111 protein-coding genes (2 of these 111 cut by a window edge) are annotated in these 115,343 nt (G+C 68.0%); 64 read left to right on the top strand and 47 right to left on the bottom strand.

All coding sequences use genetic code 11. The features are described from left to right. Positions 1–118, bottom strand: the start of a protein-coding gene (locus tag G6N61_RS12220; protein ID WP_163918767.1) for an SDR family oxidoreductase. 623 nt of this gene lie to the left of the window's left edge; the window shows 118 of its 741 coding nt (coding positions 1–118); it begins with the start codon at positions 116–118; the stop codon falls past the left edge of the window. A gap of 102 nt (positions 119–220) precedes the next feature. Here G6N61_RS12220 and G6N61_RS12215 point away from each other — a divergent pair, with 102 nt between their 5' ends. Together G6N61_RS12215 and G6N61_RS12210 are read left to right on the top strand one after the other, a co-directional pair. After that, positions 221–760 carry a TetR/AcrR family transcriptional regulator gene (locus tag G6N61_RS12215; protein WP_163918766.1) on the top strand — a complete coding sequence of 180 codons (540 nt, stop codon included), beginning with the start codon at positions 221–223 and terminating at the stop codon, positions 758–760. Positions 761–833: 73 nt separating this feature from the next. Further along, complete coding sequence (locus G6N61_RS12210) at positions 834–1,766, top strand: alpha/beta hydrolase (RefSeq protein ID WP_198339337.1); 933 nt, start codon at positions 834–836, stop codon at positions 1,764–1,766. A gap of 12 nt (positions 1,767–1,778) precedes the next feature. Here G6N61_RS12210 and G6N61_RS12205 read toward each other — a convergent pair whose 3' ends face one another. Then, entirely contained in the window at positions 1,779–2,621 is an 843-nt protein-coding gene (locus G6N61_RS12205; protein WP_235887505.1) for an isocitrate lyase/PEP mutase family protein, read from the bottom strand. Between the two features lie 133 nt (positions 2,622–2,754). Further along, on the bottom strand, positions 2,755–4,092 hold the full coding sequence (locus G6N61_RS12200; protein ID WP_163918763.1) for an aminotransferase-like domain-containing protein: 1,338 nt from the start codon (positions 4,090–4,092) through the stop codon (positions 2,755–2,757). An 84-nt stretch (positions 4,093–4,176) separates the two neighbouring features. Here G6N61_RS12200 and G6N61_RS12195 point away from each other — a divergent pair, with 84 nt between their 5' ends. Then, the gene (locus G6N61_RS12195; RefSeq protein WP_163918762.1) at positions 4,177–4,791 is read left to right on the top strand and encodes a DJ-1/PfpI family protein; all 615 of its coding nucleotides are present in this window, start codon (positions 4,177–4,179) and stop codon (positions 4,789–4,791) included. 10 nt (positions 4,792–4,801) lie between these two features. Here G6N61_RS12195 and G6N61_RS12190 read toward each other — a convergent pair whose 3' ends face one another. After that, the gene (locus tag G6N61_RS12190) at positions 4,802–5,299 is read right to left on the bottom strand and encodes a GNAT family N-acetyltransferase (protein ID WP_163918761.1); all 498 of its coding nucleotides are present in this window, start codon (positions 5,297–5,299) and stop codon (positions 4,802–4,804) included. Positions 5,300–5,315: 16 nt separating this feature from the next. Further along, entirely contained in the window at positions 5,316–5,783 is a 468-nt protein-coding gene (locus G6N61_RS12185) for an Rrf2 family transcriptional regulator (RefSeq protein WP_163918760.1), read from the bottom strand. An 89-nt stretch (positions 5,784–5,872) separates the two neighbouring features. Between G6N61_RS12185 and G6N61_RS12180 the strand changes: the two genes are divergently transcribed. Together G6N61_RS12180 and G6N61_RS12175 are read left to right on the top strand one after the other, a co-directional pair. Then, entirely contained in the window at positions 5,873–6,718 is an 846-nt protein-coding gene (locus G6N61_RS12180) for an NAD(P)H-binding protein (RefSeq protein WP_163918759.1), read from the top strand. Then, on the top strand, positions 6,715–7,551 hold the full coding sequence (locus tag G6N61_RS12175) for an MBL fold metallo-hydrolase (RefSeq protein WP_163918758.1): 837 nt from the start codon (positions 6,715–6,717) through the stop codon (positions 7,549–7,551). Before G6N61_RS12180 ends, G6N61_RS12175 begins: the two co-directional genes overlap by 4 nt. On the opposite strand, the gene G6N61_RS12170 is transcribed toward G6N61_RS12175, so the two are convergent. Then, the gene (locus tag G6N61_RS12170; protein WP_163918757.1) at positions 7,517–8,431 is read right to left on the bottom strand and encodes a LysR family transcriptional regulator; all 915 of its coding nucleotides are present in this window, start codon (positions 8,429–8,431) and stop codon (positions 7,517–7,519) included. The genes G6N61_RS12175 and G6N61_RS12170 overlap by 35 nt on opposite strands. A gap of 142 nt (positions 8,432–8,573) precedes the next feature. Between G6N61_RS12170 and G6N61_RS12165 the strand changes: the two genes are divergently transcribed. From G6N61_RS12165 to G6N61_RS12155, 3 genes are read left to right on the top strand one after another with little or no spacing between them, the layout of a single operon-like run. Next, positions 8,574–9,692: an FAD-dependent oxidoreductase gene (locus tag G6N61_RS12165; RefSeq protein ID WP_163918756.1), complete on the top strand. Its 1,119-nt coding sequence runs from the start codon at positions 8,574–8,576 to the stop codon at positions 9,690–9,692. A 5-nt stretch (positions 9,693–9,697) separates the two neighbouring features. Further along, a complete protein-coding gene (locus tag G6N61_RS12160; RefSeq protein WP_198339335.1) occupies positions 9,698–10,183 on the top strand; it encodes a nuclear transport factor 2 family protein in 486 nt (161 codons plus the stop codon). Further along, a complete protein-coding gene (locus tag G6N61_RS12155) occupies positions 10,180–10,794 on the top strand; it encodes a DedA family protein (protein WP_163918754.1) in 615 nt (204 codons plus the stop codon). Before G6N61_RS12160 ends, G6N61_RS12155 begins: the two co-directional genes overlap by 4 nt. A 6-nt stretch (positions 10,795–10,800) precedes the next feature. Here the strand turns inward: G6N61_RS12155 and G6N61_RS12150 are convergent, their stop codons facing one another. Continuing rightward, the gene (locus G6N61_RS12150; RefSeq protein WP_163918753.1) at positions 10,801–11,634 is read right to left on the bottom strand and encodes an SDR family oxidoreductase; all 834 of its coding nucleotides are present in this window, start codon (positions 11,632–11,634) and stop codon (positions 10,801–10,803) included. A gap of 94 nt (positions 11,635–11,728) precedes the next feature. Between G6N61_RS12150 and G6N61_RS12145 the strand changes: the two genes are divergently transcribed. Beyond that, positions 11,729–12,355: a TetR/AcrR family transcriptional regulator gene (locus tag G6N61_RS12145; RefSeq protein ID WP_163918752.1), complete on the top strand. Its 627-nt coding sequence runs from the start codon at positions 11,729–11,731 to the stop codon at positions 12,353–12,355. Positions 12,356–12,432: 77 nt separating this feature from the next. Then, positions 12,433–12,909: a VOC family protein gene (locus tag G6N61_RS12140; RefSeq protein WP_163918751.1), complete on the top strand. Its 477-nt coding sequence runs from the start codon at positions 12,433–12,435 to the stop codon at positions 12,907–12,909. A 22-nt stretch (positions 12,910–12,931) separates the two neighbouring features. Here the strand turns inward: G6N61_RS12140 and G6N61_RS12135 are convergent, their stop codons facing one another. After that, a complete protein-coding gene (locus G6N61_RS12135) occupies positions 12,932–13,645 on the bottom strand; it encodes a TetR/AcrR family transcriptional regulator (RefSeq protein ID WP_163918750.1) in 714 nt (237 codons plus the stop codon). A 118-nt stretch (positions 13,646–13,763) separates the two neighbouring features. Between G6N61_RS12135 and G6N61_RS12130 the strand changes: the two genes are divergently transcribed. Further along, positions 13,764–14,357 (top strand): DUF308 domain-containing protein, encoded by a 594-nt coding sequence (locus G6N61_RS12130; RefSeq protein ID WP_163918749.1) that lies wholly within the window; start codon positions 13,764–13,766, stop codon positions 14,355–14,357. On the opposite strand, the gene G6N61_RS12125 is transcribed toward G6N61_RS12130, so the two are convergent. Then, a complete protein-coding gene (locus G6N61_RS12125; protein WP_163918748.1) occupies positions 14,354–15,286 on the bottom strand; it encodes a serine hydrolase in 933 nt (310 codons plus the stop codon). The two genes, G6N61_RS12130 and G6N61_RS12125, sit on opposite strands and share 4 nt — an antisense overlap. 190 nt (positions 15,287–15,476) lie before the next feature. Here G6N61_RS12125 and G6N61_RS12120 point away from each other — a divergent pair, with 190 nt between their 5' ends. The 4 genes from G6N61_RS12120 (at position 15,477) to G6N61_RS12105 (ending at position 19,913) form a co-directional block, all read left to right on the top strand. After that, on the top strand, positions 15,477–16,373 hold the full coding sequence (locus G6N61_RS12120; protein WP_163918747.1) for a helix-turn-helix domain-containing protein: 897 nt from the start codon (positions 15,477–15,479) through the stop codon (positions 16,371–16,373). Between the two features lie 138 nt (positions 16,374–16,511). Continuing rightward, the gene (locus tag G6N61_RS12115) at positions 16,512–17,252 is read left to right on the top strand and encodes an SDR family oxidoreductase (RefSeq protein ID WP_163918746.1); all 741 of its coding nucleotides are present in this window, start codon (positions 16,512–16,514) and stop codon (positions 17,250–17,252) included. Next, complete coding sequence (locus G6N61_RS12110; protein ID WP_163918745.1) at positions 17,252–18,142, top strand: SDR family oxidoreductase; 891 nt, start codon at positions 17,252–17,254, stop codon at positions 18,140–18,142. The genes G6N61_RS12115 and G6N61_RS12110 overlap by 1 nt, the downstream gene beginning before the upstream one ends. A gap of 100 nt (positions 18,143–18,242) precedes the next feature. Continuing rightward, on the top strand, positions 18,243–19,913 hold the full coding sequence (locus G6N61_RS12105; protein WP_198339334.1) for an FAD-dependent oxidoreductase: 1,671 nt from the start codon (positions 18,243–18,245) through the stop codon (positions 19,911–19,913). Between the two features lie 28 nt (positions 19,914–19,941). Here G6N61_RS12105 and G6N61_RS12100 read toward each other — a convergent pair whose 3' ends face one another. The 5 genes from G6N61_RS12100 to G6N61_RS12080 form a co-directional block, all read right to left on the bottom strand. Next, positions 19,942–21,426 (bottom strand): APC family permease, encoded by a 1,485-nt coding sequence (locus G6N61_RS12100; protein ID WP_163918744.1) that lies wholly within the window; start codon positions 21,424–21,426, stop codon positions 19,942–19,944. 21 nt (positions 21,427–21,447) lie between these two features. Beyond that, entirely contained in the window at positions 21,448–23,181 is a 1,734-nt protein-coding gene (locus G6N61_RS12095; protein WP_163918743.1) for a phytoene desaturase family protein, read from the bottom strand. Continuing rightward, on the bottom strand, positions 23,178–23,522 hold the full coding sequence (locus G6N61_RS12090; protein ID WP_163918742.1) for a RedY/HapK family protein: 345 nt from the start codon (positions 23,520–23,522) through the stop codon (positions 23,178–23,180). The genes G6N61_RS12095 and G6N61_RS12090 overlap by 4 nt, the downstream gene beginning before the upstream one ends. 39 nt (positions 23,523–23,561) lie before the next feature. Further along, positions 23,562–24,995, bottom strand: coding sequence for a gamma-aminobutyraldehyde dehydrogenase (locus G6N61_RS12085; protein ID WP_163918741.1), 1,434 nt, complete (start codon positions 24,993–24,995; stop codon positions 23,562–23,564). A 163-nt stretch (positions 24,996–25,158) separates the two neighbouring features. After that, entirely contained in the window at positions 25,159–25,836 is a 678-nt protein-coding gene (locus tag G6N61_RS12080; protein WP_163918740.1) for a GntR family transcriptional regulator, read from the bottom strand. A gap of 235 nt (positions 25,837–26,071) precedes the next feature. Between G6N61_RS12080 and G6N61_RS12075 the strand changes: the two genes are divergently transcribed. Genes G6N61_RS12075 through G6N61_RS12055 form a run of 5 tightly spaced genes read left to right on the top strand, consistent with a single transcriptional unit; the run spans position 26,072 to position 33,612 of the window. Beyond that, positions 26,072–27,166, top strand: a complete 1,095-nt coding sequence (locus G6N61_RS12075) for a phosphotransferase (protein ID WP_163918739.1) — start codon at positions 26,072–26,074, stop codon at positions 27,164–27,166. Positions 27,167–27,198: 32 nt separating this feature from the next. After that, positions 27,199–28,518 (top strand): aspartate aminotransferase family protein, encoded by a 1,320-nt coding sequence (locus G6N61_RS12070; protein WP_163924775.1) that lies wholly within the window; start codon positions 27,199–27,201, stop codon positions 28,516–28,518. A 34-nt stretch (positions 28,519–28,552) separates the two neighbouring features. After that, entirely contained in the window at positions 28,553–31,462 is a 2,910-nt protein-coding gene (locus G6N61_RS12065) for an FAD-binding and (Fe-S)-binding domain-containing protein (protein WP_163918738.1), read from the top strand. Further along, entirely contained in the window at positions 31,459–32,949 is a 1,491-nt protein-coding gene (locus G6N61_RS12060) for an NAD-dependent succinate-semialdehyde dehydrogenase (RefSeq protein ID WP_163918737.1), read from the top strand. Before G6N61_RS12065 ends, G6N61_RS12060 begins: the two co-directional genes overlap by 4 nt. A 27-nt stretch (positions 32,950–32,976) precedes the next feature. Continuing rightward, positions 32,977–33,612: a uridine kinase family protein gene (locus G6N61_RS12055; RefSeq protein ID WP_179973612.1), complete on the top strand. Its 636-nt coding sequence runs from the start codon at positions 32,977–32,979 to the stop codon at positions 33,610–33,612. On the opposite strand, the gene G6N61_RS31225 is transcribed toward G6N61_RS12055, so the two are convergent. Continuing rightward, on the bottom strand, positions 33,579–33,656 hold the full coding sequence (locus G6N61_RS31225) for a helix-turn-helix domain-containing protein (protein WP_308215016.1): 78 nt from the start codon (positions 33,654–33,656) through the stop codon (positions 33,579–33,581). The two genes, G6N61_RS12055 and G6N61_RS31225, sit on opposite strands and share 34 nt — an antisense overlap. Before the next feature lie 116 nt (positions 33,657–33,772). On the opposite strand from G6N61_RS31225, the gene G6N61_RS12045 reads away from it, so the two are divergent. Next, entirely contained in the window at positions 33,773–34,306 is a 534-nt protein-coding gene (locus tag G6N61_RS12045) for a hypothetical protein (protein ID WP_163918736.1), read from the top strand. On the opposite strand, the gene G6N61_RS12040 is transcribed toward G6N61_RS12045, so the two are convergent. The 5 genes from G6N61_RS12040 to G6N61_RS12020 form a co-directional block, all read right to left on the bottom strand. Beyond that, positions 34,240–37,134 (bottom strand): MMPL/RND family transporter, encoded by a 2,895-nt coding sequence (locus G6N61_RS12040; protein ID WP_163918735.1) that lies wholly within the window; start codon positions 37,132–37,134, stop codon positions 34,240–34,242. The genes G6N61_RS12045 and G6N61_RS12040 overlap by 67 nt on opposite strands. Then, positions 37,131–37,577 (bottom strand): MmpS family transport accessory protein, encoded by a 447-nt coding sequence (locus G6N61_RS12035; protein ID WP_179973611.1) that lies wholly within the window; start codon positions 37,575–37,577, stop codon positions 37,131–37,133. Before G6N61_RS12035 ends, G6N61_RS12040 begins: the two co-directional genes overlap by 4 nt. 247 nt (positions 37,578–37,824) lie before the next feature. Then, entirely contained in the window at positions 37,825–38,349 is a 525-nt protein-coding gene (locus tag G6N61_RS12030; RefSeq protein WP_163918733.1) for a hemerythrin domain-containing protein, read from the bottom strand. 67 nt (positions 38,350–38,416) lie between these two features. Continuing rightward, entirely contained in the window at positions 38,417–39,850 is a 1,434-nt protein-coding gene (locus G6N61_RS12025; RefSeq protein ID WP_163918732.1) for an HNH endonuclease signature motif containing protein, read from the bottom strand. Positions 39,851–39,877: 27 nt separating this feature from the next. Next, the gene (locus G6N61_RS12020; protein ID WP_163924774.1) at positions 39,878–40,687 is read right to left on the bottom strand and encodes an SDR family oxidoreductase; all 810 of its coding nucleotides are present in this window, start codon (positions 40,685–40,687) and stop codon (positions 39,878–39,880) included. A 94-nt stretch (positions 40,688–40,781) separates the two neighbouring features. On the opposite strand from G6N61_RS12020, the gene G6N61_RS12015 reads away from it, so the two are divergent. After that, on the top strand, positions 40,782–41,456 hold the full coding sequence (locus G6N61_RS12015) for a class I SAM-dependent methyltransferase (RefSeq protein WP_163918731.1): 675 nt from the start codon (positions 40,782–40,784) through the stop codon (positions 41,454–41,456). Here G6N61_RS12015 and G6N61_RS12010 read toward each other — a convergent pair. The 5 genes from G6N61_RS12010 to G6N61_RS11990 are packed head-to-tail and all read right to left on the bottom strand — an operon-like array spanning position 41,419 to position 47,681. Beyond that, positions 41,419–42,897: an acyl-CoA synthetase gene (locus G6N61_RS12010; RefSeq protein ID WP_163924773.1), complete on the bottom strand. Its 1,479-nt coding sequence runs from the start codon at positions 42,895–42,897 to the stop codon at positions 41,419–41,421. The genes G6N61_RS12015 and G6N61_RS12010 overlap by 38 nt on opposite strands. Continuing rightward, positions 42,894–43,682: an SDR family NAD(P)-dependent oxidoreductase gene (locus G6N61_RS12005; protein ID WP_163918730.1), complete on the bottom strand. Its 789-nt coding sequence runs from the start codon at positions 43,680–43,682 to the stop codon at positions 42,894–42,896. Before G6N61_RS12005 ends, G6N61_RS12010 begins: the two co-directional genes overlap by 4 nt. Continuing rightward, the gene (locus G6N61_RS12000; RefSeq protein WP_163924772.1) at positions 43,673–45,277 is read right to left on the bottom strand and encodes an AMP-binding protein; all 1,605 of its coding nucleotides are present in this window, start codon (positions 45,275–45,277) and stop codon (positions 43,673–43,675) included. Before G6N61_RS12000 ends, G6N61_RS12005 begins: the two co-directional genes overlap by 10 nt. Before the next feature lie 53 nt (positions 45,278–45,330). Beyond that, positions 45,331–46,077 (bottom strand): GntR family transcriptional regulator, encoded by a 747-nt coding sequence (locus tag G6N61_RS11995; protein ID WP_163918729.1) that lies wholly within the window; start codon positions 46,075–46,077, stop codon positions 45,331–45,333. Then, complete coding sequence (locus G6N61_RS11990; RefSeq protein ID WP_163918728.1) at positions 46,074–47,681, bottom strand: SMP-30/gluconolactonase/LRE family protein; 1,608 nt, start codon at positions 47,679–47,681, stop codon at positions 46,074–46,076. The genes G6N61_RS11995 and G6N61_RS11990 overlap by 4 nt, the downstream gene beginning before the upstream one ends. 200 nt (positions 47,682–47,881) lie before the next feature. On the opposite strand from G6N61_RS11990, the gene G6N61_RS11985 reads away from it, so the two are divergent. The 8 genes from G6N61_RS11985 to G6N61_RS11950 are packed head-to-tail and all read left to right on the top strand — an operon-like array spanning position 47,882 to position 58,075. Further along, positions 47,882–49,585: a thiamine pyrophosphate-binding protein gene (locus tag G6N61_RS11985; protein WP_163918727.1), complete on the top strand. Its 1,704-nt coding sequence runs from the start codon at positions 47,882–47,884 to the stop codon at positions 49,583–49,585. Positions 49,586–49,612: 27 nt separating this feature from the next. Beyond that, positions 49,613–51,040, top strand: coding sequence for an aldehyde dehydrogenase family protein (locus tag G6N61_RS11980; RefSeq protein ID WP_163918726.1), 1,428 nt, complete (start codon positions 49,613–49,615; stop codon positions 51,038–51,040). 2 nt (positions 51,041–51,042) lie between these two features. Then, the gene (locus G6N61_RS11975; protein ID WP_163918725.1) at positions 51,043–51,888 is read left to right on the top strand and encodes an SDR family NAD(P)-dependent oxidoreductase; all 846 of its coding nucleotides are present in this window, start codon (positions 51,043–51,045) and stop codon (positions 51,886–51,888) included. 12 nt (positions 51,889–51,900) lie between these two features. Continuing rightward, on the top strand, positions 51,901–53,328 hold the full coding sequence (locus G6N61_RS11970) for an aromatic ring-hydroxylating oxygenase subunit alpha (RefSeq protein ID WP_163918724.1): 1,428 nt from the start codon (positions 51,901–51,903) through the stop codon (positions 53,326–53,328). Then, positions 53,325–55,163: a flavin-containing monooxygenase gene (locus G6N61_RS11965; RefSeq protein ID WP_163918723.1), complete on the top strand. Its 1,839-nt coding sequence runs from the start codon at positions 53,325–53,327 to the stop codon at positions 55,161–55,163. Before G6N61_RS11970 ends, G6N61_RS11965 begins: the two co-directional genes overlap by 4 nt. Next, positions 55,160–55,993 carry a TauD/TfdA dioxygenase family protein gene (locus tag G6N61_RS11960; RefSeq protein ID WP_235887503.1) on the top strand — a complete coding sequence of 278 codons (834 nt, stop codon included), beginning with the start codon at positions 55,160–55,162 and terminating at the stop codon, positions 55,991–55,993. Before G6N61_RS11965 ends, G6N61_RS11960 begins: the two co-directional genes overlap by 4 nt. Before the next feature lies 1 nt (position 55,994). Next, positions 55,995–56,921, top strand: a complete 927-nt coding sequence (locus G6N61_RS11955) for an SDR family NAD(P)-dependent oxidoreductase (protein ID WP_163918721.1) — start codon at positions 55,995–55,997, stop codon at positions 56,919–56,921. Next, complete coding sequence (locus G6N61_RS11950) at positions 56,918–58,075, top strand: CaiB/BaiF CoA transferase family protein (protein ID WP_163918720.1); 1,158 nt, start codon at positions 56,918–56,920, stop codon at positions 58,073–58,075. The genes G6N61_RS11955 and G6N61_RS11950 overlap by 4 nt, the downstream gene beginning before the upstream one ends. A 9-nt stretch (positions 58,076–58,084) precedes the next feature. Here the strand turns inward: G6N61_RS11950 and htpG are convergent, their stop codons facing one another. Beyond that, entirely contained in the window at positions 58,085–59,929 is a 1,845-nt protein-coding gene (htpG, locus tag G6N61_RS11945; protein WP_276078427.1) for a molecular chaperone HtpG, read from the bottom strand. 130 nt (positions 59,930–60,059) lie between these two features. Further along, a complete protein-coding gene (gene amaB, locus G6N61_RS11940; protein ID WP_163918718.1) occupies positions 60,060–61,616 on the bottom strand; it encodes an L-piperidine-6-carboxylate dehydrogenase in 1,557 nt (518 codons plus the stop codon). Between the two features lie 93 nt (positions 61,617–61,709). Between amaB and G6N61_RS11935 the strand changes: the two genes are divergently transcribed. Together G6N61_RS11935 and lat are read left to right on the top strand one after the other, a co-directional pair. After that, positions 61,710–62,174, top strand: coding sequence for an Lrp/AsnC family transcriptional regulator (locus G6N61_RS11935; protein WP_163918717.1), 465 nt, complete (start codon positions 61,710–61,712; stop codon positions 62,172–62,174). 49 nt (positions 62,175–62,223) lie between these two features. Beyond that, entirely contained in the window at positions 62,224–63,567 is a 1,344-nt protein-coding gene (lat, locus tag G6N61_RS11930; protein ID WP_163918716.1) for an L-lysine 6-transaminase, read from the top strand. Here the strand turns inward: lat and G6N61_RS11925 are convergent. Genes G6N61_RS11925 through G6N61_RS11915 form a run of 3 tightly spaced genes read right to left on the bottom strand, consistent with a single transcriptional unit; the run spans position 63,555 to position 67,580 of the window. Then, a complete protein-coding gene (locus tag G6N61_RS11925; RefSeq protein ID WP_407666433.1) occupies positions 63,555–64,109 on the bottom strand; it encodes a restriction endonuclease in 555 nt (184 codons plus the stop codon). The two genes, lat and G6N61_RS11925, sit on opposite strands and share 13 nt — an antisense overlap. A 10-nt stretch (positions 64,110–64,119) precedes the next feature. Beyond that, positions 64,120–66,750, bottom strand: a complete 2,631-nt coding sequence (locus G6N61_RS11920) for a molybdopterin-dependent oxidoreductase (RefSeq protein WP_163918715.1) — start codon at positions 66,748–66,750, stop codon at positions 64,120–64,122. Beyond that, positions 66,747–67,580: an FAD binding domain-containing protein gene (locus G6N61_RS11915; protein ID WP_163918714.1), complete on the bottom strand. Its 834-nt coding sequence runs from the start codon at positions 67,578–67,580 to the stop codon at positions 66,747–66,749. The genes G6N61_RS11920 and G6N61_RS11915 overlap by 4 nt, the downstream gene beginning before the upstream one ends. A gap of 125 nt (positions 67,581–67,705) precedes the next feature. On the opposite strand from G6N61_RS11915, the gene G6N61_RS11910 reads away from it, so the two are divergent. Continuing rightward, on the top strand, positions 67,706–68,134 hold the full coding sequence (locus tag G6N61_RS11910; protein ID WP_163918713.1) for an SRPBCC domain-containing protein: 429 nt from the start codon (positions 67,706–67,708) through the stop codon (positions 68,132–68,134). Beyond that, positions 68,131–68,466: an ArsR/SmtB family transcription factor gene (locus tag G6N61_RS11905; protein ID WP_163918712.1), complete on the top strand. Its 336-nt coding sequence runs from the start codon at positions 68,131–68,133 to the stop codon at positions 68,464–68,466. Before G6N61_RS11910 ends, G6N61_RS11905 begins: the two co-directional genes overlap by 4 nt. A gap of 75 nt (positions 68,467–68,541) precedes the next feature. On the opposite strand, the gene mbp1 is transcribed toward G6N61_RS11905, so the two are convergent. Beyond that, complete coding sequence (gene mbp1 / locus G6N61_RS11900; RefSeq protein WP_163918711.1) at positions 68,542–68,778, bottom strand: microaggregate-binding protein 1; 237 nt, start codon at positions 68,776–68,778, stop codon at positions 68,542–68,544. Between the two features lie 253 nt (positions 68,779–69,031). On the opposite strand from mbp1, the gene G6N61_RS11895 reads away from it, so the two are divergent. Both G6N61_RS11895 and G6N61_RS11890 read left to right on the top strand, forming a co-directional pair. Then, positions 69,032–69,436 (top strand): ATP-binding protein, encoded by a 405-nt coding sequence (locus tag G6N61_RS11895; RefSeq protein ID WP_163918710.1) that lies wholly within the window; start codon positions 69,032–69,034, stop codon positions 69,434–69,436. Next, the gene (locus G6N61_RS11890; protein WP_163918709.1) at positions 69,433–70,221 is read left to right on the top strand and encodes an RNA polymerase sigma factor SigF; all 789 of its coding nucleotides are present in this window, start codon (positions 69,433–69,435) and stop codon (positions 70,219–70,221) included. Before G6N61_RS11895 ends, G6N61_RS11890 begins: the two co-directional genes overlap by 4 nt. A 7-nt stretch (positions 70,222–70,228) precedes the next feature. Here G6N61_RS11890 and pucL read toward each other — a convergent pair whose 3' ends face one another. The 4 genes from pucL to G6N61_RS11870 are packed head-to-tail and all read right to left on the bottom strand — an operon-like array spanning position 70,229 to position 73,867. Next, the gene (pucL, locus tag G6N61_RS11885; protein WP_163918708.1) at positions 70,229–71,128 is read right to left on the bottom strand and encodes a factor-independent urate hydroxylase; all 900 of its coding nucleotides are present in this window, start codon (positions 71,126–71,128) and stop codon (positions 70,229–70,231) included. A 1-nt stretch (position 71,129) separates the two neighbouring features. Further along, complete coding sequence (gene uraH / locus G6N61_RS11880; RefSeq protein ID WP_163918707.1) at positions 71,130–71,450, bottom strand: hydroxyisourate hydrolase; 321 nt, start codon at positions 71,448–71,450, stop codon at positions 71,130–71,132. After that, positions 71,447–71,950, bottom strand: a complete 504-nt coding sequence (gene uraD, locus G6N61_RS11875) for a 2-oxo-4-hydroxy-4-carboxy-5-ureidoimidazoline decarboxylase (protein WP_163918706.1) — start codon at positions 71,948–71,950, stop codon at positions 71,447–71,449. Before uraD ends, uraH begins: the two co-directional genes overlap by 4 nt. After that, on the bottom strand, positions 71,951–73,867 hold the full coding sequence (locus tag G6N61_RS11870; protein WP_163918705.1) for a PbuX/PucJ/PucK family nucleobase permease: 1,917 nt from the start codon (positions 73,865–73,867) through the stop codon (positions 71,951–71,953). Positions 73,868–73,900: 33 nt separating this feature from the next. Between G6N61_RS11870 and G6N61_RS11865 the strand changes: the two genes are divergently transcribed. Beyond that, positions 73,901–74,440: a nucleotidyltransferase family protein gene (locus G6N61_RS11865; RefSeq protein WP_163918704.1), complete on the top strand. Its 540-nt coding sequence runs from the start codon at positions 73,901–73,903 to the stop codon at positions 74,438–74,440. Here G6N61_RS11865 and G6N61_RS11860 read toward each other — a convergent pair. The 4 genes from G6N61_RS11860 to G6N61_RS11845 form a co-directional block, all read right to left on the bottom strand. Continuing rightward, positions 74,437–74,769, bottom strand: coding sequence for a hypothetical protein (locus G6N61_RS11860; RefSeq protein ID WP_163918703.1), 333 nt, complete (start codon positions 74,767–74,769; stop codon positions 74,437–74,439). The genes G6N61_RS11865 and G6N61_RS11860 overlap by 4 nt on opposite strands. Positions 74,770–74,872: 103 nt before the next feature. Continuing rightward, on the bottom strand, positions 74,873–76,678 hold the full coding sequence (locus G6N61_RS11855) for an acetyl/propionyl/methylcrotonyl-CoA carboxylase subunit alpha (RefSeq protein WP_163918702.1): 1,806 nt from the start codon (positions 76,676–76,678) through the stop codon (positions 74,873–74,875). Positions 76,679–76,857: 179 nt separating this feature from the next. After that, positions 76,858–77,274 (bottom strand): SufE family protein, encoded by a 417-nt coding sequence (locus G6N61_RS11850; RefSeq protein WP_163918701.1) that lies wholly within the window; start codon positions 77,272–77,274, stop codon positions 76,858–76,860. Further along, positions 77,271–78,167, bottom strand: coding sequence for a sulfurtransferase (locus G6N61_RS11845; RefSeq protein WP_163918700.1), 897 nt, complete (start codon positions 78,165–78,167; stop codon positions 77,271–77,273). Before G6N61_RS11845 ends, G6N61_RS11850 begins: the two co-directional genes overlap by 4 nt. A 100-nt stretch (positions 78,168–78,267) precedes the next feature. Here G6N61_RS11845 and G6N61_RS11840 point away from each other — a divergent pair, with 100 nt between their 5' ends. Together G6N61_RS11840 and G6N61_RS11835 are read left to right on the top strand one after the other, a co-directional pair. After that, the gene (locus G6N61_RS11840) at positions 78,268–79,626 is read left to right on the top strand and encodes a nucleotide sugar dehydrogenase (protein ID WP_163918699.1); all 1,359 of its coding nucleotides are present in this window, start codon (positions 78,268–78,270) and stop codon (positions 79,624–79,626) included. Continuing rightward, positions 79,619–80,608, top strand: coding sequence for an NAD-dependent epimerase/dehydratase family protein (locus G6N61_RS11835; RefSeq protein WP_163918698.1), 990 nt, complete (start codon positions 79,619–79,621; stop codon positions 80,606–80,608). The genes G6N61_RS11840 and G6N61_RS11835 overlap by 8 nt, the downstream gene beginning before the upstream one ends. Before the next feature lie 99 nt (positions 80,609–80,707). Here the strand turns inward: G6N61_RS11835 and G6N61_RS11830 are convergent, their stop codons facing one another. From G6N61_RS11830 to G6N61_RS11820, 3 genes are read right to left on the bottom strand one after another with little or no spacing between them, the layout of a single operon-like run. After that, on the bottom strand, positions 80,708–81,340 hold the full coding sequence (locus G6N61_RS11830; protein ID WP_163918697.1) for a Maf family protein: 633 nt from the start codon (positions 81,338–81,340) through the stop codon (positions 80,708–80,710). Further along, the gene (locus G6N61_RS11825; protein WP_235887502.1) at positions 81,337–81,609 is read right to left on the bottom strand and encodes an acyl-CoA carboxylase epsilon subunit; all 273 of its coding nucleotides are present in this window, start codon (positions 81,607–81,609) and stop codon (positions 81,337–81,339) included. Before G6N61_RS11825 ends, G6N61_RS11830 begins: the two co-directional genes overlap by 4 nt. A 31-nt stretch (positions 81,610–81,640) precedes the next feature. Continuing rightward, complete coding sequence (locus G6N61_RS11820; protein ID WP_163918696.1) at positions 81,641–83,278, bottom strand: acyl-CoA carboxylase subunit beta; 1,638 nt, start codon at positions 83,276–83,278, stop codon at positions 81,641–81,643. Between the two features lie 204 nt (positions 83,279–83,482). Between G6N61_RS11820 and G6N61_RS11815 the strand changes: the two genes are divergently transcribed. From G6N61_RS11815 to G6N61_RS11790, 6 genes are read left to right on the top strand one after another with little or no spacing between them, the layout of a single operon-like run. Beyond that, the gene (locus G6N61_RS11815; protein WP_264077017.1) at positions 83,483–84,637 is read left to right on the top strand and encodes a glycosyltransferase; all 1,155 of its coding nucleotides are present in this window, start codon (positions 83,483–83,485) and stop codon (positions 84,635–84,637) included. Next, positions 84,634–85,599 carry a GDP-mannose 4,6-dehydratase gene (locus tag G6N61_RS11810; RefSeq protein WP_163918694.1) on the top strand — a complete coding sequence of 322 codons (966 nt, stop codon included), beginning with the start codon at positions 84,634–84,636 and terminating at the stop codon, positions 85,597–85,599. Before G6N61_RS11815 ends, G6N61_RS11810 begins: the two co-directional genes overlap by 4 nt. Continuing rightward, on the top strand, positions 85,596–86,276 hold the full coding sequence (locus tag G6N61_RS11805) for an acyltransferase (RefSeq protein ID WP_163918693.1): 681 nt from the start codon (positions 85,596–85,598) through the stop codon (positions 86,274–86,276). Before G6N61_RS11810 ends, G6N61_RS11805 begins: the two co-directional genes overlap by 4 nt. Beyond that, entirely contained in the window at positions 86,276–87,403 is a 1,128-nt protein-coding gene (locus G6N61_RS11800; RefSeq protein ID WP_163918692.1) for a glycosyltransferase family protein, read from the top strand. The genes G6N61_RS11805 and G6N61_RS11800 overlap by 1 nt, the downstream gene beginning before the upstream one ends. Next, positions 87,396–88,565 (top strand): lipopolysaccharide biosynthesis protein, encoded by a 1,170-nt coding sequence (locus tag G6N61_RS11795; RefSeq protein WP_235887500.1) that lies wholly within the window; start codon positions 87,396–87,398, stop codon positions 88,563–88,565. Before G6N61_RS11800 ends, G6N61_RS11795 begins: the two co-directional genes overlap by 8 nt. After that, the gene (locus tag G6N61_RS11790; protein WP_163918691.1) at positions 88,562–89,701 is read left to right on the top strand and encodes a glycosyltransferase; all 1,140 of its coding nucleotides are present in this window, start codon (positions 88,562–88,564) and stop codon (positions 89,699–89,701) included. The genes G6N61_RS11795 and G6N61_RS11790 overlap by 4 nt, the downstream gene beginning before the upstream one ends. A gap of 17 nt (positions 89,702–89,718) precedes the next feature. Here the strand turns inward: G6N61_RS11790 and G6N61_RS11785 are convergent, their stop codons facing one another. Together G6N61_RS11785 and G6N61_RS11780 are read right to left on the bottom strand one after the other, a co-directional pair. Continuing rightward, entirely contained in the window at positions 89,719–91,212 is a 1,494-nt protein-coding gene (locus G6N61_RS11785; protein ID WP_163918690.1) for a cellulase family glycosylhydrolase, read from the bottom strand. A gap of 100 nt (positions 91,213–91,312) precedes the next feature. Next, complete coding sequence (locus tag G6N61_RS11780) at positions 91,313–92,674, bottom strand: O-antigen ligase domain-containing protein (RefSeq protein ID WP_163918689.1); 1,362 nt, start codon at positions 92,672–92,674, stop codon at positions 91,313–91,315. 187 nt (positions 92,675–92,861) lie between these two features. Between G6N61_RS11780 and G6N61_RS11775 the strand changes: the two genes are divergently transcribed. The 13 genes from G6N61_RS11775 to G6N61_RS11715 all read left to right on the top strand — a co-directional run bounded on the left by G6N61_RS11775 (position 92,862) and on the right by G6N61_RS11715 (position 107,202). Then, positions 92,862–94,394, top strand: coding sequence for an AAA family ATPase (locus G6N61_RS11775; protein ID WP_163918688.1), 1,533 nt, complete (start codon positions 92,862–92,864; stop codon positions 94,392–94,394). Between the two features lie 4 nt (positions 94,395–94,398). Next, positions 94,399–95,643 (top strand): alpha/beta fold hydrolase, encoded by a 1,245-nt coding sequence (locus G6N61_RS11770; protein WP_163918687.1) that lies wholly within the window; start codon positions 94,399–94,401, stop codon positions 95,641–95,643. Then, complete coding sequence (locus G6N61_RS11765) at positions 95,640–96,350, top strand: YveK family protein (RefSeq protein WP_163918686.1); 711 nt, start codon at positions 95,640–95,642, stop codon at positions 96,348–96,350. The genes G6N61_RS11770 and G6N61_RS11765 overlap by 4 nt, the downstream gene beginning before the upstream one ends. Then, positions 96,347–97,624, top strand: coding sequence for a lipase family protein (locus G6N61_RS11760; RefSeq protein WP_235887499.1), 1,278 nt, complete (start codon positions 96,347–96,349; stop codon positions 97,622–97,624). Before G6N61_RS11765 ends, G6N61_RS11760 begins: the two co-directional genes overlap by 4 nt. 28 nt (positions 97,625–97,652) lie before the next feature. Then, complete coding sequence (locus G6N61_RS11755) at positions 97,653–98,876, top strand: lipase family protein (protein ID WP_235887498.1); 1,224 nt, start codon at positions 97,653–97,655, stop codon at positions 98,874–98,876. Next, positions 98,863–99,765 (top strand): sialate O-acetylesterase, encoded by a 903-nt coding sequence (locus G6N61_RS11750; protein ID WP_163918685.1) that lies wholly within the window; start codon positions 98,863–98,865, stop codon positions 99,763–99,765. The genes G6N61_RS11755 and G6N61_RS11750 overlap by 14 nt, the downstream gene beginning before the upstream one ends. Beyond that, positions 99,766–101,010: a lipase family protein gene (locus G6N61_RS11745; protein ID WP_163918684.1), complete on the top strand. Its 1,245-nt coding sequence runs from the start codon at positions 99,766–99,768 to the stop codon at positions 101,008–101,010. Then, positions 101,007–102,275, top strand: coding sequence for an acyltransferase family protein (locus tag G6N61_RS11740; protein WP_163918683.1), 1,269 nt, complete (start codon positions 101,007–101,009; stop codon positions 102,273–102,275). Before G6N61_RS11745 ends, G6N61_RS11740 begins: the two co-directional genes overlap by 4 nt. After that, positions 102,275–103,507, top strand: coding sequence for a lipase family protein (locus tag G6N61_RS11735; protein ID WP_163918682.1), 1,233 nt, complete (start codon positions 102,275–102,277; stop codon positions 103,505–103,507). The genes G6N61_RS11740 and G6N61_RS11735 overlap by 1 nt, the downstream gene beginning before the upstream one ends. Before the next feature lie 28 nt (positions 103,508–103,535). Next, positions 103,536–104,090 (top strand): YdcF family protein, encoded by a 555-nt coding sequence (locus tag G6N61_RS11730; protein ID WP_308215014.1) that lies wholly within the window; start codon positions 103,536–103,538, stop codon positions 104,088–104,090. Positions 104,091–104,204: 114 nt separating this feature from the next. Further along, positions 104,205–105,695, top strand: coding sequence for a sugar transferase (locus G6N61_RS11725; RefSeq protein WP_163918680.1), 1,491 nt, complete (start codon positions 104,205–104,207; stop codon positions 105,693–105,695). 128 nt (positions 105,696–105,823) lie between these two features. Further along, positions 105,824–106,657, top strand: coding sequence for a biotin--[acetyl-CoA-carboxylase] ligase (locus G6N61_RS11720; RefSeq protein WP_163918679.1), 834 nt, complete (start codon positions 105,824–105,826; stop codon positions 106,655–106,657). Between the two features lie 26 nt (positions 106,658–106,683). Next, on the top strand, positions 106,684–107,202 hold the full coding sequence (locus tag G6N61_RS11715) for a PH domain-containing protein (RefSeq protein WP_163918678.1): 519 nt from the start codon (positions 106,684–106,686) through the stop codon (positions 107,200–107,202). Here the strand turns inward: G6N61_RS11715 and G6N61_RS11710 are convergent. Next, entirely contained in the window at positions 107,157–107,843 is a 687-nt protein-coding gene (locus G6N61_RS11710) for a GtrA family protein (protein WP_163918677.1), read from the bottom strand. The genes G6N61_RS11715 and G6N61_RS11710 overlap by 46 nt on opposite strands. A 119-nt stretch (positions 107,844–107,962) precedes the next feature. Between G6N61_RS11710 and G6N61_RS11705 the strand changes: the two genes are divergently transcribed. From G6N61_RS11705 to G6N61_RS11695, 3 genes are read left to right on the top strand one after another with little or no spacing between them, the layout of a single operon-like run. Next, the gene (locus tag G6N61_RS11705) at positions 107,963–109,150 is read left to right on the top strand and encodes a 5-(carboxyamino)imidazole ribonucleotide synthase (RefSeq protein WP_163924766.1); all 1,188 of its coding nucleotides are present in this window, start codon (positions 107,963–107,965) and stop codon (positions 109,148–109,150) included. Then, positions 109,140–109,718: a 5-(carboxyamino)imidazole ribonucleotide mutase gene (gene purE, locus G6N61_RS11700; RefSeq protein WP_163918676.1), complete on the top strand. Its 579-nt coding sequence runs from the start codon at positions 109,140–109,142 to the stop codon at positions 109,716–109,718. Before G6N61_RS11705 ends, purE begins: the two co-directional genes overlap by 11 nt. Positions 109,719–109,732: 14 nt before the next feature. After that, positions 109,733–110,896, top strand: a complete 1,164-nt coding sequence (locus G6N61_RS11695; protein ID WP_163918675.1) for an acyl-CoA dehydrogenase — start codon at positions 109,733–109,735, stop codon at positions 110,894–110,896. Here the strand turns inward: G6N61_RS11695 and G6N61_RS11690 are convergent. After that, entirely contained in the window at positions 110,889–111,623 is a 735-nt protein-coding gene (locus G6N61_RS11690) for a TIGR03089 family protein (protein ID WP_179973610.1), read from the bottom strand. The two genes, G6N61_RS11695 and G6N61_RS11690, sit on opposite strands and share 8 nt — an antisense overlap. Then, positions 111,620–113,101, bottom strand: a complete 1,482-nt coding sequence (locus G6N61_RS11685) for an LCP family protein (RefSeq protein WP_163918674.1) — start codon at positions 113,099–113,101, stop codon at positions 111,620–111,622. Before G6N61_RS11685 ends, G6N61_RS11690 begins: the two co-directional genes overlap by 4 nt. 68 nt (positions 113,102–113,169) lie before the next feature. Between G6N61_RS11685 and rfbD the strand changes: the two genes are divergently transcribed. The 3 genes from rfbD to G6N61_RS11670 form a co-directional block, all read left to right on the top strand. Further along, entirely contained in the window at positions 113,170–114,030 is an 861-nt protein-coding gene (gene rfbD / locus G6N61_RS11680; RefSeq protein ID WP_163918673.1) for a dTDP-4-dehydrorhamnose reductase, read from the top strand. A 43-nt stretch (positions 114,031–114,073) separates the two neighbouring features. Further along, complete coding sequence (locus G6N61_RS11675) at positions 114,074–115,117, top strand: cellulase family glycosylhydrolase (protein WP_163918672.1); 1,044 nt, start codon at positions 114,074–114,076, stop codon at positions 115,115–115,117. A gap of 107 nt (positions 115,118–115,224) precedes the next feature. Further along, positions 115,225–115,343, top strand: partial view of a glycosyltransferase family 2 protein gene (locus G6N61_RS11670; protein WP_163918671.1) — the 5' end (the start) only. It continues 775 nt past the right edge of the window; the window shows 119 of its 894 coding nt (coding positions 1–119); it begins with the start codon at positions 115,225–115,227; its stop codon lies off the right edge, out of view.

The following is a 115,343-nucleotide window of genomic DNA, read 5'->3' as shown; positions in this document are numbered from 1 at the left end:
CGCGGCGGGCCCCGAGTACGACGGCGGCCCCCTGGCTGGCGAGCCGCCGTGCCGTCGCGGCGCCGATACCGCTGCTGGCGCCGGTTATCGCCACCACCTTGTCGTCGAGTGAACCCATGACTAACCTCCAGAAGTAATGCGGACGACTTGTCCGTTTCGATCAAAGCGGACAAATTGTCCGTTTGCAAGTCGGTCGGTGGGCCGAACGGCGGGGGAGGACATGGCGGAACGTAGCGACGCGGCTCGCAACCGCGCGTTGATCATCGAGGCCGCCAGGGAACTCATCACCGAGCCGGGGGAACTCAAGCTCAGTGCGGTCGCCAAGCGGGCGGGGCTGGGTCAGGGCACCCTCTACCGTCACTTCGCCACCCGCGAGGAACTGGTGCGCGCCCTCTACGACCGCGAGATCGACGAACTCGTCGCCCTGGCCGACAGGCTGCTCGGCGAGCACTCACCCGACGAGGCACTCAGGCGGTGGTTCACCCATCTGGCGGCCTATGCGCGGGTGAAGTTCGGGGTGATCGCCGCTGTCGAGGCCTCGGTATGGCACGACATCGGGGCGCAGACTCCGGGCAAGCTCGGCGAGGCGCTCACCGCCCTGCTCACCGCAGGCCGAGCGGACGGCGTACTGCGCGACGACGTCGACTCACGCGACGTGATCCTGCTGTCCTGGTTCCTCGCCCACGTGGAGGAGGAGGAATGGGCCGAGCGAACCCCGCGCCTGCTCGCCGTCCTGCTCGATGGCTTGACCACCCGTTAGGACGAAAGCCCCGCCGCGGAATCGATGAGCAGCCAGTCGGGTTGCACATCAGATGCCGGAACGGAGCCCGAACGTGACGACACGAGCCATCCAGATCCCCCGCGGCGCATTCACGCTCGCGGCGAACGTGCACCTACCGAACGACTTCGACGCGTCGCGCTCGTACCCAGCGGTCGTGCTGTCGACACCCGGTAGCAGCGTCAAGGAGCAGATCGGGGCGAACTACGCCTCCCGGCTGGCCGCGCACGGCATCGTGGCGCTTGCCTTCGATCCCGCCCACCAGGGTGAGAGTGGCGGAGGCGACAGGGATCTCGAGGACCCGTACCAGCGTGGTGAGGACATCTCCTACGCGATCGACGCCTTGAACGTCCTGCCGGGCGTCGACGCCGATCACATAGGCGTGCTCGGAATCTGTGCGGGTGGCGGTTACGCCGTGCACACCGCCCGCACCGACCACCGCATTCGTGCGGTGGGCACCGTGGTGCCCGTCGACATCGGCGCCGCGTGGCGCTCGGCGGCGTTCGCCCCCGGCGGACCGGCCGTAGCCCTCGACGACATGGCGACGGCCCGGACCCGCGAGGTCCGAGCCGGAGAACCGGGTCGCGTCACGTGGCTTCCCGACACGCTAGAGGACGCAGCAGCGGCCGGGATCAACGACATCGACAACGTCCAGGCAGTCACCTATTACCGGACTCCCCGTGGGGCGCACCCACGTTCGACGAACCGCCGGCTCGTACGCAGTGACGCGCTGTTGATGGGATATGACGCCTTCCACCTCGTCGATCAGCTCCTGACCCAGCCGCTGCAGGTCGTCCTCGCCGGGCGTGAGGGGGTCACCGGGTCGTACCAGGCGGGCCTGAGGTTGTGGCAGATGGCGCCCAATCCGGTCGACCTGATGGTCGTGGAGGGCGCAGGCCACTACGAGATGTACGACGTACCCGAGTACGTCGACCGAGCCGTCGACCGCCTGGCCAGTTTCTTCGGCGAGCACCTCGCCGCCCGCTGACCCGCCAGTGGATCAGTGATCCCGGGTGAACAGGTGATTCAGTTCGTCGAAGCTCGCCGCAGGGCCGAGGCCGGTGAACGAGCCGGTGTCGGCCACTTCGCGCGCAGTACGTAGGAACGCGCCCCACGCGACCCTGGTGAGCGCAGAGCCCAGACTGATCCGCCGCACGCCAAGCTCTTCGAGGTCGCTGACGCGCAGGCCGCTGTCCGATCCCATCAGAACGTTGACCGGATGCGGGCGTAGCGCGTCGACCAACGCAGCGATGTCACTTCTCGATCGGACACCGGGTGCGTACAGCACGTCGGCGCCGGCATCAGCGAATGCTTGCAAGCGCGTGATGGCTTCGCGCAGCGGGTCCGGATGCCCGTAGAGGAAGCACTCCGCTCGGCCCGTCAGCAGGACGTGCGGATTCGACGCGTCGATGGCGGCTCGTGCGACGCGCACCCGCTCCGTCGCGACAGCCAGCGCGTACGCGGGGTCGTCGCCGCGGCCATGGACGTCTTCGATGGACAGCCCGGCCACACCCGTCTGGACGCATCGCCTGACGTTGGTGCTGAGCCCTTCGAGGTCCTCGGCGTAGCCGGATTGGAAGTCGGCGTTGACGGGAAGCGGTGTCGCCTCGACGATCGCTGTGATGTTGGCCAGTACGCCGTCGACGTCGAGCGCCGTGGGGTCGTCCGGAAGTCCCCGTGCAAAGGCCGCCCCGGCACTGGTCGTCGCCAGTGCGGGGAAACCCATGTTAGCCAGGGCAATCGCCGTCCCGGCGTCCCAGGGATTCGGGATCACGAAGCAGCCCTGCTCGTGCAACCGGCCGAAGGGTGTCGCGTGCTTGCGGGTGTGCGGTTCGTCGGTCACGAGCCTCATTCAACGGCTCATCAGCCACTTCGATCAAGAGAATTGACGCGATGTGCGCCCTCGACTGTGGGGCTTATGCACGCAAATTAGCCGAATTGCGTACATAGCCCCCACAGTCGGCGAGCACTGGCACCTAGCGGTAGGCGTCGTCGTCGATGGCTCGACGGACGATGGCCAGCGTCTGGCGAAGGGTGTCGAGGTCGGTGGATCCGAGGGCCAGTCGGATGGCCTGGGGCTGATGTGTCGAGGTGGTGAAGGGTTCGGCCGTGGACACCGAGACGTTCCGTCCCGCGAGGGCGGCCACCAGGCGGTCCGCCCGCGAGTCCTCGGCCAGAGGGAGCCAAAGGAAGTAGGACGACGGGTGGCCGACATGGGGTAGGCCGGCCATGGCCTCGCGGGCGAGAGCCTGCCGCGCGCGGGCGTCGAGTCGCTTCTCCCGCTCGAGTCGGGTGACGACACCGTCGTCCAGCCAGCGGCATGCGATCGCGGTGGTGATGGCCGGGGTGTTCCAAGTGGTGGCGCGGATCGCGCGTTCGATTGCCGGGACGAGTGTCGGCGGTGCTGCGATGAACCCGACGCGCAGGCCGGTCGCCACGTTCTTCGACAGTCCCGACACGTAGACGGTGATGTCCGGCGCATGCGCGGCAAGCGGTGGCGGTGGCTTCTCGACGAGGTAGGCGTACGCCGCGTCCTCGATGATCAGGAGTCCGCATCTGCGCGCCGTGTCGACCAGCCGGGCACGCGCGGCAGCGTCCATCACCCATCCGAGCGGATTGTGCAGGGTGGGCATGGCGTAGACCGCTGTGATGCGCCGCCGAGCGCAAAGCCGTTCGAGGGCAACGAGGTCCGGTCCGTCCGGGGTGATCGGCAGCGGCGCGAGTTCGAACCGTAGTGAGTCGGCGAGCACCTTGAACCCGGGATAGGTGAGGGCGTCCACCGCGACGACGTCCCCCGGTTGCAACAGTGCCATCGTGCTGACCGCCAGGCCGTGCTGCGCGCCGGAGACCAGGAGGACCTCCTCGGCGCCGACGCGGAGGCCGCGTCGACGCAGATGCCTGGCGACGGAGGCCCTCTCGTGGGGACGACCGCCGTGGGGCTGGTAGCGCAGCAGCGCCTCCAGGTCGCCCGACGTGGCGAGGTCCCGCAGTGCGTGCCGCAGCAGGTCGGCTTGGCCGGGCAGTGCCGGGTAGTTGAAGTTGAGGTCGATGGTGTCGGCTGCCACGGCGTGCTGGTCGATGCCGTGTCCGGCGGGCAGCGCGAGGTCGCGGACGAAGGTGCCGCGGCCCTGCTCGCCACTGACCAGGCCCATCGATCCCAGTTCGGCGTAGACGCGGGTCGCGGTCGCCACGGCGATGCCCTCGCGGACTGCCAGTTCTCGGTGTGTGGGCAGCCTCGTCCCGGCCGGCAATCGTCCCGTGCGAATGTCGGCGGCCAGCGCGTCGACCACGCCCTTGTACCTCGCCACGGCCATCGGGCTCGATTGTATGCAGGACAATTCTTTGACCGTCCTGCGTCATGGTCCATACGGTGATCGGGACAAGCGAAAGGACAGACCGTGCACATCGCGATCCTCACCTTCGAGGGCTACAACGAACTCGACTCACTGATCGCCCTCGGCGTGCTCAACCGCGTCCAGCGAGACGACTGGCGTGTCACGATCGCCGCCCCTTCGCCGCGGGTGCGGTCGATGAACGGCGTAGTCGTCGAACGAATGGCCGATCTGGACGAAGCGTGCGACGCCGACGCCGTCATCGTGGGCAGCGGCATCGCCACCCGCGAAGTCGTCGAAGACCGCACCGTCATGCACGCGCTTCGACGTCTGAACCCTTCTCGCCAACTCATCGCCGGGCAGTGTTCCGGTGCGCTGGTCTTGGCCAAACTCGGTCTGCTGCAGGACGTCCCAGCGTGTACGGACCTGACCACCAAGCCGTGGGTCGTCGCCGCAGGCGTCGAGGTACTCAACCAGCCCTTCTTCGCCAGAGGGAACGTCGCGACCGCGGGCGGGTGCCTGGCTTCCCACTATCTGGCTGCGTGGATCATCGCCCGCCTCGAGGGTAGGGACGCGGCCAACGACGCGCTGCATTACGTCGCCCCAGTCGGCGAGAAGGACGAGTACGTCGAACGCGCTTGGCGCAACATCGCGAACTACCTGCCTGCCGTGCCGGTCTGAGCGCTCGCGCTCAACCCCGGGGCAGCCGAAGATGCATCACGTGCAATCCCACCATCCCGTGAGTACGTGACCGGAACGCGCCAGGCACCGTGCCCACGATGGTGAAGCCGAGGGACTGCCACAGGGCTACCGCCCGTTGATTCGTCTCGACGACGGCGTTGAACTGGATGGCGGCGAAGCCGTTGCGTTCGTGCCAGTCGATGACCCACTCGGCCATGGCCCGCCCCACGCCGCGGGTGCCCGCCCGTGGGTCCACCATGAAGCTCGCCGTCCCGACATGGCTGCCGCGCCCCGGTCGGTTCGGCCCCATCTTGGCGGTGCCGACGATGACCCCACCGTCGTCGACGGCGACGATTGCGTGCGCGGGAGGCGGTTCGAGCCACAGCCGCTCGACGTCGTCGTCGGATAGCGGCTCGGGGTATGCGTAAGTCTCGCCGTCGGCCACGATCAGGCGGAAGAACTCGGCGATCTTGGGAACGTCGCGCCGTTCGGCGGTACGGATCTGCACTATCGAACTCCTTGCCTCAGCTGCCGTGAGGTGACCGACGCGGTCGCCGTCCCGCCTTGCCGGCCGTCGATGCGTCGCGAAGCACGTGGGCAACGGTGACTTCCCCGAGTCGTGCTTCCACCGCGCCGGCAAGCTCGCGATCCAGCGCGACCAATGTCCGTTGTACCCCGACGCCGGTACGGCACTGCGGATTTGGGCCGTGCAGCCCAAGCACCGGGTCGTCGCCCTGGACGAGTCGCCAGATCTCGGCGAGGGTGATCGTCCCCGCAGGCCGGTTGAGCACCCAGCCCCCACGGGCACCCGGGGTGGACGCCACGATGCCCGATTCCCGTAGCGGGGTGAGCACTCGACGCACGTAGACGGGGCTGGCGTTGACGCTCGCGGCGAGTTCGTCGGAACTGACCGGGCCCGCGACGTCGGTGCCTGCCAAGTAGGTCAAGACGTGGACCGCCACGGCGAACTGCGTGTTGGTCGGTGTTGCCACGAATCAAGCTTGCCATATCGCAACCGCGATGACTACAGTTCGGTCCTGCATTCGCAATCAGCGTGGTTGCGAATTAGGGAGGTGGTCACGTGTCGATTGGCATCACGGGCGCATCCGGGCGGCTCGGCGGAGCCGTCGCGGCACGACTGCTCGACGTCGTCGACGCAGCAGACGTCGTGCTGATGAGCCGGACGGTCGAGTCGCTGTCGGGCTTCGCTGCTCGCGGCGTTGGCGTGCGCCCGGTCGACTTCGGTGACCCGCCATCATTGGCGCCCGCGTTCGAAGGCGTCGACAGCCTGCTGCTGATCTCGACCGATCGCGTCGGGGACCGGGTAGCGGGCCACGTGGCGGCCATCGAGGCCGCCAAGGAAGCCGGGGTGCGCCACGTCGTCTACACGTCGGTCCCGAATCCCGTGGCTGCCAACCCGGCACTCGCTGCACCGGACCACCTCGCGACCGAGGACGCACTGCGGTCCAGCGGACTGGCATGGACGTCGTTGCGCAACAACCTCTATGCGGACATGCAGGTCCCCAGCCTGCGACGTGCGGTGGAGGCGGGACGGCTGGTCGTCAACTCCGGCGACGGGCGCGCCGCCTACGTCAGCCGCGCGGACTGCGCCGCCGCGGCAGTAGGGGCGTTGACCGGACGCGGCGAGACGAACACCGCCTACGACATCACCGGCCCACGAGCGTTGTCCGCATACGACCTCGCCGAACTGACGGGTGCGGCCCTGGAGGTCGTCCAGCTCGACGACGACGCCTACGTCGAGGCCCTCGTCGGTTCCGGGCTCGCGAAGGATGCGGCCAACTTCATCGCGTCCTTCGGCCGGGCAGTCCGCGAGGGATACCTTGCCGACGTCACCACGGCCGTGCGCGACCTGACCGGGCGACGGCCGACATCGCTCGACGAACTCGTGCGGCCGGTCGAGGCGTGAGGATTCGACGCCTGGGCTGGGCAGGCATCGAGGTAATCAGTGACCGGGGGTCTTCCCTCGTCGTAGACTTCGTGCGGGACTTCTCGCTGCTGCGCGCCACCCAGCCGGATGGTGCGTTCGCCGAGCCGGAGCGGGCTGCGGCCCTGGCTCTGGTCACGCACCTGCACGAGGACCACACCGATGTCGCCGCAATCGAATCGGCGGCGGGCGATGCGGGGCTGGTGCTGCGCCCCGCTCCGTTCGTCGCTGCGGCCGACGAGGCCGTGTTCACCGACGGTCCGGAGACTGATCTCGCGGCCAGCACGTTGAACGCGCGCACCGTCGACGAGTGGGATCGAATCCACCTACCGCCGTTCACCATCACCGCGGTTCCGGCGGTCGACGGCCTCGGCGACCCGCAGCTGAACTGGGTCATCGAGGCCGACGGTCAGCGCGTGTTCCACGGCGGGGACACCATCTTCCACGGCTACTGGTGGCTCATCGCCAAGCGAGCCGGGCCCATCGACCTCGCCGTGATGCCGATCAACGGAGCAGTCGTCGACGTCCCACACCTGCAGCCGCCCAGCCCGCTGCCCGCGGTGATGACACCGGAGCAGGCCGCGCAGGCCGCGGCGATACTGGGTTCGAGAGCGGTCTTGCCGATGCACTTCGGAGTCCACCAGCCGCCGGTCTACGTCGAGGCGGCCGGCGCGGTCGAGAGGTTGGTCGATGCCAGCGGGCAGTTGGCGTTGCGGGTGCTGAACCTGGAACCGGGGCAGGGCATCGACGTCGCGCACGCGGTCGGCGTGCCGCCGTCCGTCACTCCTGCGGAGGTCCGCCGGCACGGGCCATGATGTGGCGGGTGCGGTCACGGAGCAGTATCTGGATGCGGTCGTGGTGATTGCGCGGATGCCACGCCATTCCGATCGTGATGTGCGGCAGCGTCAAGGGGATCGGGAACGTGCGCAACCCGAGCGTCTCCAGCATCGGGCGCCCGAGCCTGTCGGGAACGATGCAGACGACGTCGGTGGCACGGGTCAGGTTCAGCGCGCTGGCGAAGCTGGGGACCACGGCCGTCACGCGTCGCTGCAAGCCGAGTTCTGCGAGCCGGTCGTCGATGGGGCCATGCGCCCGACCGCGCCGTGACACGACGATGTGTTCGGCGGCCGCGAACCGCCGCGGTGTCACCGTCTTGACCTTCGCCAGCGGATGTTCGGGCCGTACCGCGGCGACCAACGTCTCCGTCACCAGTGTCTCCGAACGTATCTCGGGATCACCGGGACGTATGATCCCGATCTCGAGGTCGACGACTCCTTCGCGCAGCGCCGGAGTGTCCTCGAGGCCTTCCGGACGCACCCGCAGCGAGATGCCGGGCGCTTGAACCCGCAAGTCGTCGATCAGTGCTGGAACGAACGTCGTGGACAGCATGTCGGCGACCCGCAAGTCCAGCATCCGCACTGCCGTGAGGGGATCGGCACCGTCGGACGGCGCGAACAGTGCCCGGGCTCGGTCGGCGATCGCGTGCACCTCGCTGCGCAGTTCGAGGGCGCGCGGGGTGGGTACGAGATCTCGACCGGCGCGCACCAGAAGTGGGTCGTCGAAGACGCGTCGCAGGCGTGCCAATGAGCGGCTCATCGCAGGCGCCGACGTGTGCAGGCGGGCCGCGGCCCTGGTCACGCTGTTCTCGGCGAGCAGCGCGTCCAGGGCTGCGATCAGGTTGAGGTCGTACTCCACGAGTCGATTATCACAGCTGCAATGACTATGTACCAACGTTGCACTGGAGCTAATCGGCCGCTCGCTCTAGCGTCGGATCCACACGACCAACACGAGGAGCGCAGATGAACGCACACACGTACTCAGCCAAGGGCGCACGGTAATGCGCGCGGTGGTGATCGGGGCTGGAATCGTGGGTCTGACAACCGGATTGGCACTGCGCCGCGCAGGCCACGACGTGACCGTCTACGAGCGCGCCCCCGAGATCCGCGCCGCAGGCACTGGCCTGGGGCTATGGGCCAATGCCATGGCGGTCTTCGACGCGTTCGACGTCGGCGAGCGGATCCGTGCCATTGGCAAGCCCGGTGAGATGTACTTCCACGACGCCGGCGGACGGTTGCTCGAGACCCCGGGGTTCGGCGTGGAGTATCACCAGTTCCTCCTGGTCCATCGGGCGAAGCTCAACGATCTGCTGGCCGACGCGGTCGGGCCGGAGAACATCCGTCTGGCAACGGGTTTCGAGGGTTACGCCGAGCATGCGGACCACGTCGACGTTGGACTGGGCGACGGCACGACCGTCTCCGCCGACGTACTGATCGGGGCGGACGGTGCGTACTCGATGGTGCGCGAGCAATTGCTGCCAGGCACTGCGGCACGGGAACATGCCGGGCATCACGTCTGGCGTGCGGTCATCCCGAACCCCGGGATCGCGCTGACCGAAGACCGGCTCATCCTGGGTGACCACGGATGCCGCGGTGGCTACGTCCGCACGTACGACGGCAGCGTCTACTGGCTCGTCAACCAGTTCAAGACGCCGGCGTTGGCCGGCACCCTGAAGGAGCAAGCGCTGCAGCGGGCCGAACACCTCGGCGCCGATGGCGGGAACGAGGTCTTGGTGAAACTGATCGACGCAACGCCCGAAGAGGCGATCCTGCACAACCAAATCATGATCGTGCCACCGCTGCCACGCTGGACGTCTGGGCGGGTAGCACTGGCCGGTGACGCGGCCCACGCGATGTCGCCACACATCACCGCCGGCGCGACCCTGGGCGTCGAGGACGCCGACCTGCTCGGCCAACTGTTGACCTCGGCTGCGGACGTACCCGCGGCGCTGGCGGCTTACGAGGCCGACCGGATGCCGCGGTACGCCCACGTCGCCAAGTTGGCCGCGGCGGTCGAGCATGCGCCCACGCCAGCAGATTTCGCGACCAACTACGCCGCATTCCACCACTGGATGCTCAGCCCGCCGGTGTCGGCACCCGTGAGTCAGGGCGCACGGTGAGTGCCGTGCAGGATCTGGTCGACCGGGCGGCCATCGCCGACGTGGTCGCGGGCCTCGCGCACGCGCAGGACGACAGGAACTGGGATGCGCTGCGGAACCTCTTCGCCGATGCGGTGACCCTTGATCTGTCGAAGCACTACTACGGCGGCCCGCCGACGACCATGGACGTGACCGCCGTGGTCGAACTGGCTCGGGCCGGCCTGACGGGTTTCGACTGCACGCACCATGCCGCCTCCAACGTGATCACCGAACTGCTCGACGACGAGGCGCAGTGCCGTGCTCACATGGTCGCCTATCACCACGTTGCGGTGAGCAACGGCGCCGTCGACTATTGCACCATGCGCGGCTACTGGGAACTCAAGCTGCGAAGAGGATTACGGCACTGGGTCATTCATCGCTGGGCGGTGGTGCGAACTGCACCGTGGGAAGGATCCCCGGACGTGTACGAACTGGCTGCCGCGCGCGTCACCAGCGGAGCTGACCGTTCGTGATCGACTGGCTACGACTCGTCGAAGACCTGGTGACGTCACCCTGGCTCTACCTCATCTTGATCTCGGTTTCGCTTCTCGACTCGTTCCTACCGGCCATCCCCAGCGAGCCCGTCATCGTCATCGCAGGCGTCTACGCGGCCAGCGGAGAGACGATGCTATTGCCCGTCATCGCCGCCACGGCCCTGGGCGCCTTCGTCGGCGACATGGTGCCCTACGGTCTCGGCCGTGTCATGGCCGATCGTGTACTGAAGCGACTACCACCGGGAACCAAGCGGCGAAAGGCGCATGACTGGCTCGGGTCCGAACTCGAAACCCGCGCCGCATACGTGATCATCACCTCCCGCTTCATCCCGGTCGGGCGATATCTGGTCACGCTCACCGCTGGCATTACCCGCCTCGCCTGGCCCACGTTCGCCGGCTACACCGCGATCTCGTGCGTCGCGTGGAGTACGTACACCGTCCTCGCCGGCTACGTCGGCGGCACCCTCTTTCGCGACAACACCTTCGTCGGCATCGGCGTGGGCATCGGGCTCGCAATCCTGACGAGCGTCGGCATCGAGGGAGCCCGGTACCTCCGGCGGCGGCTGAACAGCGAACGCATACCCCAGTAGTCGGGGTCAGAAGTCGGTCGCTCGAGCACGATCGCGCCACGGGGCCAGCTCTGCCGCATCGTCGGCGACTCGCTGCTCGCTGGCTGCGACCGCGTCGGGCCCGATGGGCAGCCTGGTGGGCGGGGCGCCCGCGGTGACGACGTCGTAGAGCAGAGCGGCCAGTTTGTCCGGGTCGCCGTCCTGCGCTTGATCCATCGGCCCGATCTGCTCGAGCTGATCGTGCGCCGGCGTGCCTGCGTAGTCGTCGATCGAACCGTGGTTCGCTGCCACCCACACGGTCGAGGGATCGAGGAAGTTCGTCCTGAAGGCGCCGGGCTCGATCGCCATGACGGAGATGCCGAGCGGGGCGAGGTCCTGGCGCAACCCCGCAGTCAGCCCCTCGACGGCGAACTTCGACGCGTTGTACATCGAGGACGATGGAAAGCCGATGACACCGCCCATCGAGCTGAGGTTGACGATGGTGCCCGACCGCTGCGCCCGCAGGGTGGGGAGTGCCGCGCGTATGACGTCGATGGTGCCGAAGACGTTCAGGTCGAACTGTTCTCGAATCTGTTCGTCCGTCATCTCCTCCAGCGCGCCCATCAGCGGCCGACCCGCGTTGTTCACGACCACGTCGATGCGGCCGAAGCGCTGCACCGTCGCGTCGATGGCGGTGCGAACCTGCACGGGCGACGTCACGTCGAGCGGTTGGGCGAGCAGTCGGTCACCGTCGCCGAGCGCGTCGGTGACGGTCCGTGGATTGCGTGCGGTCGCCGCGACGTCGTCGCCGTGGGCCAGCGCGTGGCGTGCGATCGCTGCGCCCAGGCCCTTCGACGATCCGGTGATGAACCAGGTGCTCATGTCGTGCTCCTCATGTTAGCAACCTCTTACATCTCAATGTAAGAGGTTACTCACTTGTGGTCAACCGGTGCCCGCCAAATGCTAAGAACTAGGGATGGCGCGCAGCGGGTACCACCACGGCGACCTGCGCGCTGCGTTGATCGCCGCCGGACTCGAGATGGTGGCCGAACACGGGATCGCCGCACTGTCCGTCGCGGACGCCGCCAAGCGGACCGGCGTGAGCGCCGCCGCGCCCTACCGGCACTTTCCGAATCGCCAAGCGTTTCTGGCTGCGGTCGCGACGGCGGCGGCGCGCGAGTTCGACGACGAGGTGCGTGCGGCGGTTCCGCCGCGCCCCGACGGCGACCAGGCCGAGTGGGCGATCGAGGCAATGGCGGCGACGGCGGGGGCCTACGTGCGATTCGTGGCGCGCACGCGCATCGGCTGGGACGTCATCTACGGCACTGACGTGGGTGACGCCGTTGACGAGGAACGACTCGACGTGGCGCGCTCGCTGAACGATGCGTTCCTGGAACCGGCGCTGGCCGTCACCGACGGTGACGTCCGTCGGGCCCTGCGGGTGCTCGAACACGAGGTCGCCGCAGCGCACGGGTACGCCAGCCTCTTCGTCGCAGGCCTGTTCGACCGCAAGTATCCCGAAATCGACCGCGCTGCAGCGCAAGCCGCGGCCATCACGCGAACGCTGGCACTGGCCGCCCGGGCGGATGCCACGGCCACGTGAACGCGGCGCCGAGCCCGGCGCCGATCGGATCCCGGCACTCGCACCATCGGACGGGCGCGTTCTGTCAGACTCCAGTCATGATCCAGGGCTTCTCCCACATCGGCATCTGCGTGACCGATCTCGACCGTTCGATCCGCTTCTACACCGACGTGTTCGGGTTCGCGCAGCTCTACCAACTCGACTTCAACGACAACGAGGTCGCCGCGACCATGGAGCAGGACGGCCGCTTCCGGTCCGCGATGCTGATCCGCGACGACATCCGGATCGAACTGCTGCTGTGGGTCGACGTCCCGACGACCGGGTCGGGGGAGCGCAAGCCGATGACCGAACTCGGCTTCACCCATCTCTCGTTCCGGGTGGAGGACGTCGATGGCCTGACCGACGCGATCGTCGCCGCGGGCGGAACGTTCCTGGAGTCGACGCGCACCGTGCTCGGCGATGTCGAGGACCCGACGTCTGGTCGGTTCGTCTACCTGACCGATCCCGACGGCACCCGCATCGAGCTGATGCAGAACGTGCCCGACCTCTCCGGTATCAGCGCCGAGTCGCTGTAGTCGTTCTCGACCGACTTCGGTGTCATCGTCGCTTGTCGGCGATGCGATTGAGCCACTCGGTCATGAGATTCCGTTCCGCCGTCGTCAACGGCAGTTCGTGATCGTCGAGGACTTGTCGCAGTGCACTCGCGCGTCCTGCGAGCGTGTTGCGCGACTTGATCAGTCCGGACGTGACCGTGATGCTCGCGATCGCATTCTCGCGTGCGATTTCGCTCATCTCGTGATCGCGCTGCGCGGCGGGCACCATCAACTGCGTGATGACGAAACCGACTCCGCAGGACTGGAACAGAGCCGTGGCGCGTTCGAGGCTCATCCGCAGCCGTCCCTCGTCGGCGATTCGAGCGATCGCGTCCTGGAGCAAGGTCACCGTCGTCTCGGCGGCGGCGGAGATTGCCTTCCCCCGCCTCGGTTGCCCGTATATGAGGGCGAAGCACTCGGGTTGGGCGAACCCGAATTCTATGAACAGGTCCCACAGAGCCCGTAGTTCGGCCACCGGATCCTCGGACTGCCTCAACAACTTGCGCTTCTTCGCGATGTAGTTCTCGAGGACGCGGACCGTAACCGCTTCGAGTAGGCCCTCCTTGTCACCGAAACGCCGGTACAAGATGGGCGGTTGAGTGCCCGCAGCCGCGGCCACCGCGCGAGTCGATACGGCGTCGACACCGCCCTCGCGCAAGAGGTTGGCCGCCGCCTCCAGTAACCGGTCGGATGTGGATGCACGGGTATCGGCAGGCATGTTATCGACGGTAACACCGTGGCAGGTTGCGACCGCGGCCGCTGTGCTACCGTCGATATCACTGCATCAGTAACGATGATAACAATCATGCCAACCGAGATGATCGAAGGAGCCAGACATGACGAAGAGCATTGACGAGGTGCGGGACGCCAGGGAGGACAACGCGTGGCTCAAGCGCTATTACTTCGCGCGTGCTGGATTCTCGATCGTGTGGGTGGCGGCCGCGTACGCTCTCGCCGACAGCGCAACGGCGATCGTCGCCGCGTTGCTACTCATCTACCCGGCATGGGATGCGATCGCCAATCTCGTTGACGCTCAGCGCAATGGGGGAGTCAGACGCAATCCCACCCAAGCGTTCAACATGGCGGTCAGCACCGTGACGACGATCGCGGTCGCCGTCGCATTGACCACGAGCATGAACGCCGTGCTCGGCGTCTTCGGTGTGTGGGCCTCTGCGACCGGTCTGCTACAACTCGCCACGGCCATTCGACGCCGGAAGAGCAGCGGACAGTGGCCGATGATGCTGAGCGGTATTCAGTCGACCGCCGCTGGAGCGAGCTTCATCGCAAAGGCCGCTGCGGCCACGGCCCCCCAGATCACCGCGATTGCTCCGTACGCCGCCTTCGGCGCGTTCTACTTCCTCGCCTCGGCGATCTGGCTGACGATCGTCGACGCGCGTCGTGCCGGTCCGCCGCAGAAGCGAACGCGCTAGACCTTGCCGCCCGGGAACATCGTCTTGACGGCCTGAGTCATGTGCTCGCGGGCAGCCGCGGCGCCGGTGGGGTCCAGCGAGCCGATCGCGATCACGTAGCGGCGCTCGGGTCCGATCGCCCCGGTGGTCACGTGCAGCTGGTTGCCGCCGTTCCAGCAGCAGAACCAGCCTTGCTTGACCGCCACCTGCTCGGCGTACAGGCCCTCGGGGATGCCGAACCGCTGCGGATAGCCGTCGTTCCCCGTCGGCGTGGATTGGGCGAGGTTGCCGATGATGACGTTCGTCTGCTCCGGAGGCAGCCCGCCGGCGCCGTCCAGCAGCATGTCGTAGTAGCGAACGAGGTCGCCTGCGGTGCTCGTGGTGACGTCCCAGTGCCCGTTGGAGGGCGCCGTCGTTCCCCCCAAGCCGTACCGGGCCTTGATCCGCGCGATGACGGCGTTCCCGCCGCTGCGGTCCCAGAAGTTCTGCGCTGCACTGTCATCCGAGGAACGCAGCATGACGTCGAGTGACCTGCGATCCGCCGCGGAAAGGGTCGTCTTGCTCTCCGACTCCTGCAGCAGCAGGTCGTCGGCGATGAACAGCTTGACCACGGACGCGATCGGGAACGATTCGTTCGAGCCGTTGGTGACGACCTGGCCGGTGGTGCGGTCCATCACGGCTATCTCGAGGTCGGCCCCCGACTCGGCTGCGTCGGCAGTCGCCTGACGAACGCGGGCGTCGAGGCCCTCGAATGATGCCGGAGGGCCGGCGGGCGGGGCCTGGGGTGCTGCCCACTGTGGCGCTTGCGGTGCGGTGACCGGCGCCTGCGGCGCATTCGACGCGGCCGGCGGCGTACCCCAGACCTGCGCCTCGCAACCGCTGGCTAGCAGCGCCGCCGCGCAGACGATCGCCAATCTGGTCATCGCCGTTCCCGGCCGCCGCTGACGCATGAAACTCCTCCGAGCTGAAAACTGAGACAGGCTCAACGCTGCGCCCACTGATTACCCAGCCTAATCGCCTTGACGCAGTACTCCCGGGGTGAGTTCGCCAACCCCACGGATGCGGGAAGTGTCTGGGCAATCGCGACGTTGAGATTCACGTCACTGAAGCCACAGATGGAAGTGCCCGATCGATGACGTCATGCTGAGCACACTCGCCGAGTGCGACGCCGCGGAGGTGCAGCTGCCTGCGACGAGGCAGTCGAGCAGTCACCACCTGCAGTGGCAATCGGTGCTTGCCCGGACGTACGTGGAGCGGCCCATCGCCGACGAGTTCACCACGCTGCCGACGGCCAACTTCCTGGTCGTCATGGTCACCGGAGGCATGTACTCGATCGAAGGGGTCAGCGACGGACGGTGGCGCAGCACGGTATACCGTCCCGGCTCCACCGGCATCACGGCACCTGGCAACGCGAGCACGTTGCGATGGCGCGCCATTGGAACTCGACCGCTGACGTCGCTGCAGGTGTACCTGGCACCCGAGTTGTTCGTCGGTGTCCGCGCCGAGGACGACGACCGGGCACTGGACGTCCTGCCCGATGCGCTCGCCGTCGACGACCCCGTGATCTCCACGGTGACGAGTGCCATCGGGTGGGCGTTGGAGTCGGAGGCGTCGTCGCTCTACGCCGATTCGGCGGCGCAGTTCCTCGCAGCCCACGTGGTGGAGCGGCACCTGACGTGTCGAAGCGCACCGCGCGGCCGCGGTCTCGGCGCCAGGGCGCTGGCACACGTCGTCGGATACATGCAGGACAACCTGGCCGACGAGATCACCCTCGAACAGCTGGCGGCGGTCGCCGGGCTGAGCAAGCACCACTTCCTGCGGTCGTTCAAGACGGCGACGGGGGTGACACCGCACGGATTCCTCGTGGAGATCCGCATGCAACGTGCCGCCGAACTGCTCGTGGCGCGGACGAGCACCGTCAGTTGGGTGGCCGCCCGGTGTGGATATCGCAGTGCCAGTCACTTCGCGGCGGCGTTCCACAGGCATCACGGCACGTCTCCCACGGCGTACCGCCTCGCACGCGTCTCGGCGCGCTGACCGACTTTCGTCATCGGGCCGGAATCCAGCAATCCGCCGACCGAATGGCGCAACATCGCGTCACCGAGGTGGCGTACGGCGCGGCAGGCTTTGGGCGACGGTTCTTCGTCGAGGGTACGAAGCCGTGGGAGGTCGGAAGTGAGCAACGCCCACGAGGCACGGGTTGCCGTGGTGACCGGAGGGTCGGGCGGCATCGGCCGAGAGATCGTCGAACGTCTTGCCACCGACGGCTTCTCGGTCGCCGTCCACTACTCCGGTAGCGCTGACCGTGCCGAACAGGTGGTCCGCTCCGTCACGGATGCGAACGGGTCGGCGTTCGCGGTTCAAGCCGACGTCGCCGACGAGGACGCCGTCTCCGCAATGTTCGACGAGGTGACGAGTCGCTACGGTGGCGTCGACGTCATCGTCAACACTGCGGGCATCATGATGCTCGCCCCCCTCGCCGAGACGTCGTTGGAGACCTTCGACCGGACGATGCGCACCAATGTCCGAGGGACCTTCGTGGTGTCGCAATGGGCGGCGAAGAACCTCCGTGACGGAGGCGCCCTGATCAACTTCTCGTCGTCGGTAGTGAAACTGGCGCTGCCGACGTACTCGACGTACGCCGCGAGCAAGGGCGCCGTCGACGCTCTCACCCTGATCCTCGCCAAGGAACTGCGAGGCCGCAACGTCACCGTGAACACGGTGGCCCCCGGCCCCACGGCCACGCCGCTCTTCCTGGACGGGAAGAGCGACGAGCAGGTCAAGCAGATGGCGGGCATGGCACCGCTGGAACGCCTCGGTGAACCCGCCGACGTCGCCGAGGTCGTCGCCTTCCTCGCCGGCCCGGCCCGGTGGATGAACGGGCAGACCATCTACGTCAACGGCGGGGTGATCTGATGGGCGGGGCGATCGTCGTCACCGGCGCGTCAAGTGGCTTCGGAGCGATGACCGTGCGGGAGTTGGCGATGGGTGGGCACACCGTCTTCGCCGGGATGCGTCAGCTGGACACCAAGAACGAACGGGCTGCGGCCGATGCCGCCGACTTCGCATCCGAGCACTCGGTGGACCTGCGGCCCATCGAACTCGACGTCAGCGATCAGCACTCGGTCGACGAGGCCATCGAGAAGATGGTGGCGGCGGTCGGTCACGTCGACGTGGTGGTGCACAACGCCGGTCACATGGTGCTGGGCCCGACGGAGTCCTTCACCCCGGAGGATCTCGCGCAGGTGTACGACGTCAACGTGCTGTCGACCCAACGCGTGAACCGCGCGGTACTGCCGCACATGCGGGAACGTGGCGACGGTCTGCTGGTGTGGGTCGGATCGACCAGTACCCGCGGTGGCACCCCGCCGTACCTCGCCCCGTACTTCGCTGCCAAGGCGGCGGAGGACTCCATCGCGGTGAGCTACGCCGCCGAACTCGTCCGGTTCGGCATCGAGACGACGATCATCGTGCCCGGTTCGTTCACCACGGGAACCAACCACTTCGCCAATGCGGGCCGGCCCACCGACACCGACACCGCGTCGGCCTACGAGGCTCGCTACGGGGGTCTCGTCGACCAGGTGACCGAGAAGCTCAACGAGTTGTCGCCGTCGTCGGCGGACCCGAACGAGGTGGCACGGGCCATCCGCGACGTCGTCGACACCCCGAAGGGGCAGCGGCCCTTCCGGGTTCACGTCGATCCGGCCAACGACGGCGCCGAGGAGGTCAACGGCGTGGGCGATCGCGTACGGCGCGAGTTCTACGACCGCCTGGGGTTGAGCGATCTGTTGCGCGTGTCGCCGTGACCGGTTGGTAAACACGTCGGACTGATCGAGCGGGGGATCGCGGGCACGATGCGCCTCCCGGTATGCCCTCGGTCGCCTAGACTTCGATGGTGCTGCACTGGTGCATTCGCTCGTGAATGAGGTGTACGGCGCGAACAACGCCTACCCGGCGCTGGACGAGCATCAGGTGAGCCAACTCGGCAGTTACGGCGTCCGTGAATCGGTCGCGGTCGGTGACCTCCTGTTCGAGCCGGGGCAATCCAACTACGACTTCTTCTATCTCGTCGGCGCGACCGTGGAGGTCGTGGGCTCGGCCCGTCTCGGCGAGGACGTGACCATTGCGATCGACGGGCCCGGCAGATTCCTGGGTGAACTGAATCTGCTCACCGGGCAGGCGACGGTCCTCACGGCCCGGGTGGTGTCGGCCGGTGACGTGATCAGGGTGACGTCAGGCCGGTTCCGCGAACTGATGGATCGCGAAGTCGCGCTGTCGGACATCATCTTTCGTGCGTTGCTGGCGCGACGGCAGATGATGCTCAGCGGCGCCGCGACTCAAAGCGTGCAGTTGGTCGGGAGCAGCCTGTCGAGCGACAGCCTGGCGATTCGCACGTGGCTGGCACGTTCGGGCATCGCGCACACGTGGGTGGACGTCGAAGCAGGCGATGCCGAGGCGGTGATGACGTTGCACGGAATCACGTCAGCGGACCTCCCTGCGCTGGTCACCCCGACGGGCACGGTGCGTTTGGCCACCGCCGAGGCGGTCTCGCACGCATTGGGTATGTCGGGTGTCGTCCACCCCGGTGCGAACACCAGGGTGCGCGACGTCGTCATCGTGGGCGGGGGGCCTGCGGGATTGGCGGCCGCCGTCTACGCGGCATCAGAAGGCCTCGACACGGTGCTGCTGGAGGCGACGGCGATTGGCGGCCAGGCTGCGGCGAGTTCCCGGATCGAGAACTACCTGGGCTTTCCCGCCGGCATATCGGGCGCCGACCTCACCGCTCGCGCGATGATCCAGTCGCACAAGTTCGGTGCCGAACTCCTGAGCCCGGCCGGCGCCACGGCGATCGTCGTCGACGGTCCGCATCTCGGCATCGCACTGGCCGACGGGGTAGTGATGAACGCACGCACGGTCGTGATCGCCACGGGGGCGGCCTACCGCACCCTGCCGTTGCCGAGGTGGACGGACTTCGAGGGTGCGGGCATCTACTACGCCGCCACCAAGTTGGAAGTCGAAGCCTGCGGTGGTGAACCGGTGGCCGTTCTCGGCGGTGCCAACTCGGCCGGTCAGGCCGCACTGCATCTGGCGGACAGCGGGTCTCGGGTCGATCTGGTCGTGCGGGGCACCAGCCTGCGCGCGAGCATGTCCGCCTACCTTGCCGACCGGATCGACGAACACCCCGCCATCACCCTTCGACTGGGCAGCGAGGTGACCGCCCTGCACGGCAGCACGCACCTCGACGGAATCACGGTCACCCGTGACGCCGGCGCTGCGTCGACGCCGCAGTACTGCCGAGGACTGTTCTGCTTCATCGGTGCCCGTCCGGCGACGCAGTGGTGCGACGGTGTCCTGCGGGACGCCAAGGGCTTCATCGTCACCGACTCCGCTCTGCCCGAGACGGTCCTGCAGGGCAGTTGGCAGACGCTGAACCGGCGACCGCTTCCGTTCGAGACGTCACTGCCCGGGGTGTTCGCCGTGGGCGACGTCCACGCCGGCTCGATGAAGCGCGTCGCAGCCGCCGTGGGCGAAGGGGCCAGCGCCGTACGATCAGTACATCAGGCCCTGGCGCGGTGACCCTGCGGCCACCGGCCGAACCCGAGGTCTAGATGCGGTCGCCGAGCGTCGAATTCAACAGTTCGTAGCGATGTGGTGACCGGGCCTTGATGACGTAGGCGCCGATGACGCCGATGGCCAACGAGGCGAACAGCATTGCGGTGAACGAGATCTGCAGCCAGCCACCGCCGCCGAGCAGCACGTCCATCCCCGTGACGGCGTACCACAGGAACGGCATGAGACCGGCGATGCCGAGCAGAGGTGCGATGAACGTGTTCCACGGTCGCTTGTCGACGTTTGAGCGGCGGAAGAACACGAAGATGGAGACGCTGGCGATGGTCTGCAGCAGGATGATTCCCGCGGCGCCGACGCCGGTCCACCAGGTGAACAGCGTGGTGTAGGGGTCCAGGCCGAGGATCGCGAAGATCGCGACGACCGCAGCCACCATGGCGATTTGGACGTAGCAAGCGATTGCAGGTGAGTGGCGGGTCGGGTGGGTGGTACCCAGGCGCGACCAGATGACGCCCTGGCGTCCCAGTGAGTACAGGTACCGGGCGACGTTGTTGTGGAAGGTGAGGATGGCCGCGAACAGGCTGGTGATCACCAGGAGCTGGAAGGCCTCGGTTCCCGCGCGGCCGAGAACGCTGTCGCTGACCGCGAAGACGAGGTTGCCACCCTCGGTCTCGGCGAGGCCTGCGACGTCGTCGACGCCGACCGCGTTGACGATCAGGAAGGCCGTGACGGCGTAGAAGACGCCCATGAAGATCACCGACGCGTAGGTGGCGCGGGGCACCGTTCGCTTGGGGTCCTTGGCTTCTTCACCGTAGATGGCGGTGCCCTCGAAGCCGATGAACGAGGCGTGGGCGAACATCAGGGCGACGCCGATGGCACCGGCGAACACCGCTGACGGAGCGAACGGTTCGAAGGAGTAGTCACTGACGGGTGTTGGCGAATTGACCAGGATGCCGACGTTCAGGATCAGGATGATCGCCGTCTCGAGGGTCAGCAGCACGGCCAGCACCCTGGCGCCGGCGTGGATCTGCCTCACGCCGAGGAACAGCGCGGCTCCCATCGCGATGAAGGAGAACACCCACCACGGCACGTTCGTGCCGCTGTGCCTGGACACGAATTCCGCCGCGTAGTAGCCGAACCCGCCGATGACGCCGAGCTGGATGGCGTTGTAGGCGAAGATCGCCAGCGATGCAGATCCGAGTCCGAGCGGCCGGCCGAGACCTCTGGTGATGAACGCGTAGAAGGCCCCGGCGTTGGTGATGTGCTTGCTCATTGCGACGTAGCCGACTGCGAAGACGGTCAGCACCAGGGCGACGAGTACGAATGCTCCGGCGATGCCGATCCCGTTGCCGGCGCCGATGATCACCGGGAACAGTGCCACCACCACGGTCAGGGGCGCGGCCGCGGCGACGACGAAGAACACGATGCCGAGCACGCCGATCTGATTGCGTGCCAGACCCGTCGAGCCGTCGGGCTCGTCCTTGGCGATGACCAGCGGCTGGGGTTCGTCTTGATGGAGCATGGCGGTCCTTTTCGGTGAGGGTCAGCGACTGGTGTTGCTTCGGGCGGCGAACTTGACGACCTTGCGCAGTGCGGGGCTGGTCGCGACGGTGTAGCCGAGCTTCTTGCCCGTCTTGGTGCCCATCACCGTCTCCATCGCACGGTCCACGACACCGGCTTTCGGCCCGGGGCCGACGCGGGCAGCGGTGGGCGCTGCGGTGCCGTTGAGGTCGGCGATGACCACCTGCGCGGCGTTGTGTCCGTTGGCTCCCATCACGCCGCCACCGGGGTGGGTGCCCGACCCGCAGAGGTAGTAGTCGGCAACGGGGGTGCGATAGTCGGCCAGCTCGGGCGTCGGGCGGTTGTTGAAGAGCTGGTCGAAGAACATGGCTCCGTGGAAGATGTTGCCGCCAGTCAGACCGTAGTCACGCTCGAGGTCCTTGGGGGTGATGATGACCCGCTCGAGGATGTGGCCTCGCAGGTTCGGGGCGTAGCGGAACAGCACCTCGAGCACGCGATCGGCCCACTCGTCGCGGATGGTGTCCCAGTCGGTGCCGGCCAGCTCGTATGGGAGCTGTTGCACGCCAAGGGTCATGGTGTGCTTGCCCGCGGGCGCCAACGACGAGTCGTGGGTGGACTGGATGACGGCTTCGATGACGAAGTCGTCGGGAATCTCGCCACGCCGCTCCGCCTCCCAGGCGCGCTCGAAGTTCTCGATGGATGCGCCCATGATCGCCTGGGCCTGGTGCTGCGGCCCGAATTCGCCTGCGGGAAAGCCGATGTAGTCGGGCAACTCGTCGATGAGTAGGTGGATGCGAGCCATCGAACCGCGGGCGTCGTAGTCTTCGAGCTTCGCCGTGAGTTTGGCGTCGATGGCACCGGCCGGCAGGAGCTGCAGCATGGAGCGCTGCGGGTCGGCGTTGGAGATGACCGTGCGTGCCGAGATGATCTCGCCGCTGGCCAATTCCACGCCGGTCGCCCGACCCCGTTCGACGACGACCTTTCTGACCGGCGAGTTCAGCCGGATCTCGGTGCCGTGGGCCTGGGCGCTGCGGGCCATGGCCTGGGTAATGCCTCCCATGCCGCCCTTGACGAAGCCCCACTGTCCGAGGGTGCCCTTGAACTCCCCGACGGAATGGTGCCCGTAGACGTAGCCGGTGCCCGGCGTCGACGGCCCGCCCCACACCGAGATCATCCCGAAGAAGGTGAACAGACCCTTGATGTGCTCGTTCTCGAAGTATCGGTCGAGCAGGTCCTTCGTGGACAGCAGCACCATCTCGTTGAACAGGTCTTCGGCGCCCGCGGCCTCGAACGCGGCCAACACCTGCGATCGGCTCGGCGCCGGGGCCATGAGGAACGGCGTGAGGATGGAGGCGAACTTCTTCACTCGCAGACCGAAGTCCAGGAACGCACCGGCGTCGCTCTTGGAGAACTTCTCGATCTCCTTGAGCGTCTTGTCCATGTCCTTCCACACGAACAGATGGCTGCCGTCGGGGAAGATGCTCACCTCGTTGGCCTCGGTCTGATACATCTCGAGGCCGTAGCGTTCGAGTTCGAGTTCGGCGATGATCTCGGGTCGCAGCAGGCTGGCGATGAACGCACACGACGACCAGGTGGCACCGGGGATCAGTTCCTCGCTGGTACAGGCGCCGCCGACGACGTCGCGCGCTTCGACGACGAGGACCTTCTTGCCGGCCCGGCCGAGGTATCCAGCGGTGATCAGGCCGTTGTGCCCGGCTCCGATGACGATCGCATCGTAGGTGGTGGGGTTGGTCATCGAATTTCTCCAGGAACGAGGTGGGTGAAGTAGGTCCGTACGGTGGCCGGGTCGACGAGTTGGTCGAAGCCGTCGGTGACGGGCTTCATCGTCGGGTGGGTGTCGCGGAGCTTCTCCCACGCGGCCCAGTCGCTGACCTCCATGACTTCCAAGATGTCGGCGGGAGCCCCGTCGGGTGCTTCGTCCACGCGGTAGGCGTCGAACCGCCGGACGACGTCGCCGTGGGCCAGGCACGTCGGTCGGTCGACTTCGGTGGAGAAGCGTTCGAAGTCCGACGGGTCAACGCCCGGCAGCATCGAGAACAGGTTGACCGCCACTACCGGGCGGCTGGTTGACGTCATCGCGGGGACTCCAGCGTGGTCGAGAGAACGGACGGTTGGTCAGGACTCGAGGTTGATCATGATGTGCTTGATCTCGGTGTACTCCTCGACGGAGTAGATCGACATGTCATTGCCGTGGCCGGACTGCTTGAAGCCGCCGTGCGGCATCTCCGACACGATCGGCAGGTGGTCGTTGATCCATACGGTGCCGAATTGGAGCTTGCGGGCGGCGCGCATCGCGCGGCCGACGTCGCGGGTGAACACCGAAGCCGCCAAGCCGTATTCGACGTCGTTGGCCCATGCGAACGCCTGCGCCTCGTCGGTGAACCGGGTGGTGGTGACGACCGGGCCGAAGACCTCCCTCTGCACGATCTCGGAGTCCTGTGCGGCGTCGACGACCAGGGATGGCTTGTACCAGAAGCCGGGGCCGGTGCCGAGTCCGCCGACGGCGAGAGCGGCAGGTCCGGTCGAAGTGGCCCGATCGACGAAGCCCGCGACGCGGTCTCGTTGGCGTTCGGAGATGACCGGGCCCATTTCGGTGGACTCGAGTTCGGGGTCGCCCATGGCGACCTTCGAGACCGCGCGGGTGAGTTCGGTGACGAAGTCGTCGTAGATGCCGTCGGCGATGTACACCCGGGAGGCGGCCATGCAGTCTTGCCCGGAGTTGCCGTAGCCGCCCTCGCAGATCTTGGTGATCGCCAATTCGACGTCGCAGTCGTCGAACACCAGAACCGGTGCCTTGCCGCCCAATTCGAGATGCAGGCGCTTGAGGTTGTCGGCGCCGGCACGGGCGACGAGCTTGCCGGTGTTCGTGTCGCCGGTCAACGAACTCATCCGTACCCGCGGGTGCGACGTCAGGGCGGCACCGACGGTTTCGCCGTGACCGGTGACGACGTTGAAGACGCCGGGCGGGAAGAGATCGGCCGCGAGATCGGCCAACCGCAGCGTGGTCAGTGGAGTTTGCTCGCTTGGCTTGAGCACCAGCGTGTTTCCGGTCATCAAGGCCGGGCAGATCTTCCAGATCGCCATGACCAGCGGGAAGTTCCAGGGTGCGACGCTGCCCACGACGCCGAGCGGATCTCGTCGAATGATGCTGGTGTGCGTGGGGGAGTACTCACCGGCGGCGCGGCCCTCGAGCACGCGGGCGGCTCCGGCGAAGAACCGCATGTTGTCCACGCCGAACGGGACCTCGTCGCGAGCCACCGCGATGGGCTTGCCGACGTTCTTGGACTCCAGCTGCGCGAACTCCTCGGCGTGGGCCTCCAGCCGGTCGGCCAGTTTCAGCAGCAGTTCCGCTCGTTTCCCGGGAGGCGTGGCGGCCCATCCGTCGAAGGCCTCTTCCGCTGCGGTGACGGCACGGTCTACGTCGGTCGCGTCACCGAGGGGGACCGTCGCGATGCGTTCGTTGGTGGCGGGGTTGACGACCGCTTCGGTCGCACCGGTGGCGGCGGCGACGTGTTCGCCCGCGACGTACATGAGGTGGCCGTCTGCCATGTGAGGTATCTCCGAACTGGAGCCGACGACCTCATGGGCCGTTCATGTCCAAGTGTTGAACAGTTGACATGGAGGACTTAAGCACAGGCCATCGGAGTGCGCAAGACAACGCAGCGAAACGGCAGTGGGGCTGAAGTCGGAACCGGTTGGCGGAAAGCGGCGGCTAGCCGGCCGTACGCACGGCCAGGATCTTGCGTACCTCGTCGCGATTCTCGGTGATGATCTCGGCGATGGTCGTGCGTGCCAGCTCGGGGTCGCGGGACGCGAACGCCGTCACGATCCGCTGATGCTCCTCTTCGAGGGTCGAGCCGCTCTCGTACTCGTGGTGGTCAAGCGACAGGATGAGCAGGAAGTAGCGGAGGTCTCCGAGCAACTCGTCGTAGAACTTGTTCAGCCGCGGACTGTTCATCAAACCGACGATTGCGCGGTGAATGGCGAGGTCCTTCTCGACGATGGTGCGTGGATCCTCGGTCTTCATCGCCACTTTGAGGGCGTCCATCGCCTCGGTCAGCGGCGTCAGGTCCGTGTCGTAGTTCACCGACGCGGCAGCGGCCGTCTCCAGGTGGAGTCGCGCTCGGTAGATGTCGAGGACCTCCTCGTCGGAAGGGTCCCAGACCGCCAGGCCGCGGTTGAAGACGTACCGAACCAGTCCCGTTCCCTGCAGGAGTCGCACGGCCTCGCGAACCGTGTTGCGCGAGATCTTCAGTTGATCTGCGATGACGCTCTCCCGGATGCGCTCACCGGGCTTGAGTTCTCCCTCGAGGATCATGTCCATCAGTCCATCGGCGATCTGCTGCGCACTGCTGCGCCCGACAATCTGGATGCGATCAGCCACGGACATGGTGGCAGCGTACAACTGTTCCACAACGCGCATGGCTGACATGCCCGGCAGGAACCGCGCCTGGACTCCGACTGCCCTAGTGTTCTACAGTTCGCCTAGCTCGACAGTACGCACGCTCGCCGTGCGTGCTCCCCAATCGCAAAGGATCAGGTCCGCCGATGCCGAACCCCGCCCACGACTGCGCCGCCGCGCAGCGACGCTCCACGCGGGTGGGGCCGATGCAGGATCCGACGCCGTGACGGCCAGTTCGGATCTCCTCGCGCAGATCGCTCAAGAGAGCGCACTGGAGCCCGGCGGTCAGGCGTTTCCCGAGCAGCAGGTCGTCGCCGAACTGCGCACGCACTATCACCTGACGGGGAGATTGGAACGCATCCCCACCGAGAAGGACGACACATTCCGTCTGGTCTCCACCGGAGGGCAGTTCCTCGTCAAGATCGCCCCCGCGTCGGAGAGCGCGGAGATAGTCAATCTGCAATCCTCGGTCATGCTGCACCTGGAGGACGCCCCTGCGCCGATCCCCGCCCAGCGATTAGTTCGCGGGGGGCACGGACAAGTCGAGACCACCGTGGTCGATCCCGACGGCAACGACCGCGTCATGCGCGTGCTGAGCTATCTGGAGGGCAGTCTCCTGGCCACCGTCAGGCCGACTTCCGCTCAGTTCGCGGGAGTCGGTGCGATGCTGGCGCGGCTCGATCTCGCGCTGGGGGAGTTCCGGCATCCGGATGACTCCCGGCTACTGATCTGGGATCTCAAGAACTTCTCCCATACGAGGCCACTGCTGCAGTGGGTCCTCGACCGCGACGACGTAGCCATGGCCACTTGGGTATTCGATCGATTCGACGCACTGGTGGCGCCCAGGATCGACGACCTGGACACCCAGATGATCCACGGTGACTTCAGCCCGTTCAACGTCGTCGTCGACCCGGGCTCCGAACAATTCGTCACGGGAATCATCGATTTCGGCGACGTCGTCCGGAGCCCCACCGTGTTCGATCTCAGCGTCGCGGTGGCGAACCAGATCGGCGCCGACGAACGGCGACCGTGGGCCAGTGCGCTCGACATCGTGCGTGGCTACCGGGCGCAGCGACCGCTGACGGACGGCGAGGCAGCCCTGCTCGCCATCACCGGTCCTGCGCGACTCCTGTTGCGCGCGTTGGTCTACGGATGGCGATCCAGTACACAGGCACACACCCGAGACTATGGACTGTCGCACTCGGCGCTCGACTGGACCAGGCTGCGCTGCGCGCTGTCGGTCACCACGTCCACCGTCGAGGCCATGATCGCCGCCACCACCGACCCACTGCGTCCGAACGAAGGGAAACGACCGTGACCAAGGGCTTCACCCTCAAGGCGTCCGAACCGATGGTGAACGGCTTCGACCCGTCCGACATCGAACGGTTGCCGCCACGGACGCGCGAGCAGGTCGGTGACCGGGAACGGCTGCTCGGACCCGGGTACCGGCTGTTCTACGAAGAACCGGTCGAGATCGTCCGGGGCGCAGGCACGTTGCTCTACGACGCCGACGGCAACGACTACCTCGACGTCTACAACAACGTCACGAGCGTCGGTCACTGCCATCCCTACGTGGTCGAGGCGATCCACCGGCAACTCACGACGCTGAACACCAACACTCGGTACCTCCAGCAGTCGATCCTCGGCTACAGCGAACAGTTCCTGGGCACCATGCCAGACGAACTCGGGCACGTCATGTTCACCTGCACCGGCTCGGAGGCCAACGATCTCGCGATGCGAGTGGCCCGCTACTACACCGGGAACCAGGGCATCATCGTCACCGCCGGCGCCTACCATGGGCTCACGGCCGACGTGTCGGCATTCTCCCCATCGTTGGGGGTCGGCGTCCCGCTGGGTCCGCACGTGCGCACGATCACCGCGCCCAACCGGCTGAGGCATGGCGGCGACGACGACGTGGTCGCCACCATGGTTCGCGAGATGCGGGAAGCGATCGCCGATCTGCAGCGCCACGGGTTCGGCATCGCCGCGTTCATCGCCGACACGATCTTCTCCTCCGACGGCATCTACGCCGATCCGGCCGGGTTCCTGCAGCCGGTCGTCGACGCAGTCCACGACGCAGGCGGTCTGTTCATCGCCGACGAGGTCCAACCGGGTTTCGGGCGTACCGGCCGGCACTGGTGGGGTTTTCAGCGCCACGGTGTGGTCCCCGACATCATGACCACCGGCAAGCCGATGGGAAACGGGATTCCCATCGCCGCGGCCGCCTTCCGTCCGGCGCTGCTCGTCGAGTTCGGCCGCAACATCCGCTACTTCAACACCTTCGGCGGGAACTCGGTGTCGATCGCGGCGGCGCAGGCAGTCCTGGACGTCATCGTCGACGAAGGCCTGATCGACAACGCCGATAAGGTCGGCAGCTACATCATGTCCGAGATCGCCACGATGGCAGGCGGATACGAGCAGATCGCCGAGGTGCGCGGGGCGGGGTTGTTCGTCGGCGTGGACGTCGTGACCGACCGCGACTCCAACACTCCAGATGGGGAGGCGACGCTGCGGGTGGTCAACCACATGCGCAGACGCCGAGTGCTGCTCTCCGCGTCGGGACCGCGGGGCAGCGTGCTCAAGATCCGCCCGCCGCTCCCGTTCTCGATCGCCGACGCGGATCGAATGCTGGAGAACCTGGCGGTCGTCCTCCGCGAGGAACTGCATTGAGCAACGATCCCCGGATGCCCGGTTGGCGCAGCCGATGACTGCGGTACGGGACGGCGCCGAGATCGTCGCGCTGCTCGCCGCCGGCGGAGTGGAGATCGACGACGGCAGCAGACGCCTCGCCGAGTACAGCTACGACGCATCGAACTACCGCGTCCCACCGCTGGCCGTCGCGTTCCCCCGCGACGCGGGCGAGGTCAGCCGCATCGTGGTGGCCTGCCATCGCGCGGGCGTTCCCATCGTGGCGCGCGGTGGTGGAACGTCCATGGCGGGCAACGCGATCGGCCACGGAGTCGTGTTGGACACGTCGCGCTACATGAACGACATCGTGTCCATCGACGCAGCAAGCCGAACCGTGGTCGTGGAGCCGGGGGTCGTCCTGGCCGACCTCGCCGAGGCGGTCCAGCACGCCACGGGCAACCTGCTGACCTTCGCGCCGGACCCGTCGAGTAGGAACCGAGCCACCGTCGGAGGGTCGATCGGCAACGACGCCTGCGGAAACCACTCCGTCCGCTACGGCCGCACCGGCGATCACGTGCTGTCCCTCGACGTCGTCCTCGCCGACGGCACCCGGCTCACTGCCACCCGAACCGCGCTGCGCGCCACCGACCCCGACGACGCGGCGGCCGTCGAGCGGGCCGCATGGCTGTCCGCCCGTCTGGCAGACCTCACGGGCGACTACATGTCGGCGTTCCGACTGGAGTTGGGTCGCATTCCCCGGCAGGTGTCGGGCTTCCATCTGGCCCACCTGCTACCGGAGAACGGCTTCGACGTCGCACGGGCACTCGTCGGCAGCGAGGGCACGTGCGCGATCGTCGTGGGTGCGACCATGCGGCTGGTGGACGTGCCGTCGTCGGCGCTGCTGCTGATCGTGGCCTACGACGACATCGTGGACGCCGCGCGGGACGTCATGACCATCCTGCAGTACTCGCCCGCCGCAGTGGAGGGCATCGACGAGCAGATCGTGGCGACCATGAAGGTGCGGCGCGGTGCGGACTCCGTCGCCGAACTGCCCGCCGGGCGCGCCTGGCTCTACGTCGACCTCGACGGAGACGACGAGGTGGCCGTCGCGGCGCAGGCGCAGCGGCTTCGAGGTGACCTCGAGGCCAACGGGCGAGCGCTGGACTGCCGCGAAGTCCGCGACCCCAGTGAGCGCAAGAAGCTGTGGCGCGTTCGCGAGGACGGGGCGGGACTGTCGTCGCGGCTGGAACTACCCGACGGATCCAGCGTCACCTCGTGGCCGGGCTGGGAGGACTCGGCGGTCGCCCCGGAGCGCCTCGCCGACTACCTCGCCGACTTCCGGCTCCTGCTCGAGCAGTACCACCTCGTCGGCGTGATGTACGGCCACTTCGGCGCCGGCTGCATGCACATCCGGATCACCTTCGACCAGCGAACTGCCCAGGGCCGCAGCGTGATGTCGGCCTTCCTCACCGCGGCCGCACGTCTGGTGGTCGAGCACGGCGGGACCCTGTCGGGAGAACACGGTGACGGCAGGGCCCGCTCGGAGCTGCTGCCCGAGATGTACTCCCCGACGATCATGGCGGCCTTCGCGGACTTCAAGCGGCTGTTCGACCCGACGGGCGTCCTCAACCCCGGCGTGATCGTCGACCCGGCCTCGGTCACGGAGCACTTGGCGCTGGCGGACATTCCCGCACTGCCGTGGCAGACGACGTTCGTTCTGCACGACGCGAACGGCTCCGAGCACGGGGCCTTCGCCGACGCCGTCCAGCGCTGCATCGGCGTGGGCCGCTGCCGCTCCCACGGCAGCGGCGTGATGTGTCCCAGCTTCCGGGCCACCGGGGACGAGAAGGACTCCACTCGCGGCCGCGCCCGCGTGCTGCAGGACATGATTCGCGCAGCGCCGACCGTGGAGCAGGGGTGGGCATCCGAGGACGTACGGGAGGCACTGGACCTGTGCCTGTCGTGCAAGGCGTGTTCGACGGATTGCCCGACCGGCGTCGACATGGCCACCTACAAGGCCGAGTTCTTCGACCACTACTACCACCGACGAGTCCGCCCGCTGGCGCACTACTCGCTGGGCTGGCTCCCACGGTGGCTGGCGGTGACGACGCGGATCGCACCGCTCGTCAACGGGGCGCTCGCCAGTCCCCTGCGAGGGATCGCACTGCGGCTGGGCGGGTTGACCGACGAACGGCCCCTGCCGCGCTTCGCGTCCAAGGGCCAACTCCGCCGCGAGCTGAAGCCCCACCGCACCGGGCGTGGCGACGTGGTGCTCGTCGTGGACTCCTTCACCAAGGGCTTCCGGCCCGAGGTCGCCGGGGCAGCGGTGCGCGTCGTCGAGGACGCCGGACACCGTGCCGAGGTACGCACCGACGTCTGTTGCGGCCTGACCTGGATCTCCACCGGACAATTGCGACAGGCACGAAAGCGGTTGCTTCGCACGGCCTCTGCGCTCGACGACGGTTCCGACCGCCCTATCGTCGTCACCGAGCCGAGTTGCGCGGCAGCCCTGCGCAAGGATCTGCCCGAACTCGTCGACACGCCTGCAGCTCGCCGGGTGGCGCGACGCGTCCGCAGCTTCGCCGAACAGGTCAGTGCTCAACGTGAGCGCGGCTGGACTCCGAGTGCGACGCCGCCTTCGTCGGTCACCGTGCAGACCCACTGTCACGAGTACTCGGTGTTCGGTGCGGCAACGCAACTGCGTGCGCTCGAAGCGGTTGGCGTCGAAAACGTCCGCGAGGCAACGGGGTGCTGCGGTGTGGCCGGAAACTTCGGCTTCGAGCGCGAACACTACGACGTCAGCATGGCCGTCGCCGAGCAGGCGCTCGCGCCTGCGCTGCGGGCCGACCCCGACGCCGTCGTGCTCACCGACGGGTTCAGCTGCCACATGCAGGCCCGGCAACTCACCGACGTCCACGCGCCGAGTGCCTCCCTGCACCTCGCGCAGATCCTCGATCCCGCTACCCGACAGGAGTTCCTCCGATGACCGCAACGACCGCCCGTGTCGCCTCGGCTCACCCCTCCATCGCCTCGATCTCCACCGGACTGCTGATCGGTGGGCAGTGGCGAGAAGCCGCCGACGGACGCGTCTTCGACGTGGAGAACCCGGCCACGGGTGAGGTGTTGGCATCCGTTGCCGACGCCTCCCCGGCCGACGGGGACGACGCGTTGGCGGCTGCGGTAGGGGCGCAGGCCGCGTGGGCGCGGACCGCGCCGAGGCACCGCAGTGAGATCTTGCGCCGCGCCTACGAATTGGTGATGGAGCGGCAGGACTGGCTGGCGGAGGTGATGACGTTGGAGATGGGCAAGCCCCTTGCCGAGGCGAGGGGTGAGGTGGCCTACGCCGCGGAGTTCCTGCGGTGGTTCTCCGAAGAAGCGGTCCGCGTCTCGGGTGACCACTCCACCACCGGGGACGGCGCGAATCGGATCATCGTGACCCGCGAACCCGTCGGCCCCTGCGTGCTCATCACTCCGTGGAACTTTCCACTGGCCATGGGGACGCGCAAGGTCGCACCCGCGATCGCCGCCGGATGCACGATGGTGCTCAAGCCGGCACCGCAGACTCCGTTGAGTTCGTTGGCCTTGGCGGCGATCCTGCAGGAGAGCGGACTGCCCGACGGCGTCCTCAACGTCGTCAACACCACCGACGCGGCAACCGTGGTGGGTCGTTGGATGGCCAGCGGCAAGGCCCGCAAGGTGAGTTTCACCGGCTCCACGGGCGTGGGCAAGATCCTGCTGCGCCAAGCCGCGGAGACGGTGATGCGTTCGTCGATGGAACTGGGCGGCAACGCGCCGTTCATCGTCTGCGCGGACGCCGACGTCGACACAGCCGTCGACGGTGCGATGGCAGCCAAGATGCGCAACATGGGCGAGGCGTGCACGGCGGCCAATCGCATGTACGTCCACCGTGACGTCGCCGATGAGTTCTCCGAGCGGCTCGCGGCTCGAATGGCGGCATTGAAGGTGGGCAACGGACTCGACGACGAGACCGACGTGGGGCCGCTGATCGACTCGGCCGGGCGCACGAAGGTGCAGCGGCTCGTCGACGATGCATTGCAGCGCGGCGCAACGGCACTCACGGGCGGTCGTCTGCCGGACGGACCGGGATACTTCTACCCGCCGACCGTCCTGGCGGACGTGTCCAGTGACTCCGACTTGATGACCACCGAGGTCTTCGGGCCGGTGGCTCCGATCATCCCCTTCGACGACGAAGACGAGGTGATCAGCCGCGCCAACGACACCGATTGGGGTCTGGTGGGTTACGTGTTTACTCAAGACATCGACCGTGCGCTCGACCTCAGTGAGCGTCTCGAAGTAGGCATGGTGGGCGTGAACACCGGAGTGGTGTCCAACCCTGCCGCACCGTTCGGTGGGGTGAAGCAGTCCGGTCTGGGACGGGAGGGCGGCAAGGTCGGCATCGACGAGTTTCTCGAATACAAGTACCTTGCGGTGCCTCGCCGTCGAGGCCGCTGACCCCTTGCCGTCGATCGCAGAGCGCTCGTGAACGTCGACGACGAGCCGACCATCACCGAGTGGACGGACTCGACGTACCCCGAGGTGTTGACGATGCTGTCGGCCAACCCTCGGCAGCCGGGGATCGTGCTGATCGGCGTCGACGGGCGCAGCGGGTCCGGCAAGTCCACGTTCGCAGCGCAGTTGGCCAGGACACGTGCGGGCGTCGCGGTGGTCCACACCGACGACATCGCCTGGCACCACTCGTTCTTCGACTGGCATGAACTCTTGGTCGACGGAGTGCTGTCGCCGTTGCGTCGTGACGGGCCGCCGATCCGCTACCGACCACCGGCGTGGGACGTTCGCGGCAGATCGGGCTCGGTCGACGTACCGGCTGACACCAACGTGGTGCTCGTCGAAGGCGTCGGCTCCTGCCGCAGGGAACTCCAGCCGTGGTTCGATGCGACGGTGTGGGTGCAATCCGATCCAGACCTGGCCTACCGTCGCGTCGTCGCCCGAGGTGACGATCCCATCGAGTTCGTCGACGAGTGGACGGCTCGGGAAGTTCCCTTCCTCGCGAGCGATCGGCCCTGGGCGCGAGCGACGGTGATCGCATCGGGGGAGACATCGTCGTACGCCGACGAAGGCGGTCAACCGATGCCGTACTGCGCGATCTTCCGGTAGAGCGTCGCCCTGCTCATCCCGAGTTCGCGGGCGGCGGCGGCCATCGCGGTCGTTCGGTCCTGCAACCTGTCACGTTCCTGTGAGTATCCGGCGGAGGTACTTAGATCGGGTAACGTTTTGACCTCTCGTGCAGGTTCGACGGCAGCAGAGGAGAGTCGGCATGGATCTCGGTCCGTGGGGTGATTTGACGGTTCTCGCGGCGGTGATGGAGATCGTCTTCGCCACGTGTGTCTTCGTCTACCTCGGCCGACTCGAGAAGCGGACACCCCACCCCTTGGGCGAGGAAGTGGGCGCCCACAAGAGGGTGTTGGCCAAACTGCGCAAACGCGAACCGATGTCGCAGTACGAGGTGGACTACGCCGGCGAGCTGGTGTCAGACGCCCGCGCGCCGCTCGCGTACGCGATACCGGCCTCGCTGTTCACCCTGGGCTTCTTCTACGTGGTCGGCTGTCTGTACGTATTGCACGTGCACGGCGGCAACCCGTCGTTCCGGACGTTCATCGGGGGCATCCCGATGTTGACCTCGATGAACATGGCCGTCCAGTTGCGCAAGGTCGCGCGGCTCGGAAAGCGGCTGGACGACGTGCCAGTGCTGGACCCCGAGTCATCCGGCGACGGCGTGCCCCGTCACCGCTCCGGGCGCGACGGTGTCGCGGCTACTGCTGGGTCGCCGTCCTCCCACAGCAGGAGCTGACGGGCCGATTCGCGCGACCCGTACGGCTTCGGCATTCGGCCGGCCGGGCGCGGACGCACCTTCAGCGGCCACCAGAACCACCGGCCTAGCAGCGCGGCGATGGCCGGGGTCATGAACGAGCGCACGATCAGCGTGTCGAACAGCAGGCCGAGGGCGATGGTGGTTCCGATCTGGCCCAGAATTCGCAGATCCGCGAAGACGAAGGATGCCATGGTGGCCGCGAACACCAGACCCGCCGCAGTCACCACCGCGCCGGAACCGGCCATCGCGCGAATGATGCCGGTGTTCAGGCCCGCGCCGATCTCCTCCTTCAACCGGGAGATCAACAGCAGGTTGTAGTCGGAACCGACCGCCAACAGCAGGATTACGGCGAGTGCCTGCACTATCCAGAACAGTTGAATGCCGAGGATGTCCTGCCATATCAGTACCGACAGCCCGAACGACGCACCCAGCGACAGCGCCACCGTACCGACGATGACGAATGCGGCGACGATGCTCCGGGTGATGAACATCATGACGAGCAGAATCAGGCTGAGCGCCGCGATCCCGGCGATCATCAGGTCGTACTTGGCCCCGTCCTGGATGTCCTTGTAGGTGGCCGCGGTGCCCGCGATGAAGATCTTGGAACCGGCCAGCGGCGTGCCCTTCACGGCTCCCTGCGCGGCATGCCTCATGGCGTCGACGTGCGAAATGCCCTCGGGCGTAGCGGGATCGCCCTCGTGCGTGATGATCAGGCGGGCGGCCTTGCCGTCCGGCGAGAGGAAGAGCTTCAGCCCGCGCTGGAACTCGGGGTTCGTGAACGCCTCTGGCGGTAGGTAGAACGAGTCATCGGTCTTCGACGCGTCGTACGCCTGGCCCAGGGCGGTCGAGTTCTGCAGTGCCGCCGCGGTCTGGTCGTTGATGCCGGAGGTGGTCGCGTAATTGGTCAGCGTCAGGTCGCGGTTGGCCTGCTGACTCGCGATCTGCGGCGGGATCAGAGCCAGCAGCTTCGGTTGCAGTTCATCGAGTTTGGCGATGCTGCTCGCCACGTCGGCCAGTTGGTCGGTCAGATCGTTGATGCCGTCGAGTGCGTCGAAGAGCGACCGCAGCGCCCAGCAGATCGGGATGTCGTAGCAATGGGGTTCCCAGTAGAAGTAATTGCGGATCGGTCGGAAGAAGTCGTCGAAGTTGGCGATCTTGTCCCGTAGATCCTGGGCAGTGGCGACCGTGTTCTGGAATGCCTTGGTCTGCTCATCGGTGACGGCGCTGGATTGCTGTTGTAGCGAATACTGTTGCCGGAGAACCTCGATCGAGTCGTTTATGACGTCCACCTGTTTGAGCAGGTCGCTGCCGCGGGCCTGCTGGAAGGGCAGGTTGTTGATCTGCGATGCGCTGCTGGCGCTGATCTGGAACGGGATCGACGTGTGGTCCAGGGGCGTGCCCAGTGGCCGGGTGATCGACTGCACCTGCGCAATCCCGTCGGAGTGGAAGACCGCCTTCGCGACGCGCTCCAACAGGATCATGTCGGTGGGGTTGCGCAGGTCGTGGTCGGCGTCAATCATCAGCAATTCGGGGTTGAGCCGGGCCTGCGAGAAGTGCCGCTCCGCAGCGGTGTAGCCAACGTTCGCAGGGGCGTCCGCGGGCAGATAGGGGCGGGCGTCGTAGCTCGTCGTGTAGTTCGGGAGCGCCAGCAGACCTATGAGGGCGATTGCGATCGTCGCCACCAGGATGGGGCCCGGCCAGCGGACGATCGCCGTTCCGACGCGACGCCAGCCGCGGGTACGCATCGGACGACTGGGCTCGAACAGCCCGAAGTGGCGACCGATCACCAGCAGCGCCGGTGCCAACGTCAACGCCGCAACCACTGCGACGAGCACGCCGATGCCCGCGGGAATGCCGAGACTCTGGAAGTACGGCAGCCGGGTGAAGGTGAGGCAGAGCACCGCCCCGGCGATCGTCAGGCCGGAGCCCAGGATGATGTGCGCGGTCCCGTGGTACATGGAGTTGAACGCAGTCACGCGATCGTGCCCGGTCAAACGCGCTTCGTGGAACCGTCCGAGGAGGAAGATCGCGTAGTCGGTTCCAGCGGCGATGACCAGAAGCGTCAGCAGATTGGTCGAATACGTCGACAGCTCGATGATGCCCGCGTTCGCGAGCACCGCCACGACACCGCGAGACGCGGTCAGCTCGATCATCACCGTGAAGATCACGAGGAACACCGTGGTCAGGCGACGGTAGATCCAGAACAGCATCACGGCGATCACCCCGAGGGTGATCAAGGTCGTCTTCAGGGTGCCTTGGCGGCCCACCTCGAACTGGTCGGTGACCAGCGGGGCCGCGCCGGTGACGTAGGCCGTGATGCCCGGCGGCGGTGGCGTCTGATCGACGACTGCGCGAACCGCGTCGACGGACTCGTTGGCCAACGACTCGCCCTGATTGCCTGCCAGGTAGAGCTGGACCAGCGCCGCCTTGCCGTCGGAACTCTGCGAGCCGGCCGCGGTCAGCGGGTCCCCCCAGAAATCCTGGACGTGCTGAACGTGCTTGGTGTCCTGGGTGAGTCGGTGAACCAGGCCGTCGTAGTAGTGGTGGGCGTCGGCGCCAAGCGGTTGATCGCCTTCCAGGACGATCATGGCCGAGCTGTCGGAGTCGAACTCGTCGAACACCTTGCCGATCCGCTTGCTGGCCTGCAGTGACGGCGAGTCCTGCGGGCTGAGCGAGACGTTGTGCGCTTCGGCAACGGTCTCCAACTGCGGGACGAAGACGTTCGTGAGAACGGCCAAGCACAGCCAGAACAGCGCTATGAGCACCGAGAACCGTCGGATGAAGTCCGGAATGCGTTGGGTGCTCATCCGGACTTGTCCAGGCAGTAGGTGTAGGCGTTCAAGGTGTTCACCGATCGCTCGTCCTTGACTACGTCATCGATCCGTATCCGGCAGCCGATCGAGTCGCTGTCTCCCTGGGCCGCGACGTTGACGAAGACAGCCGGCTGCGTGGTCGTCGTGTCGTACGCCCATGGCAGCGGAACTGCGTCGGCGCGCTGTGGCTGTGCGTTCACGTCGAGGTACGTGATGGTCGCGACCGTGCCCGGTGGGCCGAAGACCTCCAGGACCACGTGCTTGGGGTTGAAGGGAACGATGTCGCTGTCAGAGCCGCTGGGCGTGGACGTGACGTCCTGCGAGGCAAAGACGGCGTGCAACCGGTACACGGCGAATCCGGCCACGGCGACCACGGCCACCGCCGTCAGGATCATCCATCGACGACCGATTCGACGGCCTATCGAAACCCCCTGCATCCGTGACCCTTTCGTGAGCGGCCACCGATGCTGAACGTAGGTTTAGATCGCTAGGATGGCTAATCAACGAAGTTGACGGTACGACACGGATCCGGACTTCACAACACCGGATCGCGGGAGTCGAACTCACCGCTCGCGCTGCAGATTCCGCTATTCACAGCAAGTTCCGAGCTTGCGCCTCTGGTGCGCAGCGGCTCGGTCTGAGCCGTCTCGCCACCTGACTGGCGGCGCGGTCGGCACGGCTGGGTCAGCCGTGTTCCTCGATGTAGGCGTCGGCGTCCTTGTCGGTGTTGTCGATGCCCTTGGTCGTGTCGTGCTCGGCGTAGAACTGCAGCCACCGCATGCCGAGTTCGTGGCGAAGTTCCAGTGAGGCGCTCTTGATGAAGTCCGGCATCGCCTCGCGTTCCTCCTCGTCGAGGTGCTCGCCGTTCTCCTTGCGCGCCTCGAAGACCGCTTCGAACCACTCCTCGCTGCCCGGGGCCAGCCCACGGGATCGCCGGACGGCATCGCGGATCGAGTTGTGGTCGGTGATCGCGTCCTCCGTCTCGTCCTCGGGATCGCCCTCCGGATTGCCGGGGTCGTCGTGACCGCCGTGCTTGAGCAGCGCGGGGTAGAAGACGGTCTCCTCGGCCTCGGCGTGCGCGTCGAGGCGGTCGCTGAGTTGACCCCAGATCGCAGCGAGTTCCGGGCTGGTCCTCGCGTCGTCGAGCCGGAAGAACTGCCGTCGAAGCCAGTCGTGGTCGGCGTAGATGAGGTCGATGATGTCGGCCATGGGTGTACCTCCTACGCGCCGAAGTACCCCACTTCCGCCCGACTCACGCGTGGTGAGACCACGGCCCTCAGGCCGCGCGATCCTCGGGCGGCGGGCGAGATTCGCCAGCGTTGCCTTGCTCGGGTTCGTCCTCGCCCGGTCGGAGCAACAGTTCTGGGCGGTGGTGGTAGTTGAGCCGTGCTTGGCCGTGGTCGAGTCCGGGTGGCGGCTGCCATTCCACGTCGCCCCGGGCGGTGATGGTGGTGGTGAAGCCGCCATCGCCCACGAGGCGGTTGTCCGCTCCGCAGGCCAGCGCCATCTCGTCGACATTGGTGTTGCCGCCGCGGGCCCAGTCGGTGACGGCGTGGTGGACCTGGCAGCCGTAGGCGCCCACGGTGCAGCCGGGTTTGGTGCAGCCGCCGTCGCGGGCGATCAACATCAGCCGCTGGGCAGGGGAGGCGGTCCGCCGGGCCCGGAACAACTCGAGTGCCGACCCGGTCGCGCGGTCGAACACCGCAAGATAGTGGTTGGCATGCGCACCCATCCGCACGACGTCGGAGATCGGCACCTTGGTGCCGCCGCCGGTGACCCCGATCCCGGCGCGGGACTCGAGATCCTGAAGGGTGGTACGGACGATCACCGACACCGGCAAGCCGTTGAGCTGGCCGAGATCCCCACTCATCAAGGCGATCCGCCCGATCACCACCAGGGCGTCGTGCTGGCGTTGAGCCAGAGTGCGGTGATCGGCGTCGATCTGGGCCTGGGTCGGGGTGCCGGAGGTGCAGGGTTCGGGGTCGTCGGGATTGCACATCCCGGGTGCGGCGTACTTGGCCAGCAGGGGTTCGAACACCGCCGCCGCCTCCGGGGTCAACCGGGCGGTGAAGGTGGTCATGCCGTCCCGGCCCTGCGGGCCCATGTCGGCACCGCGGGACCGTTCGGGTTCGGTGTGGTCTGGTTCGGGGCCGTCTTGGTCGAGCAGGAACAGCCGCAGGTCGGCCGAGTCGCGTAGGTCCTTCGGGCCCACCGTGATCGCGATCCGGACCAGGTCGACCTCGACCTGGTCGCGCGTGACCGGGTCGACCCACGCCGGCATCTTGGCCATCGTCTCGCGCAGCACTTTGACGTGCTCGGCGGTGATCGCGCCGGCTGCCTGTGCGGCCGCGACCGCGGGTAGCACCGGCTCGAGCGCCTCCCCGGTCAAGCTCTGCCGCGGTCCGAGGTCGGCGGCCTCTGACAGCCGGCGACTGGCTTCACTGGAACTCAACCGCCACCGGGTGCGTAGGACCTCGTTCCAGGACTTCGCACCCATCTCCCGTGACGTCGTCTCGGCCTGCAGGCGCGCGAGCAACCGGTGCCGTTGGGTCGGCAGCTGGCTGCTCAGCGTCTCCAAGCCGTCCAATGCCGCAACGATCTCGTTGCGGCTCAACAGATCAACGGACAGGTCTGCCAGCGCGTCGTAGGCCGCGAGCAATCCCGCGACCGCCTCCCGCACTCCGTCCGCCTGCATGATTCGAACATACATTCGACCACCGACAAGTCGGTTCGCCAGTCAGCCCCCAAGACTGGCCTGATACCGCCGCATCCCGGACAGCCAGCGGTCGTAGTCGGCACCCTTCTGTCGATACATGTCGAGCACTGCCGGATGCGGCAAGACGAGGAACGTCCCGGCGCGCACCGCCTCGACGGTGAGTTCCGCGACGCGCTCGGGACCCACCACCTCGCCTGCGTTGCGGACGGCTGCCGCAGACATCCGCGCAGCGGGGTCCGACGACTCGGTGATGCCGGTGAGCAAGGGGGTGTCGACACCCATGGGGCAGACGCACGAAACCCCGATGCCCTTGTCGCCGTACGTGATCGACAACCACTCGGCGAATCCGACCGCGGCGTGCTTGGTCACCGAGTAGCCCGCCGCGCCGACCTGGGTCAGCAGGCCCGCCGCTGATGCAACCGCGACGAAGTGGCCGTGGCCGCGCTCCAGCCACTCGGGCACGACCACCTTCGCCGCCCGCACGTGCGCCCGCAGGTTGACGTCGAGGATGCGATCCCAGTCGGCCTCGTCGTCACCGAGGCCGGGCGCACCGATGATCCCGGCGTTGACGACGAACACGTCGACCGGTCCGAACTCGGCACGTGCCACGTCGACCAGGCTGGTGATGCCCTCGGTCGTCGCGGCGTCGGCCACCACGCCGACGGCCTTGCCGCCCGCGGATCGGACCTGCTCCGCGGTGTCCCGTACGCCACCGGAGGAGACGTCACCGGCGACCACCGTGGCCCCGGCCGCGGCGAACTCCCGCGCCAACGCCCGGCCGATGCCGGACCCTGCTCCCGTGATGACGGCGACACTGCCTTCGATCTGCATGCCGCCATTGTCGCCGATGGGCGCACCCGTCATGCGATTGCCTGATGAGCAAAGCCGATTGCAAATCTCGGCCGGCCCGGAGCACGCTGTGTCCATGTCCAAGACAACGGAAGCCGGTCGGGTCCTCGCTGCCGAGTGGGATGGGCGATACACCGGCTGGTCGATGGAAACGCCAGCGGCCGAACCGAATCCGGCCCTACTGGCGGAGGCGGCGCAACTGCGGCCAGGCCGGGCGCTGGACATCGGATGTGGTCTCGGCTCCGACGCCATCTGGTTGGCCGCTCGGGGCTGGGACGTCACGGCGCTCGACGTATCCCAGGTCGCCCTGGATCGCGCAGCCACCCGCGCCGAACAGGCAGGAGTGAGCGTCGCGTGGCAGCAGTCCCGGCTGGAGGACGCCGCGGTGCCGCCCCGGGGCTTCGACCTGGTGACGGCGCACTATCCGGCGTTGTTGCACTCCGAGGGTCGCGACGCCGAGCGTGCGCTGCTGGCGTCGGTCGCGGTCGGGGGAACGCTGCTCGTCGTGCACCACGCCGACGTCGACGTGGAGACCGCCAAGGCGCACGGCTTCGACCCCGCTGACTACCTCGACCATGACGACGTGGCCGCACTGTTCGACGACACCTGGGAGGTTCGGATCGAACGAGGCCGGCTCCGCGGCAGGCCGGCCGGTTCCGAGGGCCAGCACACGCACGACGACGTCCTTGTCGCGCGCCGTCTGCGTCGTGCTCTCAGCGATGCGCCAGCCGATCCCGCAGCGCCCGCCTGAGCACCTTCCCGTAGCTGTTCTTGGGTAACTCGTCCACGAACTCGTAGCGCTTGGGCCGCTTGAAGCGGGCGATGCGCTCGATCAGGTGCGCGTCGAGTTCCCGTTCGTCCGCCGAACCGACGACGAACGCGACCACGACCTCGCCCCACTCCTCGTCGGGTTCGCCCACCACGCACGCCTCCTCGACGCCGGGGTGGGTGATCAACACTTCCTCGACCTCACGCGGGTAGACGTTGCTACCCCCGCTGATCACGACGTCCTTGCTGCGGTCGCGCAGGGTGAGGTAGCCCCGTTCGTCGAACGACCCCATGTCACCGGTGCGCAGCCAGCCGTTCCGCACCGTCGCGGCCGTCGCCTCGGCGTTGTTCCAGTAGCCGGACATGACGACGTCACCGCGACAGACGATCTCGCCGATCACTCCCACCGCTGCCGGCTCGCCATCGGCACCGACGACCGCGACGTCGACACCCGATCGCGGGTAGCCGACCGAACCGAGCACCGCGTCGTCGGCGCCCTCGTGATCGTCGCGGCGCAACCCGGTGATGGTCATCGGCGCCTCACCCTGCCCATAAAGCTGGACGAAGATCGGGCCGAACGCTGCCATCGCCTTCTTCAGGCTGTCGACGTACATCGGACCGCCGCCGTAGACCACGGTTCGCAGGTTCGCCGGGCGCGACCGGCCCGTGGCCACCAGGCGCGCCACCATCGTCGGTGCGAGGAAGCTGCTGCACCCCGGGTGGCTCTCGCAGAGATCGAGGAATTCGTCGGGCTCGAATGCCGCCGACGCCGGCACGACCTGCCGTGCGCCGCGCAGGACGTACGGTGCGATGTAGAGGCCCGATCCGTGCGACATCGGAGCGCCGTGCACCAGGCTGCAGTTCTCGTCGGGGTCGTCGAAGTCGGCGAGGTGGGACACGGTCATCGCCATCAGGTTCCGGTGCGAGAGCATCGCGCCCTTGGACCGGCCGGTGGTGCCGCTGGTGTAGAACAACCAGGCAAGCGACGCCGGGTCGGTTTCCCGGGGCGGGGCGAGCGGAGCGGAAGACAACCGGGCCGCGTAGGCGTCGTCGGCGATCACGTCGACGGGCACGGGCGCGACGCCCACCAGCCGCTCGGCGATCTTCGGCGATGCGAACACCGTGGCAGCACCGGCGTCGTCGAGGATCTGTGCGATCTCCAACTCGTGCAGCTTGTAGTTGATCGGTACCACGACGCACTCGGCCGCCCACGCCGCGAACATCAGCTCGACGATCTCGGGCCGGTTCTCGCTGGCGACGGCGACGCGGGTGCCCGCGGGGTGCGCAGCACGCAACGACGCGGCGAGTCGCAATGCGCGATCGCGTAATTCACGCCAGGTGAGCACCTGTCGCGTGCCGAGGTACACCGCACCGCGGTCGCCGTGCCGCGCTGCCGTCTGGTCGAGGACGGCGAACAGATTCACGAGCGGGCGACCCACTCGGCGGACAGTGCGAAGTCCGACAGGTACTTGGTCGAACTCCAGCCGCCGTCGACGACGATCGTCTGACCGTTGATGAAACCGGCGCCAGGCGAACACAGGAACGCGATGGTGCTGGCGATGTCCTCGATGCGCCCGAGCCGCGGATACGGTGTCATCTCGGTGTTGATCTTGCGGAACCGCTCGTCTTCGAGACGCTGCTCCACCATCGGCGTGACCGTGACACCGGGTGCAACTGCATTGCACCGGATGCCCTGCGGCCCGTACTGGCATGCGATGTGCTGCGTGAGCGACGTTAGCCCACCCTTGGCGGCGGAATACGCACCGCCACGCAGCCCACCGACGACGGCGAACGTCGACGTCACGTTGACGATGCTCGAACCATCGCGCATGTGCGGCAACACGTCTCGCGCCAACCGGAACGGTGCCCGGAGCATCAGTCCGAGGAAGTAGTCGAGTGATTCGTCGTCCGTCTCGTGCAGCGGCTTCGGGCTGCCGACGCCCGCGTTGTTGACCAGGAAGTCGATCCGGCCCCACCGTGTCACGGCGGCGTCGACGACGCGCGCCGGTCCGTCGTCGGCGGTCAGGTCGACGGCGACGGTCGCGACGAGGTCGGGATCCGCCCCCGCATCCGTTGCCGCGGCCGCCCATTCGGCGAGCCTCGCCTCGTCGCGGCCGGTGCCCAGTACGGCCATGCCTGCCTCGGCCAGCTTAACCGCGGTGCCGAAGCCGATGCCGCTGCTGGCGCCGGTGACGATCGCTACCTGCATGACGTGTCTCCTCCACTGCCGACCAGCGCATCTCTCATCCGGTGCTTGAGCACCTTGCCTGCATCGTTTCTGGGCAGTGCATCCCAGACGACCACCTGCTCGGGCACCTTGAACCTGGCCACGCCCTGCTCGGCGAGGAAGTCGCCGAGATCGGTCACCGTGGGGGACTGCTCGCTACCGGCGGCGAGTACGACCACCGCACAGGCCCGTTCACCCGTCCGGACATCGGGCACCCCGACCACGGCCACCTCGGCGATGCCCAACCGGCCGACGAGAAGATCCTCGATCTCCTTCGGGGAGACGTTCTCTCCGTTGCGGATGATCAGGTCCTTCACGCGGCCGGTGACGACGAGCGCGCCGTCGGCCCACTGCCCGATGTCGCCGGTACGGAAGTAGCCGTCGGCGTCGAACGCGTCGGCCTCGTCGTCGGCGTGCAGATAGCCGACGAGCATCTGCGCGCCCCGCACGCGGATCTCGCCCGTCTGACCGCCCATGCCACCGGGATCGCGGGCCACCAGCCACACGTCGGCGATGCCAGGCCTACCGTCGGTGTCCGCCGCCACGTCGGGCTCCCCAAGAGCACCGACCGTCGTGACCGGCACCTCGGTGGATCCGTACACTCGCGACACGTCCGCCCGGGCGAAGTAGGCGCTCGCCCTGCGGATCAGCGACGGTGGCACGGACGCCCCGCCGCAGATGAACACCTTCAAGTCGGGCAGAGCGGATCCCGCGCGTTCGGCAGCGCCGAGCAGGCCGTCGAGGAACGGAGTGGCGCCCGCCATGTGCGTGCAGCGTTCGGCGAGCATCGTCGCGACCGCGTCGTCGGCGTCCCACCGTTCCATCAGTACGGCCGTCGATCCGAGCAGCAGCGGGCATTCGAAGGCGTAGATCGATCCGCCGATGTGCGCGATCGGCGACGGCACCAGGAACCGGTCACCCGGATCGACCGACCAGTGCATCCCGATCTGCGTGATCAGCGCATGGATCGAATTGTGCGTGTGCAGAACGCCCTTCGGGCGACCCGTGGTACCCGAGGTGTACATGATCATCCGGACGGCGTCTGGATCCAGGTCGATCGCGACCGGATCGGCGGGCGCCTCGCCCAGGTCGTCGAACGAGGAGTGTCCGCTCGCGTCACCGCGCAGCACCACCACCTCCGGCGGCTCGTCGAGGGACCCGGTGACCCGGTGCAGCATCGCGGCGTAGTCGTGGCCGCGGAACGTGCTCGGGATGAAGATCATCCGGCAGTGGGCATCGGCGAGGATGAACCGCAGCTCGTGGTCGCGCAGTGACGGCAGGATGGGGTTGACCACCATGCCCGCGAGCGTGGCGCCGAGATACACGACGGCCGCCTCGTGCCAGTTCGGCAGCATGAACGACACCACGCTACCCACGGGCATTCGAGCGGCGAGCGTCGCGGCGAGGGCTTCGGCTCGGCCGTGCAGGTCCCGGCAGGTCAGCCGTAGTGCGCCGTCCACCAGCACGATCCGATCCGGGGTGTCCTGCGCCGCGCGCCGCAACTCGTCGGCCAGCGTCGATTCGACCCACAGGCCGGACTCGTATGCCCGGGCGGCGAAGTCGTCATCCCACCGGATGGTCCGGCCGGCGACCGTCCGTCGCCCCGGGTGCGTCGTGTCCACGCGGGCGGTCAAGCCTTCACTCGCCGCATGGTCATCGAGTGGCGGAAACGCGATGAGGGGTGGGTGTTCACGGTGACCTGGGCGATCTCCCCATCCGACGTCGTGTAGGTGCGACGCATCTCGAGGGCGGCGCTGCCCTGATCGACCTTGAGGCGATCGGCGAGGGCGGCCGACACGCTGACGGCCGAGATCTCCTGGTGCACTTCGACGACGCTGACCCCGAACAGATCCTCGATCAGCGGAAAGATCGGCCCGTCGTGGCGGTGCAGCAGCCTCCCCACGGCGGCGAACGCCCGGTTGACGTAGTACTCGGTCCGGCAGATGGGTACGGGATCGCCGTCGACCTCGCGTGTCCCGAGGACGGCGAGCCACTGGGTGCCGGGGGAGAGGCCGGTGTGGCCGGAGAGGTCGTCGTCGACCGTCACCATGGCGTTGGAGTCGATCGCGAACCGTGCTCCCGCGGCGAACGCGAGCAGATCGTTGATCGACATCACCTCCTGGGCATAGGAATTCGACGCGTCGCGGGCGACCACCATCGTGCCCGCGCGCGGCCGCGACGAGACCAGGTTGTCGTCGCGCAGCCTGCGCAGCGCCTCGCGCACGGTGTAGCGGCTGACGCCGAACCGCTCGCGGAGTTCGTGCTCGGTGGGGAGCTGGGTGCCCACCGGGTACACCCCGTCGACGATCTCCTTGCGCAGGGTGCGCGCCACCTGCAGGTAGCGGTGGTCCACCGACGTCCCGAGTTCGGTGCTCACGAGACGTCCCTGCGCAGCGCCAGCACGCTGCCCTCGCCGTCGGCCGACACGTACAGCGTGCCGTCCGGACCCTGGGCGATCCCCGCGAACGGGCCCTGCGGACCGGAGAACGGCGGCATCCCCTTCAACGGCTTGGGCACTACGCCGGGCGGCGGCCCTACCGGAAGGCCCGCCGCGATCGTCTCGCGGGCTCCGGTGGTCGGGTCCACGGCGAGGACCGCCTTCTGGCCGGCGTCGACGACGTACAGAGCCCCCGCCGTGGCCAGTAGCCCCTGCGGGCGCAGCAGGTCGTCGACGACGGTCTCGACACCCGAGCCGGTCACCTTCACCACCCTGCCCACCTCGCTGACCAACACGGTCCCGTCGGCGGTCACTGTGACGCCGACCGGCTCGTCGAGACCGCTCGCCAGCACGTCGACGCCGCCTGCGCCGACCGACAGCACCCTGCCGGTGCCCTGCTCGACGGCCACGACGTCGGAGCCGACGACCGCCACGCCGTACAGCTGGTCGAAACCATCTGCGAGGTATTCGGTTTCGCCACTGCCGGGGCGATAACGGGCGACCTGCCCGCCGGACGTCGTGACGACGAATTCGCCCGGCCCCGACGGCACCAGCCCGCGCAGGAAGCCGGGGTACCCGGGTGAGAACAGCATGCCGACCGTGCGTAGTGAGCCGTCGGGCGTCACGGCATAGAAGTAGGTCCCGTCGGCGACGTAGACCGTGCCGTCGTGACCGACCGCCAGGTCCAGCGGCCAGTTCAACGCGCCGGGCAGTGTCGTCGAGGTCAGACCGCCGGCCAGGATCTCGGTGATCTCGCCGGTGAAGTTCGAGACGAACAGCCGTCCGTCGACCAGGGTGCAGTTGTCGAGCCCCGGGTTGAGTTGAGCGAGCACGGTCTGCTCGCCGGTGCGCGGGTCGATGCGGAGCACCTGACCCGAGGCGACCTGGGTGGACACGATCATGCCGTCGGCGTCGAACTTGACCGAGTCGGGTACGCCGAGACCCGAGGCCACCGTTTCTGCCTGCGCCCCTCCGGCGAAGGGATCGATGCGCCAGATCTCGTTGGCGCCCATGACGGGGAAGTACAGCAGCCCGTCCGGTCCGACCTCCATGGCATTGGGCGACGGCACGTTTTCCAGCAGGACTCGTGGCGGTCCGCCGCCGAGATCGAACTCCATCAGGCGTCCGCCTTCGCGGCACTCGCCGATGAAGAGCCGATCCTGGTGGAACGTGATGCCGTTGGCCGAGGGCACGTCGTCGCGCAACACGCGCGTGGTGCCGTCGAGTTCGCGCAGGCTCACCCTGCCGTCCATCACCTCGGTGGCGACGAGATTCCCGCGGGAGTCGAACGCCACGTCGTCGGGCGCGACGATGTCCCCGCCCTTGGCGCTGATCGTCTCCACCTCACCGGACGAGACGTCGAGTGCGCTGATCTGACTCCCGGTGACCTGTGCGACGTAGATGCGGCCGTCGGGTCCCGTGCGCAGACCGTTGGCGCCGAACAGCCGGCTCGGCGCGGTCAGCCGGTCGAGTCGCCAGCCGACGGCCACGTCCGGCGTGGTCGCGACGCCATAGCGGGTCGGGGAAGTGCCGATGGTCGTCATCGGACGCACGATAGCAAGCCGCATTGGTCCAGACAATAAGTTCGACACATCGCGATCGGCCCTTGACGTGCGGCTCGCCATAGGAGAATCATGCTCTCCAAATGGTGCAACACCACTGCCTTGTCCGGACAATTAGTTCGAACAGGTGACGCGGCCCGCCTCGGCGGATGCCGCAATCTACGGAAATGGAGAGGTCGACAGTGGCCGTGAAGGTTTACGAGCGAATCCTGCAGCTGTTCGAGGCTGAGGGCATCAACACACTGTTCGGCATCCCCGACCCCAACTTCGTCCACATGTTCCACGCCGCCGAGGAGCGCGGGTGGACCGTCGTCGCGCCACACCACGAGGAGTCCGCCGGCTTCATGGCCGAGGCGGTCTCGCGGATGACCGGGCGGCCAGGCCTCGCGATCGGCACGCTCGGCCCCGGCCTGGCGAACCTGGCGGGCGCGATCATGTGCGCCAAGGTCGAGAACTCGCCGGTGATCTTCCTGGGCGGTCAGCGGGCCCGCATCACCGAGCAGCGGGTACGCCGCGGACGCATCCAGTTCGTCTCCCAGGCGCCCCTGCTCGCGCCGTCGGTCAAGTACTCGGCGAGCATCGAATACGCCGATCAGACCGACGAGATCGTCCGCAACGCGCTGCGCGTCGCGCAGACCGGCACCCCGGGCCCCGCCTACATCGAGTACCCGTCGCACGTGATCCTCGAAGAACTCGACGTACCGGAGCCGTTGGCGCCGGAGGCCTACCGTCTGGTCAATCAGGGCGCCAGCGCGCAGTCGATCGAGAAGGCCGTCGAACTCGTCCGCAAGGCCGAGCAGCCTATCCTGCTCGTCGGCCACGCCGTTCACACCAACCGCGCCGGAGAATCGGTCGAGGCGCTGGCGAAGCTGATGAACTGCCCGGTGATCCAAACCTCGGGCGGCACCTCGTTCATCAAGGGACTCGAGGATCGCACCTTCCCGTACGGCTTCTCGCCGTCGGCGGTCGACGCCGTGGTCAAGTCGGACCTCGTCATCGCGATCGGCACCGAACTCGGCGAACCCGTGCACTACGGCCGTGGCAGGCACTGGCTCGACAACGAGGCCAACCGCAAGTGGATCAGCGTCGAACTCGATCCGACCGCCATCGGGGTCAACCGTCGCATCGACGTCCCGCTCGTCGGCGACCTGCGGGCCATCGTCCCGCAGCTGGTCGACGCGCTGAAGGACTCCCCGCGGCAGGCAACGGCCGAACTCGAGCGGTGGATCTCCGACGACGCCGCCCGCATCTCCGAACTCGCCGAGAGTGCACCCAGCGGAACTCCGCTGCACACCGCACGTTTCGTCGTCGAAGCCACGAAGGCCTTCCCCGAGGACGGCATCATGGTCCGCGACGGTGGCGCCACGGTGATCTTCCAGTGGACGTACTCGCAGGCCAAGCCGCACGACGTGGTGTGGAACCAGAACTTCGGACACATCGGCACCGGTCTGCCGTACGCGGTCGGCGCCTCGGTAGCCGACGGACGCAAGCGGCCCGTCATGCTGCTCACCAGCGACTCGTCGTTCATGTTCGCGATCGCCGAACTCGAAACCGCTGCGCGGCTGAACCTTCCGCTGGTATGCGTGGTGGGTGTCGATCACCAGTGGGGCCTCGAGGTCGGCGTCTACAAGCGGACGTTCGGTCAGGGCTCGCTCGAGACCGGCGTGCACTGGAGCAAGGACGTCCGCTTCGACAAGATCGCCGAGGGGTTCGGCTGCCGCGGCGAGTACGTCGACGACGCAGCCGATCTCGGACCCGCCATCGAACGCGCCTACGCCAGTGGAAAGGTCACGGTGATCCACGTTCCGATCGATCCGAAGGTCAACTCGGAGGAGATGCCGAGCTACGACGAGTTCCGGACCTGGTACGCCGAAGGGACGCAATAGACATGCACCGCGACGTCAGGAGCGAGAATGCGTAGTTACCTGAAGTTCTACATCGACGGGCAGTGGGTCGACCCGGTCGAGCCGAGGACCGTCGACGTCGAGAACCCAGCGACCGAGCAGGTGGCGGGACAGATCTCGCTGGGATCCGCCGCCGACGTCGACAAGGCCGTGGACGCCGCCCGACGGGCCTTCGCGACGTGGTCGGTGACCACCCGCGAGGAGCGGCTCGACGTGCTCAACGCGATTCTGGCCGAGTACCAGGAGCGTGCAGGCGATCTCGCCGAGGCGGTCACCGAGGAGATGGGCGCACCAGCGGGGCTCGCGGCCGGCCCGCAGGTCGGTCTCGGGCTCGGACACCTGACCACGGCCATCGAGTCGTTGAAGACGTTCCCCTTCACCGAGGACCGCGGCGGACTCACCATCGTGAAGGAGGCCATCGGGGTCTGTGGCCTCATCACGCCATGGAACTGGCCACTCAACCAGATCTCGGTCAAGGTCTTCCCGGCGCTCGCGACCGGCTGCACGTCGGTGCTCAAACCCTCTGAGGTGGCACCGTTCTCGGCGCAGGTGTTCGCCGAGATCCTGGACGCCGCTGGGGTTCCCGCGGGCGTGTTCAACTTGATCCAGGGAGACGGACCCGGCGTCGGTGTCCCGCTGTCCAGCCATCCGGGGGTCGACATGGTGTCGTTCACCGGGTCCACCCGCGCCGGCATCGAGGTCGCGCGCAATGCCGCCCCGACGGTCAAGCGGGTCGCGCAGGAACTCGGCGGCAAGAGCCCCAACATCGTCCTCGACGACACGGCGTTCGCCGACAGCGTCTCCTCGGGCGTGGTCACCATGATGGGCAACTCGGGCCAGACCTGCAGTGCGCCGTCGCGCATGCTGGTGCCCAACAGTCGCATGGCCGAGGCGAAGGAGATCGCCGCAGCCGCTGCGGCGGGCATCACCGTGGGCGATCCGAACGGCGGGTTCGACGTCGGTCCCGTGGTGTCGGGCACCCAGTTCGAGAAGATCCAGGCGCTGATCCGCAAGGGGATCGAGGAGGGTGCGACCCTGGTCGCCGGGGGCACCGGCAGACCCGACGGCTTGGACACCGGTTACTACGTCAAGCCCACCGTGTTCGCCGACGTCACCAACGACATGACGATCGCCCGCGAGGAGATCTTCGGTCCGGTGCTCGTCATCCTCGGCTACGACGACCTCGACCAGGCGGTCGAGATCGCCAACGACACCGATTACGGTCTGGCAGGCTACGTCTCGGGTGAGGACCTCGACACGGCGAAGACCGTCGCGGGGCGCATCCGCGCCGGGTGGGTGGCGATCAACGGCGGCTTCGACTTCAACTCTGCGTTCGGCGGTTACAAGCAGAGCGGCAACGGTCGCGAATGGGGAGACATCGGCTTCCACGAGTACCTCGAGACCAAGTCGATCATGGCGCCTGCGGGGGCTGGATAGCAGTGCCTGACCTGATCGACCTCACCGGTCGCATCGTCGTCGTCTCGGGCGCGGGTGGTGGTGGCATCGGGACCACCGTGACCGCGCTGGCCGCCCGCGCCGGGGCCACGGTCGTGGCGGTGAGCCGTCGGCAGGACAACCTCGACGAACACGTGGGTCCGCTTGCTGCCGAGGGTCTATCGGTGATCACCGTCGCAGCCGACGCCTCCACCGACGACGGCATCGCCACCGTCATGAACCGGGTACGCGAGACCGACGGCACGCTCTACGGGCTGGTGAACGTCGCGGGTGGCGCCGCCCCCGCGACGTGGATGCCGTCCACCCGGGTGACCCGCGACGACTGGCGGGCGCTGTTCGCGGCGAATCTGGAGACAGCGTTCTTCTTCAGTCAGGCCGTCGCCGCCGAGCTGCTCGCCACCAACTGCCCGGGCTCCATCGTCTCGGTGTCGTCGATCAGCGGGATGAACACTGCGCCGTTCCACATCGGCTACGGCACCGCCAAGGCGGCAGTCGTGGCGATGACGCGCACCATGGCCGTCGAACTCGCCGGCTCCGGCATCCGCGTCAACGCGGTGGCGCCCGGGGTCACCGAGACGGCGGCGTCGGCGACCTACGTCGACGACGACCCCGACCGCGACCGCACCGCGATCGCGATGGGGCGGCGCGGCACCCCGGACGAACAGGCAGGCGCGATCCTGTTCCTGCTGTCGGACCTGTCCGGCTACGTGACGGGTCAGACCCTGCTCGTCGACGGCGGATTGAACCTCAAGTGGACCCACCTGGGCGCCGACAACACGTCGCTGTTCCTGAAGGACCAGTCCTTCCGCGAAGCGATCACACGGCCCTGAAAGGAAGATCACGTGACCCACACCGAATCCGACCTCGACGCGACGATCGAAGTCGAAGCCGATCCCGACGACTCGACGGGCGCCGTCCCGGAAGACCTGTCGGACCCGATGACGATCCCGGTCGAGGCGTACGTCTCGGAGGACTACGCCCGCGCCGAACGAGACAAGCTGTGGCGCAAGGTGTGGCAACAGGTCGGGCGGGTCGAGGAGATCCCCGAGGTCGGGAGCTATCTGACCTACGACGTCCTCGACGACTCGATCATCGTCGTGCGGACCGGGCCCAATGAGTTCAGCGCACACCACAACGTGTGCATGCACCGCGGCCGCAAACTGATCGACAACGCCGAGGGGGCGAAGAACGCGATCGGCCGGGCGCGCAAGTCGTTCGTCTGCGGGTTCCACGGCTGGACCTACGGCCTCGACGGCACGTGCACCCACATCCGCGAGCAGGACGACTGGAAGGGCAAACTGTCGGCGCGCAATACGCATCTGGCGCCCGTCCAGGTCGACACCTGGGGCGGCTGGCTGTTCGTCAACATGGACCCCGAGTGCGAGTCGCTCGCCGACTACCTGATGCCCGCCGCCAAGATCCTCGACCCGTTCGGGCTGGAGAACATGCGCTACAAGTGGCGTAAGTGGCTCTACTTCGACTGCAACTGGAAAGTCGCGATGGAGGCCTTCAACGAGACCTACCACGTGTTCACCACGCATCCGGAGTTCAACCGGTTCGGTGAGTTCAAGGGCTGGGCGAAAGCACAAGGGCGGCACAGCAACATCGGCTACGACGCACCGAAGGGCATGGAGGAGACGAAGTCCAAGATTCGCCTCGGCACCGGCGACGACCCGCGTGTCTCCACCGCCGAGATGCAGATGTACACGTGGGAACAGACCAATGCGACGACCACCGCGACGCTGGTGAACGCGGCCAACCGGCTCGTCGACGAACTACCCGAGGGCACGCCCGCGGACAAGGTGCTCCAGCATTGGCTGGCGTCTGCGCGTCGGGATGACGAGGAGCGCGGCGTGATCTGGCCGACGATCCCGCCGGACATCCTGGGCCAGAGCGGCACGGCATGGCAGCTGTTCCCCAACCTGCAAATCGGCCAGGGCCTCACCAGCGCACTGTGCTACAGCGCGCGCCCCGACCCGAGCTACGACCCGAACAAGTGCATCTTCGAGGTCGCGGTGTTCGAGCTGTATCCGAAGGGCGAAGAGCCGCAGACGGAGTGGCAGTACACGCCGAAGGACTCGTCGAACTGGCTCTCGGTGCTCCCGCAGGACTTCTCCAACATGGCCGCCGTGCAGCAGGGCATGAAGTCGGCGGGCTTCCCCGGCACGATGCCCAACCCCTACCGGGAGCGCAGCACGGTCAACCTGCACACCCAGTTGGCCAAGTACATGGGCACCGGAGCCCCGCGAGAACTCGAAGGAGAAGCGTGACGACCTGTGGTCCGACCGATGTCCCGACCGACATCGACATCTCCGCCATGCGGGAGAAGTACGCCGCCGAGCGGGCCAAGCGCGTACGGCCCGAGGGTGCCTCGCAGTACCTGGAACTCGAGGGCGACTACGCCGACTTCTACGAGGTGGATCCCTACACGACGGTGACCGAACGGGACCCGATCGTCGAGGACGCCGAGGTCGTCATCCTCGGAGGTGGGTTCGCCGGTCTGCTCGCCGGCGCATACCTCAAGAAGGCGGGCGTGCAGGGCATCCGCGTCATCGAGATGGCGGGCGACTTCGGAGGCGTCTGGTACTGGAACCGGTTCCCGGGAGTCCAGTGTGACAACGACGCCTACTGCTACATCCCGCTGCTCGAGGAACTCGACTTCATGCCGTCGAAGAAGTTCGCCGACGGTGCCGAGATCTTCCAACACTGCCGCAACATCGGGAAGCACTTCGGGCTGTACGACGGTGCGCTGTTCTCGACCCAGGTACGCGACCTGCGTTGGGACGACTCGTCCGAGCGCTGGCAGATCGGCACCGATCGCGGCGATCGGATCCAGGCCCGCTTCGTGGTCATGGCTCAGGGCTCCTACAACCGCCCGAAGCTGCCCGGCATTCCGGGGATCAAGGACTTCACGGGCCACGTGTTCCACTCCGCCCGGTGGGACTACGACTACACCGGGGGCAACGCAGACGGCGGACTGGTCGAGCTCGCCGACAAGCGGGTGGCCCTCGTCGGCACCGGCGCCACCGGAATCCAGCTGGTGCCGCACCTGGCCCGGGACGCCAAGGAGCTGTTGGTATTTCAACGGACGCCGTCGTCGGTGGACCAGCGCACCAACCCGGGCACCGATCCCGACTGGGCCGCCTCGCTCCAGCCGGGGTGGCAGGAGGAGCGCAAGCGCAACTTCCACAACTGGTCGCCGTTCGTCGGCGTCGTGTTCGGTGAGCCGGATCTGGTGTGCGACTTCTGGACCGAACTGGGCCGCAACCTGACCAACCGGATCGCGGGCCTCGACGATCCCGCGACCGTGACGATCGAACAGATCATGGCGTTCCGGGAGGAAGAGGACTACAAGATCATGGAGCGACTGCGGCGACGCGTCGCCGAGATCGTCACCGACCCCGACACCGCCGAGGCGCTCAAGCCGTACTACCGCTTCATGTGCAAGCGGCCGACGTCCAGCGAGCACTACCTGGCCTCGTTCAACCGCCCGAACGTCACGCTCGTCGACGTGTCGGCGACCAAGGGCGTGGAGCGGCTCACGGCCAACGGCATCGTCGCGGGCGGCGTCGAGTACGAGGTCGACTGCGTCATCTTCGCAAGCGGGTTCGAGATCTCCACCGAGATCAGCCGCAGGTATGCCATCGACTCGATCACCGGCCGAGATGGCCTGTCGCTCTTCGACCATTGGAAGGACGACTACAAGACGCTGCACGGCATGACCAGCCGAGGATTCCCGAACCAGTTCCACATGGGGTTCATCCAAGGCGGGGTGTCCGCGAACACCACGGCGATGTTCGAGCAGCAGGCCAAGCACATCGCCTACATCCTGGCCGAGGCACAGGGCCGCGGCGCCACCACGGTGGAGGCCAGCCAGGATGGCCAAGATGCCTGGGTGTCGACCGTGCGCGAACTGTCGATCGACAACTCGGCATTCGAACTATCCTGCACGCCCGGTTATTACAACAACGAGGGCCGCGGGGGCGCAGAGGGCAACGGCTCGTTCCTCGGTGACTTCTACTCGCCGGGCTTCTACGCCTTCGACGAGCTGCTGGAGGCATGGCGCGACAAGGGGGACCTGGACGGGCTGGAGTTGGCGACGTGACGTCGACCGTCGACGCGCTGAGTGCGCGCGAGATCCACCCGCGGATCGGCAGCGAGATCCTCGCGGACAAGGCCACTCTGCTCTCGGGTGACCACGCAGGCGCGATCCGCGAATTGCTCGAGCAGCGCGGGGTGCTGGTGTTCCCGAAGATCGGGTTCACCGACGACGAGCAGGTGGCCTTCACCGAGACGCTGGGCACCATGGCCACCGAACGCAAGGGCGAGAAGCTCTATCAGGTCACCCTCGACACCAGCATCAACAAGCAGGCCGACTACCTGCGGGGCTCGCTGTACTGGCACCTGGACGGGACCATGAACGAGGTGCCGATCCTGGCCTCGCTGTTGTCGAGCAAGGCGCTCGGCAACGAGGGTGAGGGCGACACAGAGTTCTGCAACACCTACGCGGCCTACGAGGACCTGCCCGACGAGGACAAGGCCGCCCTCGAGCAACTCCAGGTCACCCATTCGACGTGGACGACACTGCTGTACTACGAGCCGGAGCCCGCGCTCGAGACGCTTCGGCAGATGATGTCGATCGGGGAACGCGACCTGCCCCTGGTGTGGACGCACCGCTCGGGCCGCAAGTCACTCGTGCTCGGCTGCACGGCCGGCCACGTCGTCGGGTTGGACCGCCGGGCGAGCACCGAACTGCTGGTTCGCCTCCGTGAGTGGGCCACCCAACCCCAGTTCACGTACCGGCACACCTGGTCAGTTGGCGATCTGGTCATCTGGGACAACACTGGGACCATGCACCGAGCCACTCCATACGATCCGACGTCCGGTCGACTGCTGCAACGGACGAAGCTCGCCGGCGAGGAACCGTTCGCCTGAGATGGCATCTCCTTCCAGTCTGAACTTCGACGGGCGCGTCGCCGTCGTGACCGGTGGTGGACGCGGGCTCGGCCGCGAGTACGCAGTGCTGCTCGCTGCCAGGGGCGCCAAGGTGGTGGTGAACGACGTCGGGGGCACCCTCACCGGTGAGGGCACCGACGTCGGTCCGGCACAGCAGGTGGTCAACGAGATCCGTTCGGCTGGAGGCGAAGCCGTCGCGTCGACCGATTCCGTGGCGACCGCTGAGGGCGGGCGTGCGATCGTCGACGCCGCGCTCGAGCACTTCGGTCGCATCGACGTGCTGGTGCACAACGCAGGCAACGTCCGCCGCGCGCCGCTGACGGAGATGTCCTACGAGGACTTCGACGCCGTACTCGACGTGCATCTGCGCGGCGCCTTCCACGTGGTGCGTCCGGCGTTCCCGGTCATGACGACGGCCGGCTACGGCAGGGTGGTGCTGACCTCGTCGATCGGGGGCCTCTACGGCAATCACGGCGTCGCCAACTACGCCGCCGCCAAGGCAGGCATCATCGGGCTGACGAACGTGGTGGCACTCGAGGGCGCGGCCCACGGCGTGACGTGCAACGCGATCATCCCCGGCGCCGTGACGAGGATGGCCGAGGGGCTCGACACCTCGGCCTACCCGCCGATGGAGCCCGGCCTCGTCGCACCGATGGTGGGCTGGCTCGCCCACCAGTCCTGCACGGTCACCGGCGAACTGTTCGTGGCGATCGCGGGGCGCATGGCGCGCGCCTTCGTCGCCGAGACACCGGGCGTGTACCGCCCGTCGTGGTCGGTCGAGGACGTGGCGGAGGTCATCGACGCGATCCGCGACGACACCGTGCCGCTGGTGTTCCCGCCCGTACCGAACGGGCACACCGACCACATCCGGTACAGCTTCGGAGCGTCGGCAGCGAGCGATCTGTGACCGGTCCGCTGGCAGGCATCCGCGTCGTGGACCTCACCGCGGTGGTGATGGGGCCCTACTGCACCCAGATCATGGCCGACATGGGCGCCGACGTCGTCAAGGTCGAGCCGCCCGACGGTGACAACGCCCGCTACATCTCGGTCGGGCCGGCATCCGGCATGAGCGGCGTGTTCGTCAACGTCAACCGCGGAAAGCGCAGCGTCGTACTCGATCTCGTCACCGACGAGGGCAAGGCCGCGCTGCGCGGTCTCATCGCCGAGGCGGACGTCTTCATCCACTCCATGCGAGCCAGGGCCATCGCCAAGCTGGGGTTCGCCTACGACGACGTCGCCGCGATCAACCCGGCCATCGTCTACACCAACTGCTACGGCTACAGCCGCCGCGGCCCGGAGGCCGACCGTCCCGCGTACGACGACATCATCCAGGCCCAGTCCGGGGTCTCTGCCGTGCAGGAACTCCTCACCGGCGAGACGACCTACGTCGGGACGATCGTCGCGGACAAGGTCGGCGGCCTCACGGCCACCTACGCCACCATGATGGCGCTGTTCCACCGCGAGCGGACGGGCGAGGGGCAGGAGGTGGAGGTCAGCATGTACGAGACCATGGCGTCCTTCATGCTCGTCGAGCACGCCAACGGCAGGATGTTCACGCCGCCTCTCGGCCCCGCGATCTACCCGCGGACGGTGGCCCGCGACCGCAAGCCGTACCCGACCAAGGACGGCCACGTCGCAGTGCTGATCTACAACGACAAGCACTGGAAGGCCTTCGTCGACAACGTCAAACCCGCATGGATCGAGGAGTACGGCGAGGCGTTCGCGACCCTGGAACTACGGGCCAAGCAGATCGACCGCATGTACGGGCTGATCGCGCAAACGCTGCTGGAACGCACCACCGCGGAATGGTTGGAGCTGTTCCGCGAGTTGCAGATTCCCGCTGCGCCGATCCAGACGCCCGACGAGCTGTTCGACGACCCGCACCTGAACGCGGTGGGCATGTTCGAGACGATCGACACCCCGCACGGCCCGACGCGCTTCCCCGGAGTGCCGACGTGGTTCTCGCGCACGCCCGGTCGCGTCGCCGGGCCCGCGCCCGAATTGGGCGCGGACACCGCCGACATACTGGCGGAACTGGATGCCCGCCGCGCGGATCGCTGAGCCGGTCGGCTAGACGGTCCGCGCCAGCCGGTCGGCCAGCAGCGCGGCGAACCGGGCTGGATCGTCGAGCGCACCGCCCTCGGCGAGAAGCGCCGTGCCGTACAGCAACTCGGCGGTCTCGGCCAGTCCGTCCTTGGTCTCGGAGTCGGCAAGTGCCTGCCGCAGACCGGTGACGAGCGGATGGTCGGGGTTCAGCTCCAGGATGCGCTTGCCGACCGGTACCTCCTGACCCGAGGCGCGGTACATGCGCGCCAACTGCGGGGTGATGCCGAAGGTGTCGGTGATCAGGCAGGCCGGCGACGACGTCAGCCGGGTCGACAGGCGCACCTCCAGCACGTGCTCGTCGAGCGTCTCCTTCAACCACGCGAGCAGGTCGGCGAAGTCGCCCTGCTCGGCGTCCTTCTCCTCGGCGGCACCCAGATCGACCTCGCCCTTCGCGACGGACTGCAGTGCATGGCCGTCGAACTCCGGCACCGACTCCACCCAGACCTCGTCGACCGGGTCGGTCAGCAGCAGCACCTCGTAGCCCTTGGCCTTGAACGCCTCCAGGTGCGGAGAACGCTCGAGCAGTTGCCGTGACTCACCCGTCGCGTAGAAGATCTGCTCCTGACCGTCCTTCATTCGGGCGACGTAGTCGGCGAGCGTGGTGGACTGCTCTTCACTGGCGGTCGACGCGAACGACGACAGCCGCAGCAGCGCGTCGCGGTTGTCGCCATCGGAGATCAGGCCCTCCTTGAACACCCGGCCGAACTGGGTCCAGAAGGTCGTGTAGTCGTCCGGGCGGTTCGCCTGAAGGTCCTTGAGCGCCGAGAGCACCTTCTTGGTCAGGCTGCGACGGATCACCTTGATCTGGCGGTCCTGCTGCAGGATCTCGCGAGACACGTTGAGCGACATGTCCTGTGCGTCGACGACGCCCTTGACGAAACGCAGGTACTCGGGCATCAGCTCGTCGCAGTCGCCCATGATGAACACGCGCTTGACGTACAGCTGGACCCCGGCGCGTCCGTCCCGGTTGAACAGGTCGAACGGCGCCTGCGACGGGATGAACAGCAGCGCCTGATATTCGAACGTCCCCTCGGCCTTCATCGCGATGACTTCGAGCGGTTCGTCCCACGCGTGCGCGATGTGCTTGTAGAACTGCGCGTACTCCTCGGCGGAGACCTCGCTCTTGGGCTTGGCCCACAGCGCCGTCCGCGAGTTGACGGTCTCGGTCTCGACGCTGAGGGTCGGCTCGCCACCTTCCTCCTCGGCGGGAACCGTCTTCTCGACCTGCATCCGGATCGGCCATGAGATGAAGTCCGAGTACTTCTTGATCAACTCGCGGATCTTCCACTGCGAGGTGTAGTCGTGCAGTTCGTCGTCGGCGTCCGCGGGCTTGAGGTGCAGCGTGACCGCCGTGCCCTGCGGCGCGTCGTCGACCGCCGCGATGGTGTAGCTGCCGTCACCGCTCGATTCCCAACGCGTGCCGGACGTCTCGCCGGCCTTGCGGGTCAGGAGTTCGACCGCGTCGGCGACCATGAAGGTCGAGTAGAAGCCGATGCCGAACTGGCCGATCAACTGCTCGGCATCGCCGGGCTGCGCCGCCAACTTCTGGCGCAGCTCGGCGGTGCCGGACTTGGCGAGGGTTCCGATCAGGTCGACCACCTCGTCGCGGCTCATGCCGATGCCGTTGTCACGGATGGTCAGCGTGCGGGCGTCCGCGTCGATGTCGATCTCGATGTGCAGATCCGAGGTGTCGACGTCGAGGTCCTTGTCGCGGAACGCCTCGAGACGGAGCTTGTCCAGCGCGTCGGAGGCGTTCGAGACCAACTCCCGCAGGAACGAGTCCTTGTTGGAGTAGATGGAGTGGATCATCAGCTGCAGCAGCTGACGGGCCTCGGCCTGGAATTCTCGTGTTTCGACCTGCTCGCTCACGGCGCCGATGATAATCCTTCGCGACTTCGGCGCGGAAAGCCGCGGTCACCGCGGGCGAGCGCGCCGCCGCTCAGCCGAACGTCACGCCCTGGGCGAGCGGCAGCTCGGAGGAGTAGTTGACGGTGTTGGTCGCCCGGCGCATGTAGGCCTTCCAGGAATCCGACCCGGACTCGCGGCCACCGCCGGTCTGCTTCTCCCCGCCGAACGCGCCACCGATCTCCGCCCCCGAGGTGCCGATGTTGACGTTGGCGATGCCGCAGTCGGACCCGTCGGCAGCCATGAAGCGTTCGGCCTCGCGCATGTCGGTGGTGAAGATGGCCGACGAAAGGCCTTGCGGTACGGCGTTGTTCATATCGATGGCGTCGTCGAGGTCGTCGTAGGCCATCACGTAGAGGATCGGCGCGAACGTCTCGTCGTGCACGACCGAGGTCTGCGACGGCATGCGCACCACTGCGGGCCGCACGTAGTACGACCCCTCGCCCAGGTCGACCCGCTCGCCGCCGATCACCTCGCCGCCGTCGGCGCGGGCCTGCTCCAGAGCCCCCACCATGTCGCGGTAGGACCGCTCGTGGATCAACGGGCCCACCAGGGTGCCGTCCGCCGAAGGGTCGCCGACCGGCAGGCTGCGGTACGCGGTGGCGACGCGTTCGATGACCGTGTCGACGACCGAACGGTGTGCGATGACCCGACGCATCGTGGTGCAGCGCTGGCCCGCGGTGCCCGCGGCGGAGAACACGATGCCGCGCACCGCGAGATCGAGATCGGCCGACGGCGTCACGATCGCGGCGTTGTTGCCGCCCAGTTCGAGCAGTGCCTTGCCGAATCGCTGTGCCACCCGAGGCCCGACCTGCTGGCCCATCCGCACCGAACCGGTGGCCGACACCAGCGCGACGCGCGGGTCGTCGACGAGGCGTTCGCCGATCTCCCTGGCGCCCTGCACGAGGCGGCTCACGTCCCGCGGCGCGCCAACGTCGTCCGCCGCGCGCTCGATGAGCGCCTGGCAGGCGATGGCGGTCAGGGGAGTGAGTTCCGACGGCTTCCACACCACGGTGTCACCGCACACCAGCGCGACCGCGGTGTTCCACGCCCACACCGCGACCGGGAAGTTGAACGCCGTGATGACGCCGACGACGCCGAGCGGGTGCCACGTCTCCATCAGCCGGTGGCCGGGCCGTTCGGAGGCGATCGTCTTGCCGTACAGCTGACGCGACAGCCCGACGGCGAACTGGCAGATGTCGATCATCTCCTGCACCTCGCCGAGCGCCTCGGAGGTGATCTTTCCGGCCTCCACGGTGACCAGCGTCGCCAGATCGGCCTTGTGCTCCACCAGCAGTTCGCCGAGACGCGCCACCAGTGCACCACGCACCGGGGCGGGTGTGTTGCGCCACGCGACGAACGCGCGGGACGCCGCGGCGATGGCCTCGTCGGTGTCCTCGACGGTGGTCTCGGGGACCGTGAACAGCACGTCGCCGGTGACCGGCGTGCTGGCGGCGAGCCCAGGTGCGCCGGGCTCGCCGAGGGCGACGTGGGCGCCGATCGCCTGCAGCGCGGCCCGTACCCGGTCGCGCAGGTCGTCGGCGGTCGGCTGGGCGCCGGTGGAGGACTCCGAGGTGTTCATGGTGGTCATGATGTCGCTTTCTCGTCTTGGTTCGGCAGGTCGGGAGTTCGTTTGGGTCTCGGGGCTCGGCGTGGGCGTCGGTACCCGCGATAGTCTCCGGCCATGAGCGACGCGCCCGACGAACTCGACGAGATCGACCGGAAGTTGGCCCGGGCACTCGTCGCCGACGGTCGCGCCACCCTCGCGCACCTCGCGGCGTGCGCCGGGCTGTCGGTCTCGGCGGTGCAGGCGCGGGTGCGTCGCCTCGAGTCGCGCGGCGTGGTGACGGGGTATCGCGCCAGGATCAGTCCCGAGGCCGTCGGCAACATGCTGTCGGCGTTCGTCGCCATCTCCCCCCTCGATCCGTCGCAACCCGATGACGCGCCGGCCCGGCTCGAACACATCCACGAGATCGAGTCGTGCCACTCCGTGGCGGGGGACGAGAGCTACGTCCTGCTGGTGCGTGTCCCGTCGGCGCGTGCGCTGGAGGGGTTGTTGCAACAGATCAGGACGGCGGCGAACGTCCGCACCCGAAGCACGATCATCCTACAGACTTTTTACGACGGACGTGACTACGTACCGGAATGATTCCTGTCAGATCGGCGTAAGCCGTAAATAATGCGTTAGTATCTGCGGCATGACCGCCGTCCTGCCTGCCCGCCCCCACTCGACCGAACCCGTCGTGCGACCCGACCAGGTCCACGAGGTGCTCGGCCGGAGCATTCTCGCCGACGGACTCGACATCGTCCTCGACGTCGAGCGCTCGGTGGGTTCGCATCTCGTCGACGCCCGCACCGGAGCGCGGATGCTGGACATGTTCACGTTCTTCGCCTCGTCGGCGCTCGGCATGAACCACCCGGCGCTGGCCGAGGATCCCGACTTCCGCGCCGAACTCGCGGCCGCCGCGGTGAACAAGCCGAGCAACTCCGACGTGTACAGCGTCCCCATGGCGCGCTTCGTCGAGACCTTCGCCCGCGTGCTCGGCGACCCCGCGCTGCCGCACCTCTTCTTCGTCGACGGCGGCGCCCTGGCAGTCGAGAACGCCCTGAAGGTCGCCTTCGACTGGAAGAGCAGGCTCAACGAGTCCCGCGGACTGGACCCGCAGCTGGGGACCAAGGTCCTGCACCTGCGCGGCGCCTTCCACGGGCGCAGCGGCTACACGCTGTCGTTGACCAACACCGATCCGAACAAGGTCGCCCGGTTTCCCAAGTTCGACTGGCCCCGCATCGACGCCCCTGTGCCGAGCCCGGGGGCGGACATCGCCGACCTCGAGGCGGAGTCGCTTCGACAGGCCCGCGCCGCCTTCGAGGCCAACCCGCACGACGTCGCGTGCTTCATCGCCGAGCCGATCCAGGGGGAGGGCGGCGACCGTCACATCCGGGCGGAGTTCTTCGCCGCGATGCGCGACCTGTGCGACGAGTTCGACGCGCTGCTGATCTTCGACGAGGTCCAAACCGGTTGCGGCATCACCGGAACCGCGTGGGCCTACCAGCAGCTGGGTGTGCGGCCGGACGTCGTGGCGTTCGGGAAGAAGACCCAGGTGTGCGGCGTGATGGCGGGTGGGCGCGTCGACGAGGTCGCCGACAACGTCTTCGCCGTCAGCTCACGGATCAACTCGACGTGGGGCGGCAACCTGACCGACATGGTGCGTGCCCGCCGCATCCTCGAGGTCATCGAAGCCGACGACCTGTTCGCTCACGCTGCCGACGCGGGCAATTACCTTCTGGGCCGGCTCACCGAACTCGCCGACGAGTTCCCGACCCTGGTGCTCGTGCCTCGGGGGCGCGGCCTCATGTGCGCGTTCAGCATGCCGTCGGCCGCGCAGCGCGACGCGTTGGTCGCTCGGCTGTGGGACGCCGGGGTCATCATGCTGGCGAGCGGGCAGGACAGCGTGCGGTTCCGGCCCGCGCTGACCGTCACGCGTGCCGACCTCGACGCCGCCGTCGACGCGGTGCGTGGCGTGCTCGCTCAGATGCGCTGACCGCCCTGGGGCACCGTCAGCGCACGGATGGTCGAGGCCAGCCTGGTGAGGTCGGCGCCACCGACCAGCACGCAGCCGTGTAGCTCCGCCAAACGCCGTGCGGCGGGCGTGAAGTCGTGGTTGGTCACGACCATCGTCTGAGAGCAGTCCTGCATCGGGGCGCCTGCGACCACCTCCTGGACGGCGCCCGTGCCGACGGGCCGGGACTGGCGCTTGCACTGGATCGCCAGGCGGTGCGGGCGCTTGCCGACGATGAGGTCGACACCCCAGTCGCCGGATAGCGGCGTCATGATGACCGGGACGCCGCACGTGCGGGCGATGCGCGCGACGTAGTCCTCGAACTCGGTGCCGGACATGGCTTCCTTGTCGGCGGCCGGATGCTCGCGCGGGCTCTCGGTGCGCGCCCCACGCGCGACACCGACCAGGAACGCGGGCACTGCCGGGCTGAGCACGCCGACGACGACGCTCCACATGGGGTCCAGCCCACTCAGGTAGGCGGCGACGCCTGCGAGGACGCCGACGGCGCAAATGACCTTCCACACGGCCCGAACTCTAGGGCGGGGTGCCGACAGCCGGTGCCGTCCGCAGCGCCCGCCACACTCGCGCAGGCGTCATCGGTAGATCGCGCAGCCGCGCGCCACACGCGTCGGCGATGGCGTTGGCCAACGCGGGCGCCACTGGGTTGTACGGCGATTCGCTCATCGACTTGGCGCCGAGCGGACCCAGCGCGTCGACGGTGTCGGCGAAGTAGACCTCCGTCACGGGAACGTCGGCCAACTGCGGGATGTGGTAGTTGCGCAGGGTGGTCGTGGTGACGGCTCCGTCGTCGCCCACGTGCATCTGTTCGTACAGGGCCGATCCGATGGCCTGGGCCACTCCGCCCTCCACCTGCCCGCGACACTGCTCGGGGTTGAGCACCACCCCGGCGTCGGCAGCGTGTACCGACTGCAGGATCCGCACGACGCCCGTCTCGACGTCGACGGCCACCCGGAACGCCTGGACGTTGAAGGCGACCGACCGCGGCGTGCCGTCGTGGCGGCCGTGCCCGACGCCGGTCGTCGCTCCGGTCGCCGACAACTGGCCGCGCAGGTCGCGGCACGCCGCCTGCACAGCCAGCCCGGCGACCACCGTGCCCGCCGAGCCGAATGCCCCGGTGTCGTAGGCCGTTGCGTCGGTGTCGGACTGCCGGATTCGAACCCGGTCGACCGGGACGTCGAACTCGGCGGCGGCCAGCTGGGCGTGCACGGTCGACGTGCCGTTGCCGAACTCCGCGGTGCCCACCGACAGGGTGTAGTCACCGTCGGCATCCAGCTCGATCGACGCCTCGGCGTAGTGCCCGCGCGGCGGAATGGTGGCGATCATCGCCACCGCCATGCCCTCGCCGACCCGCCACTGCGGACCCTCGGGCGGCGCGACGCCAATGCCGGTGCGCATCGCCTGCTGCGCGAGGTCGAGACACTGGTCGAGCCCGTAGCTACCGAAGGTCAGGTCGTCCTCGACCAGGTGCGCGTCGGTGAACTGGTCACCCGGCACCACGACGTTGCGCCTGCGCAGGTCGAACGGGTCGATCCCGAGTTCGGCGGCGAGTTGGTCGAGCGCCGACTCGACCGCGAACATCACCTGCCCGAGCCCGTAGCCGCGGAACGCCCCGGACGGAATGTTGTTGGTGTACACCGACTCTGCGTCGACGCGCTTGTTCGGGCAGCGGTACACCGACATCGACTCGCCGCACCCGTGAAACATCACGCCGGGGCTGTGGTTGCCGTAGGCGCCGGCGTCGACCAGCACGTCGACCGCGAGCGCGGTGAGTACGCCGTCCCTGCCTGCCGCAACCGTCGCGTCGACCCGGAAGGGATGACGGCACGGAGCGGCAACGAACTCGTCGGACCGGCTGAACTCGTAGCGCACCGGTTCGCCGAGTCGCAGCACGGCCAGCGCGACGACGTCCTCGACGAGCATCTCCTGCTTGCCGCCGAACCCGCCGCCGATCCGGCGGGTGAACACGTGCACCCCATCGCGTTCCAGGCCGAAGAGGTGGCACAGTTCGTCGCGCACCAGGAACGGCACCTGCGAACTCGTCCGGATCACCAGGCGGCCATGCTCGTCGCGCCACCCGGTGCAACCATGGGTCTCCAGATGTGCGTGCTGCACGCGCTGGGTGGTCCACCGACCACTGACCACCGCGCCGCCCGCGGCGCGCGCCGCCGCGATGCCCGCAGCGACGTCGCCGAGGCCGCCGTGCAGTTCGGCGACCACGTTGCGTGACACGTCGCGGATCCGCGCCTCGGGACCCTTGCCTGCGTGCACCAGTGGCGCGCCGGGGGACCGGGCGGTGTCGGGATCGAATACGGCTGGCAGCACCTGGTATTCGACGGCGATGGCGCGGCATGCAGCCGCAGCGACGGCGAAGCTCTCGGCGACCACCGCGGCGACCCGCTGGCCGGCGAACCGGACGGTGTCGTCGAAGACCAGGGTGTCGTCGGGGTCGTCGTTGCGGTCGTCGTGCCGGGCAGTGGAGAACGCGACGGGCGGGCTGTCGCGGTGGGTGAGTACCAGTCGCACACCGGGGATGCGTTGCGCTGCAGAGGTGTCGATCGACGTGATGCGGGCATGGGCCACGGGGCTGCGCAGCACGGCCATGTGCAGCAGTCCCGGGGGCGCGAAGTCCATCGTGTACTGCTCGGTGCCGGTGACCACCCGTAGTCCCGCGGGTGCGCCGATCGATCGTCCGGCATCGGCTGCGCCCTCGGACTTCTCGACGTTCCTGCGTCCGGCGACCGCGTCCGCGATCGCCCGGTAGCCGGTGCACCGGCACAGGTTGCCCTTGAGCTGCTGGGCCAGGTCGTCGGTGTCGGACAGGGTCGAGGCCGTGGTGACCATGCCCGCGGTGCAGAAGCCGCATTGGAAGCCGGCGGCCTCGGCGAACCGTCGCTGCACCGGGTGCAGATCGTCGGGCGTGCCGAGGCCTGCGACGGTGGTCACGGCCCTGCCCGCGGCGCGGAACGCCGGGAACACGCAGGAATGCACGGCGGCGCCGTCGACGAGCACCGAGCAGGCACCGCAGTCGCCTGCGTCGCAACCCTTCTTGACCTCGAAGTGGCCGTGGTCGCGCAGGTAGGTGCGCAGGCACTGGCCAGGACGCGGATCATCCTGCAGCGCTTCGCCGTTCACCGTGACGGTCACGTCAGCTCCACTCGGACCTGCTCAGCCAGCGTCAACGTCATCGCCGCTCGCCAGTCCGGGTCCCCGTGCGCGTCGACCGTCCAGCTTTCGGCGGGGATGGTGGCGTGCGCAGCACGCAGGTCATCGGGCGTCGGGGGGTGGGCGAAGGCGAACACGTGGGGCCGCACGGTTGCCGCGGTCACCGACAGCACGACCCGTCCGCCGTCGACGGCGGCGTCGCGGCGTCCGATCACGACGATCCCGGAGCGTCCGAGTGCCGACGGTGCGAGCTTGCGGTAGGCCGTGCGTGCGCGCAGGGCCCGAGCGGGAAGGTGCGCGGAACGGATCAGTTCGCCCGGTCGCAGCGCGTTGGCCGAATCGCCCGTCACGAAGTCGGTGACCGGAAGCCGGTAGTCGGTGCCGTCGGCCCGCCACACGGTGACCTGACCGTCGAGGGCGGCCAGCAGCGAGATCATCGCCCCGGCGGGATAGGCGAGGCAGAGGTTGCCGCCGACGGTGGCCGTGCGCCAAATCTTGGCCGATGCCAGCAGGGCGGTGCAGCACTGATGAAACAGCGGAGCCGCGGCCCAGTCGGGATGGTCGACCAGGAGCGTGGTGGACAGCGCCGACACGTCGGCCAGCGTGCAGGTGGCCGCGAGGTCGATGCCGTCGTCGGTTGCCTCGATCGGTGGCCAGCGCAGCGCGGTGAGGTCTACGAGTCGGCGCACCTGCGGTTGGGGCTCGGAGAACAACCACGTGCCACCGGCGAGCATCGCGTCACCCGGTCGCAGCGGCCACACATCGGCGCGGCACGTCGGCGCGATGACCGCTTCGACGCTGTCGAGGTCCATCACTAGACGGTAGGCACCGGGGGCGTCCCACGCACCTCGATCCAATAGTGCAACTCGGGGGTTGCACGAAATGGGAGGATCGTGCAACCATCGAGTTGCACATCACCGACCGAAGGAGAACCGCCATGGCGACACTCGAGATCACCAAGTCCATCGACATCGATGCCCCGGTGGAGAGGGTCTGGGCCGCACTCACCGAACCGGACCTCATTGCCGAGTGGTTCGGCGACCGCTGTGAGTTCGACGCCCGCCCGGGTGGTAAGGGACTGTTCGGGTGGACCGAGCACGGCGCGGAATCCCGCGTCACCATCGAGCACGTCGACCGGCCCAAGACGCTGATCTACCGGTGGGCCCACGTGGCAGGCGCCGACCCGGCGCCCGGCAACTCGACCGTCGTCCGCTTCGACCTGGCCGAGATCGCGTCGGGCACGCGCCTGTCGCTGCTGGAGACCGGCTTCGAGGAGCTCGACGATCCCGCGGGCCAGCACGAGGGCAACGTCGGTGGCTGGGAGGCCGAACTCGGCGAACTGGTGGCGTTCGTCGAGTCGCGATGAGCGGCGACGACGGGGTGGTCGGTGAGGTCCCCGCCGTCCTGGCAGCACTCGCCGACGAGACCCGCTGGCGCATCCTGACCGAGGTCGGGCGGGAGGATCTGTCCGCGAGCGCGCTCGCGGCCCGGGTTCCGGTGAGTAGGCAGGCGATTGCCAAACACCTGGCGGTGCTGACCGAGGCGGGGCTCGTCGACTCGATGAGGTCCGGACGCGAGGTGCGATACCGGGCGTTGGGCGCGCGGCTGAGCGCGCTCGCCACGGAACTCGAGACCATCGGGCGCCAGTGGGACCAACGTCTGGCTGCGATCAAGCGCATCGCGGAACGTCTGGACTAGCTGGACGGCTAGCCCTGCATCGGCACGACGAAGGGCCCGACCGGATTCACTCCGGCCGGGCCCCTCGTCGATCGACTACTGGTTGGCTTGCTGGCGCTTCTCTGCAGCGGCGGCGCCGGCGCGCGCGGCGTCGGCCTGTGCTTCCTTCTTGGCAGCCTCGCGCTGGGCCTCGGCCTTGTCCTGCTGGGCCTCGCCCTCGTTCACCAGGTCGCCGCGCCCCGTGACGGTGCCGACGGCTTCCTTCGCCTTGCCCTTGACGTCCTCGACGATGCCCTTGATGCCCTCAGCGGGTCCACTGTTCTGATCGCTCATGACTGCTGTCTTCCCGTCAAGATCGCTCGCCAAACGCAACATCCGGCGGGTTGGGCCCGGGTTTAGCCGACCCTAAAAACGGTTACCTGAGCCGGGTCATGGCGTGCCTCGCCGGTCCTGCGCGCATGCCGCGAGGGGGCCGCCAGGTCGACGACATCGACCCCGCGTCCTGCCTCCGGTGGGGCAACGGATGGTTCGCGAGTGGATGAAAATCAGCCGGGGGTAGTCTCTCGGGAGGTCGGCAGGAGGACGCGTGGCAGAAGTGGACGACAAGGTCGAATTCAGGGTCGCCGCCAGGTTGGAGAACCTGGCGCTCCTGCGCACCCTCGTTGCGGCGGTGGGCACCTTCGAGGACCTGGATTCCGACACCGTCGCCGATCTGCGCCTCGCCGTCGACGAGGCATGCACCCGTCTGATCCGCTCCGCCGTTCCCGACGCCACGCTGGTGGTGGTCGTGCGCTCCGAACTGGAAGAGGTCGTCATCGACGCGTCGACGTCGTGTACCACGACCGACATCATGGAACCCGGAAGCTTCAGCTGGCACGTGCTCAGCTCGCTGACCGACGACATCAAGACCTATCAAGACGGCCAAGGGTCGGGCGACGGGCAGATCGTAGGCATCTCCATGTCGACGAGACGAGTGAGTTCTCTTCGGTGACGGCGTCGTCCTCCCAGGGTTCGCCGGCACGATCGAACTCGGAGTACGCGGACGTCATCGACATGTTCCGCACCTTGGCCGACCTCGACGAGGGGACGCCCGCGTTCAGTCGCCAGCGTGACCGGATCGTCGAGCGCTGCCTCCCCCTGGCCGACCACATCGCCCGCAGATTCGACGGTCGCGGCGAGTCACGCGACGACCTTGTTCAGGTCGCCCGCGTCGGGTTGGTCAACGCCGTCATCAGATTCGACGTGAACGCCGGCTCGGACTTCGTATCGTTCGCGGTGCCGACCATCATGGGCGAGGTCCGGCGGCACTTCCGCGACAACAGTTGGTCGGTGAAGGTGCCGCGGCGGCTCAAGGAACTGCACCTGCGCCTCGGCGCGGCGACCGCCGAGATGTCGCAGCGCCTCGGTCGGGCGCCCACGCCGACGGAACTCGCCGCCGAACTCGAGATGGACCGCGAGGAAGTGGTCGAAGGCCTCATCGCTGGCAGCTCGTACAACACCATGTCCATCGACGGCGGCGGCAGCGGCACCGAGGAGGCGCCGGCGATCGCCGACACGCTCGGCGACATGGACAGCAACCTCGACCGGATCGAGAATCGAGAGGCGTTGCGCCCCTTGCTCGCATCGCTGCCCGAACGCGAACGCACGGTGCTGGTGCTGAGGTTCTTCGAGTCACTCACCCAGACCCAGATCGCGGAACGCGTCGGCATCTCCCAGATGCACGTGTCACGGCTGCTCGCCAAGTCGCTGGCGCAGCTGCGCGACCAGCTGGAATAGGCGCCGCTCAGCCGAGCCAGCCGCGCTGGACGTCCCACGCGGGGCCGGCCGGGGGAGCGTCGTCGCGGGTGACCGTCGCCTGAATGAGCCCGTACGGCCGGTCGTCGGCGTGGAACACCTCGTTGTGGTTGTCGATGCCGAATGGCGCGAGATCGTAGGGGAAGTGGTGCTTGTTGGGCGCCGACAACCGGATCTCGACGATCTCGGGATGGTGCTCCAGGACCGCCCTGCCCATGTGAAACAGCGTCTGCTGCAGGGCCAGCGACTGCACGACGGCGAACTGCTCGATCAGCCGGGCCTTGACGTCGACGTAGGTGGGCTCCCATGCGACCTCGGTGGTGTCGAAGCGCCACTGGGCGACGAGTGAGGTCGCCATCACGCGATCGTGCGTCGGCTCGAGGACGGTGTAGGGGTCGGTGAGGAACCCGGCGAACTCCGACCCCGTCGACTTGAGGATCACCAGGTCCTTGAACCCGGCCACCACCCACTCGCCATCGGCGTCCACCGTGACGGCGGCGGTGCGCACCTCCTGGCCCTTGCGCACCCAGGTGTGATCGTGCCCGGCGCCGTTGACTTCCGCTCGCTCCCAGGCATATTCGTCGATCTCGATGCGGGCCGCGGTGACCGGGGCGACGTCGTGGACGAAGTGGCGGGCCAGTGCCAGGCCGTAGTCCTCGATCGACCGCAGAGCCTTCTCCTTCGCGTAGGCGTAGGCGGTCTGCTTCTGCGTGTCGGTGGGCAGCACGTCGGACTGGTCGCCCTCGAGGTGGGCGGCGCTGAAGTCGCCACGCAGACAGGTCGACACGTTGACGTCGTGGATCTCGTGCCGGGGCGTGTCGCGGTAGATCCTGACGATGCGGTTCTCGGCCTTGCCGTACTGGTTCTCGCCCAGGATGATGCCCGACACGTCAGCTCCCTCGGTAGGTCGAATAGGCGTACGGCGACAGCAGCAGTGGCACGTGGTGATGCGCTGCCGCGTCGACGATCTCGAACGTCACGGTGACCTCCGGATAGAACGCGGGCACACCGAGACGCGCGAAGTACGCTCCGGTGTCGAACCGGAGCCGGTACACACCGGCGGGCAGCGTCTCGGCCACCCGGGCGATGCGGCCGTCGTCGTCGGTGGCCCCGCCGGACACGACGGTGTGGTCGGCGTCGAGAAGGGTGACGGCGACACCCGCGGCTGGTGTGCCTGCGACGGCGTCGAGGACGTGGGTCGAGATCGTCATCCCTCCAGCCTGCCAGGGGAGGCAAGCAGTCGCTCCAGGCGCAGCCGATTGATCTTGGCCAGCTCGTTGCGCATCACCCGGCGCTCGGTCTCTGGATCGTTGCCGAGCCGCTCGGTCAGGATCGCGAGCAGTTCCTCGGCCGTCCGCCCGCTGGCGCACACCAGATAGACGTAGCCGAACCGGTCCTCGTACTCCCGGTTTCTGTCTGCCAGTGCGGTTTTCACCTCGGCTGCGGCGTCGGCGACGCGGGCCTGCTCGCGGGCTGACGAGGGATTGTCCGCGCGTGCCCCGATGCGGGGATGACCGTCGAGCGCCGCGTCGATCTCGGCGTCCGGAAGCTCCGCCAGCACCCGGTCCGCGCGATCGAGCAGCGCGGCGGCGTCCGGAAAGGGGCCGCCGGCGAGCACGCGCCTGGCCCAGATCGTCGAGGAGCAGACGCCGAACAGCACGTGCATGCGCTGCCGCTCGCTCATCCGGTTGAACTCGTCGACGCCCGACATCTACTGGAATTCGTCGAGCCGGCCGAACCGGGCCGCGGCGATGGGGTTGGCGTCGGCCACCAGGTCACCGAACCGGTAGTTGGCGATCTTGGCCACCTCGATGAGCGCGAACGCCCGCTCCACGGCCGGTGAGTTGTCGATCCGCGACCAGCCGTTGCGCAGCACGCGGTCGAAGCGGGCGGTCTCGCGGGCGCAGATGATGAGCGGGAAGCCGAAGTGCTCCCGGTACGCGCCTGCGAGGTGCACCACGTCGTCGTGGTCGTCGGCGTCCAGGTTCGACAGCGCCGCGTGATCGACGGCCAAGGCGTGACCCACCTCGTCCTCGGCGCCCAGATCGGGGAACGCTCGCAGCAATTCGGTCTGTTGTTCGGGCGACCCCGTCAGCACGGCGTCCTGAAAAGCCTCGCGCAGGGTCCTGGTGTCGGCGAACGGGCGGGCGGCGTACGCGCGCTCGACCGCCCAGGGCACGTCCTGAACCACGTGGCCGAACACCTCGGTGAACCGCTCCTCGGTCATGGCGTTCACCTCGTCGAGGGTGATGGCGCCGCCGCCGGCGACGCGCGGCCCCCGCGAGCCGAGGTGGAAGAACACCACGTTGAGCAGTATTGCGCTGATCGCGCCGATGCTGATGCCGCTGCCGAAAAGCAGGTCGATGCCGGGCGGAAGTGCCTGCGCCACATCGGGATAACTCGTCACCCACAGTGCCAGGGCGACGCTGGTCGTCACGATGATGAGGTTGCGATGGTCGGTGAAGTCGACCTTGCCCAGCGTCTGGATGCCGACGACGGCCACGGTGGCGAACAGGGTCAGTGCCGCCCCGCCCAGCACGGGCTGTGGGATGGAGGACACGATGGCGGCGACCTTGGGCAGGAAGCCGAGGGCGATCATGATCGCGCCCGCGGCGGCGACGACCCAGCGGCTCTTCACCCCGGTCAGCCGGACCAGGCCGACGTTCTCCGAGAACGCCGTGTACGGGAAGGAGTTGAAGATGCCGCCGATGGTGGTGGCGATGCCGTCGGCGCGCAGCACGTTGCCGATGTCGGACGGCTTGATCCGCTTGCCGACGATCTCACCGGTCGCGTACGTGCTGCCGGTCGACTCCACGGCCGTGATGAGCAGCACGATGATCATCGTCAGGCACGCGACGAAGTCGAACTTGGGCATGCCGAACAGGAAGGGTGGGGTGAAGCCGAACGCCGACGCCTGACCTACCGCGTCGAAGTCCATGTCGCCCAACGCGAATGCCACCGCACAGCCGATCACGAGGCCCAGCAGCACCGCGATGGTCGAGAGGAACCCGCGGAAGATGCGTTGGATCGCAACGATGATCGCGATGGTGCCCAGCGCGTAGAGCAGCCACCGCACGTTGGTCGGATCGGTCTCGCCGGTGTGCGGGTTGACGACGGCGTCGTGCGCACCGACGGGCACGAGACACAGCCCAATGATCGTGATGAGCGTGCCGGTGACCACGGGCGGAAAGAAGCGCAGCAGTTTGATGAAGATCGGCGCGATGAGGAACGTGAAGACGCCCGCCACGATGACGGCGCCGTACACATAGAGCAGGCTGGGTGCGCCGCCACCGTGGGCGAGGCCGATCGCGATGATCGGTGACACGCCCGCGAACGTCACGCCTTGGAGCAGCGGGAGCCGCACGCCGACTTTCCAGAACCCGACCGCCTGGACGATCGAGGCGATCCCGCACGTGAACAGGTCGGCGGTGATCAGCTTGACCAGATCCGCGGGTGGCAGGTCGATGGCGCTGGCGATCAGGATCGGCACCAGCACCGCGCCGGCGTAGAACGCGACGACGTGTTGGAAGCCGTACGTCGCCAGCTGGGGGATGGGCAGCACCTCGTCCACCGGGTGCACGCGCTTGCGGGCGGTGGCCTCCGAGCGGGCCGGAGTCTGGGCCGTCATCGGTCAAGAATCGGGCAGGAGGACGATATTCGCATGTCGAATCGGGAACTGGTCACGGGCATCGTGCTGGCCGCCGGAGCCGGCACCCGCTACGGCATGCCGAAAGTCCTTGCCCACCACGGTGATTGGTTGGGACGCGCGGTCGCCGCGCTCGCCGACGGCGGCTGCGACGACGTCGTGGTCGTGCTCGGTGCCGCGGTGGTGGACGTGCCGGCACCGGCGCGGGCGGTCATCGCCGACGACTGGGCGAGTGGTGTCAGCGCGTCGGTCCGGGCCGGGGTGTCAGCCGCCGACGGCGCAGCGCTGGCCGTGCTGCACACCGTCGACACGCCCGACGTCGGTGCCGACGTGGTGGCGCGGGTGCTGGCCCGGTCGGCGGAGACCGGCCTGGCGCGGGCCACCTACGGGGACAGGCCCGGGCACCCCGTGGTGATCGCGTCCCGGTTCTGGCCTGCGCTGCTCGGCACGCTGTCGGGCGACGAGGGTGCTCGGCCGTTCCTGGCTTCGCGCGACGACGTGGTGCGGGTGGAGTGTGGGGACGTGGCGACCGGGCTCGATGTCGATGAGCCCTAGGTCTCGACCCGCAGGCCGAGCACCTCGGAGGCGTACCTGCGGACGGTGTCCTCGGACATCGCCGCGGCGTCCTCGTGACCGGGGCGCGCCCGGCTGCTCATGAACGACGTCTTCGGGTCGAGCGTTACCTCGGCGAGCATCTCGCCCGTGGTCGGCTCGCACACGGCCCACGTGTAGCGGGTGTCGTCCGCCCAGCCGTCCTCGGCGTCGTGCACGTAGTCCAGGTCGGTCTCGCCGAGTTCGGCGAGCGCGGGGCGGTCGTCCACCAGGTCGTCGTAGCGCAGCGCCCTCAGGTACCACGTGCCGTTGTTGATCTCGACGGGATCCACGTGTCCTCACCTCCTTGGTGAAACGCCGAAACTGCGGGGAGAGCGCGAAAGTCGAGAGAATCGCGATCTCCCCGCAGTCTCGGGGATGGTCGTGCCGAGGCCGCTAGTCCTTGATCTCGGCGAGCACGGTGCCCTGGGTGACGGCGGCGCCGGGCTCGACGGCGAGTCCGGTGACCGTGCCGTCCTTGTGGGCCGTGACCGGGTTCTCCATCTTCATGGCCTCGAGCACCACGATCAGCTCACCCGCGGCGACCTGCTGGCCTTCCTCGACGGCGACCTTGACCACGGTGCCCTGCATCGGTGCGGTGACCGAGTCGCCGGAGGCGGCCTTGTTGCCGCCTGCGCCACGCTTGCGCGGCTTGGGCTTCTTGCGGATGACGCCGGGACCACCCGCGGACGGGGTGCCCCCACCACCGAGTGCCAGATCGCCGGGCAGCGACACCTCGACGCGACGGCCGCCGATCTCGACGACGACCTTCTGACGCGGCAGGTTGTCCTCGTCGTCGATCGCCTCGCCACCGGTGAACGGCTCGACGGTGTTGTCCCACTCGGTCTCGATCCAGCGGGTGTGGACGTCGAAGCCCTCACCGTTGCCGATGAACGCGGGATCGGACACCACGGCGCGGTGGAACGGGATGACCGTGGCGAGACCCTCGACGGTGAACTCGGCGAGCGCGCGGCGTGACCGTGCCAGCGCCTCGTCGCGGGTGGCGCCGCTGACGATCAGCTTGGCCAGCATCGAGTCGAACTGGCCGCCGATGACCGAACCGGTCTCGACGCCGGAGTCCAGGCGCACGCCGGGGCCGGTGGGCGGGACGAAGTTGGTGACGGGGCCCGGTGCGGGCAGGAAGCCGCGGCCTGCGTCCTCGCCGTTGATGCGGAACTCGAACGAGTGGCCACGCGGCGTCGGGTCCTCGGTGATGTCGAGGGGCTCGCCGTTGGCGATCTTGAACTGCTGCAGCACCAGGTCGATGCCTGCGGTCTCCTCGGTGACCGGATGTTCCACCTGCAGGCGGGTGTTCACCTCGAGGAACGAGATCAGGCCGTCCTGGCCGACCAGGTACTCGACGGTGCCCGCGCCGTAGTAGCCGGCCTCCTTGCAGATGCGCTTGGCCGACTCGTGGATCTCCTTGCGCTGCGCGTCGGTCAGGAACGGCGCGGGCGCCTCCTCGACGAGCTTCTGGAAGCGGCGCTGCAGCGAGCAGTCGCGGGTGCCCGCGACGACGACGTTGCCGTGGGTGTCGGCGATGACCTGCGCCTCGACGTGGCGCGGCTTGTCGAGGTAGCGCTCGACGAAGCACTCGCCGCGGCCGAAGGCGGCGACGGCCTCGCGGGTGGCCGAGTCGAACAGCTCGGGGATCTCCTCGAGCGTGCGGGCGACCTTCATGCCGCGGCCGCCGCCACCGAACGCCGCCTTGATGGCGATCGGGAGGCCGTACTCCTTGGCGAAGTCCAGGATCTCGTCGGCGTCCTTCACGGGATCGGACGTGCCGGGCACCAGTGGGGCGTCGGCGCGCGCCGCGATGTGGCGCGCGGTGACCTTGTCACCCAGGTCGCGGATGGACTGCGGGCTCGGCCCGATCCAGATCAGGCCGGCGTCGAGCACGGCCTGGGCGAACTCGGCGTTCTCGCTCAGGAATCCGTAGCCGGGGTGGATGGCGTTCGCGCCGGACTTCGAGGCGGCGTCCAGCAGCTTCTCGAAGACCAGGTAGGACTCCGCCGAGGTCTGGCCGCCGAGGGCGAAGGCCTCGTCGGCGAGCCGGACGTGTGGCGCGTCGGCGTCGGGGTCGGCGTACACGGCCACGCTGGCCAGCCCAGCGTCCTTGGCGGCCCGGATGACCCGGACGGCGATCTCGCCGCGGTTGGCGACGAGCACCTTGGAGATCTTCGAGCTGGCGTGACTGGGCACTGCGCCTCCTGGTGGCGTGTCTAAGAAACGTCTTTAAGAATCTATCTGGGGCAGTTTAGGCGGCGCGATTTCCGTCCCGGCGAGGCGGTGCTGGTTACCGGCGGGTAGGTCCGCTGTTGGCCACCTGGCCGTGGTGATCGCGTGCTGCCGCTGGGGAATCCGAGCGCCCGCAGCGGCGCTCAGGCGTCGCGCAGCCGGCGTTTGATGCGCGTCAACATCGCCGACATCCCCCGCAGGCGCAGCGGGCTGATCAGCTTGCCGAGACCGAGTTCGGAGTAGAAGTCGTCGGGCACGGCGAGGATCTCGTCGGCGGACAGTTCGTCGAGGCCCGCGGCCAGGATCGCGGCGAACCCGCGCGTGGTCGGCGCCTCGGCGGGAGCACTGAAGTACAGCCGCACCCGATCGCGGTCGGCCGCATCGACGTGCAGGAACAGCGGCGACTGGCACTCGGGCACCGGCTCCATCGCCGCTTCCTCGAGATCGCTGGGCAACGGTGGGAGTTCGTTGGCGAACTCGAGCAGCAGCTGCAGCTTGTCCTGGCCCTGCATCTCGTTGAAGTCGGACACCACGTCCGCCAGGGCGGCGGGCATGGTCATGACGCGCCGGGAGCCTCGCCCGGCTCGTCGCCGACCGCGACGGGCACGCGCACGGCGTTGCCCCACTCGGTCCACGAACCGTCGTAGTTGCGCACGTTCGGCAGTCCGAGCAGGTGGGTCAACACGAACCAGGTGTGGCTGGAGCGCTCGCCGATGCGGCAGTAGACCACCGTGTCGTCCTCGGGGGAGAGGAAGCCGTACAGGTCCTCGAGTTCGGCGCGCGTGCGGAACCGGCCGCTGTCGTCGGCGGCCTTGGCCCACGGGATCGACCGGGCCGTCGGGATGTGCCCGCCGCGCAGCGCGCCCTCCTCGGGGTAGTCCGGCATGTGCGTGCGCTCGCCGGTGTACTCCAGCGGCGACCGCACGTCGATGAGCGGCTGCGTGCCCAGCGCACCGAGCACGTCCTCCTTGAAGGCGCGGATCGGGGCGTCCTCGCGCTCGACGACGGGATAGCCGGTCGTCTGCTTGGACGGCACGTCGAGGGTGGTGTCGCGGCCGTTGGACACCCACATGTCGCGGCCGCCGTCGAGCAACCGGACGTCGGGGTGGCCGAAGAGCGTGAACACCCACAGGGCGTAGGCCGCCCACCAGTTGCTCTTGTCGCCGTAGATGACGACGGTGTCGTCGCGGCTGATGCCCTTGCGGTTCATCAGGTCGGCGAACTGTGCGCCGTCGATGTAGTCGCGGACGTTCGGATCGTTGAGGTCGACGTGCCAGTCGATCTTCACCGCGCCGGGGATGTGGCCGGTGTCGTAGAGGAGGACGTCCTCGTCGGACTCCACGATGGCCAGGCCCGGGCGGCCGAGGTTGCCGGCCAGCCAATCGGCGGTGACCAAGCGCTCCGGGTGCGCGTACTCGGCAAGGGACGGATGCGGGTCTGCAGGCAATGGCACAGTGCGAGCCTACCCACCTCGAAATGCGGACACGACACATCGGGATCAGACTTCACGTGGAGTTGGCGGCACCATACCCACTCCTGTAAGAATCTCAGGAATGAGCGCTTTGCCAGCAAAGTTTGACGTCGGGATCGTCGGCCTCGGCTACGTCGGTCTCACCTTGGCCACGGTGCTCGCAGAAGCGGGTAACTCGGTCATCGGTGTGGAGAAACGGTCCGAGATCGTCGACATGACGAACTCCGGAATTCCGCATTTCACCGAAACGGGCCTTCCAGACGCCCTATCCGGGGTCACCAAGTCGAAGAAACTCGTCGCCGCCGAACGCTTCGACGAGAGCTTCAGCTGTGACGTCTACATCATCACCGTGGGCACGCCGCTATCGCCCGAAGGCGTCGCCCGGGTCGACATGATCGAGGCCGCCGCTCGCGACATCGCCTCGAACATGCAGGACGGGGCCCTGGTCATCCTCCGCTCGACGGTCAAGATCGGGACGACGCGCGACGTCGTCTCACCGATCCTGGCGGCCAGCGGCAAGACCTTCGACATCGCGATGTGCCCCGAGCGCACCCTCGAGGGCAAGGCATTGCAGGAATTGCGTGAGCTACCCCAAATCGTGGGCGCCGACGATCAGGCCACTGCCGACCGCGCCGCGGCGGTGTTCCGCAAACTCACCAATTCGATCGTTCTCGTTTCCAGCATCGAAACCGCCGAGATCGCAAAACTGGTCAGCAATACGTTCCGCGACGTTCAGTTCGCATTTGCCAACGAGGTCGCCCGAGTGTGCGATGCGTTCGGCGTCAGCGCACACGAGGTCATTTCCTCGGGCAAGCTCGGTTACGACCGGACGAACATTCCGCTCCCCGGACTCGTCGGCGGCCCGTGCCTCGAGAAGGACCCGCACATCCTGATGGAGAGCGCGCGCAGCCGCGGCATCGATCTGGAGATCACCGCCGCGGGCCGCGTGGTCAACGAGCGTCAGCCCGAGGAGACGGTCGCGTTCATAAGCAGCGAGATCAAGCGCCGTGAGCTGCCCAGCCCGCTGAAGATCAACCTGGTCGGCATGGCCTTCAAGGGTCTGCCCGAGACCAGCGACCTGCGCGGCTCGATGTCGATCAAGGTGCTCGACGCACTGAAGAAGGCCCATCCCGAGGCCGAGATCGGCGTGTACGACCCGGTGACCCCGCAGGAGCTGCTCGCCAGCGAGTTCCCCGACGAACGCAACTTCAGCCGCCTCGGTGACGCGGTGAGCGGCGCGTCGGTCGTCGTGATCGGCAACAACCACCCGTCGCTCAAGACCATCTCGCCGCGCGCCATGAAGGAATTCATGAACCCCGAGGGCTTCGTCTTCGACTACTGGAACCACTTCAGCCATCTGCCGCCGTCGGAACTGGGCGACTCGTACTTTGCGGTCGGCAAGTCGGGCGCCGTGGGTGCCGCGGAGCCGTTCCGTGGGTAAGCGCGTCGTCGTCACCGGAGGCGGTGGCTTCATCGGCGCCTACCTCGTCAAGCGCCTGGTGCACGACGGCTGGGACGTCGTGGTGGTCGACAACATGGTCCGCGGCGATGCCAGCCGCTTCGCCGAGGTCGCCGACGACGTCGAACTGCACACCTGCGACGTCCGCGACCAGGCCGCGCTGGAGAAGGCATTCGCCGGCGCCGAGGTCGTGATGCACCTCGCAGCGATCAACGGCACCGAGAACTTCTACACCCAACCCGAACTCGTCCTCGAGGTCGGCATGCTCGGGGCGATGGCCGTCGCGAACGCAGGCCGCGCCGTGGGCGTACCCGACCTGGTGTTCGCCTCGACCGCCGAGGTCTACCAGACCCCCGCCGTCATCCCGACGCCGGAGACCATCCCGCTGATGCTGCCCGACAGCCTCAACCCCCGGTACTCCTACGGCGGCGGGAAGATCGTCAGCGAGCTGATCGCGTTCAACTACGGTCGCGAGCACTACCGGCAGGTGCAGGTCTTCCGGCCGCACAACGTGTTCGGGCCGAACATGGGCTGGAAGCACGTCGAGCCGCAGTTCATCATGCGTGCCCTCGATGCCCAGGATGCCCACCCAGAAGGCAAGGCGCCGTTCGACATTCAGGGCGACGGCAGTGAAACGCGGTCGTTCTGCTACGTCGACGACGTCGTCGAGGGCATCCTCACGATGTACGACAAGGGCGGACACCGCGAGATCTACCACATCGGTAGCGACGAGGAGGTCTCGATCCGGGACCTCGCGCACCGCATCGGGACCATCGTCGGCGTCGACCTGGACATCCGCCCCGGCCCCATCCAGTACGGCGGCACCCCGCGGCGCTGCGCCGACATCACGAAGATGCGCGGCCTCGGCTGGTCCCCGGTGACCAACCTCGACGAAGGCCTCGAGCGCACGGTGGCGTGGTACCGCGAGCACCGCAACGACAAGCCCGCCAACGAGTTGATGTAGCGCTCGTTTCCGGGCGTGCTCTCGCCGATCGTCGGGTTCTGTCACGGTTTCGCGCGAAAACCGTGGCGGTAACCTACGTTCGGCGCGGCGGAAGGCTGGCTAGTTGTCCCGCCACAGGTCGGCGATCGTGAGGCCTACCCGGTCGAACAGGCGCCGGGTCAGTGGCAGGCCGATGCCGATGACCGCGGAGGGATCACCGTCGACGCCCTCGACGAACCAGCCGCCGAGACCGTCGAGCGTGAAGCCGCCCGCGACCGCGACGGGTTCACCGCTGCGGACGTAGGCGGCCAGATCGTCGGCCGGGGGGGTGCCGAAGTGGACGGTCGTCACCGTGTGATCGGCGGCTTGACTCGCGATCGCGTTGTCGCGCAGGCGAATCACGCTGTGACCGGTGTAGAGCTGGCCCGACCGCCCGGCCATCGCTCGCCAACCCTCAATGGCCGCCGACTCGGTCGCGGGCTTGCCCCACAGTTCGCCGTCGCGGAAGAGCATCGAATCGCAGCCGATCACCACGCAGTCCGCCGCGACCGCCGGGTCCACGACCGCCGCGACGGCCTCCGCCTTCGCGACCGCCAGCGCGGTGGTGACGGCGGCCGGACTCGAATCGGTTGGGAGCGCGGCCATCACGGCGTCCTCGTCGACGCCGGAGACCACGACCAGGGGATCGATGCCCGCGCTGCGCAGCACCTTGAGCCGGCCGGAGGAGGCCGAGCCCAACACGACCCGCGTCATCGACGCAGGTGCATGCGTTCCACCAGAGTGACCTTCTGCCAGCTGAAGATCGAGTAGCGCAGCCGGTCGACCGGATGGCCCCACAGGTCCCGCTCGTGGGCCTCGAGGTCGGCGGACGTGACGCCGTTCGACGCGCCGGCGAGCACGGCCACCAGCGCCGCGACCTCGTCGTCGGTGGGCTGACCCTTGAGCACCTGGATCACGGGTTCGCTTGCCGCGGAGACGTATTCGGGCGCGCTGGCGTCGGTCACTGGAGCCTCGTCGGTCACGGAACTCTCCTCGGTCACTGAGTCTGCTCGGTCACAGCGGAATGTTGCCGTGCTTCTTCGGCGGGATCTGGCTGATCTTGCGCTCCAGCAGCCGCAGCGAGGTGGCGACGTAGCCGCGGGTGTGTGACGGCGGGATCACGGCGTCCACGTAGCCGCGCTCGGCGGCGATGTACGGGTTCACCAACGTGTCCTCGTACTCCTGCTGCAGCTGCAGACGGAGCGCGTCGACGTCCTGGCCCTCGGCAGCGGCCTGCTTGAGCTGCTGGCGGTAGACGAACCCGACAGCACCCGAGGCGCCCATGACGGCGATCTGTGCCGACGGCCACGCGACGACGACGTCGGCGCCCATGTCCTTGGACCCCATGACGCAGTAGGCACCGCCGTAGGACTTGCGGGTGATGACGGTGACCTTCGCGACGGTCGCCTCGCCGTAGGCGTACAGCAGCTTGGCGCCGCGCCGGATGATGCCGTTGAACTCCTGGTCGGTGCCCGGCAGGAACCCGGGCACGTCGACGAGCAGGACGATCGGGATGTTGAAGCAGTCACACGTGCGGATGAACCGCGCGGCCTTCTCCGAGGCGTTGATGTCGAGGCAGCCTGCGAACTGCGTCGGCTGGTTGGCGACGATGCCCACCGGACGACCGTCGACGCGGCCGAAGCCGACGATGATGTTCTGGGCGTAACCCTCCTGCACCTCGAGGAACTCGTCGTCGTCGAGGATGCGCGAGATGACCTCGTGCATGTCGTACGGCTGGTTCGGCGAATCGGGGATGAGGGTGTCGAGTTCGAGGTCTTCCTCGTTGAGGTTGTCCTCGATGGCGCCCGGGTGCGGCGGGGCCGGGTAGCGCGGCGCGTCGGCGTAGTTGTTGCTGGGCAGGTACGACAGCAGGTCGCGGACGTAGTCGAAGGCGTCCTGCTCGCCGGAGGCGACGTAGTGCGCGGTTCCCGACTTCGCCATGTGGGTGTGCGCGCCACCCAGCTCCTCCATCGTGACGTCCTCACCGGTGACGGTCTTGATGACGTCGGGGCCGGTGATGAACATCTGGCTGGTCTGGTCGACCATGATCACGAAGTCGGTCAGCGCGGGGGAGTAGACGTGCCCACCGGCCGCTGCGCCCATGATCAGTGAGATCTGCGGCACGACGCCCGAGGCCAGGATGTTGTTGCGGAAGATCTGGCTGTACAGGCCGAGCGAGACCACGCCCTCCTGGATGCGAGCGCCTGCTCCGTCGTTGATGCCGATCAGAGGGCGGCCCGTCTTGATGGCCAGTTGCTGCACCTTGACGATCTTCTCGCCGTACACCTCGCCGAGGCTGCCGCCGAACACCGTGGCGTCCTGGCTGAAGATGCAGACGTCACGGCCGTCGATCGTGCCGTAGCCGGTGACGACGCCGTCGCCGACCGGACGGTTCTGCTGTAGGCCGAAATTGGTGCTGCGATGCCGTGCCAGCGCGTCGAGTTCGACGAACGAACCCTCGTCGAGCAGGGCGAGGATGCGCTCACGCGCGGTCAGCTTGCCCTTGGCATGCGTCTTCTCGACGGCTGTCTCGCCGACCGGGTGCAGCGCCTCTTCGGCGCGCTTGCGCAGGTCGGCCAGCTTGCCCGCGGTGGTGTGGATGTCGATCTCGTGGCTCTCGGCCGGCTGAGAAGTCCCCGCAACGCTCGTCATGACTAGGGATGCTATCGACTGGCTCCGGCGATGACTCAATCGGCTGCACCGCGCGCCGCTGGCGGCGCACCGATCCCACCTGCGAAAGTTTGCCGGGAGTTGTCGTCAAACCCTTTTTGCTGTTTCATGTATCCAGCATTCGGCGCGCCTCCAACGACACGCCGTGGCAACCTCGGAACAAAGAATTTCGGAAGGAACTCCGCTGTGCGTCAAGACCGTGCTTCAAGCGGCTCTGACGCACCTCGCGTAGCGATTGCGCACGATTATCTGACGCAACGCGGCGGTGCGGAGAAGGTAGTGCTCTCGATGAGCCGCGCCTTTCCGGATGCGCCGATTTATACGTTGCTGTACGACCCCGAGAACACTTATCCGGAATTCGCTGAGCGCGACATTCGCGTATCTCGCATCAACGGCATCGGGCTCTTCCGCAGGTACCACCGCGCGGCGCTGCCGATCCTGCCGCTGGCCGCGAACTCGATCAAGATCGACGCCGACGTGGTCGTGACCAGTTCCAGCGGGTGGGCGCACGGGTTCCAGACCACCGGCCGCAAGCTGGTGCACTGCCACTCGCCGGCGCGCTGGCTATACTTCCAGGACAAGTACCTCGGCGACGACGCAGGTCTGGCAAAGCGTGCCGTGTTGGCCGCCACGTCGGGTTACCTGCGGGCCTGGGATCGTCGCGCCGCCGCGTCGTGCGACCGCTACCTCGCGGTGTCCACCGTGATCCAGCAGCGCATCGCCGACGCCTACGGAATCTCCGCCGACGTGCTGCCGTCGCCGGTCGCGATGACGCGTTCGGGCGCCACCGAGCCGGTACCCGAACTCGTTGACTGGCTGGGCGGTGAGGATCCCGACGAGGCCTTCTACCTCTGCGTCTCGCGTCTGCTCCCGTACAAGAACGTCGACGCCGTGGTCGGGGCGTTTGCGGGCAGGCCGCAACGCCTCGTCGTGGTCGGGCGCGGTCCCGACGCCGAACGCATCGCGGCGACGAAGACGCCGAACGTGCTGATGCTGTCCGATCTGACCGACGCTCAGATGTCCTGGCTCTACCAGCACAGTCGCGCGCTGGTCGCAGCGAGCTACGAGGACTTCGGCCTGACCCCCATCGAGGCCGGTGTCTGGGGCAGGCCCAGCGTCGTGCTGCGGTGGGGCGGCTTCCTCGACACCGTGGCCGAGGGCATCACGGGCGTCTACTTCGACAGTCCGGAGTCCGCGTCGATCTCCGAGGCACTCGACCGGTTCGAGAACTCGTCGTTCGACCCGGACAAGGTCAAGCTCCACGTCGAGCAGTTCACCGAGGAGCGCTACTCCGCGGCCCTGCACGCGGCGGTCGACGAGCTGGCGGCCCGTCCCTCATGACGGTCAGGACTGCCGTCGTCACGGGCATCACCGGACAGGACGGGCACTACCTCACCGAACTGCTTCTGGCCGAAGGCGTCCGGGTGCACGGCATCACGCGCTCGCTCGCTCACGCCGCGGAGGTTCGGCCCGAGGTGACCATGCACGAGGCGGCGCTGACGCGGACGGACGCGGTCGCCGCTCTGTTCGACGACATCGAACCCGACATGGTGTTCCACCTCGCGGGGATGTCGTCGGTCGCGGCGTCCTGGGCCGACCCGGTACAGGCCACCGAGGTCAACGCACTCACCACGGCCGCGATCCTCGACGCCTGCCTGCGCACCCAGGACCGCACCGGCGAGCAGATCACCGTCGTCAACGCCTCCAGCCAGGAGATCTTCGCGGGATCGCCGGGCGGCGTGGACACCGAGACCACCGCCGTGGCACCAACGTCGCCCTACGGAGCGGGCAAGGCGCTAGGCCATCACCTGTGCCAGATCTACCGCGCCCGGGGCCTGCAGGCCGCCAACGCGATCCTCTACAGCCATGAGTCGCCGCGGCGGCCCGAGCGGTTCGTGACGCGCAAGATCACCAAGGCCGTCGCGCGGATCGCCGCGGGCAGGCAGGCCGGCTTGACCCTGGGTGACGTGAGCGTGCAGCGCGACTGGGGTTGGGCCCCGGACTACGTCGATGCGATGTACGCGATGGCAGTGCGGGGCGTGGGTGACGACTACGTCGTCGCCACCGGGCAGGCACATTCGATAGCCGACTTCGTCGCAATCGCCTTCGCCGCAGCGGGCATCAGCGACTGGCAGGACAGGGTGGTCACCGACGAGAGTCTGATCCGCCCCGCCGACCGGCCCGCCATGGTCGGTGACGCGACGAAGGCGTGGGACCTCCTGAACTGGAAGCCCACCAAGTCCTTCCACGAAATAGTGGTCAGCATGGTCGATTCCGATCTACTCCAGGAGCGAGACGCGTGATTCCAGAACCGTTCAAGGCAGATCCCGAAGACCGGGCCAGGAAGCTGGCCGCCGCACCGGGATTGAAGTTGCCGCCGGACCCCGAGTGGGAAGTGGGCCCGGACGGCCGCGTCGTGGCCTACAAGATGCAGGGGATGACGTTCGCGCGCAAGGCCCGAAACCGCATCGCCACCATCCTGTTCAACATGCTGGTCACCTACATCCCGTCGCACTTCGTGCGGCAGAACTTCCTGCGCATAGTCGGTGGCACCACGATCGGCAAGAAGTCCACGCTCATGCGCGGTGTCACGGTGTTCGATCCCGAATTCCTCACGATCGGCAACTACACCACCATCGGTTTCCGCTGCTTCCTCGATTCGCGGGCAGGCATCTCGATCGGCGACAACGTCAACATCGCGAGCGACACCCACATCCTGGGCGGCGGCCACGACATCAACCACCCTGACTTCCTCCCCATGCCGATCCCGACCGTCATCGAGGACTACGTCTGGATCGCCAGCCGGGCGATGATCCTGCCGTCGCACATCAAGCGCGGCGCGGTGGTGGCGGCACACGCCGTGGTCACCAAGGACATCGAGGAACTCGAGGTCGTCGGCGGCGTGCCCGCCAAGGTGCTGACCAAGCGCAACCCCGAGGCGCTGAAGTACAGCAGCCCTTACCGCCCGCTGTTCTTCTGATGGCGGTCGACCTGAAGGAATACCGCCTGATCTACGTCGGGCCGCGCAACCACGTCACCGCCATCGGCGACTACACCGAGGACCTGATCGCCGCCTTCCGTCCGCACTTCGGTGACGTTGCGGGCGTACGGGTCTCGGGACCCGGTGACGAGACCTGGGCCGACGTTCGCAACGTGCGCAGGCAGATCCGGAGCCTGGTGGACTCGTGGCCGGCAGGCAAGGTGCTGGTGCACTCCGAGATCGGGTGCGGCATGTTGTCGCCGTTCTGGTCGATCGCCGGTCTCAAGGGCATTCCGGTCACGCTGACGGCGCACGACCCGCCCCAGGCGCTGTGGTTCATCGCCCGGACCCGGTTCGTGGGGAAGCACAAGCTGCTAATGCACGGCTTCCACTACCCGCTGCGGCCCTTCTCGCGGTGGCTCGAGGGACGGGTCAACGGACGACGCGACATCTTCGCGCTGAGCAAGACCGGCCAGGCGTCCATCGACCAGGTGTACCCGAACTCGCACACCCACTACGTGCCGTACCGGGTCGCCGAGAAGCCGACCGTGAAGCCGGCCGAGGATCGGCCGAAGGCGATCGGGTTCTTCGGACTCGTCTACCGCGGCAAGGGTTTCGACCAGATCGAGCAGATCCGCAAGGAACTGCCGGACCACATCCTGATCCGCGTCGCGGGCCGCGGCACCGAGGCGCTGCCACGCATGGACGGCGTGGAGATCGTCGGCGGGGTCGACGGAGCCGAAGAGGACGCGTTCTTCGAGTCCGTGCGTGCCATCGTGATTCCCTACGGCAAGCGGCACTTCTACGCAGACACCTTCCCGGCGTCGTCGGTGGCGGCGCACGCCCTGGCGTACCGCACCCCGATCATCGCCACCGGCTACGGATCGCTGGCCGAGTTCGGCCCCGAGACCGGTGCGGTGGTGGTGCCGATGGGCGAGGGCGACCCGAAGGCGTTGCCGCCCGGCTTCACCGAGGCGATCGCGTCCTTCGTCGACGACGATGCCCGCGTCACCGAACTGGGCAAGCACGCCGACCGCACTCGCGAGGAGCGGTCGACACCGCGGACGGCCGAGGCCTTCGTGGCGGCGTGGTCGAAGATCCTGGGCCGTCAGCACGGAAGTGACTGACACCTCGACGCCGGGCGCGGCTGCCCCGCGCAACATCTTCAAGACGCTGATCGCCGTGGGATGGATGTACGGCGGCCGGGGCATCGGCATGCTGTGGACACTGGCGCTGGTCGGCAAGCTCAGCGTCGGCGACTACGGCAGGTACGGCATGGGTTTCGCGCTGTCGGCCGTCGTCGGCCCGCCGCTGGACAACCCGTTCAACGTGCGCGCGATGCGCGAGGCCGACGAGCACTTCCAGGCCGAGCGCACCAGCAGGTTCCTGCTCGGGTTGACGCTGATGATTGCAGGCGCCTGCCTGATCGAGGTCAACTACATTGCCTGGTTCGGCCTCGCCATCGCCGGCGGCGAGATGGTGTTCAAGTCCTTTCAGAGCCAGCACTTTCGGGACGGGCACCCTCAGCTCACCTGGCGCATGGACACCATCCGCCAGATCACCAGCGTCGCGATCGCGGGCAGCTACCTGTTCGGGGTCGACGACCCCAGCCTGCAGGTGGCCAGCCTGCTCTACTGCTCGCCCTACCTGGTGGTGCTCGTGCTCGCCGCGCGCCGCGTCTGGGGTCACCGACCCGGCGTGCCCGGTCCGCCGAAGCTGATCCTCGCGCTCGTCGGCGAGATGCTCGGCATGTGCCTCTACCTACAGGGCGACGTGCTGCTGCTCGGCTTCCTCACCGACGACACGACGGTCGGCTACTACGCGCTGACGGTGACGGTGACCGTCGCGCTGGCAGCGATCGGGCAGTCGTTCGCCATGACCTACAACGAACCGTTGCGCCGCAGCGGCGGTGACCTCTCGACCGGCCCGTCGCTGAAGCACATCGTGCTGCTCGGGCTGGGCACCGGGGGACTGGTCGTCATCACCGGCATCGTGCTGCTGCTGACCCCGGCGCCCACTGAACTCGGCGTCGCCATGCTCATCATGTCCGCCTTCTGTGCGATGCGGACGATGAGTTCGGTTCTGGCAGTGATTCTCTACGCTCAGCGGCGCGACGTCGTCCGGCTGAGCGCCAACCTGGGTCTGGTGCCGGTGAAGCTCGGCGCCGTCGCGGCCCTTGCGCAGTTCGGGGCGATCGGCGCGGCCATCGCGACGGTGGCCACCGACGCCATCCTGCTCGTGATCTATCTCTTGGCGATCTACCGACGAAAGGCGGATTCCCGCTCATGACGAAAGTCGTATTCCTGGTGTCGAAGGACCCGGTGACCGAACACGGCGGTGACGTCGAACTCGCGCGAGTGGCATTGCGCCTGGCGGCGGAGTCGTTCGACATCCGCGCCATCTGCCTCTCCGACGAGCCTCCTGGCGACTCGGTTGTCGACGTCGTCAAGGGTGGGCTCAAGCTGCAGCGCATCGTGCAGCACCCGGTGAACAAGGTGGCGCTGCTGACCGGCGCGCTGCGGCACCGGCGCAGCCTGGTGCACGTGCGCTTCGACACCGACGAGCTGCTCACGGCGATCGAGGCGAGCGACGACGACGTGTTCTTCTGCGAGCACAACTACATGGCCGAATCCTTCATCCGCAGCAAGCACTTCGGTAAGAAGGGCATGGTCATCAACACGATCAACACCGAGTCGCAGGTGTGGTTGTCGACGCGTGGGATGCTCGGCAAGATCGAGGCGCCGCGGCTGCTGCGCGACGAGCTGCGGGTGGCGAAGTTGGCGAACGCGGTGGGGTGCTACGAGATCGAGGAAGCCGAGATGTACCGCGCCAACGGCGTTCCCGGCGCGCGCTTCATGGAGGTGACGCTGCCGCCGATCGAGCAGATCGACGTGTCGCAGACCGGCCGCCGGCTGGTCTTCCTGGGTGGCCGGGACTGGCCGCCGAACCAGGAGGCGTTCCTGGTCGCGCTGCGGTTGTGGCCGCGGATCTCCGAGGGCATCCCGGCTGCCGAACTCGTTATCGTGGGTGCGAAGAAGACGGGGTCCACCGATCCCGTCTACCCCGCCGGCGTACGGGATCTCGGGTTCGTCGACGACCTGCCCGGGTTCCTCAAGACGTGCCGGGCGCTGATGGCGCCCATCAAGACCGGCGGCGGCGTGCGCGTGAAGCTCCTCGATGCCGCGAGCCAGGGCCTACCGGTGGTCGGCAGCGGTCCGGCGGTCGGGTCATTGCGCACGCTCTTCGGAATGCCGACGTTCGACGACGACGACGACTTCGTCGCCGAGTGCCGACGGATGCTGCTCGACCGTGACGCCGCCGTGAAGGTCGGCAACGATCTCTACGAGGTCAACCGAAATCACTGGGAGCAGAAGCGTCCGCAGAAGGCGGTCGAGGGCCTCGTCCACGCCGGCCTCGGCCGCTGAGGGGGCCGGGTCGGACGTCAGGTGTAGAACGCCTTGGCGCCGACCCACGGTTGCCAGGTGATGTAGCCGTGTTCGAACGTCACCCGCACGCCCCAGCCGTCGCGCACCTCGTCGGACAGGGCCAGCCCGAGCTGCGGCGTCCACGCCTCGACGATGCCGCCACCGACGGCGAACGCCCCCGTTGCGGCTGACCACCACACCCGCATGCCCGACGGCGAGTCCATGTCCTGGTATCCGTTGGCGAACTGGGTCTTCGGCACGACGCCGTACTGTCGGGCCTTGTCTGCGACGGCGTTGGGCGAGGCGATGATGCCGGTGGGGGTCTCGTACAGCGTGCTCGCGGTTCGGGCCTGTGCCCAGACCGCCGGCGTCGCGCGATAGACCGGGCTGAGCACCTCGCCGTAGGACGGCTCGGTGATGGCGCTGAACCGTTGGAACTCAGCAGTTTTCGGGATGCCGGCGGTGGCGGCGTCGGAGATGACCTGTTGGCTGGGCTTGGCGGACCAGTCGGTGCGGTACACGCCGAACACGTCCTCCGGATCGGTGCTGCCGGTCTTGCGGTCGCGGGTGGTGTGGATCATGATCGGTCCCGCGTACGGCATCTCCTGCCACTTCGTCAGCAGGTCCTTGATGAAGGCGGCCTGTGTGGCGTCGTCGGCGGCGGTCATCGGTTCGCCGTACTCGGTGCCCCAGATCTTCTTCGCCGCATCACCGTTGGCGAGCATGAGCCGACGCATCGCGATCACCTGGTTCATGGGTGAGTTGGCGACCGGGAAGCCCTCGGAGAACTTGAGCGTGTACTGGTAGGGGTGGAACGACAGTGCGTCGAACGATCCCTTCGCGCCCGCGGCGTACATCTTCTGCAGGAAGGTGACGGGGTTGACCAGCCAGGTGCCCCAGTCGATGACCGATCCCAGTACGCCGCCGATGACGGTGGCGTTCGGGTCGACGTCCTTGATCTTCGGGTAGGCCGCCTTCAGCAGTTCCGTGTAGCCGGCCGGGTCGGGCGTCGGCGCGTAGAACTGTGAGCCGTTTGGTTCGTTCCAGATTTCATACGCCGACACCGTGCCCCTGTAGCGGGTCGCCACCTGTTCGCAGAAGGCGGCGTACTGCGCAGCCGAGGCGGGGCGGCCGGTGATGGCTGGGGCGCCCGGCGCGACGGCCCACGCAGGTGTCGAGTTGATGATCCCGAGCACCGCCATGTTCCGGCGTTGGGCCGCGTCGATCGTGCGGTCGACGTTGGTCCAGTCGAACCGGCCCTGGACTTGCTCGACCCCCGCCCAGGGAATCATGAGGCGCACGGTCTCGACGCCCGCCTCGACCATCTTGTCGAAGGTCTGGGCGACCGTGGCATCGGTGCCGAAGTAGACCTCGGGGTCGTGGAAGCCGATGGTGGTGGGGGACGGGGTGATTCGGCTCGAGCCCGCGACCTCGACGATGCGAGGGTGTGGGGTCGACGGCGCCGACCAGATGCCTGCCACGGTCAGCAGTGCGATCGCCAGCGTCGCCACACTCCGGAGAACGATTCGGTGTCGCGGTCGGCGGGTGGGGCGACGCACGGATCACCTCAGGCTTCCTGGCGCAACCCGCCTCTGCGAAACCCCGTGCGAATCAACGGAGCAATGGAGAGTATGACCGGTTCGTGACGGGTTCCTCGGCCGCGGTCTGCGCGTGTCGTGAAGATTTTTGATCTTGATCGACGACGACCAGGAACACCAGCAGGATCGAGAACATCAGGGTCACCTGCTGAATGGTTGCCACCATGTGGTCGAGCTGCAGGGCCACCAGGCACACCCCGATGAAGATGCCGCCGTAGAGGGCACGCGCCCCGGAGTCGCCGCGGATGGCGCGCGAACTCATGATGCATCCGATGGCCAGCACCACGAGGAAGGCGAACCCGACGATGAGGCCGGCGCGGTAGATCGTGATCAGCGGCACGTTGGCGACGAAGTTGAGCGTGAACGCGGTGTTGCCGTCCTTGAACTCGGGCCGGCCCCAGCCAAGGCCGAACGGCCAGTGCCCCGCCATCTGGCCGGGGAAGGCCCGCAGCGCGTCACCACGTGCCGAACTGCCGACGTCGTCGGAGCTGAACGAGCTGAACAGGCGCGTACGCACGGCGGGGGTGAGCATCGCACCCGCTGCCACCGCACCCATGGCGCCGAGGACGAGCGCGCGGTTGCGGGCACGCATGCCGTGGAAGAGCAGCACCAGGATGACGCCGACCAGCACGCTGAAGATCGCCGCGCGGCTCAGCGTCAGCAGAATGGCCACCGACAGGATGGTGACGACACCCACGCGCAACGGGCCGGTCAGCAGCAGGACTCCGACGGCGAGCGCGATCGTGAGCCCGACGCCTGCCATGTTGGGGTCGACCCAGAGGCCGCCGAGGCGGGCGAAGCGTTGCGCGCCCTCGTCGGTGTAGACGAACCGGCCGGTCTCGACGAGGCCGTAGCCGAAGGCGCTGAACGCCTTGATGAACCTGTGCGTCGGGTCGGCGGCGACGACGATGATGCCGAAGAGACCGTTGAGCGCCGCAAAGTAGACGTAGATGCGGCCGAACTTGGCCAGCACGTCACGAGGGAACCTCAGCAATGCCACGACGGTGAGTGTGGCAACTGACCATTTGATGAATTCTCCGACGTCGACGACAGTTCGCCCGGTGAAGATCAATGACACGCCGGAGACGAGGACGAAAACGATTAGGGCCTTTTCCAAGGGGTGAAAGACCGCGGGGCCGCCACGGTGGACGATCGCCGCCAACACCACCCCGCCCGCAAAGGGCAGGTACATGGGCAGATGGATGCCGGGGAAGTAGCCGAAGGGCATGAAGCCCAGGGCCGCAGCAAGCCCCCAGGCGAGCCACTGGGGGTGCCGGATGCCCACGTAGACGCCGATCGCGGCAGCAGCGAGCCCGCCCACGGCAAGCATCGCCTTGGTGCCGCCGCTGATCGCCAGAGCTGCAACGATCGGCACCGCGACTACAATGGCTATGCCCGTCAACAGTTCTGAATGCGACTGCACCGGCCATCTCACGGAATCAATAGTCGACGTTGTGTTCGCTGAATGCAACTAGACGTGACGAGCCGGTGGTGTGCTTTATGCCGCCTCTGCGGCTATGGTGAGCGGGTTGCGGCAAACTACTAAGGGAATGGAGATCCCGTTGGCGATCGGGGATTATCTACGGGCCTTTCGGCGGTTCTGGTGGCTCGTCCTGGTCGCCGTCCTCATTGGGGCGGGCGTTGGCTACGCCACCACGCTGTTCAGTACTCCCGAGTACCAGTCGACCGCACGGCTGTTCGTCACGACCCAGAGCGGTACCTCCGTCGGCGACGCCTACCAGAACAACCTGTTCTCGCAGGAGCGCGTCGTTTCCTACGCAGGCCTGGCCACCAGTGAGCAGGTCGCGGCTCGTGCCGTCGACCAGCTGAAGATGCCGATCAGCCCCGAGGCGCTGCGCTCCAAGATCACCGCGACACCGCTGCCCAAGACCGTGCTGCTCGACATCTCGGTCACCGACCCGGACCCCGGCCTCGCGCAAACGTATGCCAACGCCGTCGCCGACCAGCTGGTGCAGCTCGTCAGCGAACTCGAGACCTCGCGCCGCGGCGGCACGCCCGCTGCCGGAGCGATCCTGCTCGACGACGCGAACTACCCGACCGAAGTGGCGGGCATGTCTTTGCTGACGCTCATCGGGCTCGGTGCTGCCGGCGGTCTGGTCGTCGGACTCCTGCTCGCCACGCTCCTCGGCGCCGCCGACTCCCGGCTGCGTGCCCGCGACAACGTCGACGCGATCGCGCCGTCTCGGACGCTGGGCAACCTCGTCGACGATCCGCGCCGCGCCGACGTGCCCGTGACGAACCTCCAGGCCGGCGGGCTGGCCGCGGAGCGACTCCGCGAGCTGCGCACCAACCTGCAGTTCGCGCGCACCCCCGCCGGGCGTCGCCCACAGGTCATCGCCGTCACCAGCCCGTCGCACGGCGACGGAAGGTCGACCACCGCGATCGACCTCGCCGCCACCTTCGCCGAGTCGGGTCGGTCCGTGCTGCTGGTCGAGGGCGACATGCTCAACCCCACGCTGGCCACCACTCTCGGGCTGTCCGACGACGACCGGTCCCGCGCCGCTCAGCGTGGACTCGGCACGGCGCTCGCCGGTGACCACGACGTGGCCGCCGCGGTGATCCCGTCACCCGGTGGCGCACCGTTCGCGCTCCTGCCCGCCGGACCCTCGCCGACCTCGCGCCGCCAGCTGTGGGGTGACGAGAACGCCGCGCGGCTGATCGACGAGTTGCGCGATGCGTACGACTACGTCGTGATCGACACCCCGCCGCTGACGACGGTCTCCGATGGCGCCGCCGTCGCGGCGATCGGTGACGGTGCCATCGTGCTGGCCCGCATCGGCCACACCAAGACCAAGCCGCTGCGCACCGCGCTGCAGGTGCTCGAGGCCGCGAACGCGGCACTGCTCGGCACCGTCGTCACCTGCGAGCCCGGCCACAAGCGCGAGCTGTCGAAGCCGTCGTCGGATGCTCCGCGGAACCTGGTGTCGCCCAAGCCGAATCGGCAGCAGGCCGCGGCCGACGCGCCCAGCCCGAGGGGGAACGGCGACGCCGCCACCGAGGCGATCAGCCAGCCGGGGGCCATCAATCAGGCGGGGGTGCACCGGGTGTCCGGTGCCAAACGCGAAGGTAGGTGACTTCGTGTCCTGGCGAATCCTGACCACGGCCGTCGTCGCACTGACGGTGGCCGCGGGCTGTACGCCCGTCACCCGCGAGGCCTCCCCGCCGCCGGCGGAGCAGACGCCGAAGGTGAAGACGTTCGAGCCCGCATTCGGTGGCGCCGTCGAACTCGGCGCCCCCAACCTGACCGACGACGGACCCGGATCGCTGGTGTCGGTCGAGGTGATGCACGGCAGCGAGGAACTCGAGGACGCGAACGCGACCTACGCGCGGGTGGTGTACCGATCCACCTCCGGCATCGACGACAGCCCGACCGAGGTGTCCGGTGTCGTGGCGATCCCGCCGGGAACGCCGCCCAAGGGCGGCTGGCCCGTGATCTCGTTCGGTCACGGCACCACCGGCGTGCTGGAGAAGTGCGCGCCCAGTCGCTTCCCGACGCTGCCCGGCAACGGCTTCATGATGCAGGCGATGATCCTCAACGGCTTCGCGGTGACGATGACCGATTACCAGGGTCTCGGCGTGCCGGGTTACTACCACCCGTTCCTCGACTCGAAGACGTTCGGCAACAACATGATCGACGCCGTGCGCGCGGCTCGGCGCGTCGGCGCCGACCTCAGCACGCAGTGGGTGGCCTTCGGTCACTCCCTCGGCGGCATGGCCGCGTGGGCGGCCGCCGACCGTGCAGGCGTCTACGGCCAGGGCCTCGATCTGATGGGCACGCTGTCGATGGCGCCTGCCGCCGACATGGCAGGCATGGCCGACGCCGCGTGGAACGGGACGCTGACCGCCGACCAGCGCGTGGCCATGGTGTTCGTGCTGCAGACGCTCAAGTGGTCGAACCCCGAACTCGACCTCGACCGGTACCGCCGCGGCTACACCGCGGCCAACTGGGATGCGCTGCTGGACTGCCTCCCGCCGGACATCGACGACATCCTGCGGGTGCGGTCGAAGATGCAGAACTCCGATCTGCGTCCCGAGACCCCGGCCGACCGTGACCGGCTGCGGGACCTGTTGGCGCAGATGGCTCTGCCGCAGAACAAGCTGACGACGCCGATGATGGTCGTCTACGGTACGCAGGACACGCTCGTCGACGTCGCCTGGTTCGAGCAGGCCGTGTCCCGGGCATGCGCGCAGGGCGATCACATCCAGATCGAGAAGAGCATCGGCCAGGGACACAGCGACCTCGACAGCACCTACGGGCTCCCGTGGCTGCGCGACCGGCTCACCGGTCAGGACATCCCCAACTCCTGCACGGGTCAGGCGTGAAGCCACCCGCCGGCGTCCCGCGCATTCGCGACTACCTGCGAATGCTGGCCCGCGGGTGGGTCGTGATCGTGTGCGCGACACTGCTGTCCGCCGGTGCGGGCGTCCTCGTCGCGCGTTACCTGCAGGACCCCGAGTACGTCGCCACCACCCGGGTGTTCGCGGTGGTGCCCGGCGACGCCCAGACGCACGCCGCCTACGAGGGCAACCGTGGCGCGAGCGTCCGCATCCAGACCTACGCGCAGTTGGCCACGTCCACGATCGTGACGCAGCGGACCATCGACGAACTGGGGCTCACCGAGACTCCCGAGGAACTGGCCGAGCACATCACCACCACCTCGACCCCGGACACTCTCTCGCGCTTCTCCTATCCGTTGTCGGTGCTGCTCGACGTCAAGGTCAGCGGTGACGACCCCGACCGCACCGTGGACGTCGCGAATGCCGTGACGCGCAACCTGATCGCGGCGTCGGAGGAACTCGAGTGGGACGAGTCCGAGTCCGGGCCCGGGCTGGTACTCGTCGACGAGGCGAAGGCGGCCCCGCGGGTGACCGAGTCGCTGCTGTCGGCCGCCGGCGTCGGTGCGGCGTGGGGTCTGGCACTCAGCGCGCTCGCCCTGCTGGCGGTGGGCGCGTTCGGTGACCGCGTCCTCAACCGGGACCAGATCGAGTACGTCGCGGGGGATTCGACGATCGAAGAGGGCAGATCGTGACGATCACGAGGTCGGTCGCCGGCGTCGTCGCCGCCGTGGCGCTGTGCGCGTCGCTGGTGAGCGGATGCACCGAGGCCGCCGCCCCGCCCCCGCCACCGCCACGGTCCGAGGGTTCGAGCATGTCCGGCGTACCCGTGGCCGGCGACTTCGGCGGCTCCGGTGGCGGCACGCTCCAGAAGGCCACGACGCTGCCCACCGTCGACCGGCGCATCCTCAAGGTCTCCTCGCTCGCCGCCCGCGTGGAGTACGAGTCGAAGTCGGGCATCGACGGCAGCCGCCAGGTGGTCTCCGGCTCGGTCTTCGTGCCCAAGGGTCGACCGCCGCCGGGAGGCTGGCCGATCATCGCCATGGGGCACGGCACCACCGGCATCCAGCACGACTGCGGCCCCTCGCTGTGGCCCAACCTGCTCGGGGCGTCGGAAGCCGTTGCCACGCTCATCAATTCCGGCTTCCTGGTCACCCTGCCCGACTACCAGGGCCTCGGGATGTACGACACCTACCACCCATACCTGGACTCGACGACCGTCGGCTACAACATGATCGACGCGGTGCGCGCCGCCAGGAAACTGGTACCCGACGCCTCGAACCGGTGGCTGGCCTTCGGTTCGTCGCAGGGCGGGCAGGCCGCATGGGCCGCCAACGAACTCTCCGGCAGCTACGGTTCGGGCCTCGACCTGGTCGGGTCGGCCAGCGTCGCACCCGCCGCCAACGTCGTGGGTCTCGCGGACTCCGCGGTGGCAGGCACGCTCACGCCCGAGCAGGCCTCGGCGCTGCAGTGGGTGCTGGTGGCCCTCAAGGAGGAACACCCCGACCTCGACCTCGACGACTACCGTCGCGGCGTCGTCGCCGAGAAGTGGGACGTGCTGTCCGCCTGCGTCGGTCCGCTCGTGGCCGAGCGCACCGCGGTCACCCTCCAGGTGACACCCGACGATCTGCGTCCCTCCAGCGAGGAAGCCACCGACCTGCTCCGGCAGTACCTGGCCGAGATGAGCCTGCCGAAGGTCAAGGCCAACGCCCCGATGCTGGTCCTGTTCGGCGACATGGACAAGGTCGTCGCACCCCAGTGGACCGTCGACGCCGTACGGCGGGCATGCGAGATGGGCAACGTCATGGAGGCGTACTCCGCACCGGGGCGGGGTCACGACGACATCGACGGCGCCGTCGCCCTTGGGTGGGTGAACCAGCGCTTCGCGAACACCGCCCCCAACGACTCCTGCACTGCTCCAGACGGACCGGTGCTGCCGCTGAGTCCCAAGCAGTGGTACGAGCAGTGACGGCAGGCGCCCCCGGGCCCGGTGCCCGGTGACGCGTCGGAGCGTCCTGCTGATCGCGGTGCCGCTGCTGCTGGTAGTCGTGGTCGCCGTCACCGCGATCCTGCTCGTGGGACGCAGCGGCGGGAAGGGTACGGACGCAACGGCAGCGGACGCCCCGGAACCGATCAGCACCGCCGACCTCACCGACGCCGGGCCGGGCTCCCTGGTGAGTGCCGTGAAGATGCCGGACTTCGACCGCACCAACTTCGGCCGGTCCATCCGGTCCGCGCGGGTGCTGTACCGCTCCACCTCGGGTGACGACGGCGCGCCGACGGTGGTGTCGGGCACGGTATTCACCCCGATCGAGCCGCCACCGCCCGGCGGGTGGCCGATCGTGTCGTTCGGCCACGGGACGCTCGGCTGGCAGGAGCGATGCGGGCCATCCCTGTCCACCACGCTGCTGGGCCAGGTCGACGCCGTGCAGGGGTTCATCAACCGCGGCTACGCGGTTGCGATGGCCGACTACCAGGGCCTCGGCGCGCCCGGTGTCCACCCGTACAGCGACGCGAAGACCGCGGGCCTCAACATGATCGACGCCGTACGCGCGCTGCGCCGCACGTTCGACGGCGTGTCCGATCGCTGGGCCGCCATGGGCGGATCTCAGGGCGGGGGAGCGGCCTGGGCCGCCGACGAACAGGCCGCCGTCTACGCACCGGAGCTGAATCTGGTTGGCGCCGTTGGTCTTTCACCGGCAGCCGACGTCGCCGGGCTCGTCGACAAGGCCGTCGCCGGAACACTGACCATCGACCAGGGCCCGGTGCTGCAGGGCATCCTGTACTCCCTGGCGCGCCTGCACCCGGACTTGAACCTCGACGACTACCGGCACGGTGCGGCCGTCCGATACTGGGACGTCCTCTCGTCGTGTGGCGGTCCCGACGTCCACGACCGCACCGACGCCATGAAGGCGCTGGGCCCGAACGACTTCACGCCGAGTTCCGATGCGGCGGCGGACCTGCTCCGCGGGTATCTCACCGCCTGGGCACTGCCGCAACGCCCGCTGTCCGCGCCGCTCTACGTCGAGTTCGGGTCCGACGACACCTTCATCGACCCAGCCTGGACACGGGCCGCGATAGCGCGCGCGTGTGCGCTCGGCGGGGTGGTCGACTGGCGCGAGGATCCGCTGGCCGGTCACGGCGACGTGGACTGGGCGAACGGGCTGACATGGCTCGACGATCGATTCGAGGGAAGGCCGGTGGCCAATGAATGCGCGTAGGAACCCCGACGGCGACGGCCCGCTCCGGCAACGGCTGCTGATCCAGGCCAAGTGCATCGTCAAACGCCGGATCGCAAAACCCGGGGTGCCGGTGGACCCGCCCGCGGCGCCGTACCTCGTGGTGCCGATCCTGGGTCAGTCCAACGCATTCGGGATGGGGCTTCCGCTGGACCCCGACGGTCTCGACCGCCCGCACCCCTCGGTGCACCAGTGGGCGATGTCCGGTCCGTCCAAGGGGACGGCAGTCCTCGGCGTCGACCCCCTGTTCCACGAGATTCCCTCTCGCCGAGTCGGTTTCGGCGTCACCTTCGCCAAGCGGCTGGCCGACGAGACCGGCCGCGCCGTGCTCCTCATTCCCGGCGCCCGCGGCGACACCTCGTTCACGCCGAAGAACTGGTACACCTGGGACGTCGACGACACCAAGACCCGGGTCAACCTGTACCGCCAAGGCGTGGCCGCCATCGACGCGGCACTGGCCCGCTACCCCGGTAGCGAGGTCGCCACGGTCCTGTGGCACCAGGGCGAGACCGACGTGCCCCTGATGGCACCGTCGACGTACCGCGAGAAGTTGGACCGGCTGATCGGCGACCTGCGCTCGAGGTACGGCACCGGCACGCCCGTGCTGCTCGGCCAGATGGTCGCCGAGGAGATGGAACGCAGCGGCAAGCCGTACGCCGGGATCGACGCCGTGCACCAGGACACCCCGAACCGGCACGCCCGCACGGCATTCGTGCCAGGGCCGCGCGGTGCGATCAACAGCGACGAGGACCGGCACTACAACGCTGCCGGGCTGCGTGAACTCGGCGAACGCATGTGGACCGCCTACCGGACCATGTGCGCGGACGACCTGGCCCGCTACCGGGCCGCTGCCGTCGGGGAAGGCCGGTAGATGCGCGCACGCGCGCTGTTCGCCTGCGTGGCCGCGGTGTCGTTGCTCGCAACCGGCTGCGGCGACGACGCTCCGGACCGGTCGTCGACGCCCCCGACCGGCCTCGAGCTGCCAGGGCAGTTCGGTGGCACAGAGGCAGGCTCGCTGCTCTCGGCGACCACCATGCCGACCGTCGACCGCCGTCTCAGCGCCGCCTCCTCGGTCGCGGCCAGGATCACCTACCTCTCGACGTCTGGCATCGACGGAAGCATCCAGGAGGTGACCGGGACGGTCTTCGCCCCGGGCGGCACCGCCCCGGAGGGAGGCTGGCCCGTCATCGCCTACGGGCACCCGACCACCGGCACGCGCCCGGAGTGCGCCCCCTCGCTCGACCCCATGCTGCTGGGCATGTCCCAGACGGTGACGGGTCTGGTGAAGGCGGGCTACGTGGTCGCGGTGTCCGACTATCAGGGCTTGGGCAAGGACGACACGTACCACCCCTACCTCGACGCCACCACCGAGGGACAGAACCTCATCGACTCGGTCCGGGCCGCCCGCAAGCTTGTGCCGGACGCGTCCACCAGATGGGCGGCCTTCGGTGGGTCCCAGGGTGGGCAGGCCGCGTGGGCTGCCAACGAACTCGCGGCCGGCTACGCCCCCGAGCTGCAGCTGGTCGGGACGGCTAGCTACTCCGCGCCGTTGGCGATCGACGGGTTCGTCGATGCCGCCGTCGATGGCACGTTGACCTCGGAGCAACGGCTCGCGTGGTTGCAGGTCCTCGGTGCCCTCGCGGCGGAGTCGCCCGACTTCCCGTTGGACGACTACCGCCGCGGCGTGGCCAAGGACGAGTGGGACGTGCTCATGGCCTGCAAGGGGCCCCCGACGGTGGAGCGAGACCGGCTAGCGAACGAGGTAACCAGCGAAGACCTCCGGCCGTCGGACCCGCAAGCTGCAGAAGCGCTGCGGCAGCGTCTGCAATCCATGTCTCTTCCGCGGGTTCCAGCTACCGCGCCGATCCTCATCGTCTATGGTGGTCAGGATCAACTGGTGCCGCCCGTGTGGACTGATCGAGCCCTCGACGAGGCATGTCGGAAGGGTGACGTCATTCAAATCGAATTGCAGCCCGACAGGGGCCACGCCGACGTGGACGGCGGATCTGCCTTTCCATGGATCAACCAGCGGTTTGCTGGTGAGCCAGCGCGCAACGACTGCCCAGCGTTCATCGGGCCGGTCGAGCCGACGGTAGTGCTCGAAGCACCGCAATGACCGCCCACGACACCCGCGGCGCCGTCGCCACGGAACCACCGGTCTCAGCCAAGCGGCGGCTCATCGGTCTCGACGGTGCCCGCGGGCTGTCGTGTCTCGGCGTCGCGATCATGCACATCAGCGCCCACTACTCACCGGACACCGCCTCGACGTACAAGACCAACCTCTTCGGCATGGGGCTGATCTTCTTCTACGTGCTGTCCGGATTCCTGCTCTTCCTGCCCTACGTCCGCAGTCTGGTCGCCGACCGGGCCGCCGCCACGCTGCCGAGCACCAAGAACTTCACCATCCACCGGGTCGCCCGCATCATGCCGGGTTACCTCGCCATCTTCCTGCTGGTGAACTACGTCTTCAGCGTCGCCTACCTCGAGAACGCCGCGATGCAGCCGCCGCGCAGTGACGCGGGCACCGGCACGATCACCGACCCGTGGCAGCTGATCGCGAACCTCACCCTCGTGCACTCCTACCTGCCGCAGTACTTCCAGACCGGGTTGAACCCGTCGTGGTCGTTGACCCTGGAGTTCGCCTTCTACGCGTCGCTGCCCCTGCTTGGCATGCTGCTGTTCGCAGTTCGCAAGCGCACGTCGATGCAGCCGTACCGCATCGCCCTGGTCGCGCCGCTGCTGCTGATCGCCATCGGCTTCTCGGGCAAGCTCGCCGTGCCCCTGCTGATGGCGCGCTTCGACGTCACCGACCCGCTGCTGGTCGACTGGGGATCGAACTGGGTCGCGGTGTTCCTGCGCAGCTTCGTCGCCAGCGCCGACAACTTCGCATTCGGCATGCTGGCCGCCGTCGTCGTGGTGGCCATCGAACGCGGCGCGCTCCGCGAATCGTGGAGTCGGCGGGTGCGCGCGGCCTCCTGGACCGCCATCGTCCCCGCCTGCGTCGTGTGCGCCGGCCTGCTGGGCGCCGGCGGCGTCTTCGCGCTCTTCGGCGTGAGTGCCGTCGCCGTGCTCGCCGCGCTGGCCATCCTGGTGATCGTCGCGCCGCTGATGCGCGGGGAGAAGTCCGCGATCGCCACCCTGCTGGAGACGCTGCCCTTCCGATTCGTCGGTAAGGTTTCCTTGTCGGCGTATCTGTGGCACTTCCCGGTGATGCTCCTGTTCGGTCGTTGGGGCCTGATGGGCAGTGACAGCCTCGGCGGGATGCTCTACAACGTGGCGATCGGGCTGTGCGTGACCCTGCTGGTCTCGACCGTGACCTACTACGCCGTCGAACAGCCGATCGTCAACTGGGCGAGGCGATACCGGTACGGAATGGGATGATGCGCAAGACGCTGCGGACGGTCGCCGTCGCACTGACCGCAGCGGTCGCCGTCGTCGCAGTCGGCCTCTCGCTCCCCGTGTCGTGGAACGTGGCGACCGACTTCGTCGGCACGCTCTCGCGTTCCGGGGCGCAGACGGTGCCGATCGCCAACGCCGACCTCTCCGGAACCGGGCCCGGCTCCCTGGTGAGCGCGGTCACCATGCCAGGGCTCGCCGCCAGTCCCGAGGGTCTGCGCCAGCAGTCCGCGCGCGTCGTGTACCGCTCCACCTCCGGCGACGACGGATCCTCGACCGTCGTGTCCGGCGCGGTGTTCGTCCCGCTCGGCGCGCCGCCCGACGGCGGCTGGCCGGTCGTGGCGTTCGGTCACGGCACCACCGGGATCGACGAACCGTGCGGACCGTCGGCGTCGCCGAACCTGATGGGCACCGCAGGCGTGGTCGCCGGGCTGACCGGCAAGGGCTTCGCCGTCGTCATGCCCGACTACGAGGGCCTGGGTGCGCCCGGCGTGCACCCCTACACCGACGCGAAGACGGCAGGGCTCAACCTCGTCGACGCCGTCCGCGCCCTGCGGCACACCTTCGCCAACGTCTCGACCCGCTGGGCAGCGCTCGGCCATTCGCAAGGCGGTGGCGCCGCCTGGGCCGCCGACGAACAGGCCAAACCGTATGCGCCCGAACTCGATCTCGTCGGCGCGGTCGCGCTCGCACCCGCCGCCGACGTCAGCGGCTTCGTCGACAAGGCGCAGGCGGGCACCCTGACCCAGGACCAGCGGTTGGCGTTCACGTTGCTGGTCGAGTCGCTGGCGCGCAGGTTCCCCGACGTGAACCGCGACGACTACCGGCGAGGGGCGGTGGCGCAGTCGTGGGACGTCCTCACGGCGTGTTCGGGACCATTGGTCGAGCAGCGACCTGCGGCCTCGGCGACCCTGGCGCCACAGGACATCAAGCCCGCGACACCGGAGGCGGCGGACCGGCTACGGGGGCACCTGGCCCGCTGGGCGCTGCCGCAGGAACCGCTGTCGGCCCCGATGTACGTGGTGTACGGCGGCGCAGACACGCTCATCGACCCGCAGTGGACCACCGACGCGATAGCGCGCGCCTGCGCGCTGGGCGGCAACGTGGAGTGGGACCTGCAGTCGGACAAGGGCCACGGCGACATCGACTTCGCCCGGGCTCTGTCATGGATCCTCGAACGCTTCGCGGGCAGGCCGGCGACCAACGATTGCCGCTGATCGCGCCATGTCATGGCGAAGGAGGTGGTTGACGGCGGTCCAGGCGTCGATTCTGGTCGTCGTCGTGATCGCCGTCGACGTCTCGGTGAGCGGCTTCCTGGTGTTCGCCAATGCCAGGACCGACGACCTACGCCAGGCGGACGCCATCATCGTGCTCGGCGGTGAGCACGACGGCCGGGAGGACTACGGCATCTCCCTCGCGCGCGAGGGCTGGGCGCCCACCGTCGTGATCTCCAACCCCTACGACGACTGGGACCCGGTGATGAAACGGGTATGCCGGCCCGCCGCCGACGTCGAGGTGATCTGCGCCCGGCCCGACCCGCTGACCACGCGTGGAGAAGCGGTCCTGATGCAGCGGTTGGCACTCGAGCGAAATTGGTCGACAATCATCGTGGTCAGCTGGCGGTATCACCTACCGCGCGCTCGCCTGGTCTTCGATCAGTGTTTCTCCGACCGCCCCGGCTCCACGGTCATGGTGGCGGTACCGCGGCGCTATCGTTATTCCCTATTCCGGTGGGAGTTCGTCTTCGCATACCAATGGGCTGGACTCGCGAAGGCTTTAGCGCAAGGCGAATGTTCCTGAACAGGGGTTTCCCGGAATATGTGGCGTAGCCTGGCAAACAGTGTCATAGTGTTACCGAACTCAGGCCGGAGATGAAAAGCATTAGCTGCCAGCAAACAGGAGGTGTGGCGATCAGTGTCGGTAGCTGAAGAGGTTTTCACTCCCGCCAAGACGCCGTTTCGCGGAGTCGCCCCGGCGAATGGTCCGCAGTGGCAGCAGCGATACGTCCGCGCCCTGATCGTCACCGACGTCATCGTCGTCGCTCTCGCACTCGTATGCGCCCAGACGGTCAAGCTGGGACGCCCCATCACCGCAGGTGACCCGGCCTCCGTCTACTTCCTGATGCTGTCCTGCTTCGTAGGCGCCATCTGGCTGACGTTGCTCTCCGCGTACCGCACCCGCTCGCCCCGAATCGTTGGCGCAGGCGTCGAGGAGTACCGCCGGGTGGTGTCGGCGACGCTGGCCACCATCGGCTTCGTCGCGGTCGCACTCATGATCTTCCGGCCCGAGTACGCCCGCGGATACCTCGCCGTCGCGTTCCCGCTGGGCCTGGCAGGACTCGTCGTTGGCCGCAACCTCTGCAGGCTCTACCTCGCCCGGCAGCGTAGGCGCGGCCGTTGCGTGGTCAACGTGCTCGCCGTCGGCGACGCCCGTGCCGTGCGCAGCCTGGTCCAGTCGCTGACCCGCGGCTGGGGATACGGATACCTCGTCGTCGGCGTGTGCCTGACGGGCCGCAGCAGCGGCGGCACCATCGACGTCCCCGAGGTGGGCACGCTGCCCGTGCTCGGCGACGAAGGCAAGGTGCACGACGCCATCCTGAAGACCAACGCCGACACCGTCGCGCTGACCACCACGGACCACCTCGGCCCCGAAGGGGTCCGCGAGCTGTCCTGGGACCTGCACAAACTAGGCGTCGATCTGGTCGTCACCCCCGGTGTGGTCGACGTCGCGGGCCCGCGTCTGACGATGCGTCCGGTCGCCGGCCTGCCGCTCATCCACGTCGAGAAGCCGCAGTACAGCGGCACGAAGAAGATCCAGAAGCTCGCCTTCGACTACTTCGTCTCGATCAGCGTGCTCATCGGCGCACTGCCGGTGATGCTGGCCTCGGCGATCGCGATCAAGCTGACCAGCCGCGGCCCGGTCTTCTACCGGTCGGAGCGCATCGGCCTCGACGGCCAGCCCTTCCAGATGATCAAGTTCCGCACCATGGTCGAGGGCGCCGACAAGCAGGTCGACAGCCTCAAGGACGTCAACGACAGCGTCGGCGGCGTGCTGTTCAAGGTCAAGAACGATCCGCGGGTGACCGCGGTCGGCAGGTTGCTGCGCAAGTACAGCATCGACGAGCTGCCGCAGTTCTTCAACGTCCTGCGACGGGACATGAGCGTCGTGGGCCCGCGCCCGCCCCTGCGCCGCGAGGTCGACACGTACAACGACCAGGTTCGCCGCCGACTGCTCGTCCTACCGGGCATCACGGGTCTGTGGCAGGTCAGTGGCCGGTCCGATCTGTCGTGGGAGGACTCGGTCCGCTTGGACCTCTCCTACGTCGAGAATTGGTCCATCACCAACGACCTCCTGATCGCGGTGAAGACCGTCCGCACGGTTGCCACGGGCTCCGGCGCGTACTAGTAGCAAACTCCCGGAGAGTTAACTTCTGGCGTAGTGACGGTCGTCACAATGGGCGGCCGCAAATGGCTCCGAATTGAAAAGCGTGGGGGAGCGGGCACTCCCATTTCGGGTGTCCCTAGGCTGCTGACATGGCCGACGACGTCACCCGCGAACCGCTCGATGCGAAAACCCTGCGCGAGGCCGTGATCGTCGAGGACTCCGCGTGGCGCCTCCTCGACGTGGTGAACGAGACCGGCTCGACGAACGCCGATCTCATCGCGCGCGCGGCTGCCGGCGAAGACGTGGCAGGTGCGGTCCTCATCGCCGAAAATCAGATCGCCGGTCGCGGTCGCAACGGGCGTACCTGGTCTGCGGTGCCACGCGCCCAGGTGTCGATGTCGATGAGCATCCCGAACGCGGGTCTCCCCGCGGCGACGTGGGGCTGGGTTCCGCTGGTGACGGGCTTGGCAGTAGTCGACGCCGTCGCGGACGTGGCAGGGGTGCGGGCGGGACTAAAGTGGCCCAACGACGTGCTCGCGGGCCCCGAATCCGGCAAGTTGGCAGGCATCCTCGCCGAGGTTTCGGTCCCGGCGGGCGTGATCGTCGTCGGCGTCGGGCTGAACGTGTCGCTGCGGCAGGACGAATTGCCCGATCCCGCCGCGACGTCGCTGCTCGCACTGGGCGCCGCCGACGTCGACCGGACCGCCCTCGTCGCGGCGATGCTGCGTCAGATGGCGCGCCGCATCGACGCGCTGCGGCGGTCGGAGGGGGTGGATCCCGAACTGGTCGACGAGTACGTGGAACGCAGCCTGACCGTGGGCCGCCGGGTGCGCGCCACGCTGCCCGGTGACCGCGAGGTGGTCGGTCAGGCGGTCGGCGTCGACGAGCAGGGCCGCTTGCGCATCGACACCGACGTCACCGGGACGGGGAGCGACGTCGTGGTCGTGTCGGCCGGCGACATCGTGCATCTGCGGCCCGTCTAGCCAAACCTGCTGGGTACAGTGCCAGCGTGGGTTACCCGGACAACGTGCTCGCGGCCGACGAACGCGTCGTGCTGCATCGTCATCCGCACTGGAAGCGGTTGATCGGGCCGGTCTTGGTACTCCTGCTGACGACGGCCCTGGCGGCCTTCGGCGCGGCGGTCGTGAACACCACCGGCTGGGATCAAACGGCCAAGAACATCGTGATGCTCGTCATCGGGGTCATCTGGCTGATCGTCGTCGGATGGCTGACGGTGTGGCCGTTCATGGCCTGGCGCACCACGCACTTCGTGATCACCGATCGCCGCGTGATGTTCCGGCACGGCGTGATGACGCGAGCGGGCATCGACATCCCGCTGGCGCGGATCAACAGCGTCGAGTTCCGGCACGGCCTGAGTGACCGGATGCTGCGCACCGGCACGCTGATCATCGAGTCCGCGGCGCAGGATCCGCTCGAGTTCCACGACATCCCTCGCGTCGAACACGTGCACTCACTGCTGTATCACGAAGTCTTCGACACCCTCGGTTCCGAGGAATCGCCCAGCTGACCGTTGCGCGTCGGCTGCTGCGTCGGTCGGCGCAGGGGCGTCACGGTGTCATCGATCGCCCCGTCGGCGGTGGAATGGCTTTCGATGCGGTCCTCGAGGACCTCGGCGATGCCGCCCGCGGTGACCGTCGCCTCGATGACCTTGTCGGGGCTGCGGCCGAACTCATCGGGGAACACCCAGCGCCGGAACGCCCAGAACCGGAAGCCCATCTGCAGCAGGTTTCCGATGATGTAGGCGGAGACGAAGTCGGCGATGTTCTCGATGGTCAGCGACACCTCGGGAACGCGGAGACCCAGCACGTAGCTGGAGAAGTACAGCGGTGCCATGCTCAGCACCACGCCGACGCCGCTGACCCCGAAGAACAGCAGCGCCTCGTGGTGGCGCTCGCGTCCGCCGCGGTCGCGGAAGCTCCATTCGCGGTTCAGGATGTACGACGCGATCACCGCGACGATGCCGGCGATGATCTTGGCGGTCACCGGCTTCGGCTCGAGAATCGTGAGCTTCAGCGTGAAGAAGATCGCGGAGTCGATGACGAACGTCGTGGCGCCGACGATGGCGAACTTGATGAGTTCGTGATGCCGTTCGGCGTAGGGCCGGATCACGCGGGGCAACCGCGCGATGGTGGCGTCAGCGAAGGACATAAGACGCGAGTGTACGGAAACCGGGGGCCAGACCCATACCCGTGCAGGTCGCGGCCGGTCCAGGCGGGGCCATTGGGCGTGACACCATATGCACCGTGAGCGCACCTCCCGTAGTCGCCATGATCGGCGGCGGCCAACTGGCCAGAATGACCCATCAGGCCGCGATCGCCCTCGGTCAGACGCTGCGCGTCTTGGCCGCCGCACCCGGCGACCCCGCAGCTCAGGTCAGTCCCGACGTCGTGATCGGTGCCCACACCGACCTCGACGCGTTGCGACGGGTGGCGGCAGGGGCGTCGGCGCTGACGTTCGACCACGAGCACGTCCCCACCGAGCTGCTCGACACCCTGGTGGCCGAGGGGGTGACGGTGGCGCCGCCGCCGCAGGCCCTCGTCCACGCTCAGGACAAGCTGGTGATGCGGCGGAAGCTGGAGGCCCTCGGGGCGCCGATCCCGCGCTTCGCGGAGATCACCGACGCCGATCAGATCGACGACTTCGCCGCGCGGATCGGCGGGCCGATCGTGGTGAAGACCGCTCGCGGCGGTTACGACGGCAGGGGCGTCACGCTGGCCCGCGACGTCGATCACGTCCGGGAGACGGCACGCCGGTACCTGGCCGACGGCACTGCCGTACTGGTCGAGGAGCGGGTCGACATGCGCCGCGAACTGTCCGCGCTCGTCGCCCGATCACCGTTCGGACAGGGTGCGGCGTGGCCGGTGGTGCAGACCGTGCAGCGCGACGGCATCTGCGTCGAGGTCATCGCTCCCGCGCCCGCGCTGGACCCCGAACTCGGTTCGGCCGCAGAGGAACTCGGGCTGCGGCTCGCCGGTGAACTCGGAGTCGTCGGCGTGCTGGCGGTCGAACTGTTCGAGACGGTCGACGGTCGCCTGCTGGTCAACGAACTCGCGATGCGCCCGCACAACTCCGGCCACTGGACGATGGACGGTGCTCGCACCAGCCAGTTCGAACAGCACCTGCGCGCGGTGCTGGACTACCCGCTGGGCGCCACCGGCCCGATCGCCCCCGTCACGGTGATGGGGAACGTGCTCGGTGCGCCCGAGGCGCCGACGATGACGATGGACGAGCGGATGCACCACCTGTTCGCACGGATGCCGGACGCGAAGGTGCACCTGTACGGCAAGTCGGAGCGGCCGGGACGCAAGATCGGTCACGTCAACGTGATCGGCGCGGCCGACGGCTCGCTCGACGACGAGGAGTACGTGGCAGGCGTGCGCGAGCGCGCAACGAGGGCGGCGCACTGGTTGTCGCACGCCGAGTGGACGGACGGATGGGACGAACATGACGGCTGACGAGCGCTTGCGCGAGGAACCGACTGCTGGGGCCGCGTCGTCGGCACGGGTCGGCGTGATCATGGGTAGCGACAGCGACTGGTCGGTCATGGAGGACGCGGTGCTCGCGCTGGCCGAGTTCGACGTGCGGTTCGAGGTCGGCGTCGTTTCGGCGCACCGCACGCCCGGCCGGATGCTGGACTACGCGCGCAACGCGGCGGGCCGCGGCATCGAGGTGATCATCGCGGGCGCGGGCGGCGCAGCTCATCTGCCGGGCATGGTCGCCTCCGCCACACCGCTTCCCGTGATCGGCGTCCCGGTGCCGCTGGCACGATTGGACGGGTTGGACTCGTTGCTGTCGATCGTGCAGATGCCCGCAGGCGTGCCGGTGGCCACCGTGTCGATCGGTGGAGCCAGGAACGCGGGCCTGCTCGCGGTGCGCATCCTCGGCTCGGCCGATCCGACCCTGCGGGCGAGGATGGAACGCTTCCAGGCCGACCTCGAGGCGATGGTGCTCCGCAAGGACGCCGCGCTGCGAGACCGACTGCTCGGCGACGCGTCCGGGCAGGGTAAAGTTACCGGCGAGTAGCAAGGAGCAGATTCATGGCGATCGGTAACCCGTCGTTCGACGTATTCAAGCTGTCCGACGAGCACGAGGAGTTGCGCTCGGTCCTGCGCGACCTGTGCGAGAAGGAGATCGCGCCGTACGCGGCCGACGTCGACGAGAAGGCGCGATACACCGACGAGGCGCTGAAGGCGCTCAACTCGTCTGGTTTCTCAGCCATCCACATTCCCGAGGAGTACGGCGGCCAGGGCGGCGACTCGATCACCGCCTGCATCGTGATCGAAGAGGTCGCGCGCGTGTGTGCGTCGTCCTCGCTGATCCCGATCTGCAACAAGCTCGGCACGATGGGCATGCTGCTGCGTGGGTCCGAGGACATCAAGAAGCAGGTGCTGCCGTCGATCGGCGCCGGCGAGGCCACCGCGTCCTACGCGCTGAGCGAGCGCGAGGCCGGTAGCGACGCAGCCGCCATGCGGACACGCGCCAAGGCCGACGGCGACGGTTGGGTGCTCAACGGATCGAAGTGCTGGATCTCCAACGGCGGCAAGTCGACCTGGTACACCGTGATGGCGGTGACCGATCCCGACAAGGGTGCCAACGGCATCTCGGCGTTCGTGGTGCACGCCGACGATCCGGGCTTCAGCGTCGGTCCCAAGGAACGCAAGATGGGGATCAAGGGCTCGCCGACCACCGACCTGTACTTCGAGGACTGCCGCATCCCGGGTGACCGGATCATCGGCGACCCCGGCACGGGCTTCAAGACCGCGCTCGCCACGCTCGACCACACCCGCCCGACGATCGGCGCGCAGGCCGTCGGCATCGCCCAGGGTGCGCTGGACGCGGCGATCGCGTACACCAAGGAGCGCAAGCAGTTCGGCAAGTCGATCAGCGACTTCCAGAACACGCAGTTCATGCTCGCCGACATGGCGATGAAGATCGAGGCCGCGCGGCTGATGGTCTACTCCGCGGCAGCGCGCGCCGAGCGCGGCGAGGCCAATCTGGGGTTCATCTCGTCGGCGTCGAAGTGCTTCGCGTCCGACGTCGCCATGGAGGTCACGACCAACGCCGTGCAGCTCTTCGGCGGCTACGGCTACACGGTCGACTTCCCGGTCGAGCGCTACATGCGCGACGCCAAGATCACCCAGATCTACGAGGGCACCAACCAGATTCAGCGCGTCGTGATGTCGCGCGCGCTGCTCAAGTAGTCGACAGGTCCCTGCTGATCTTCTCGGTCACCCTGCGCCGCTCCTGAGCGGCGGGGTCCGGGTTGGTCACCTGCACCAGCGACGCTCCGGCGCGGAACACCGCCAGCAGGTTGTCGACGACTGCCTCGGCGGTGTCCCAGTCGGCGGTCGACAGCACCCGGTCGCTCGCGGTCAAACCCCGTGCGGCGGCTGAGGACTCGGCCGCGGCCAGCACGTCGGCGGGGCTGCGCCCGGCCAGTGCGGCGCCCGGTGCACGCTCGGGCGAGATCTGGTCGCCGTGCACGCGCACCGACGTGGCGTAGTCGGTGACGCCGAGCGGGAGGCCGGCGGCCGGCTTGCCGAACGGGTCGAGTGACAGTGCGACCACCTCGCCCATCGGCACCACCGCGGTGTCCGCCTCGTCGAGGCGGTCGACCGTCGTGCACGCCAGGTCGCAGTCACCCTGCCAATCAGACTGTCCGACGACGACTTCGGCGCCGATGTACCAGATGCCGAGAAGGACGCCTGCGGTCTGCCAGTGCGCGGGCAGCAACACGGCCACCCGGCTGCCCGGGCCCATGCCGAGTTCGTCGCGCAGCAGGTTGCCGGTCTTGGCGGCCCAGTTGGCCAGCGTCACCGCCGACAGCTCGATGCGCTCGCCGGTCGCGTCGTCGTAGTAGGTGATGGCGGGTGCGGTGGGGCTGGCGCGCAACCGGTCGTCGAGCAGCGCCGCGCTGACGGTGGTCAATTGACGCAGGCGGGGTCGTCCGAGCCGGCGGTGAGGATCGGTGAGATGAGCGGTGCCCCTTCGGTGTCGACTGCCGCCGGATCGACCGTGTCGCCGGTGTCGAGCCCGATCGTCGACGGGTCCTCGTTGCCGAGGCCCGAACCCGGACCGGTGTAGTCGGCGCCGAGCACCACCCGCACCGTGCCTGCGGGGAGCGAGGGTTCGACCACGATGGGGAGGTTGCCGAGTTCCCTGGCGATCGCCTGCGCGCCGAGATCGTCGGGCTTGAGCGCCTGAACCTGGCTGCGCTCGACGTGAGCCGACTCGTTGTTGCCGACCGCGCCCTCGGTGAAGCCCTTCTGCGACAGCACCTGTGAGACCGACGCGGCGAGACCGTTGATGTCGGTGTCGTTGGCGACGTCGGCGATGGTCTTGTCCGGCGAGTAGGCCAGTTGCTCGGTCTTGCCCTCGTCCTGGTCCTGCAGCAGGCCCTCGACCCAGTCGTTGACCGCGGTGGGGTCGACGCGCACCACGCTCTGCATGCCGTCGTCGCTCCACCCGTCCTCCTGCAGAACGGGAATGGTGGCGAAGGCGACGTTTCCTGCGGCGAGGTTCTGCAGCTGCTCGATGAAGTCCATGATGTCCCAGCCGTCGGACAGCACGACCGACCGCTGGACCGCGGCCTGCAGCCGGTTCAACGTGGCGGGGCTCGACAGGGTCTTGCTCGAGATCACCTGGTGGGCAAGGGATGCCATGACCGCCTGTTGGCGGGTCACGCGGTCGAGGTCGCCGCGCGGCAGGTTGTGCCGCTGCCGGACGAAGCTCAGCGCCTGCGGTCCGTCGAGCTTCTGCCAGCCGGCGGGGAAGTCGGCACCCGAGAGTTCCTCGTACACCGGCTCCTTCAGGCACACGTCCACGCCGCCGAGTGCGTCGGTGATGAGCGAGAAGCCGAGCAGGCCGATCTCGGCGTAGTGGTCGACGGTGACGCCCGTCAGATCGGCGACGGTCTGGATGAGTGCCTCGCGGCCCTTCTCGACCGCCTTGGGCTCTGCGGTCGCCGGATCCTCGCCGTCGATCTCGACGAGCTGCTTCATCTCCTCGAGCTTCACCGCTCCGAAGACGCCGTTGATCTTGGTCTTGCCGAATCCGGGTGCCGCCACGTACGAGTCACGGGGGATCGAGATGGCCGTCGCCGACTTACCGTTGTTCGGGATGCGCACCAGGATGATCGTGTCGGTGTTGGTCGCGACGTCGTCGCCTGCGCGCAGGGTCGCGAGTTCCTCGGCCGACAGCGGGTTGCCGTGTGCGTCGGTGCGACTGTCCATGCCGACGAGCAGCACGTCGATCGCGCCGTCCTCGCCGCCACCACCGAGTGCCTCGGCACTGATGTGGTTGATGCCCTCTTCGAACGACCGGATCTTGCCCCACGCCAGCCCGGTGCCGACGACGACCACGAGCGCCGAGATCACGGCGATGCTGCGGGCGAGGTGAGCGGGCATCAGCCCAGGCTACTGGCGAGAAGCCCTCGAACCGGGTAGCGCGAGTCGGCGTGCCAGACTCTTCAACCATGTCGCAGCGATTGGTGATCACCGGCGCAGGCGGGCTCCTGGGAACGGTTCTCGCTGCTCACGCGCGCCGTGCCGGCCGCGAGGTGCTCGCGTTGACGTCCGCGCAGTGTGACGTCACCGACGCCGCTGCCCCCGCGCGTCACGTCAGGGCGTCCGACGTCGTGATCAATTGCGCGGCCTTCACCAAGGTCGACGACGCCGAGCGAGAGGCCGACCGGGCCCACGCCGTGAACGCGACGGGCGCGGGCAACGTCGCGCGGGCGTGCGCGGAAGCCGGTGCCCGGATGATCCACGTGTCGACCGACTACGTGTTCGACGGCGACTTCGGTGGCGGCGAGCCCCGACCCTACGACGTGGACGACGAGACGAACCCGCTGTCGGTGTACGGCAGGTCGAAGCTGGCGGGCGAGCGGGCCGTGCTGGCCGAACTGCCCTCCGCGCACGTGGTCCGCACCGCGTGGATCTACGAGGGCGCGGACGGCAGCGACTTCGTGGCGGTGATGCGCCGCAACGCCGCCGAAGGTGCGACCGTCGACGTGGTCGCCGACCAGATCGGGTCACCCACCTACGTCGGCGATCTGGTGGGAGCACTGCTCGAGGTCGCCGACGGCGGCGTGTCTGGCCCGGTCCTGCACGCCGTCAACGACGGGCCGGCCAGCCGGTTCGATCAGGCGCGGGCGGTCTACGAACTCGTCGGCGCGGACCCGGAGAAGGTGCGGCCCGTCGGAAGCGATCGGCATCCCCGGCCCGCGCCCCGTCCGCCCTACTCCTCGCTGAGTCAGCGGCGGTCCACCGATGCCGGGCTGACGCCGTTGCGGCCCTGGCGGGATGCCCTGATCGCCGCCCTCGACGTCGGCTGACTCGTATTCGGGCAGCGAACAGCCCGTCCGGTAGCTTTGTCGCATGAGTCGATGGGCCAAGACTGCCTTCACACGCCTTTCCGTGGGCCTCGCCGCCCTGCTCGTGGCGGTGTTCGCGCAACCAACGGCGCACGCCGCGCCGCCTGTGGTGCCCGCCGCGGGTTACGGCTTCGGCGACGGCGCGCAGATGACGTGGCTCGGCTCGGCCGACGTCAACCGCGAACTCGACGCGGTCGCCAACACCACGGCCAGCTGGCTGCGCGTCCTCATCCCGTGGACCACGATCGAGACCGCCAAGGGTCAGTACGACTGGGGACAGACCGACCTGGTGATCAACGCCGCGACCGCTCGCGGGCTGAAGGTCCTCGGGGTCATCGCCTTCTCACCGGATTGGGCGCGCCCCGGTGGGTCCTACTTCACCGCCCCGCCGAACAACGTGGCGGACTACGCCGACTTCTCGTCGGCCGTCGTGCAGCGGTACGGCAGCCGGGTGTCGAGCTGGCAGCTCTGGAACGAGCCGAACCTGCCGCTGTTCTTCGGCTTCACCCCGCACAACGCCCCGCGCTACACCGAGCTGGTGAAGGCCGCCTACCCGGCCATCAAGGCCGTGCAGCCGAACAGCACCGTCGTGTTGGCGGGTCTGAGCCGACTGCCCGGTGACGAATCACCGCCTGCGTTCATGGAGAAGATGTACGCCGCGGGCGCCAAGGGCAGCTTCGACGCCGCGGCCGCACACCCGTACGTCTTCCCCTCGGGCTTGGCGGCCAACCCGGAGAACGGGTGGTCCGACGTCGGCGCCGTGCACGACGTGATGGCGGCCAACGGCGACGGTGGCAAGCGGATCTGGATCACCGAGCTGGGTGCGCCGACGAGTGAGGGCGGCGACGGCGTGAGCCAGCAGGAGCAGGCCAAGCAGATCACCGACGTGCTCTCGGCGGTCGCGGGCCTGCCCTACAGCGGCCCGGCGTTCATCTACAGCATCCGCGACACCGACACCGGGAATCGGGGCGACCGGGAGTCGAACTTCGGCGCGCTGCTGACGTCTGACTACCAGCCGAAGTACGCCGCCGGAGTCTTCGCCCGTTGAAGGGGGCCCAACGCGGACGGCGGCATAGGGCAGTCGGCCGGTTACCCTCTACGCCGTGGGTGACGCGTTGGTAGTGGTCGCGTGAGCGACGAGGCGAAGGTGGTCGCGTGAGCGACGAGTTGGTGGTCGTGACGGTGACGTACTCGCCGGGCACCCACCTCGACCGATTCCTCGCGACCCTGTCGCACGCCACCGAGCGTCCTGTCACGGTCGTGATGGCGGACAA

This window comes from Mycolicibacterium arabiense (assembly GCF_010731815.2).
GTDB lineage: Bacteria > Actinomycetota > Actinomycetes > Mycobacteriales > Mycobacteriaceae > Mycobacterium > Mycobacterium arabiense.
Note: the sequence above shows the minus strand (reverse complement) of the source record. Positions and strands in the feature narration are given on the sequence as shown.

Excerpts from the sequence above, each read along its gene's own strand:
- G6N61_RS12215 (WP_163918766.1), top strand. The coding sequence starts at position 221 with ATGGCGGAACGTAGCGACGCGGCTCGCAACCGCGCGTTGATCATCGAG.
- G6N61_RS12200 (WP_163918763.1), bottom strand. The coding sequence starts at position 4,092 with ATGGCCGTGGCGAGGTACAAGGGCGTGGTCGACGCGCTGGCCGCCGAC.
- G6N61_RS12165 (WP_163918756.1), top strand. The coding sequence starts at position 8,574 with ATGCGCGCGGTGGTGATCGGGGCTGGAATCGTGGGTCTGACAACCGGA.
- G6N61_RS12150 (WP_163918753.1), bottom strand. The coding sequence starts at position 11,634 with ATGAGCACCTGGTTCATCACCGGATCGTCGAAGGGCCTGGGCGCAGCG.
- G6N61_RS12145 (WP_163918752.1), top strand. The coding sequence starts at position 11,729 with ATGGCGCGCAGCGGGTACCACCACGGCGACCTGCGCGCTGCGTTGATC.
- G6N61_RS12140 (WP_163918751.1), top strand. The coding sequence starts at position 12,433 with ATGATCCAGGGCTTCTCCCACATCGGCATCTGCGTGACCGATCTCGAC.
- G6N61_RS12135 (WP_163918750.1), bottom strand. The coding sequence starts at position 13,645 with ATGCCTGCCGATACCCGTGCATCCACATCCGACCGGTTACTGGAGGCG.
- G6N61_RS12130 (WP_163918749.1), top strand. The coding sequence starts at position 13,764 with ATGACGAAGAGCATTGACGAGGTGCGGGACGCCAGGGAGGACAACGCG.
- G6N61_RS12125 (WP_163918748.1), bottom strand. The coding sequence starts at position 15,286 with ATGCGTCAGCGGCGGCCGGGAACGGCGATGACCAGATTGGCGATCGTC.
- G6N61_RS12120 (WP_163918747.1), top strand. The coding sequence starts at position 15,477 with ATGCTGAGCACACTCGCCGAGTGCGACGCCGCGGAGGTGCAGCTGCCT.
- G6N61_RS12110 (WP_163918745.1), top strand. The coding sequence starts at position 17,252 with ATGGGCGGGGCGATCGTCGTCACCGGCGCGTCAAGTGGCTTCGGAGCG.
- G6N61_RS12100 (WP_163918744.1), bottom strand. The coding sequence starts at position 21,426 with ATGCTCCATCAAGACGAACCCCAGCCGCTGGTCATCGCCAAGGACGAG.
- G6N61_RS12095 (WP_163918743.1), bottom strand. The coding sequence starts at position 23,181 with ATGACCAACCCCACCACCTACGATGCGATCGTCATCGGAGCCGGGCAC.
- G6N61_RS12090 (WP_163918742.1), bottom strand. The coding sequence starts at position 23,522 with ATGACGTCAACCAGCCGCCCGGTAGTGGCGGTCAACCTGTTCTCGATG.
- G6N61_RS12085 (WP_163918741.1), bottom strand. The coding sequence starts at position 24,995 with ATGGCAGACGGCCACCTCATGTACGTCGCGGGCGAACACGTCGCCGCC.
- G6N61_RS12080 (WP_163918740.1), bottom strand. The coding sequence starts at position 25,836 with ATGTCCGTGGCTGATCGCATCCAGATTGTCGGGCGCAGCAGTGCGCAG.
- G6N61_RS12070 (WP_163924775.1), top strand. The coding sequence starts at position 27,199 with ATGGTGAACGGCTTCGACCCGTCCGACATCGAACGGTTGCCGCCACGG.
- G6N61_RS12065 (WP_163918738.1), top strand. The coding sequence starts at position 28,553 with ATGACTGCGGTACGGGACGGCGCCGAGATCGTCGCGCTGCTCGCCGCC.
- G6N61_RS12060 (WP_163918737.1), top strand. The coding sequence starts at position 31,459 with ATGACCGCAACGACCGCCCGTGTCGCCTCGGCTCACCCCTCCATCGCC.
- G6N61_RS31225 (WP_308215016.1), bottom strand. The coding sequence starts at position 33,656 with ATGGCCGCCGCCGCCCGCGAACTCGGGATGAGCAGGGCGACGCTCTAC.
- G6N61_RS12045 (WP_163918736.1), top strand. The coding sequence starts at position 33,773 with ATGGATCTCGGTCCGTGGGGTGATTTGACGGTTCTCGCGGCGGTGATG.
- G6N61_RS12040 (WP_163918735.1), bottom strand. The coding sequence starts at position 37,134 with ATGAGCACCCAACGCATTCCGGACTTCATCCGACGGTTCTCGGTGCTC.
- G6N61_RS12035 (WP_179973611.1), bottom strand. The coding sequence starts at position 37,577 with ATGCAGGGGGTTTCGATAGGCCGTCGAATCGGTCGTCGATGGATGATC.
- G6N61_RS12030 (WP_163918733.1), bottom strand. The coding sequence starts at position 38,349 with ATGGCCGACATCATCGACCTCATCTACGCCGACCACGACTGGCTTCGA.
- G6N61_RS12025 (WP_163918732.1), bottom strand. The coding sequence starts at position 39,850 with ATGTATGTTCGAATCATGCAGGCGGACGGAGTGCGGGAGGCGGTCGCG.
- G6N61_RS12020 (WP_163924774.1), bottom strand. The coding sequence starts at position 40,687 with ATGCAGATCGAAGGCAGTGTCGCCGTCATCACGGGAGCAGGGTCCGGC.
- G6N61_RS12015 (WP_163918731.1), top strand. The coding sequence starts at position 40,782 with ATGTCCAAGACAACGGAAGCCGGTCGGGTCCTCGCTGCCGAGTGGGAT.
- G6N61_RS12005 (WP_163918730.1), bottom strand. The coding sequence starts at position 43,682 with ATGCAGGTAGCGATCGTCACCGGCGCCAGCAGCGGCATCGGCTTCGGC.
- G6N61_RS11990 (WP_163918728.1), bottom strand. The coding sequence starts at position 47,681 with ATGACGACCATCGGCACTTCCCCGACCCGCTATGGCGTCGCGACCACG.
- G6N61_RS11980 (WP_163918726.1), top strand. The coding sequence starts at position 49,613 with ATGCGTAGTTACCTGAAGTTCTACATCGACGGGCAGTGGGTCGACCCG.
- G6N61_RS11955 (WP_163918721.1), top strand. The coding sequence starts at position 55,995 with ATGGCATCTCCTTCCAGTCTGAACTTCGACGGGCGCGTCGCCGTCGTG.
- htpG (WP_276078427.1), bottom strand. The coding sequence starts at position 59,929 with ATGATCCACTCCATCTACTCCAACAAGGACTCGTTCCTGCGGGAGTTG.
- amaB (WP_163918718.1), bottom strand. The coding sequence starts at position 61,616 with ATGACCACCATGAACACCTCGGAGTCCTCCACCGGCGCCCAGCCGACC.
- G6N61_RS11935 (WP_163918717.1), top strand. The coding sequence starts at position 61,710 with ATGAGCGACGCGCCCGACGAACTCGACGAGATCGACCGGAAGTTGGCC.
- lat (WP_163918716.1), top strand. The coding sequence starts at position 62,224 with ATGACCGCCGTCCTGCCTGCCCGCCCCCACTCGACCGAACCCGTCGTG.
- G6N61_RS11915 (WP_163918714.1), bottom strand. The coding sequence starts at position 67,580 with ATGGACCTCGACAGCGTCGAAGCGGTCATCGCGCCGACGTGCCGCGCC.
- G6N61_RS11910 (WP_163918713.1), top strand. The coding sequence starts at position 67,706 with ATGGCGACACTCGAGATCACCAAGTCCATCGACATCGATGCCCCGGTG.
- G6N61_RS11905 (WP_163918712.1), top strand. The coding sequence starts at position 68,131 with ATGAGCGGCGACGACGGGGTGGTCGGTGAGGTCCCCGCCGTCCTGGCA.
- mbp1 (WP_163918711.1), bottom strand. The coding sequence starts at position 68,778 with ATGAGCGATCAGAACAGTGGACCCGCTGAGGGCATCAAGGGCATCGTC.
- uraH (WP_163918707.1), bottom strand. The coding sequence starts at position 71,450 with ATGACGATCTCGACCCACGTCCTCGACGCCGTCGCAGGCACACCAGCC.
- uraD (WP_163918706.1), bottom strand. The coding sequence starts at position 71,950 with ATGTCGGGCGTCGACGAGTTCAACCGGATGAGCGAGCGGCAGCGCATG.
- G6N61_RS11870 (WP_163918705.1), bottom strand. The coding sequence starts at position 73,867 with ATGACGGCCCAGACTCCGGCCCGCTCGGAGGCCACCGCCCGCAAGCGC.
- G6N61_RS11865 (WP_163918704.1), top strand. The coding sequence starts at position 73,901 with ATGTCGAATCGGGAACTGGTCACGGGCATCGTGCTGGCCGCCGGAGCC.
- G6N61_RS11850 (WP_163918701.1), bottom strand. The coding sequence starts at position 77,274 with ATGACCATGCCCGCCGCCCTGGCGGACGTGGTGTCCGACTTCAACGAG.
- G6N61_RS11840 (WP_163918699.1), top strand. The coding sequence starts at position 78,268 with ATGAGCGCTTTGCCAGCAAAGTTTGACGTCGGGATCGTCGGCCTCGGC.
- G6N61_RS11830 (WP_163918697.1), bottom strand. The coding sequence starts at position 81,340 with ATGACGCGGGTCGTGTTGGGCTCGGCCTCCTCCGGCCGGCTCAAGGTG.
- G6N61_RS11820 (WP_163918696.1), bottom strand. The coding sequence starts at position 83,278 with ATGACGAGCGTTGCGGGGACTTCTCAGCCGGCCGAGAGCCACGAGATC.
- G6N61_RS11810 (WP_163918694.1), top strand. The coding sequence starts at position 84,634 with ATGACGGTCAGGACTGCCGTCGTCACGGGCATCACCGGACAGGACGGG.
- G6N61_RS11800 (WP_163918692.1), top strand. The coding sequence starts at position 86,276 with ATGGCGGTCGACCTGAAGGAATACCGCCTGATCTACGTCGGGCCGCGC.
- G6N61_RS11790 (WP_163918691.1), top strand. The coding sequence starts at position 88,562 with ATGACGAAAGTCGTATTCCTGGTGTCGAAGGACCCGGTGACCGAACAC.
- G6N61_RS11750 (WP_163918685.1), top strand. The coding sequence starts at position 98,863 with ATGAATGCGCGTAGGAACCCCGACGGCGACGGCCCGCTCCGGCAACGG.
- G6N61_RS11745 (WP_163918684.1), top strand. The coding sequence starts at position 99,766 with ATGCGCGCACGCGCGCTGTTCGCCTGCGTGGCCGCGGTGTCGTTGCTC.
- G6N61_RS11740 (WP_163918683.1), top strand. The coding sequence starts at position 101,007 with ATGACCGCCCACGACACCCGCGGCGCCGTCGCCACGGAACCACCGGTC.
- G6N61_RS11735 (WP_163918682.1), top strand. The coding sequence starts at position 102,275 with ATGCGCAAGACGCTGCGGACGGTCGCCGTCGCACTGACCGCAGCGGTC.
- G6N61_RS11720 (WP_163918679.1), top strand. The coding sequence starts at position 105,824 with ATGGCCGACGACGTCACCCGCGAACCGCTCGATGCGAAAACCCTGCGC.
- G6N61_RS11710 (WP_163918677.1), bottom strand. The coding sequence starts at position 107,843 with ATGTCCTTCGCTGACGCCACCATCGCGCGGTTGCCCCGCGTGATCCGG.
- G6N61_RS11705 (WP_163924766.1), top strand. The coding sequence starts at position 107,963 with ATGATCGGCGGCGGCCAACTGGCCAGAATGACCCATCAGGCCGCGATC.
- purE (WP_163918676.1), top strand. The coding sequence starts at position 109,140 with ATGACGGCTGACGAGCGCTTGCGCGAGGAACCGACTGCTGGGGCCGCG.
- G6N61_RS11695 (WP_163918675.1), top strand. The coding sequence starts at position 109,733 with ATGGCGATCGGTAACCCGTCGTTCGACGTATTCAAGCTGTCCGACGAG.
- G6N61_RS11685 (WP_163918674.1), bottom strand. The coding sequence starts at position 113,101 with ATGCCCGCTCACCTCGCCCGCAGCATCGCCGTGATCTCGGCGCTCGTG.
- rfbD (WP_163918673.1), top strand. The coding sequence starts at position 113,170 with ATGTCGCAGCGATTGGTGATCACCGGCGCAGGCGGGCTCCTGGGAACG.
- G6N61_RS11675 (WP_163918672.1), top strand. The coding sequence starts at position 114,074 with ATGAGTCGATGGGCCAAGACTGCCTTCACACGCCTTTCCGTGGGCCTC.